Origin of the sequence: Nostoc sp. GT001 (genome assembly GCF_030382115.1) — a bacterium.
GTDB lineage: Bacteria > Cyanobacteriota > Cyanobacteriia > Cyanobacteriales > Nostocaceae > Nostoc.
This window is the reverse complement of sequence record NZ_JAUDRJ010000003.1, coordinates 2,336,720-2,452,062: the sequence shown is the minus strand read 5'-3', so window position 1 is coordinate 2,452,062 and position 115,343 is coordinate 2,336,720. Positions and strand designations below refer to the sequence as shown.

The 115,343-nt window shown below is 41.8% G+C and carries 105 protein-coding genes, 2 tRNA genes and 3 pseudogenes (2 of these 110 running past the window's edge); 55 read left to right on the top strand and 55 right to left on the bottom strand.

Annotated elements, in window-relative coordinates; all coding sequences use genetic code 11:
* Nucleotides 1-703: the end of a phytoene desaturase family protein gene (locus tag QUD05_RS13385; protein ID WP_289796482.1), read on the top strand. It extends 860 nt beyond the left edge of the window; only the last 703 of its 1,563 coding nucleotides appear in the window; its start codon lies beyond the left edge, outside the window; it ends in the stop codon at nucleotides 701-703.
* A 65-nt stretch (nucleotides 704-768) separates the two neighbouring features.
* Here QUD05_RS13385 and QUD05_RS13380 read toward each other — a convergent pair whose 3' ends face one another.
* Nucleotides 769-1,182 (bottom strand): hypothetical protein, encoded by a 414-nt coding sequence (locus QUD05_RS13380; protein ID WP_190240786.1) that lies wholly within the window; start codon nucleotides 1,180-1,182, stop codon nucleotides 769-771.
* Nucleotides 1,183-1,514: 332 nt separating this feature from the next.
* On the opposite strand from QUD05_RS13380, the pseudogene QUD05_RS13375 reads away from it, so the two are divergent.
* The 5 genes and pseudogenes from QUD05_RS13375 to QUD05_RS13355 form a co-directional block, all read left to right on the top strand.
* Nucleotides 1,515-2,048: pseudogene (locus QUD05_RS13375) on the top strand (PadR family transcriptional regulator); the annotation flags it as partial.
* Between the two features lie 126 nt (nucleotides 2,049-2,174).
* Complete coding sequence (locus QUD05_RS13370) at nucleotides 2,175-3,032, top strand: sugar kinase (RefSeq protein ID WP_289796481.1); 858 nt, start codon at nucleotides 2,175-2,177, stop codon at nucleotides 3,030-3,032.
* A 172-nt stretch (nucleotides 3,033-3,204) separates the two neighbouring features.
* Nucleotides 3,205-4,065: a 3'(2'),5'-bisphosphate nucleotidase CysQ family protein gene (locus QUD05_RS13365; RefSeq protein ID WP_289796479.1), complete on the top strand. Its 861-nt coding sequence runs from the start codon at nucleotides 3,205-3,207 to the stop codon at nucleotides 4,063-4,065.
* 392 nt (nucleotides 4,066-4,457) lie between these two features.
* Nucleotides 4,458-4,768: pseudogene (rbp, locus tag QUD05_RS13360) on the top strand (RNA-binding regulator).
* A gap of 195 nt (nucleotides 4,769-4,963) precedes the next feature.
* Nucleotides 4,964-5,686 (top strand): hypothetical protein, encoded by a 723-nt coding sequence (locus QUD05_RS13355; protein WP_289796478.1) that lies wholly within the window; start codon nucleotides 4,964-4,966, stop codon nucleotides 5,684-5,686.
* Nucleotides 5,687-5,766: 80 nt separating this feature from the next.
* Here the strand turns inward: QUD05_RS13355 and QUD05_RS13350 are convergent, their stop codons facing one another.
* From QUD05_RS13350 to QUD05_RS13325, 6 genes are all read right to left on the bottom strand, one after another.
* Nucleotides 5,767-6,654 (bottom strand): hypothetical protein, encoded by an 888-nt coding sequence (locus tag QUD05_RS13350; protein ID WP_289796477.1) that lies wholly within the window; start codon nucleotides 6,652-6,654, stop codon nucleotides 5,767-5,769.
* A 48-nt stretch (nucleotides 6,655-6,702) separates the two neighbouring features.
* The gene (locus tag QUD05_RS13345) at nucleotides 6,703-7,212 is read right to left on the bottom strand and encodes a hypothetical protein (protein ID WP_289796475.1); all 510 of its coding nucleotides are present in this window, start codon (nucleotides 7,210-7,212) and stop codon (nucleotides 6,703-6,705) included.
* 244 nt (nucleotides 7,213-7,456) lie between these two features.
* Complete coding sequence (psbA, locus tag QUD05_RS13340; protein WP_289796474.1) at nucleotides 7,457-8,539, bottom strand: photosystem II q(b) protein; 1,083 nt, start codon at nucleotides 8,537-8,539, stop codon at nucleotides 7,457-7,459.
* Between the two features lie 254 nt (nucleotides 8,540-8,793).
* On the bottom strand, nucleotides 8,794-9,468 hold the full coding sequence (locus tag QUD05_RS13335; RefSeq protein WP_289796473.1) for a DUF2834 domain-containing protein: 675 nt from the start codon (nucleotides 9,466-9,468) through the stop codon (nucleotides 8,794-8,796).
* A 106-nt stretch (nucleotides 9,469-9,574) separates the two neighbouring features.
* A complete protein-coding gene (locus QUD05_RS13330; RefSeq protein WP_289796472.1) occupies nucleotides 9,575-10,726 on the bottom strand; it encodes an HrcA family transcriptional regulator in 1,152 nt (383 codons plus the stop codon).
* Nucleotides 10,727-11,192: 466 nt separating this feature from the next.
* Nucleotides 11,193-11,525, bottom strand: coding sequence for a rhodanese-like domain-containing protein (locus tag QUD05_RS13325; protein WP_289796471.1), 333 nt, complete (start codon nucleotides 11,523-11,525; stop codon nucleotides 11,193-11,195).
* A gap of 159 nt (nucleotides 11,526-11,684) precedes the next feature.
* Here QUD05_RS13325 and QUD05_RS13320 point away from each other — a divergent pair, with 159 nt between their 5' ends.
* From QUD05_RS13320 to cysE, 3 genes are all read left to right on the top strand, one after another.
* On the top strand, nucleotides 11,685-13,346 hold the full coding sequence (locus QUD05_RS13320; protein WP_289796470.1) for a DUF3352 domain-containing protein: 1,662 nt from the start codon (nucleotides 11,685-11,687) through the stop codon (nucleotides 13,344-13,346).
* 303 nt (nucleotides 13,347-13,649) lie between these two features.
* Complete coding sequence (locus tag QUD05_RS13315; RefSeq protein WP_289796469.1) at nucleotides 13,650-14,141, top strand: hypothetical protein; 492 nt, start codon at nucleotides 13,650-13,652, stop codon at nucleotides 14,139-14,141.
* 242 nt (nucleotides 14,142-14,383) lie between these two features.
* Nucleotides 14,384-15,148 carry a serine O-acetyltransferase gene (gene cysE / locus QUD05_RS13310; RefSeq protein WP_289796468.1) on the top strand — a complete coding sequence of 255 codons (765 nt, stop codon included), beginning with the start codon at nucleotides 14,384-14,386 and terminating at the stop codon, nucleotides 15,146-15,148.
* A 92-nt stretch (nucleotides 15,149-15,240) separates the two neighbouring features.
* Here the strand turns inward: cysE and QUD05_RS13305 are convergent, their stop codons facing one another.
* Entirely contained in the window at nucleotides 15,241-15,825 is a 585-nt protein-coding gene (locus QUD05_RS13305; RefSeq protein ID WP_289796467.1) for an Npun_F5749 family FMN-dependent PPOX-type flavoprotein, read from the bottom strand.
* 203 nt (nucleotides 15,826-16,028) lie between these two features.
* On the opposite strand from QUD05_RS13305, the gene QUD05_RS13300 reads away from it, so the two are divergent.
* The 4 genes from QUD05_RS13300 (at nucleotide 16,029) to QUD05_RS13285 (ending at nucleotide 21,597) form a co-directional block, all read left to right on the top strand.
* A complete protein-coding gene (locus tag QUD05_RS13300) occupies nucleotides 16,029-16,355 on the top strand; it encodes a hypothetical protein (protein ID WP_289796466.1) in 327 nt (108 codons plus the stop codon).
* Nucleotides 16,356-20,348, top strand: coding sequence for a tetratricopeptide repeat protein (locus tag QUD05_RS13295; protein ID WP_289796464.1), 3,993 nt, complete (start codon nucleotides 16,356-16,358; stop codon nucleotides 20,346-20,348).
* A 24-nt stretch (nucleotides 20,349-20,372) separates the two neighbouring features.
* Nucleotides 20,373-20,498 (top strand): hypothetical protein, encoded by a 126-nt coding sequence (locus QUD05_RS13290; RefSeq protein WP_289796463.1) that lies wholly within the window; start codon nucleotides 20,373-20,375, stop codon nucleotides 20,496-20,498.
* Between the two features lie 679 nt (nucleotides 20,499-21,177).
* Nucleotides 21,178-21,597 carry an endonuclease domain-containing protein gene (locus tag QUD05_RS13285; protein WP_289796462.1) on the top strand — a complete coding sequence of 140 codons (420 nt, stop codon included), beginning with the start codon at nucleotides 21,178-21,180 and terminating at the stop codon, nucleotides 21,595-21,597.
* Between the two features lie 61 nt (nucleotides 21,598-21,658).
* Here the strand turns inward: QUD05_RS13285 and QUD05_RS13280 are convergent, their stop codons facing one another.
* The 8 genes from QUD05_RS13280 to QUD05_RS13245 form a co-directional block, all read right to left on the bottom strand.
* Nucleotides 21,659-22,333 (bottom strand): Uma2 family endonuclease, encoded by a 675-nt coding sequence (locus QUD05_RS13280; RefSeq protein ID WP_289799956.1) that lies wholly within the window; start codon nucleotides 22,331-22,333, stop codon nucleotides 21,659-21,661.
* A gap of 151 nt (nucleotides 22,334-22,484) precedes the next feature.
* Entirely contained in the window at nucleotides 22,485-22,793 is a 309-nt protein-coding gene (locus tag QUD05_RS13275) for a KGK domain-containing protein (RefSeq protein WP_289796461.1), read from the bottom strand.
* A 401-nt stretch (nucleotides 22,794-23,194) separates the two neighbouring features.
* Nucleotides 23,195-24,256, bottom strand: coding sequence for a c-type cytochrome biogenesis protein CcsB (gene ccsB, locus QUD05_RS13270; RefSeq protein ID WP_289796460.1), 1,062 nt, complete (start codon nucleotides 24,254-24,256; stop codon nucleotides 23,195-23,197).
* A 186-nt stretch (nucleotides 24,257-24,442) separates the two neighbouring features.
* Nucleotides 24,443-26,212, bottom strand: a complete 1,770-nt coding sequence (locus QUD05_RS13265) for a DUF3352 domain-containing protein (protein WP_289796459.1) — start codon at nucleotides 26,210-26,212, stop codon at nucleotides 24,443-24,445.
* A 748-nt stretch (nucleotides 26,213-26,960) separates the two neighbouring features.
* The gene (locus tag QUD05_RS13260) at nucleotides 26,961-27,524 is read right to left on the bottom strand and encodes a Uma2 family endonuclease (RefSeq protein WP_289796458.1); all 564 of its coding nucleotides are present in this window, start codon (nucleotides 27,522-27,524) and stop codon (nucleotides 26,961-26,963) included.
* A 93-nt stretch (nucleotides 27,525-27,617) separates the two neighbouring features.
* Nucleotides 27,618-28,181 carry a Uma2 family endonuclease gene (locus QUD05_RS13255; protein ID WP_289796457.1) on the bottom strand — a complete coding sequence of 188 codons (564 nt, stop codon included), beginning with the start codon at nucleotides 28,179-28,181 and terminating at the stop codon, nucleotides 27,618-27,620.
* Nucleotides 28,182-28,515: 334 nt separating this feature from the next.
* Nucleotides 28,516-29,139, bottom strand: coding sequence for a chorismate lyase (locus QUD05_RS13250; protein WP_289796456.1), 624 nt, complete (start codon nucleotides 29,137-29,139; stop codon nucleotides 28,516-28,518).
* A gap of 197 nt (nucleotides 29,140-29,336) precedes the next feature.
* Nucleotides 29,337-29,417 (bottom strand) — tRNA-Leu (locus QUD05_RS13245).
* A 419-nt stretch (nucleotides 29,418-29,836) separates the two neighbouring features.
* Here QUD05_RS13245 and accC point away from each other — a divergent pair.
* Entirely contained in the window at nucleotides 29,837-31,180 is a 1,344-nt protein-coding gene (accC, locus tag QUD05_RS13240; protein ID WP_289796455.1) for an acetyl-CoA carboxylase biotin carboxylase subunit, read from the top strand.
* An 80-nt stretch (nucleotides 31,181-31,260) separates the two neighbouring features.
* Here the strand turns inward: accC and QUD05_RS13235 are convergent, their stop codons facing one another.
* Nucleotides 31,261-31,554 carry a YggT family protein gene (locus QUD05_RS13235; protein WP_094350101.1) on the bottom strand — a complete coding sequence of 98 codons (294 nt, stop codon included), beginning with the start codon at nucleotides 31,552-31,554 and terminating at the stop codon, nucleotides 31,261-31,263.
* A 290-nt stretch (nucleotides 31,555-31,844) separates the two neighbouring features.
* Here QUD05_RS13235 and psbX point away from each other — a divergent pair, with 290 nt between their 5' ends.
* The 4 genes from psbX to QUD05_RS13215 all read left to right on the top strand — a co-directional run bounded on the left by psbX (nucleotide 31,845) and on the right by QUD05_RS13215 (nucleotide 34,329).
* Complete coding sequence (gene psbX, locus QUD05_RS13230; protein WP_174709687.1) at nucleotides 31,845-31,964, top strand: photosystem II reaction center X protein; 120 nt, start codon at nucleotides 31,845-31,847, stop codon at nucleotides 31,962-31,964.
* 247 nt (nucleotides 31,965-32,211) lie between these two features.
* Nucleotides 32,212-33,129, top strand: a complete 918-nt coding sequence (locus QUD05_RS13225; RefSeq protein WP_289796454.1) for a Ycf66 family protein — start codon at nucleotides 32,212-32,214, stop codon at nucleotides 33,127-33,129.
* 47 nt (nucleotides 33,130-33,176) lie between these two features.
* Complete coding sequence (locus tag QUD05_RS13220; RefSeq protein ID WP_289796453.1) at nucleotides 33,177-33,737, top strand: TolB family protein; 561 nt, start codon at nucleotides 33,177-33,179, stop codon at nucleotides 33,735-33,737.
* A gap of 67 nt (nucleotides 33,738-33,804) precedes the next feature.
* The gene (locus QUD05_RS13215) at nucleotides 33,805-34,329 is read left to right on the top strand and encodes a TolB family protein (RefSeq protein ID WP_289796452.1); all 525 of its coding nucleotides are present in this window, start codon (nucleotides 33,805-33,807) and stop codon (nucleotides 34,327-34,329) included.
* A 107-nt stretch (nucleotides 34,330-34,436) separates the two neighbouring features.
* Here the strand turns inward: QUD05_RS13215 and QUD05_RS13210 are convergent, their stop codons facing one another.
* Nucleotides 34,437-35,441, bottom strand: a complete 1,005-nt coding sequence (locus QUD05_RS13210; protein ID WP_289799955.1) for a succinate dehydrogenase/fumarate reductase iron-sulfur subunit — start codon at nucleotides 35,439-35,441, stop codon at nucleotides 34,437-34,439.
* Between the two features lie 1,159 nt (nucleotides 35,442-36,600).
* A complete protein-coding gene (locus QUD05_RS13205; RefSeq protein WP_289796451.1) occupies nucleotides 36,601-36,762 on the bottom strand; it encodes a hypothetical protein in 162 nt (53 codons plus the stop codon).
* Between the two features lie 148 nt (nucleotides 36,763-36,910).
* Between QUD05_RS13205 and QUD05_RS13200 the strand changes: the two genes are divergently transcribed.
* Both QUD05_RS13200 and QUD05_RS13195 read left to right on the top strand, forming a co-directional pair.
* The gene (locus tag QUD05_RS13200) at nucleotides 36,911-37,348 is read left to right on the top strand and encodes an AbrB family transcriptional regulator (RefSeq protein ID WP_289796450.1); all 438 of its coding nucleotides are present in this window, start codon (nucleotides 36,911-36,913) and stop codon (nucleotides 37,346-37,348) included.
* 147 nt (nucleotides 37,349-37,495) lie between these two features.
* Nucleotides 37,496-38,371: a CPBP family intramembrane glutamic endopeptidase gene (locus QUD05_RS13195; protein WP_289796449.1), complete on the top strand. Its 876-nt coding sequence runs from the start codon at nucleotides 37,496-37,498 to the stop codon at nucleotides 38,369-38,371.
* Nucleotides 38,372-38,459: 88 nt separating this feature from the next.
* Here QUD05_RS13195 and QUD05_RS13190 read toward each other — a convergent pair whose 3' ends face one another.
* A complete protein-coding gene (locus QUD05_RS13190; RefSeq protein ID WP_289796448.1) occupies nucleotides 38,460-39,422 on the bottom strand; it encodes a M48 family metallopeptidase in 963 nt (320 codons plus the stop codon).
* A 132-nt stretch (nucleotides 39,423-39,554) separates the two neighbouring features.
* Between QUD05_RS13190 and QUD05_RS13185 the strand changes: the two genes are divergently transcribed.
* From QUD05_RS13185 to QUD05_RS13175, 3 genes are all read left to right on the top strand, one after another.
* Nucleotides 39,555-41,135, top strand: coding sequence for a helicase C-terminal domain-containing protein (locus QUD05_RS13185; protein ID WP_289796447.1), 1,581 nt, complete (start codon nucleotides 39,555-39,557; stop codon nucleotides 41,133-41,135).
* A gap of 165 nt (nucleotides 41,136-41,300) precedes the next feature.
* On the top strand, nucleotides 41,301-41,516 hold the full coding sequence (locus QUD05_RS13180) for a DUF2839 domain-containing protein (protein WP_289796446.1): 216 nt from the start codon (nucleotides 41,301-41,303) through the stop codon (nucleotides 41,514-41,516).
* 1,033 nt (nucleotides 41,517-42,549) lie between these two features.
* Nucleotides 42,550-42,894, top strand: a complete 345-nt coding sequence (locus QUD05_RS13175) for a DUF1815 family protein (protein ID WP_289796445.1) — start codon at nucleotides 42,550-42,552, stop codon at nucleotides 42,892-42,894.
* A gap of 273 nt (nucleotides 42,895-43,167) precedes the next feature.
* Here the strand turns inward: QUD05_RS13175 and QUD05_RS13170 are convergent, their stop codons facing one another.
* A complete protein-coding gene (locus QUD05_RS13170; RefSeq protein WP_289796444.1) occupies nucleotides 43,168-45,237 on the bottom strand; it encodes a CHAT domain-containing protein in 2,070 nt (689 codons plus the stop codon).
* 116 nt (nucleotides 45,238-45,353) lie between these two features.
* Between QUD05_RS13170 and QUD05_RS13165 the strand changes: the two genes are divergently transcribed.
* On the top strand, nucleotides 45,354-45,854 hold the full coding sequence (locus tag QUD05_RS13165) for an acyl-CoA thioesterase (RefSeq protein WP_289796443.1): 501 nt from the start codon (nucleotides 45,354-45,356) through the stop codon (nucleotides 45,852-45,854).
* Between the two features lie 66 nt (nucleotides 45,855-45,920).
* Here the strand turns inward: QUD05_RS13165 and QUD05_RS13160 are convergent, their stop codons facing one another.
* The 3 genes from QUD05_RS13160 to QUD05_RS13150 form a co-directional block, all read right to left on the bottom strand.
* Nucleotides 45,921-46,118, bottom strand: a complete 198-nt coding sequence (locus QUD05_RS13160) for a hypothetical protein (protein ID WP_251956093.1) — start codon at nucleotides 46,116-46,118, stop codon at nucleotides 45,921-45,923.
* 418 nt (nucleotides 46,119-46,536) lie between these two features.
* On the bottom strand, nucleotides 46,537-47,166 hold the full coding sequence (locus QUD05_RS13155) for a hypothetical protein (protein WP_289796442.1): 630 nt from the start codon (nucleotides 47,164-47,166) through the stop codon (nucleotides 46,537-46,539).
* A 96-nt stretch (nucleotides 47,167-47,262) separates the two neighbouring features.
* A complete protein-coding gene (locus tag QUD05_RS13150) occupies nucleotides 47,263-48,612 on the bottom strand; it encodes an AAA-like domain-containing protein (RefSeq protein WP_289796441.1) in 1,350 nt (449 codons plus the stop codon).
* A gap of 170 nt (nucleotides 48,613-48,782) precedes the next feature.
* On the opposite strand from QUD05_RS13150, the gene QUD05_RS13145 reads away from it, so the two are divergent.
* The 4 genes from QUD05_RS13145 to QUD05_RS13130 all read left to right on the top strand — a co-directional run bounded on the left by QUD05_RS13145 (nucleotide 48,783) and on the right by QUD05_RS13130 (nucleotide 53,187).
* Complete coding sequence (locus tag QUD05_RS13145) at nucleotides 48,783-49,976, top strand: AAA-like domain-containing protein (protein ID WP_289796440.1); 1,194 nt, start codon at nucleotides 48,783-48,785, stop codon at nucleotides 49,974-49,976.
* 68 nt (nucleotides 49,977-50,044) lie between these two features.
* Nucleotides 50,045-52,393 carry a WD40 repeat domain-containing protein gene (locus QUD05_RS13140; protein WP_289796439.1) on the top strand — a complete coding sequence of 783 codons (2,349 nt, stop codon included), beginning with the start codon at nucleotides 50,045-50,047 and terminating at the stop codon, nucleotides 52,391-52,393.
* A 162-nt stretch (nucleotides 52,394-52,555) separates the two neighbouring features.
* On the top strand, nucleotides 52,556-52,795 hold the full coding sequence (locus QUD05_RS13135; RefSeq protein WP_289796438.1) for a hypothetical protein: 240 nt from the start codon (nucleotides 52,556-52,558) through the stop codon (nucleotides 52,793-52,795).
* Nucleotides 52,792-53,187 carry a type II toxin-antitoxin system VapC family toxin gene (locus QUD05_RS13130; RefSeq protein ID WP_289796437.1) on the top strand — a complete coding sequence of 132 codons (396 nt, stop codon included), beginning with the start codon at nucleotides 52,792-52,794 and terminating at the stop codon, nucleotides 53,185-53,187. The genes QUD05_RS13135 and QUD05_RS13130 overlap by 4 nt, the downstream gene beginning before the upstream one ends.
* A 118-nt stretch (nucleotides 53,188-53,305) precedes the next feature.
* Here the strand turns inward: QUD05_RS13130 and QUD05_RS13125 are convergent, their stop codons facing one another.
* On the bottom strand, nucleotides 53,306-53,572 hold the full coding sequence (locus QUD05_RS13125; protein ID WP_289796436.1) for a BrnA antitoxin family protein: 267 nt from the start codon (nucleotides 53,570-53,572) through the stop codon (nucleotides 53,306-53,308).
* Nucleotides 53,556-53,831 (bottom strand): BrnT family toxin, encoded by a 276-nt coding sequence (locus QUD05_RS13120; RefSeq protein WP_289796435.1) that lies wholly within the window; start codon nucleotides 53,829-53,831, stop codon nucleotides 53,556-53,558. The genes QUD05_RS13125 and QUD05_RS13120 overlap by 17 nt, the downstream gene beginning before the upstream one ends.
* 462 nt (nucleotides 53,832-54,293) lie before the next feature.
* Here QUD05_RS13120 and QUD05_RS13115 point away from each other — a divergent pair, with 462 nt between their 5' ends.
* Nucleotides 54,294-54,542, top strand: a complete 249-nt coding sequence (locus QUD05_RS13115) for a type II toxin-antitoxin system HicA family toxin (protein WP_096728755.1) — start codon at nucleotides 54,294-54,296, stop codon at nucleotides 54,540-54,542.
* The gene (locus QUD05_RS13110; RefSeq protein ID WP_096575287.1) at nucleotides 54,539-54,769 is read left to right on the top strand and encodes a type II toxin-antitoxin system HicB family antitoxin; all 231 of its coding nucleotides are present in this window, start codon (nucleotides 54,539-54,541) and stop codon (nucleotides 54,767-54,769) included. The genes QUD05_RS13115 and QUD05_RS13110 overlap by 4 nt, the downstream gene beginning before the upstream one ends.
* Before the next feature lie 390 nt (nucleotides 54,770-55,159).
* Here QUD05_RS13110 and dxr read toward each other — a convergent pair whose 3' ends face one another.
* Complete coding sequence (gene dxr / locus QUD05_RS13105) at nucleotides 55,160-56,356, bottom strand: 1-deoxy-D-xylulose-5-phosphate reductoisomerase (RefSeq protein ID WP_289796434.1); 1,197 nt, start codon at nucleotides 56,354-56,356, stop codon at nucleotides 55,160-55,162.
* Between the two features lie 501 nt (nucleotides 56,357-56,857).
* Here dxr and QUD05_RS13100 point away from each other — a divergent pair.
* On the top strand, nucleotides 56,858-58,165 hold the full coding sequence (locus QUD05_RS13100) for a mannosyltransferase family protein (RefSeq protein ID WP_289796433.1): 1,308 nt from the start codon (nucleotides 56,858-56,860) through the stop codon (nucleotides 58,163-58,165).
* Nucleotides 58,166-58,229: 64 nt separating this feature from the next.
* Complete coding sequence (locus tag QUD05_RS13095) at nucleotides 58,230-60,161, top strand: DMT family transporter (protein WP_289796432.1); 1,932 nt, start codon at nucleotides 58,230-58,232, stop codon at nucleotides 60,159-60,161.
* A 451-nt stretch (nucleotides 60,162-60,612) separates the two neighbouring features.
* Here QUD05_RS13095 and QUD05_RS13090 read toward each other — a convergent pair whose 3' ends face one another.
* Both QUD05_RS13090 and QUD05_RS13085 read right to left on the bottom strand, forming a co-directional pair.
* Nucleotides 60,613-62,157: an ArnT family glycosyltransferase gene (locus tag QUD05_RS13090; RefSeq protein WP_289799954.1), complete on the bottom strand. Its 1,545-nt coding sequence runs from the start codon at nucleotides 62,155-62,157 to the stop codon at nucleotides 60,613-60,615.
* A 22-nt stretch (nucleotides 62,158-62,179) separates the two neighbouring features.
* On the bottom strand, nucleotides 62,180-62,341 hold the full coding sequence (locus tag QUD05_RS13085; protein WP_289800145.1) for a hypothetical protein: 162 nt from the start codon (nucleotides 62,339-62,341) through the stop codon (nucleotides 62,180-62,182).
* A 2,772-nt stretch (nucleotides 62,342-65,113) separates the two neighbouring features.
* On the opposite strand from QUD05_RS13085, the gene QUD05_RS13075 reads away from it, so the two are divergent.
* Nucleotides 65,114-65,323 carry a hypothetical protein gene (locus tag QUD05_RS13075; RefSeq protein WP_289796430.1) on the top strand — a complete coding sequence of 70 codons (210 nt, stop codon included), beginning with the start codon at nucleotides 65,114-65,116 and terminating at the stop codon, nucleotides 65,321-65,323.
* Between the two features lie 406 nt (nucleotides 65,324-65,729).
* Here the strand turns inward: QUD05_RS13075 and QUD05_RS13070 are convergent, their stop codons facing one another.
* From QUD05_RS13070 to QUD05_RS13060, 3 genes are all read right to left on the bottom strand, one after another.
* On the bottom strand, nucleotides 65,730-66,158 hold the full coding sequence (locus tag QUD05_RS13070; RefSeq protein ID WP_289796429.1) for a C6orf136 family protein: 429 nt from the start codon (nucleotides 66,156-66,158) through the stop codon (nucleotides 65,730-65,732).
* A 12-nt stretch (nucleotides 66,159-66,170) separates the two neighbouring features.
* Nucleotides 66,171-67,325, bottom strand: a complete 1,155-nt coding sequence (locus QUD05_RS13065; RefSeq protein WP_289799953.1) for a glycoside hydrolase family 10-like protein — start codon at nucleotides 67,323-67,325, stop codon at nucleotides 66,171-66,173.
* 180 nt (nucleotides 67,326-67,505) lie between these two features.
* On the bottom strand, nucleotides 67,506-68,324 hold the full coding sequence (locus tag QUD05_RS13060) for a DUF1206 domain-containing protein (protein WP_289796428.1): 819 nt from the start codon (nucleotides 68,322-68,324) through the stop codon (nucleotides 67,506-67,508).
* 209 nt (nucleotides 68,325-68,533) lie between these two features.
* Here QUD05_RS13060 and QUD05_RS13055 point away from each other — a divergent pair, with 209 nt between their 5' ends.
* On the top strand, nucleotides 68,534-69,397 hold the full coding sequence (locus QUD05_RS13055) for an alpha/beta fold hydrolase (RefSeq protein ID WP_289796427.1): 864 nt from the start codon (nucleotides 68,534-68,536) through the stop codon (nucleotides 69,395-69,397).
* Nucleotides 69,398-69,703: 306 nt separating this feature from the next.
* Complete coding sequence (locus QUD05_RS13050; protein WP_289796426.1) at nucleotides 69,704-70,159, top strand: pentapeptide repeat-containing protein; 456 nt, start codon at nucleotides 69,704-69,706, stop codon at nucleotides 70,157-70,159.
* Between the two features lie 236 nt (nucleotides 70,160-70,395).
* Here the strand turns inward: QUD05_RS13050 and QUD05_RS13045 are convergent, their stop codons facing one another.
* Nucleotides 70,396-71,253, bottom strand: coding sequence for a sulfite exporter TauE/SafE family protein (locus QUD05_RS13045; RefSeq protein ID WP_289796425.1), 858 nt, complete (start codon nucleotides 71,251-71,253; stop codon nucleotides 70,396-70,398).
* A gap of 226 nt (nucleotides 71,254-71,479) precedes the next feature.
* On the opposite strand from QUD05_RS13045, the gene QUD05_RS13040 reads away from it, so the two are divergent.
* Together QUD05_RS13040 and QUD05_RS13035 are read left to right on the top strand one after the other, a co-directional pair.
* Nucleotides 71,480-71,665 (top strand): hypothetical protein, encoded by a 186-nt coding sequence (locus QUD05_RS13040; RefSeq protein ID WP_289796424.1) that lies wholly within the window; start codon nucleotides 71,480-71,482, stop codon nucleotides 71,663-71,665.
* A complete protein-coding gene (locus QUD05_RS13035; protein WP_289796423.1) occupies nucleotides 71,662-72,846 on the top strand; it encodes an anion transporter in 1,185 nt (394 codons plus the stop codon). Before QUD05_RS13040 ends, QUD05_RS13035 begins: the two co-directional genes overlap by 4 nt.
* Nucleotides 72,847-73,076: 230 nt before the next feature.
* On the opposite strand, the gene QUD05_RS13030 is transcribed toward QUD05_RS13035, so the two are convergent.
* Nucleotides 73,077-73,768 (bottom strand): IS1 family transposase gene (locus QUD05_RS13030; RefSeq protein ID WP_289794349.1). Its coding sequence is split into 2 segments (ribosomal slippage): nucleotides 73,077-73,444 and nucleotides 73,444-73,768, totalling 693 coding nucleotides; the frame shifts between segments, so codons are not numbered across the junction.
* Nucleotides 73,769-73,838: 70 nt separating this feature from the next.
* Between QUD05_RS13030 and QUD05_RS13025 the strand changes: the two genes are divergently transcribed.
* Nucleotides 73,839-75,167, top strand: a complete 1,329-nt coding sequence (locus QUD05_RS13025; RefSeq protein WP_289796422.1) for an IS701 family transposase — start codon at nucleotides 73,839-73,841, stop codon at nucleotides 75,165-75,167.
* Between the two features lie 199 nt (nucleotides 75,168-75,366).
* Here the strand turns inward: QUD05_RS13025 and metK are convergent, their stop codons facing one another.
* Both metK and QUD05_RS13015 read right to left on the bottom strand, forming a co-directional pair.
* Nucleotides 75,367-76,641, bottom strand: a complete 1,275-nt coding sequence (metK, locus tag QUD05_RS13020) for a methionine adenosyltransferase (protein WP_289796421.1) — start codon at nucleotides 76,639-76,641, stop codon at nucleotides 75,367-75,369.
* Between the two features lie 262 nt (nucleotides 76,642-76,903).
* The gene (locus tag QUD05_RS13015) at nucleotides 76,904-77,908 is read right to left on the bottom strand and encodes a phosphoribulokinase (protein WP_289796420.1); all 1,005 of its coding nucleotides are present in this window, start codon (nucleotides 77,906-77,908) and stop codon (nucleotides 76,904-76,906) included.
* Between the two features lie 1,227 nt (nucleotides 77,909-79,135).
* On the opposite strand from QUD05_RS13015, the gene cpcD/petH reads away from it, so the two are divergent.
* Complete coding sequence (gene cpcD/petH / locus QUD05_RS13010; protein WP_289799952.1) at nucleotides 79,136-80,482, top strand: bifunctional rod-capping linker CpcD/ferredoxin--NADP reductase PetH; 1,347 nt, start codon at nucleotides 79,136-79,138, stop codon at nucleotides 80,480-80,482.
* A 247-nt stretch (nucleotides 80,483-80,729) separates the two neighbouring features.
* A pseudogene (locus QUD05_RS13005) lies at nucleotides 80,730-82,016 on the top strand (homoserine dehydrogenase).
* 422 nt (nucleotides 82,017-82,438) lie between these two features.
* Here the strand turns inward: QUD05_RS13005 and QUD05_RS13000 are convergent.
* A complete protein-coding gene (locus QUD05_RS13000) occupies nucleotides 82,439-82,819 on the bottom strand; it encodes a hypothetical protein (protein ID WP_289796419.1) in 381 nt (126 codons plus the stop codon).
* 29 nt (nucleotides 82,820-82,848) lie between these two features.
* Here QUD05_RS13000 and QUD05_RS34390 point away from each other — a divergent pair, with 29 nt between their 5' ends.
* The 4 genes from QUD05_RS34390 (at nucleotide 82,849) to QUD05_RS12990 (ending at nucleotide 83,918) form a co-directional block, all read left to right on the top strand.
* Nucleotides 82,849-83,208, top strand: coding sequence for an IS1 family transposase (locus QUD05_RS34390; RefSeq protein ID WP_502911393.1), 360 nt, complete (start codon nucleotides 82,849-82,851; stop codon nucleotides 83,206-83,208).
* Nucleotides 83,205-83,396 (top strand): hypothetical protein, encoded by a 192-nt coding sequence (locus QUD05_RS34385; protein WP_502911392.1) that lies wholly within the window; start codon nucleotides 83,205-83,207, stop codon nucleotides 83,394-83,396. Before QUD05_RS34390 ends, QUD05_RS34385 begins: the two co-directional genes overlap by 4 nt.
* Nucleotides 83,383-83,541, top strand: coding sequence for an IS1 family transposase (locus tag QUD05_RS34380; RefSeq protein ID WP_502911391.1), 159 nt, complete (start codon nucleotides 83,383-83,385; stop codon nucleotides 83,539-83,541). Before QUD05_RS34385 ends, QUD05_RS34380 begins: the two co-directional genes overlap by 14 nt.
* Before the next feature lie 221 nt (nucleotides 83,542-83,762).
* Nucleotides 83,763-83,918 (top strand): hypothetical protein, encoded by a 156-nt coding sequence (locus QUD05_RS12990; protein WP_289796418.1) that lies wholly within the window; start codon nucleotides 83,763-83,765, stop codon nucleotides 83,916-83,918.
* 216 nt (nucleotides 83,919-84,134) lie between these two features.
* On the opposite strand, the gene QUD05_RS12985 is transcribed toward QUD05_RS12990, so the two are convergent.
* From QUD05_RS12985 to QUD05_RS12960, 6 genes are all read right to left on the bottom strand, one after another.
* Nucleotides 84,135-84,206: transfer RNA gene (locus tag QUD05_RS12985), tRNA-Lys, on the bottom strand.
* A 63-nt stretch (nucleotides 84,207-84,269) separates the two neighbouring features.
* The gene (locus QUD05_RS12980) at nucleotides 84,270-86,519 is read right to left on the bottom strand and encodes a sensor histidine kinase (protein ID WP_289796417.1); all 2,250 of its coding nucleotides are present in this window, start codon (nucleotides 86,517-86,519) and stop codon (nucleotides 84,270-84,272) included.
* A gap of 340 nt (nucleotides 86,520-86,859) precedes the next feature.
* Nucleotides 86,860-87,423 carry a hypothetical protein gene (locus QUD05_RS12975; RefSeq protein WP_289796416.1) on the bottom strand — a complete coding sequence of 188 codons (564 nt, stop codon included), beginning with the start codon at nucleotides 87,421-87,423 and terminating at the stop codon, nucleotides 86,860-86,862.
* Nucleotides 87,423-88,661: a glycoside hydrolase family 10-like protein gene (locus QUD05_RS12970; protein WP_289796415.1), complete on the bottom strand. Its 1,239-nt coding sequence runs from the start codon at nucleotides 88,659-88,661 to the stop codon at nucleotides 87,423-87,425. The genes QUD05_RS12975 and QUD05_RS12970 overlap by 1 nt, the downstream gene beginning before the upstream one ends.
* Before the next feature lie 231 nt (nucleotides 88,662-88,892).
* The gene (gene glcD / locus QUD05_RS12965; protein ID WP_289796414.1) at nucleotides 88,893-90,365 is read right to left on the bottom strand and encodes a glycolate oxidase subunit GlcD; all 1,473 of its coding nucleotides are present in this window, start codon (nucleotides 90,363-90,365) and stop codon (nucleotides 88,893-88,895) included.
* 61 nt (nucleotides 90,366-90,426) lie between these two features.
* On the bottom strand, nucleotides 90,427-91,314 hold the full coding sequence (locus tag QUD05_RS12960) for a WG repeat-containing protein (protein WP_289796413.1): 888 nt from the start codon (nucleotides 91,312-91,314) through the stop codon (nucleotides 90,427-90,429).
* Between the two features lie 171 nt (nucleotides 91,315-91,485).
* Between QUD05_RS12960 and QUD05_RS12955 the strand changes: the two genes are divergently transcribed.
* The gene (locus QUD05_RS12955) at nucleotides 91,486-92,193 is read left to right on the top strand and encodes a Uma2 family endonuclease (protein ID WP_289796412.1); all 708 of its coding nucleotides are present in this window, start codon (nucleotides 91,486-91,488) and stop codon (nucleotides 92,191-92,193) included.
* A 53-nt stretch (nucleotides 92,194-92,246) separates the two neighbouring features.
* Here QUD05_RS12955 and miaA read toward each other — a convergent pair whose 3' ends face one another.
* The gene (gene miaA, locus QUD05_RS12950; RefSeq protein ID WP_289796411.1) at nucleotides 92,247-93,152 is read right to left on the bottom strand and encodes a tRNA (adenosine(37)-N6)-dimethylallyltransferase MiaA; all 906 of its coding nucleotides are present in this window, start codon (nucleotides 93,150-93,152) and stop codon (nucleotides 92,247-92,249) included.
* A gap of 214 nt (nucleotides 93,153-93,366) precedes the next feature.
* On the opposite strand from miaA, the gene gyrB reads away from it, so the two are divergent.
* Together gyrB and rpoD are read left to right on the top strand one after the other, a co-directional pair.
* Nucleotides 93,367-95,304: a DNA topoisomerase (ATP-hydrolyzing) subunit B gene (gene gyrB / locus QUD05_RS12945; protein ID WP_289796410.1), complete on the top strand. Its 1,938-nt coding sequence runs from the start codon at nucleotides 93,367-93,369 to the stop codon at nucleotides 95,302-95,304.
* A 1,665-nt stretch (nucleotides 95,305-96,969) separates the two neighbouring features.
* Complete coding sequence (gene rpoD / locus QUD05_RS12940; RefSeq protein WP_094353188.1) at nucleotides 96,970-98,139, top strand: RNA polymerase sigma factor RpoD; 1,170 nt, start codon at nucleotides 96,970-96,972, stop codon at nucleotides 98,137-98,139.
* 131 nt (nucleotides 98,140-98,270) lie between these two features.
* On the opposite strand, the gene QUD05_RS12935 is transcribed toward rpoD, so the two are convergent.
* From QUD05_RS12935 to gyrA, 3 genes are all read right to left on the bottom strand, one after another.
* Entirely contained in the window at nucleotides 98,271-98,456 is a 186-nt protein-coding gene (locus QUD05_RS12935) for a CAB/ELIP/HLIP family chlorophyll-binding protein (RefSeq protein WP_289796409.1), read from the bottom strand.
* 307 nt (nucleotides 98,457-98,763) lie between these two features.
* Nucleotides 98,764-99,228 (bottom strand): GNAT family N-acetyltransferase, encoded by a 465-nt coding sequence (locus QUD05_RS12930; RefSeq protein WP_289796408.1) that lies wholly within the window; start codon nucleotides 99,226-99,228, stop codon nucleotides 98,764-98,766.
* An 8-nt stretch (nucleotides 99,229-99,236) separates the two neighbouring features.
* Nucleotides 99,237-101,789: a DNA gyrase subunit A gene (gene gyrA, locus QUD05_RS12925; protein ID WP_289796407.1), complete on the bottom strand. Its 2,553-nt coding sequence runs from the start codon at nucleotides 101,787-101,789 to the stop codon at nucleotides 99,237-99,239.
* A gap of 283 nt (nucleotides 101,790-102,072) precedes the next feature.
* Between gyrA and QUD05_RS12920 the strand changes: the two genes are divergently transcribed.
* Nucleotides 102,073-102,477 (top strand): response regulator, encoded by a 405-nt coding sequence (locus QUD05_RS12920; protein WP_289796406.1) that lies wholly within the window; start codon nucleotides 102,073-102,075, stop codon nucleotides 102,475-102,477.
* A gap of 228 nt (nucleotides 102,478-102,705) precedes the next feature.
* Here the strand turns inward: QUD05_RS12920 and QUD05_RS12915 are convergent, their stop codons facing one another.
* Entirely contained in the window at nucleotides 102,706-103,620 is a 915-nt protein-coding gene (locus QUD05_RS12915) for a tetratricopeptide repeat protein (RefSeq protein ID WP_289796405.1), read from the bottom strand.
* 570 nt (nucleotides 103,621-104,190) lie between these two features.
* Here QUD05_RS12915 and QUD05_RS12910 point away from each other — a divergent pair.
* From QUD05_RS12910 to QUD05_RS12885, 6 genes are all read left to right on the top strand, one after another.
* Nucleotides 104,191-104,748, top strand: a complete 558-nt coding sequence (locus tag QUD05_RS12910) for a hypothetical protein (protein ID WP_289796403.1) — start codon at nucleotides 104,191-104,193, stop codon at nucleotides 104,746-104,748.
* Between the two features lie 101 nt (nucleotides 104,749-104,849).
* Nucleotides 104,850-106,463 (top strand): efflux RND transporter periplasmic adaptor subunit, encoded by a 1,614-nt coding sequence (locus tag QUD05_RS12905; protein WP_289796402.1) that lies wholly within the window; start codon nucleotides 104,850-104,852, stop codon nucleotides 106,461-106,463.
* Nucleotides 106,464-106,485: 22 nt separating this feature from the next.
* Nucleotides 106,486-107,766: an ABC transporter permease gene (locus QUD05_RS12900; RefSeq protein WP_502911395.1), complete on the top strand. Its 1,281-nt coding sequence runs from the start codon at nucleotides 106,486-106,488 to the stop codon at nucleotides 107,764-107,766.
* A gap of 106 nt (nucleotides 107,767-107,872) precedes the next feature.
* Complete coding sequence (locus tag QUD05_RS12895; protein WP_289796401.1) at nucleotides 107,873-108,544, top strand: ABC transporter ATP-binding protein; 672 nt, start codon at nucleotides 107,873-107,875, stop codon at nucleotides 108,542-108,544.
* Between the two features lie 117 nt (nucleotides 108,545-108,661).
* Nucleotides 108,662-110,074, top strand: coding sequence for a TolC family protein (locus tag QUD05_RS12890; protein ID WP_289796400.1), 1,413 nt, complete (start codon nucleotides 108,662-108,664; stop codon nucleotides 110,072-110,074).
* Between the two features lie 140 nt (nucleotides 110,075-110,214).
* Nucleotides 110,215-110,964 carry a class I SAM-dependent methyltransferase gene (locus QUD05_RS12885; protein WP_289799950.1) on the top strand — a complete coding sequence of 250 codons (750 nt, stop codon included), beginning with the start codon at nucleotides 110,215-110,217 and terminating at the stop codon, nucleotides 110,962-110,964.
* Between the two features lie 113 nt (nucleotides 110,965-111,077).
* Here QUD05_RS12885 and QUD05_RS12880 read toward each other — a convergent pair whose 3' ends face one another.
* The gene (locus QUD05_RS12880) at nucleotides 111,078-111,368 is read right to left on the bottom strand and encodes a hypothetical protein (RefSeq protein WP_289796399.1); all 291 of its coding nucleotides are present in this window, start codon (nucleotides 111,366-111,368) and stop codon (nucleotides 111,078-111,080) included.
* 28 nt (nucleotides 111,369-111,396) lie between these two features.
* A complete protein-coding gene (locus QUD05_RS12875; protein WP_289796398.1) occupies nucleotides 111,397-111,864 on the bottom strand; it encodes a VOC family protein in 468 nt (155 codons plus the stop codon).
* A 77-nt stretch (nucleotides 111,865-111,941) separates the two neighbouring features.
* On the opposite strand from QUD05_RS12875, the gene QUD05_RS12870 reads away from it, so the two are divergent.
* Nucleotides 111,942-112,424 carry a DUF4385 domain-containing protein gene (locus QUD05_RS12870; RefSeq protein WP_289796397.1) on the top strand — a complete coding sequence of 161 codons (483 nt, stop codon included), beginning with the start codon at nucleotides 111,942-111,944 and terminating at the stop codon, nucleotides 112,422-112,424.
* Nucleotides 112,425-112,630: 206 nt separating this feature from the next.
* Here the strand turns inward: QUD05_RS12870 and QUD05_RS12865 are convergent, their stop codons facing one another.
* The 5 genes from QUD05_RS12865 to QUD05_RS12845 form a co-directional block, all read right to left on the bottom strand.
* Complete coding sequence (locus tag QUD05_RS12865) at nucleotides 112,631-113,368, bottom strand: hypothetical protein (protein ID WP_289796396.1); 738 nt, start codon at nucleotides 113,366-113,368, stop codon at nucleotides 112,631-112,633.
* A gap of 276 nt (nucleotides 113,369-113,644) precedes the next feature.
* Complete coding sequence (locus QUD05_RS12860) at nucleotides 113,645-113,782, bottom strand: hypothetical protein (protein ID WP_289796393.1); 138 nt, start codon at nucleotides 113,780-113,782, stop codon at nucleotides 113,645-113,647.
* A gap of 36 nt (nucleotides 113,783-113,818) precedes the next feature.
* Nucleotides 113,819-114,838, bottom strand: a complete 1,020-nt coding sequence (locus tag QUD05_RS12855) for an aldo/keto reductase (RefSeq protein WP_289796392.1) — start codon at nucleotides 114,836-114,838, stop codon at nucleotides 113,819-113,821.
* Between the two features lie 97 nt (nucleotides 114,839-114,935).
* The gene (gene petJ / locus QUD05_RS12850; protein WP_289796391.1) at nucleotides 114,936-115,271 is read right to left on the bottom strand and encodes a cytochrome c6 PetJ; all 336 of its coding nucleotides are present in this window, start codon (nucleotides 115,269-115,271) and stop codon (nucleotides 114,936-114,938) included.
* A gap of 55 nt (nucleotides 115,272-115,326) precedes the next feature.
* Nucleotides 115,327-115,343, bottom strand: partial view of a hypothetical protein gene (locus tag QUD05_RS12845; protein WP_289796390.1) — the final stretch only. It continues 208 nt past the right edge of the window; the window shows 17 of its 225 coding nt (coding positions 209-225); its start codon lies off the right edge, out of view — the gene reads right to left on this strand; its stop codon occupies nucleotides 115,327-115,329.

Here is a 115,343-nt window from a genome sequence, read left to right as displayed (position 1 = left end):
GATGCATGATTCTGAAGCTTTGAGTCACAAAGAGCATCAACGTCTAACCAGTTACGAATACTCAGCCAGTGCTTTCAATATCTACTTGGGTTTAGATAGCCGTTTCGATCCTCAACGTTATGGCATCGGTAATTGGAATATTTGGTATTATCCCACAGGCGACCTGAATAGAGAATATCAACAACAATTGGCAGGTAACTTCAGTCATCCGTGGATTTTCCTCTCTTGTCCAACGATGAAATCTAGCGAACCAGGGATGGGGCCAAAAGGACATCACGTTTTAGAGATTGCGACTGTCTGTTCTTATAAACCATTTGAAAATCTGCACAAAACTAATCCAAAAGCCTATAAAGCCAAAAAGCGAGAAGTTTATCAGCAGATGATGACAAGTGTGCGAGATTTGATTCCAGATGTGGACAACTACGCCCGGATGAAAGTTTACGGCACACCTACCACCAGCGAATTTTATCTAGGACAGCCGCAGGGTAATATTTACGGTGCGAAATTAATTCCCAAACAGGTTGGTTTAAATCGTTTGGGATATACGACAGAGTTATCTAACCTGTTTTTCGTCGGAGCAAGTGCCGGATATCCGAGTGTACCAGGTGTGATTGGGAATGGGATGGATGTTGTAGAACTGCTAACAGGGAAATCGGTATGGCATAAAGCTGAAATACCTCAGCCTTTGGTGGCAGTTAGTTGATGAGTGCCCAAGTGCTGAGTACGATTCTTACTTTTGTACTCAGCACTGTTTGGGTAAATTAGCAATCAAACCTTAGACGTGAGGAATCTGGATATCTCCGCGTGTGCCAACACAGCACCAGGTTCGCGCTGGAGAGCGTTGTAATACTTTCTCTCGAAGGTATTACCCGTCTCTAACGGTACAATAAGTGTACGGACATCAGCAATCAATTTTTGGAAATCGTCCAGTAATATCGGTTCGTCTGCTTGGAGCATTTCATCAACTTGCACAACCATCTCAGAAATGCGATGTAGCCAAGCAAATTGTTCGTGAGCGATGACTAGCTGAAGAAGTTCTCCACTTGATACTCGTCCACTAATCTGTTCGTAGGCAATGCGTTCTGTCTCCAGCAACATCTTGTGAAGGTCGAGTAATTTGTTTCGTAAATCACGCAGATATTGATGCTGACGTATTCTTTGTGTAAGTGTGTTAGAAGTCAATGTTACTTATCCTCTCGTTACAATAGTCTTCAATGGCTTAAATAATTTCTAAGCATTGAGAATTGGGCATTGGGATTAGGGAAGAGGTGACAGGTAACAGGTGATAGGGATCTGTACCCTGTTACCTTTAACCTATTCCCTTCTTCTCCTCCATACCCTTGTGAATGGAGTTTTTTATGTATTTGGTTTCCTTGCTAAGAAGCATTATAATGAGCATGTCTTTTATAAACGTCATGTCTTATATTTGATTAATCATATATTAACATAAAATTATAAGAGCTACATAGTGTAGAACCGAGCGAGAAAGTATCAATTATGGGAAAACCATCTTCATGTCGCTAGCAAATGTAATTTTAGGTCTTCTTCAGCAGCAAGAAATGACGGGCTACGACCTCAAAACGACCTGCTTCGATCAATGCATTGCCCATTTATGGCCAGCAGATCAGGCACAAATTTACAGAACTCTCGATAAGCTAGTTGAGCAAGGCTGGATTACCTGTAACATTGAGATTCAACACGATCGCCCCAACCGCAAAGTCTACAGTGTGACGGAGCCAGGGAAAGCCGAATTTAGCCGATGGCTAGGGATTCATCAGCCCTTACCGACTATCAGAGAACCTTTACTCGTGCAGTTGCATTTTGCAGATCAGTTATCGAATGAAACCATCATTCACCTACTAGAGCAACAATTGGCGGCTCGAAGCAAAAAGCTGGCTGAATGTGAAACCATCGATTTACCATCACTGAGTGATGAATCTGCCAACCGAAAGCAGGTGATGCAAAGGCTGGTGCTGGAGTTGGTAATCCAAAGAGAAGAGACTTATATTGATTGGTTGAAGACAGCAATCGAAGTTGTCAGTCGCCAAGAGCCATATCCATTTCCCAAGAAAGAATTCAGGAGTCAGGAAGTCACTGAGCGACTTGCCTTGAGCGAAGTCGAAAGGAGTCGAAGCGAGCCAGAATTCAGAATTGAATTTTGAACGAAAGAGCAGATGAATCGTGGATTATTTGTAGGTTTAGTAACTTTAGATTTGATTTACCTTGCTGACTCTGCCCCTAAGAATAATCAAAAGATTGTCGCTACTGACTATACTGTAGCGGCAGGGGGGCCAGCAACAAACGCGGCTGTAACTTTCAATTATTTGGCAAATCAGGCTATTGTCTTAGGTGTAGTAGGTTCTCACCCAATGACGCAGCTCATTCGAGATGACTTGGCAAATTATAAAGTTGCGATCGCAGACCTTGAGCCTATCACTGATTTAGTACCGCCTGTATCTTCGATTATTGTCACTCAAGCTACAGGTGAACGCGCTGTGGTTTCGATCAATGCTGTCAAAACTCAAGCTAGCAGCGCCTCTATCCCGCCAGATATTTTGCAGAATGTCGATATAGTACTGATTGATGGACATCAGATGGCGGTTGGTGATTCCATCGTTCAAATGGCTAAAGCCAAGAATATCCCAGTGGTAATCGATGGTGGTAGTTGGAAGCCGGGATTTGAGCAAATTCTACCATTTGTAGATTATGCAATCTGTTCAGCTAATTTTTATCCCCCCAACTGCCAAAGTGGAGAAGACGTTTTTAGCTATCTCAGTGGATTTGACATTCCTCACATCGCCATTACCCACGGACAAGAACCAATTGAATACTTGAGTGGCACTAAAACTGGTATCGTAGATGTGCCGCAGATTCAAGCAGTTGATACGTTAGGGGCTGGAGATATTTTCCACGGTGCTTTTTGTCATTACATTTTAAGGGAAAGCTTTACTGATGCACTGGCACTAGCAGCTAATATTGCTGCTGATTCCTGTAAATTTTTTGGTACTCGGCGCTGGATGGATTTAAGATAATTCGTAATACTTCGGCTCCCTTCTCTACGAGAGGCTGCGCCAACGGCTTCGCGGTAGTTGAGCGTAGTCGAAACTCAGGGCAAGACGCTCAGTACAAGTTCGTAATTAGTTAAACTAAGTATCGCTGTGCGTCCCTAATCACGTTATGCATATTTTTAGATAGGCCAAATTAATGAAAGATTTACAAGAAATATTAGCGATCGCTCGTGAGGTAGGTTGGGGCGCAGCAGAGATACTGCGATCGTATTACGACGGCACAGCAAAAGACCCTAACTTAGAAATTCAATATAAACAAAATGAGCCTGTCACCGTTGCCGATGTAGCTGTGAGTCAATACATTTTGCAGAGGCTACAAGCAACTTTGGGTAACGAAGATTTTGCTTACATCAGCGAAGAAACTTATCAATCGTCAAGTAGTGGTAGAAAGGCTTCTGCCCCTTGGGTATGGATAATTGACCCTTTGGATGGCACACGAGATTTTATCGAAAAAACTGGAGACTATGCAGTTCACATTGCTTTAGTCAAGGAAACACGCCCAGTGTTGGCAGTGGTGGCAGTACCAGAGGCTCAAAAGTTATATTACGCTACCAAAGGCGGGGGTACATTTGTAGAAACCCGTGATGGTTCTGTTTCTTTACAAGTGTCTTCAGGTAAACGAATTGAGGATTTAACCTTAGTCGTTAGTCGCTCTCACCGCAACCAACGGTTAGATCATCTGCTACAAAATTTACCCTGTCAAAATCAGAAATCTGTGGGTAGTGTAGGCTGCAAAATCGCCACTATTGTTGAGCAACAGGCAGATATCTACATTTCTCTTTCCGGCAAGTCTGCGCCCAAAGATTGGGATATAGCCGCTCCAGAATTGATTTTAACAGAAGTAGGTGGTCAGTTTACTCACTTCGATGGCACGCCGTTGCAGTATAACACTGGTGATATCAATCAATGGGGAGGTTTGCTAGCTAGTAATGGTGAATATCACGAAGTACTGTGTAAGAAAGCAGAATGTATCTTAGCGCAATTTGACCATAGCTAATAGTGCATTTGAGAATGAATATTTTTTAAATTTCTTTTAAGATAGTTAATCATGGTATGATTAGCACAATCACCGAAATCTTTACTCTTTAGTCCACAGCTTAATTTTCAAAACACTAAATACCTAGGCGATCGCAAGTTAATTACGATTTCCGATTAAAAGTGTAACTTTAATATAGTACAAGCAAAAAAAGCCAGTCTTTAGAAAGTCTGCAAACCGTCTTTAAAGGTTTGATTTGTGAATAAAATTCACTATCAGGCAATATTCAAAGGCTGAAGGCTGTGCTACACTCATGGACATAAAGATTATTTTCGGTTGAGTAACTCGTTTTGATTTCTAAAAACCGTCTCTCCGAATTTAACTCTCTACACTCCCTGAATTCGGAGATTTCTATGTCAATTTACGTCGGAAACCTGTCCTATCAGGTTACAGAAGAGGACCTAAAGCAGGCTTTTGCAGAATACGGAACAGTAAATCGTGTTCAACTACCCACAGATCGGGAAACAGGCGGCCGCGTGGGTTCGCTTTTGTGGAAATGGAATCAGACACACAAGAACAAGCTGCCATAGATGCACTTGACGGTGCTGAGTGGATGGGACGTGATTTGAAAGTGAACAAAGCTAAACCTCGTGAGGAAAGAAGCGGTTCTCCTCGTGGTAGCTGGGGTGGCGGTAATGCCCGCCGCAACAATAATCGCTACTAAGTCAATTCGTTAAAGTTTCACATCTAGAGTCTCCAGCAGAATAAAGCCAAAGGCTTTATTCTGCTGGAATATTTTATTTGGTATCTAACCTTGAAGTATTCATCCACATGTATTCTTCCTCTATCTCCATACCTATAAAGTTAAAGTATTGTAGATATTATTAGCCTGCAATCCCTGGCTCTGGATTTTGAAAAAATGTTACGACTTTATCATTTATTACTAGGCTCTATTTTGCTGGTGTCAATACCGATAGGAGCCAAATTTGTTCTACCCCAATTTTCTCCACCCAAAGTAGTAAAAGCTCCTACCGTTGCCAAACTTCCCAACTCTAATCAGGGAAATATCTGGCAGAAAATCCTGGGAAGTGCTGCTGCTCCAACTAACTGGCAAGTTACTCCCTGTGAAGGAAATGCACCTCTGTTGTGTGTCTCCTCCCAAGGAAAACGTTTGGGTACAGTTGAGATTAACATTTACCCACTAGCAAACAATGAAGATTTCCGAAAAAAACTCTTAGCAGCTGGTATTCCAACTACTTCCCAAGTAAACTACCAAAATTCCAAGTACCAAACCCAGGTTTTACCAGTACTTAAGACTTGGGTTGTAGATCACTACGCTGCGTTTGCGAAAGATCGTCAGGGTAAATATGGAAAACAGATTACATTCTCAGCTTACCCACCGCAATCAGTACCCATTGGTAAGCTTCAAGGAATCCGCTATGGGTTTGCCGGATTTAAGCAACAAGGTGGAGTACAAGAGCAACATATCGGTCATGTTGCCTTTGATGGCAGTAAACTTTACGTAATTACTACTGCATTTGACACAGGTACGCAAACAGGTACTTTTGATAAACTGGAAAACTTGGCTATTTTTCAACCTTACTTGTATGCGATGGCAGCAGATTTGCATTTACCCCAATAGGCCTTAGGTTAGGAGGTTACAGGTAATAGGGAATAATTTGTCCCCTGTAACCTTGTAACCTTCTTCAATCACCCATCAACCTAAATCTCAGCCACCGCGCGTTCAATCAAGCGATGTGCTAAAGTTTGCGTCCCAGTGTGTTCATAATAATTTGTTGCTACATCCAGGAATGCTGCGAGGTAGTCCAACTTGTCATCAGCAATATCGGTAAAACTTTGCAAGTTGTGGACAACCTTTTGCGGCGTTAAATTATTGGCGCTAACCAACCCACTCATCCAACCTTTAACAGAGTCAAAGCTTTCGCCGATAAAGTTAAGTTTACTGCCAGCATTGTTCCCTGGAATCACATCTTTGATGTTTTGGAAAGTCGAGTTTTGTTCTAACTCCTGTGGATTTGTTTGATTCAGCCCAGATATCGCTTTGCTGATAAAATCTGGGCCTAAAGGTATCAAACCATCAACGCAAACTAACGCCACCATGCGGATCAGTGACTCACCACTATACTCTCCTAAAGAGGCGACAAAATCCCCAATACTGTCTCCCGGAATGCCGTTAATTTGACAGAAGGCTACCAACTCAGCCACTAATTTTAATGTCAAATCAATGGTTTGGGCTTTATCTGGTTTGGGAGTGACAGAGTTTAAAAAACCCAACAGAGGAATTTTTTCGCCGACTTTGTTAGCTAAAGCTGCTGCACCAAGCGCTTTATCGGTATTATCAACAGTTTGATATAACCACAAGGCTCTTTGGTATCCTTGGGATTTATCATTAAATAGATAAATCGCTCTTTCGCCAATTTGCTGAATTAAATCTTCGTCGTCTTCGCCAGTGACTTTCTTGATAGTGTTGACAAAGCCGACGGTATTTTGCCACTCTCCAGGAGCAACAAAATCGAGAGACTTCAACATAGAAACAGTCAAGCCGCCAGTTGGCAATTGATCAACCAACTCAACAATCGATTTGCTCACAAAAATCTCCTTATTTAGGTTTTATGATCTGAATGTTAGTAGTGGAAATCATTTCAGGTTAGCCAAACCATTAAGATTAAACTTCTCTAACCAATCTTCGCGATCGCTAGCTGTAAATGATGAATCACGAGAAAGTGCTTTTACTTGGTACTTACCTACCAAAATTGCAGTTTGCGTTTTACCAACTTCTACTGCGGGATAACCGCCAATTTTTTTAGTGCTTTTCGAGAACTTTGCCGCTGCACTGGGTGTGCTAGTGGTATCAGAAATAGACAGCACCGCTATATCTTTACCGCCTTTTTTCAACTTTGCTTCCGCAAAGCCTTTTTTCTCTTGGGTATAGACGCGTTGGTAGCCATCACCAGCTCTTGGGAAAAGTTTATTAAATTCGCTACCCTGAGTTGCGGTTTTAGCTACCGATTGACCGCTTTTTTGTTGAGTGCTTTCTTTTTGTGCCTGGTCAAAACGTCCAGGTGTTTTTGGACTACAGGCTGTTGTCAGTAGTACCACTGACAGCAACAAAGCGGCTACTACCCTACGCCCACGGTGTAAAATCATTTTTGGCTTCTCCTTATACTTGAGCTTTGAGGCTATTATCTACGCTGCTAGCAATTATTACTCGTTATGACCCGTTATTAATTGTAAAATTTACTTTTTGATATTATTTCCTAAGTTCTCAACTATAACGATCATTTTTGCACTTTAAATTAACGTAGCAATTAACCCAATGCAAAAACGCCCCCCTTTTGGGAGAGCGTCTTTTATTTATAGAAAATCGTGAAGAGCGTATCTCAGATTATGATTAACCGTTGATAGCAGGAGCAGTAAGAGCAACAGGAGCAGAATCGCCAGCAGCCAAATCGAGAGGGAAGTTGTGAGCATTGCGCTCGTGCATTACTTCCATACCCAGGTTAGCCCGGTTGATTACATCCGCCCAAGTTGCAATCACACGACCTTCAGAGTCAATGATTGATTGGTTGAAGTTGAAACCGTTCAAGTTGAACGCCATTGTGCTTACACCCAAGGCGGTGAACCAGATGCCGATTACAGGCCATGCTGCGAGGAAGAAGTGCAGTGAACGGCTGTTGTTGAAGGAAGCGTATTGGAAGATTAACCGACCGAAGTAGCCGTGGGCTGCAACGATGTTGTAGGTTTCTTCTTCTTGACCGAATTTGTAACCGTAGTTTTGTGACTCGGTTTCGGTGGTTTCACGAACTAAGGAGGAAGTTACGAGTGAACCGTGCATTGCTGAGAACAAACTTCCGCCGAATACACCTGCTACACCTAGTTGGTGGAAGGGGTGCATCAAGATGTTGTGTTCTGCTTGGAACACGATCATGAAGTTGAAGGTTCCTGAGATACCTAAAGGCATACCATCAGAGAATGAACCTTGTCCGATTGGGTATACCAAGAATACTGCACTTGCTGCTGCTACTGGTGCTGAATATGCAATCGCAATCCAAGGACGCATTCCTAAGCGGTAGGATAGTTCCCATTCACGTCCCATGTAGCAGAATACGCCTATCAGGAAGTGGAAGATTACCAATTGGTAAGGACCACCGTTGTATAACCACTCATCTAAGGATGCTGCTTCCCAAATTGGGTAGAAGTGTAAACCGATAGCGTTGGAGGAAGGTACTACTGCACCGGAAATTATGTTGTTTCCGTATATCAAGGAACCTGCTACTGGTTCGCGGATTCCATCGATGTCAACGGGAGGAGCGGCGATGAAGGCGATTACGAAGCAAGCTGTTGCGGCTAGCAAGGTTGGAATCATTACTACGCCGAACCAACCGATGTAGATCCGGTTGTTGGTGCTGGTGATCCATTCACAGAATCGATCCCATACGTTAGCGCTTGAGCGCTGTTGTAAGGTTGTTGTCATTGTTTTATAAATGCGATTATTTGCGGATGAATTNAGGTAGGTTTGACTACCTGTTACACATCTTAAAGAATTTATTTCGTTTTGTAAAGTACTTTCAGAAAAAACTTTCTCTTGGGATTTACCCACCCGCAGAAAATCCCCAAACCTATGAAAAAGCGGGGACTTTGGGTGATATCACTTTGGATTTTAGACTTTCCTGCGGAACGCTACGCTCAGTCGAACGATTTTGGATTGTGAAAAATGTACTTTATTCTTCAATTAGTTGCTGGCTGCTTGGATATGGACTCTATACCCACTTCCGGTAAAGATGGACGCACAGATAAATAAACCAATGGGCCGAATAGTGGTGTCAACGCTATTAACCAGAAAAACTGGGGATTTTTCCAACCGCGACGCGCCATATCATCCCCCAGCAATGTGGGAAATAATAGGGAGAGTAAACAAAAATCTATACTCATCACATGGATGAAGCGGTTAGTTTGCCACTCTTGCACAAAACTGCGCCAATCTCCTTCTCTTAAACCGTAGGCAACTAGAATAACTGTGCCTACCGTCAACACAAAACCAGTCACACGAGAATCTAGCAACTTGAGCAATATATTCTTTTGACCGAGAAACTGATTATTTGGTTCTCTAAGAGCTAAGTACGGCAACAATGCAAAAGCACCAACTCCGAAAGAGGCAGTAACAAACAGCCAAGCAGGTATTTTTTGTCCTCTACCATCAATAAAGACTACTGCGCTGTAAATAAGAGGCCAGATACCCATGAGGTTGAATAGTGCTATGACTAACGGGTTAACCCCTTGCCACTGGCCAATAGAAAGGTTTTTAATTAACTCCAATGTACCGGGTTTATCGGGAGGCGCGAGGAAAAAAGCATAGACCACAAATCCTAGCCACAGCAAGCCAAAGGCAATTTTTCTAACCATGAAAGAGTTAAAAAGTATTAATTATTGATTTTGCCACTATAAAATTCGGTTTATCTACCTGCTATGGTATTGTTCTTTCGTTTAAACCTGTAGCAGGTTGTCTCTATTAGGGATTGAAATAACTGAAAGCTTCTGAGAGGTAATCAGCAGCAGATGCTACTACTGCGATCGCACTTTCATAATCTAGGCGCGTTGGCCCCAAAACTCCCACACTTCCTACGGGTATCGAACCACGGCGATAGTTAGAAGAAATCAAGGTGCAGGTGCGTATCGGTTCTAATGGATTTTCTGCGCCAATGCGAACCGTTACCTTGGACTTACCACCATCCTCTGGTTCTGGTTCTTCAAATATTAATCGCCACAGTTGGTCTTGTTCTTCTTCCAGCAGGTGGATAATTGTTTGTACTTGCTGTAACTGGGAAAATTCTGGCTGGCGCAAAACCTCTGACACACCCCGAACCATAATTTGGGTTGCAGTCGGCGCGAGAGTGCGACGAGTCAATTCGGCAACTGAGTTTTTCAAAAATTCCCCGTAGCGTTGGAACTCCTGATCTAGTTCGCTCCAGTTGAGATTGGCTAATTCCAAGAGACTTCGCCCCCGCAAGTGGGTATTCAAAAAGTTAGAAACAATCTGCAACTCGCGATCGATTACCTCTGAATCCCGCTGGGTTTCTTCTGGTGTGGGCGACAAATCCATCAATTTAGAATGTGTCTCATAACCATCAGTCACCACAATCAGCATGATCCGCCCAGCTTCAATTTGCACTAATTGCAGATGTCGCAATAGCGCTGTAGTCGTTTGCGGCATAGTGATCAAGCTAATGCAACCACTCAAGGTTGCTAAAATCTGCGCGGCTCCTTGCAGTAGGGTTTCTAAACTTCGATCTTGCCACTGTAGCTGCTTTTGCAATGCTACCTCTACTTCTCGCCCTAAAGTTTCCGTACCACTTTGTGGAAGCAAGCTACGCGTAGCATCTGTCTGCGACACGCTACGTGAACGCAGAGAAGGTGTAATTAGCTGGTCAACATAAATGCGATACCCTGAATCTGAAGGTACACGTCCAGCAGAAGCGTGTGGTTGGTAGAGCAATCCAGACTTTTCTAAAACGCCCATCACATTGCGAATTGTCGCCGAGCTTACGCCCAGATCGTACTCCTCAACTAAAGCCTTTGAACCAACAGGCTCTGCCGTTGCAATGTAGTGACGTACCGTTGCCCAAAGTATATGCTGTTGTCGATTTGTTAACTGAACTTCCATTATGGTATGTTTTGCTGAAGGCAAATTTTAATCAAACTCTCAAGAAATTTGTGGATTTAATCGAAAACAGAAAATATTAATAATTTATTAAGGTATCAAATTATATAACTATATTATGATAAGTATTTTTAAAGTTTATGTACAAAGCATTTTTTAAGATTAGGGTTGAAATACTAGCTCAATTTTTTTGCAAAAGCTGCTAGTTATAATGTACCCTTCCGATGCTTTTTTCTAACCGTACTTTTGCATAAATTTCTGCTTGCAACAGTATTATTAGATACGTATTTATTGCAAGGGCTACTACCGAACTGTAATTTAGAGCAATCCAACATTTTTGTGCAGATGTACTTGATGCCCAAATCTTAAACTTTTCGGCAAGCCTCTAAATTGATGTACTTCTATCTTTAGCATAGCAAATGTCAGATGGAAGAGTAAGTTCCATCTGAATGACGTATCCGAGCAGAAGTTAATACTGGGGAATTGAAGGGTCTACTAGTTGTGAATAGGCATCAATACCACCCGAAATATTTTGCACATTTGTAAAACCTTGAGCAATCAACCACTGGCACATTTGGGCAGAGCGGATGCCGTGGTGGCATAACACCAAGGTTTCGGCTTCGGGATTGAAGAGGGTAGGTACTTGATCTCCCCATTCGGTAAATTGACTTAAAGGCAGGTTGACAAAGCCCTCAATGCTAGCGATCGCCAATTCTCCTGGTTCACGCACATCTACTAGCTGAATACTCGCATCACTAGAAGAAAGACGTTGCGCCAGTTCTTCTACACTAATTTGGTTCATGGGNNNACTAAAAGAATTCCCGATAAACAGTCCTAATCCTATNTTATGGTGACAGAAAATCTCTGCCTTTGCATGAGTATCCATTCTCAAGGGGGTTGATTAATTCTGCTAGGCTTTCTGCTTAAATGGCTGTAAACCGTCTTTTTTAATAGGTTTAATGTGAATAGGCAACGTTCATTTATTAGTTTTATTGTCGCTGGGGCGATCGCACTGCTAGTAATTGCGATCGCAGGCTTTTACTGGTTTTTCGCTAAAAGTCCGGCTAACCTCATTGCTTCTAGCTCTGGGCCTGGTGCAGCCATATTCGTGTCGAAACTTTCCCCTGCAATGGTTTCACTATTGACGAATCCTGACCGTTTGCAGGCGTTGGAGCGCGAAGAGGAACTATCTAAACTCAAAACCAGTTTATTCGCCAAGAGTGGCATAGATTACAAACAAGACATTCAACCCTGGTTAGGGGATGAAATTACATTAGCTATCACTACCTTAGATATTGATCGCGATCCAGAAAACGGACAACAGCCAGGGTATTTGTTGGCATTAGCAACCAAGCAACCGGAGAAAAGCCGCGAGTTTGTCGAATTGTTGTTTTCTAAACGAGCATTAGCTGGGGCAAACTTAGCTGTTGAACAATATAAAGGTGTAAAACTGATTTCTGACAATTCTCAACCAGAACAAGACTTGCTTGCTGGTGCTGTTGTCGGTGAAGGCTTTGTCTTATTTGCCAACGATCCGAAAGTACTACGAGATGCTATCAACAACGTCCAAGCGCCCGATTTGAATTTAACTAGCTCACCCGAATACCAAAAAGCTACCAAAGAACGGCTCAAAGGGGGATTAGCTGTAGCTTTCTTGAATCTTCCCATCGTGGCAAAATGGCAAGGCTTAGAGTTATCAGAACAACTTTATAACAGCCAAATTATATCCTTGGTGTTAAATCCTAAAGGATTGCTGGCAGAAACCACCATTTTGACTTCATCGGAAATTGTCCCTCCATCTGCACCACTATCTAAACCTGTGGGAGCATTGCAATATGTTCCAGCATCCGCAGGTTTAGCAATTTCCGGCTCGAATTTGAGTAATTTGGCTGGCAGTGATTTAGCTAAACTCTGGAGACAAGCCACAGCAACTATATATGGTTCTGGGGAAGATGTGGTTTCTCGGTTAGCAAAACCTTTGGCAGATGTTCAAAAACGCTGGGGTATAAACTTACCAGAGGATATTTTTAGCTGGGTACAAGGAGAATATGCCATAGCATTGTTACCTGCGAAAGAGCAAACAACTCCTCATTGGATTTTTGTGGTGGAAAAATCTGAGAGTGTGGAAAAAGGTGTTGCTCGATTAGATGTGATCGCCTCATCAAATGGACTCAGCATTAATCCCTTAACTATAGACAAGCAAAAAATCTCTGCTTGGACAGAGTTAACTACGGCTACAAAAAAAAGTGATGTTAAAGAGGGAACATCCTTCAGTATTGAAACAAAAGTGTTGGGATTACATACAAACTTAGGAAATTACGAAATTTTCACCTCTGACTTAGAAACGATGGATGAAATCCTCACATCCAAGGATAATTCCTTAATTGACAATCCCAATTTCAAAGATAGTATCGCGGCAATTCCCTTACCAAACCAAGGTTATGTATATCTTGACTGGACAAAGAGCCAGAATTTGTTAGAGCGTCAAGTACCGATTCTCAAACTAGTGGAAGTCTTAGGGAAACCGTTTTTTAATAATCTGCGATCGCTCACAGTCAGTAGTTATGGAACTGACACGCGATCGCTCAAAGGTGGTGTCTTCTTCAAACTCCATAATTCGTGAGATTAAAGGTAAAGGTAAAAGAATTTTTTACCTTTACCTTCTGTACTTTCTTGCCTCATCACATTTACGTAGATTTTATGTAATATTTACTAGCTAATAGTTTGATTACCAAAATTCCTCACTCGGATGCGATTGTATGCTGCTGTCGAGATTCAGAAATAACCTAGCAATTAGCTGTCCACTTTCCAAAACATTAACTGTGGCACATTTGAATGTGGCACATCCAACTGAAATTTCACTGGATTTTTTTCACTAGAATATGTATATATCATCACTACTTTAAAAGCCTGTTGGAGGGCTACTATGAAATACCGTCGCCCCCGACTTCAGTTTAAAAGCAGTTGGCTATTGGCTATACTTACCGCCATCACAGCTACCCCTGCAATAGCACAGACAGCGAACTTTGGCACTTTGCATTTATCAACAAACTTTGATTCAGCACAAGGAACAGTGCAGGGTTTTACAGGTGGTTCTTACTCATTGTCTGCTATCAGTAACCGCGATCGCGATCAACAAGCCTGTATTGGCTTTGCCGATCCCCAACCAGATCACATTATGGTTTTGGAAAAAGACTTTTCCCAGCTAACAATCCAAGTTGATAGCAACAACAACGACACCACTTTAATCATCCAAGGCCCAGACAAAACAACAATTCGTTGCGGCGATGATACTGGTAAAAGTAAAGATGCTAGCGTTAGCGATCGCGACTGGAAAAGGGGCACTTATCGGATTTGGGTAGGTACATTTAACCCTGGAGTCAAGCGGGATTATACTCTCAAAGTAGAGCAGCAGTAAATTGGGGAGTGGGAAGTTAGGAGTTAGGAGTCAATTAATAACTAATTCCCAATTCCCTATACTTCTCTACGAGAGGCTGCACCCGAAGCGAAGCTATGCCGCAGGCTTTACGACTGCGCGGTAGTTGAGCGCAGTCGTAACTCAGTACAAGTTCCCCATTCCCAATTCCCAATTTTTACGTACAACACCTGAGAGGATAATATGGGAGTGTAGCTTGTTGTGCTTTCCGAGGGTGCTATCTCGTGCTATCTATACTGCGTGCTGACTTTCGTATCATATTTGAACGTGACCCAGCTGCCCGTAACTGGTTGGAAGTTTTATTTTGTTACCCTGGTTTGCAAGCCCTATTATTCCATAGGCTGGCTCACTGGCTGTATAATGTTGGTCTTCCCTTTATTCCGCGCCTGATTTCTCACTTGGCTCGGTTTTTGACTGGAATTGAAATCCACCCTGGTGCAACAATTGGGCAAAGTGTGTTTATTGACCACGGGATGGGTGTAGTAATTGGTGAAACTGCGATCGTGGGAGACTATGCCCTAATTTATCAAGGTGTCACCCTTGGGGGTACTGGTAAAGAATGTGGTAAGCGCCATCCTACTGTGGGTGAAAATGTCGTAGTCGGAGCTGGAGCGAAGGTACTGGGCAATATCCAAATTGGCAATAATGTCCGTATTGGTGCTGGTTCTGTTGTTCTCAGAGATGTGCCTTCAGACTGTACTGTGGTAGGTGTGCCTGGGCGCATTATGTATCGTTCTGGAGTTAGAGTTTCACCTCTTGAACACAATAACTTACCAGATTCAGAAGCTCAAGTAATTCGTGCGTTAGTAGACCGGATTGAAGCATTGGAAGAACAAATACAAACACTTGGGCGCACCAATTCTTCAGAAAAAACTCCTGTTTTAGTGGGTTGTTTAGCAGCGAAAGAGGATGAGCTAATCCACGATACTCGCTGGTGCAACCTCAAGGATAAGACTATCCAGGAATTTCTAGATGGTGCTGGCATTTAAAAAGTGAGAAATAAAAATCATAAATGCAGGTTTGCAGTTTCCAACTCCTAACTCCTGTAGAGACGCAATTAATCGCGTCTCTACTCAAATATTTAAGGATTAATCGCTTGGCTAGACCACTCTTGCTGCTCATTACGGTGGTAAAGACATCGATTTTGTGGTTCGCCGCGTAATTCTAAGTGATCGACCTGCACCGGATCGAGTAGCAGTAAACAAAAATTAGGTACTGGCTGCACGGGTTCGGGTGCTGGTGGTGCAAAAGCTTCTGGGTTGTCAACTCTGAGTTTTCCAGGATGTGGCCAAGCAAACTGTAAACGCGCCGCCTCACTTAATTCTTGCCACATTGCAATCCGCGCTGGCTGTAAATTCTGGTCATAATCATCACCGCTGACCAGGGTTAAACAGCCAGTGATGCGAAATTGTTCTCGTGTATTGGGGAAGTACCAGCAAACTTCTGCCCAAGGTTGTTGCTGTATCTGATCGGCTTTGGCGCTACGGTTATCGGTGATAAATTTTAGCTGGTTTGTATCTTCTAAAAAGCCGCGAAAGACTAGGGTACGATTGGCGGGGCGACCATTCGCTTGTAGCGTTGCTAGTTGCAGGTAACGGGCATAAACAAGACTACGGTTGCGATGGAGTGCATGAGCGATCGCACTTCGCCAAGGAGCAAGAGACATATCAATTAAAAATTAAAAATTAAAAGTTAAAAATGAAGAAAGTCAGATTTAATCTGGGTTTCTAGGTTTGGGTCTGTTGTCTTATTTTAGACAATTGGTACAACACTAAGTAAATAATTTTGCTGTCTCTGTGTCTTTGGGTGAGTATTATCCTTATTTCAACGCAGAATATACAGTATGTTGTATAAATTCGCAGATGAGCTATGGCAGAAATTCAAGTTGGAATTGAAGGGGAAGGCGCACCAGCAGCAGCCGAGGCTTTGTTAGAAATTCCTGGAATATCGGGAAGCTATGAAGTTCCGACGCAAAGGGAGGGAACTTTGGCAGCGATCGCTACTATTGTCGGCATTGTGGGTGGTGTTGCGGCTTTAGCTGAACAAATTCGCAAATGGTATCAAGAATGGCATAAATCTCATCCAGGGAAGCAATTTGATGTGGTAATTCTTGACCCTGATACTGGAAACAGGATTTTACTCGAAGAAGCTACTATAGAGGAAATCACGGAAATCCTCAAATCTATCAGCAAATAAGTGCAAACTATCCGCATTCAACTTCGGGAAAGTACGCAGGAAACAGTTGAACTCAGGTATTGGCTGCCTCAAATAAAGCACTATGAATCACGTCGCCTGAAATTAGCAGAAATCGCTGATTTACTCAAGCAAGGTGAACGAGATTACTATAGACTGCTGCCCAATTTACCAGGAATCGGGAAGCAGTTATTTTTTTGGTTGGATGGGGATGGACGGTGGTTGAGTCGGGGAATTGCTAACTGTCGCGGTGAGGGGTTGGTAATTGCTATTGATACCGAGCAAAAACTGGCACATCTCCCTTGGGAAGTGCTGCATGATGGTCAGGATTTTTTGGTGAAGCGGGTTAATCCGGTGGTGTTACCTCTGCGCTGGATTGAGAAAGAAACGGAACCGTTTTCTGTGGAAGCACGACAATTGCGAGTATTGTTTATGGCAACCGACCCGGAAGATGTGCAACCCAAGTTAGAGTTTGAACAGGAAGAAGCGAGAATTCTGGCTGATACGCGAGATTTTGCTGTAGATTTGCGGGTGGAAGAAAGCGGTTGCGTTAGCGAGTTGGGTAAGGTGTGGAGTCGCTATTTTAATGACTTTGATGTGTTTCACCTCACAGGACACGCCTCAATTACGAGTGAAGCACCTTACACGCCTTACTTTATCACTGAGACGGAAATTGGGGAACGCCACGAAACCACAGCCGCAGAACTGGCGGAAGTCTTCCGGTTTCGCTTTCCCAAGTTGGTGTTTTTGTCTGGGTGTCGGACTGGACAAGCACCAGATAAAGGGGCTGTCCCTTCAATGGCTGAGGCGCTAATTGCACAAGGGGCGAGGGCGGTTTTAAGTTGGGGGCGGCCTGTGGAAGATCGGACAGCTACAGCCGCCGCCGCGCACCTCTACGGGAAATTGGCTGCGGGATATCAATTAGCTGAAGCACTCGCTAGCACTTACCAGCAGTTGTTTAAACAGAATGTGCGTGACTGGCATTTGTTACGGTTATATGTCCAGGGAGAATGTCCCGGTGCGTTGGTGGATGTGTTGGGAGATGTGCCACCCTCAGCGCCGGAACCTGCTTATCAACAGTTTTTAGACCCCGATACCCAACTGGTGCGGGTGGCGAAACCCTCTGAGTTTGTTGGGAGACGGCGGACTTTGCAACGTTGTCTCAAAGCTATTCGCACTTCATTAGGGGTACTAATTCACGGACTGGGGGGTGTGGGTAAGAGTACTGTGACGGCGCGACTTCTGGAAAGGATGGTTGGCTATCACAGGCTGGTAAACTTTCGGCAACTGGATGAAGACAAACTGCTCAAAACCCTGGCTGAACAATGTACCTTGGAACGGGGACATGAAATTCTCAATAGCAAGTTACCCTTGATGCAGCGTCTCACTAAGTTTTTCACTGAAGGATTGAATACCGAAAAACAGCGCTTTGCCTTTGTGCTGGATGACTTTGAGGCTAATTTGGAATTACGAAATGGGGTTTATGTCTTGCAACCACAAGTTGTGGATGTACTGCTGGCGTTGCTGAAGGCGATGCAAAATTCCCAACTTCCCCACAAGGTAATTATTACCTGTCGCTACAATTTCACATTGTCGGAACTGAATCATCGTCTGTACCGCGAACCTCTGGGTGCTTTGGGTGGGGCAGATTTAATTAAAAAGTATAATCGTCTGGATTCGTTTAATGGCAGTTGGCAATTTCAGCCAGATTTGCCGGAACGTGCCAAACAAGCAGCAGATGGAAATCCTCGGCTGTTGGAATGGTTAGATCAGATTTTGCAAAATTCCCCGAAGTCGCCGTCAGCGGAGAGGGGAGTTGAGATGATTCTGCAAAAGATGGCTGATAAGGAAAAAGAATTTCGTGAGGATATTTTGGCACAGGAATTGCTGAAGCAGCAAACTCCAGGTTTGCGTCAAATGCTGGGGAAGTTGTTGGTGTATGAGTTACCTGTTCCTCTAGCTGCGATTTCCCCGATTTGTGAGGATATCTCAAGTTGGGAAAGTCATATTCAACGCGCTGAAATTTTGGGTTTGTTGGAAGTTACCCTCACCAACAACACAGAGAGGTTGTATCGGGTTCCCCGGATTTTGTCACCGTTACTAGAGTTTCCAGAAAACCCCAAGGGTGAAGAGTTGTATAAACAAGCTGCACAAATTTTGTATCGCCTGTGGTGGGAAGGGGCGAAAACTGCTACGGAAGCACAAAAGTTAGTAGAAATTCATCGGTTGGGGTTGTTGGGGAAGGATGGAAAAATTGCAGCGAAAATAGCTAGTTCATTGGCGAACCGCTTGTTGCATCAAAGTCGATTTCGGGAAGCAATACATCTGTGCAAATTAACCTTAGAAATTACTAAAAACCATAGTGTTCTTAAAGAAATGGCTTATTGTGAACACCAAATGGGTGAGGTTGATCAAGCATTAAACTATTACCAACAAGCTTTAAATCTTTGTCCCGCAGAAGATGAACGAGGATTAGGTTCAATTTATCATTATTTAGGGATACTAAAAGCCGCTAAAGGGGAAGTGGATGAAGCAATCGCACTCTACAATCAGTCTTTGGAAATAAATGAACGCATTGGTGATGTTCAAACCAAACCCTCGACGTTGCACCAACTAGCAATGATCTACGCCGATAAAGGGGAAGTGGATGAAGCAATCGCACTTTACAATCAGTCCTTGGAAATAAATGAATGCACTGGTAATGTCAAAGGCATAGCGGCAACGTTGCACTGTCTAGGACATATCTACGCCAACAAAGGAGAAATGGATCAAGCAACGGCACTTTTCAATCAGTCTTTGGAAATAAATGAATGCATTGGTGGAAATGTCCAAGGCAAAGCGGCGACGTTGCACCAACTAGCAATGATCTACGCCAACAAAGGAGAAATGGATCAAGCAACGGCACTTTTTAATCAGTCTTTGGAAGTTTTTGAACTCATTGGAGATGTCCAAGGCAAAGCGACGATGTTGAACCAACTGGCAGGTATCTACGCCAAGAAAGGGGAAGTGGATGAAGCGATTGCACTTCTCAATCAGTCTTTAGAAATAAATGAACGCATTGGAAATGTCCAAGGCAAAGCGGTGGCGTTGCACAATCTGGGAATGATGTACACCAACAAAGGGGAAGTAGATGAAGCGATCGCACTCTACAATCAGTCTTTGGAAATAAAACAAAGCATTGGTAATATCAAAGGCATAGCGGCAACTTTGCACCAACTAGCAATGATCTACGCCAACAAAGGGGAAGTGGATGAAGCAATCGCACTTTTCAATCAGTCTTTGGAAGTTTTTGAACGTATTGGTGATGCTTATTGGAAAGGACTAACGTTGCATAATATGGCAAGTATCTACGCCATGAAAGGGGAAGTGGATGAAGCGATAGCACTTTTCTATGAGTCTTTAGAACTTTTTGAACGTATTGGTAATGTCCAATGCAAAGCGACGACGTTGCATGAACTGGGAATGATCTACGCCGACAAAGGAGAAGTAGAACCAGCGATCGCACTTTTGAATCAGTCTTTGGAAGTTTTTGAACCCATTGGTAATCTCCAAAGCAAAGCGGCGATCTTGCACCAACTGGGACATATCTACGCCAAGAAAAGGGAAATCGATGAAGCGATCGCATTTTTCAATCAGTCTTTGGAAATAAAAGAACGCATTGGAGATGTCCAAACCAAAGCGGCGACGTTGCAATCTCTGGGAGTTCTCTACGCCAACAAAGGGGAAATCTACGCCAACAAAGGGGAAGTGGATGAAGCGATCGCACTCTACAATCAGTCTTTGGAAATATTTGAACGCATTGGTAATGTCCAAGGCAAAGCGGCGACGTTGAACAATCTGGGATATATTTACGCCAACAAAGGGGAAGTGGATCAAGCGATCGCACTCTACAATCAATCTTTGGAAATAACTGAACGCATTGGTGATGTCAAAACTAAAGCGGCGACGTTGCACCAACTGGGAATTCTCTACGCTAACAAAGGGGAAGTGGATTAAGCGATCGCACTCTACAATCAGTCTTTGGAAATAAATGAACGCACTGGTAATGCCCAAGGTAAAGCGGCGACATTGTTCAATCAATCTTTGGAAATAACAGAACGCCTTGGTGATGTTCAAACCAAAGCAATGACTTTGTGGTGGTTATGAGGTTTGGCAGAACAGCAGGGTGAATACACTAAAGCGATATCCTATTTGCAACCAGCTTTAGAGATTTTGCAGCTATTGAAGTCACCGGATGCTGAAAGTGTGAGTGCAAGTCTTGATAGGTTAATGCGTAATTCGTAATTCGTAATTCGTAATTACAGGACGGAAAGATTTTTTGTCTCACGCAAGGGCGCAAAGAAGAACGCGAGAGTGTTTTCTTAATAAATGAAAATTGCTGTAATGAGTCTTTGATACTCGCGCGAGAGTCTTTGATACTCGCGAACGAGTCTTTGATACTCGTGAATGAGCCTTTGATACTCGCGAACGAGTCTTTGATACTCGTGAATGAGTCTTTGATACTCGCGGACGAGTCTTTGATACTCGTGGATGAGTCTTTGATACTCGTGGATGAGTCTTGGATACTCGTGGATGAGTCTTGGATACTCGTGGATGAGTCTTTGATACTCGTGGATGAGTCTTTGATACTGATTAACGTACTGTGCAACTTCTTTCTCTCAAACTTAACCCCCAATTTCTTACCTACAAGGGACGCTACCGTGTACACACATCTAGATGCTGTGTAGAATGTGGTTTGATCCCCCTAAATCCCCCTTAAAAAGGGGGACTTTAAGAACTTTTTCCCACCTTTTCAAGGAGTGTAAAGGGATAAACACTAGAAACTATGATGAACAACCTCAACAGTAGCAATTTCCATTTACCTTACAATCCAAAGCTTGTAGAAAGAGCAAAAGAACTTCGCAAAAATATGACCCCAGCAGAAAAAAAGCTGTGGTGTGAATATCTGAGTGATTTTCAATTTCGGGTTTTAAGACAAAGACCAATTAATCATTTTATAGTTGATTTCTACTGTCCTACTTTACAAGTAGTTATTGAAATTGATGGGGATAGCCATTTTACAGATGAAGGTCAAGATTATGACATAGAGAGAACACATATTCTAGAAGGCTATGGTTTAAAGATTATTAGGTTTACAAATAGTCAAGTTTTAAATCAATTTGATAGTGTGTGTGAGCAGATACAGGGTTTAATCCCTCCTAAACTCCCTTTTAAGCAGAAAAATTCTCAAAGTCCCCCTTTTTAAGGGGGATTTAGGGGGATCTAAAACGTTTTGCTACCGACCAGAAGACTTTTAAAACATCCTCTTAGATTAAATCAGGATCTATGCCAAGCGATCGCAACCGTTCTACTAATAATTGGGCGCGTTGTTGGGCAAGTTGTGCTTGTTCTTGTGGTGTTAAAAGCCTTTGTCTTTGCTGATCATACCAATACAACCACTCACGGGGAATACCTAGATAAGTTCCCCTTTCCATGCCAATCGCTAAACCTATCTCTGGCAACCAAACGCGATCGCCATTAAGTAATTCATAAGTATTATTAACTAATTTGTAAACTTCTAAACGTGGCTTGTCGCAACGAAATGGGTTGTAAATTACATAATACAAAAACCCCAATTTTGCATACTCTACTTTCTTAGTTGAGTACTCACTGCGAACTATCTGAGATACCACCTCAAGTACTAATATCGGTAGTTTCTTTTCTTCCCAAAGCACATAACTAGAGCGGAGGTTTTCATCATAAAATCGCTTTACACCCAGACTCAAAAACGCATCTGGGACTATTGCTGGTAAATTTGGGTCGTAATAAATCCCCATACGAATACCAAAAAACCAATCCATGCTATCTGCCCAAGCCATTGCTAATACGCTTCTGAGTAAATCAGGAATTGATTTTTGTAATTGATTATCTACTGGGGTATCGTCAGAGTCAGGTAGCTCTTTTGAAGAGGGCAAACGAGCTAATGGATCGTAATTTACAATGATGAATTTACGTTTCTCAGTTATTAGTACATCTTTATTTTATTAATGAATTTTGATAGCAATTCAACACATCCTAATTTTATTTACAAATATCGAGAAACTCAGAACCCCGACTTCTTCAAGAAGTCGGGGTTCTTTTGCTCATTGGATATTAATTTTCCACTTGCTTGAGCTTTTGAAAAATTTCATCAAGTGGCGACTCAGATTCATCAGGACAAAATTCTAAAGCAAGTCTAACTTTTCCTTTTTTCCATCCCAAAGTACTAAATTGCAAAACTTCACAACTTAATCCTTGGGTATACAAATTTACTTCGTCTGTTTCTTCTGCTCCAACATATTCCTTAATTGCTGTAATCAAATCACGGACTTTAAAAGTTTTGGCAATATTTAACTTATTAAAAGTGTCTGGTTCTATAGACACAACTTCATCATGGTTTAGTATCTCGAATCCATCTTCCATAAAAATCTCCTGTCAATAAATCTATATTTTCTAGAGATATAACAGTTCATCCGAAATAAAATGATAATTTAGTCATTGGTCATTAGTCCTTGGTTATTATCGTAATAATTCGTGTATTGCACAAAGGGGCGAAGAAAAACTCTTCACCCCTCTGCGTTTCAACTTATACCAATTTAATGTGAAGTTGCACATATCTTGATCCCCCTAAATCCCCCTTAAAAAGGGGGACTTTGAATTCCCCCCTTTTTAAGGGGGGCTAGTGGGGATCGAATTCTATGCAGCTTCATAAAGAATTGGTATTAAACACTTAACTCACTATCGTTTTACGCGAGATATTACTAAGTGCTGAGTTATGAGTAAAAGTAAAATACTCAACACTCAGTACTGTCTTGATGAGGTTCTTAAAAAAACCAACCGTAAGAATGCAAACCTTTACCCAAAAGATTTACACCGAGATAGCAAACCCAAACCACAAGCAAGCCAGTGGAGGCTAAAATTGCTGGACGACGCCCTTGCCAACCGCGAGTAATTCTGGCGTGAAGGTAGGCGGCGAATACTAACCAGGTGATTAATGCCCAAGTTTCTTTCGGNTCCCAACTCCAGTAGGAACCCCAGGCTTCGTTAGCCCAAACGCCACCGGCAATGATGCCAATTGTCAGCAGGGGAAATCCTAGTCCGATGATGCGATAGCTGATGTTGTCGAGGGTTTCGGCAAGGCTAAGGCGCTGGGGTGAAAGAGGTACAGCAGATGCTACGGTTTGAGATTCAGGGGTAGTCACTAAATTCAAAACAGCAGTGTTACCGTTACCGTTGCCATTGCTACTAGTTTCAAAACGGGCAAAGCCGTTATTTTCGACAGCGGGGGCTGGTGATTGAGAAATTACTTCAGACGCTTTGTGCAAGCGGTAGCCGTTACTACGATAACCACCAGCACCAACGGAACTGCCTTGTAGTTGGATATTTTGACCGCGAGTGACAATTAAGAAAGCGATCGCTAATAATGAACCCACCATCAAAGCAGAATAACTCAACATCATGACGCTGACGTGCATCATCAGCCAATTTGACTTCAAGGCAGGTACTAGAGGTTCTGACGCTTGCATCTGCGATGGTAGTGTCATAGTAGCAAAAGCAGTAATAGCCATTGCCACCGGAGCTGTTGCAACCCCTACTAAGCGGCTACGGCTACTATTTTCAGCAATCAGATGGACGGCGGTAATTCCCCAAGTTAAGAAAAACAGGGATTCATAGAGATTACTTAAGGGAAAGTAACCAGCTTCGATCCATCGTGCCCCTAATAGAGTCGCAATACTCAAATTTGCGATCGCCATCCCAGCTGTCCCCAAAGCGGCTAGATAAGGCAGATTCGGAAAAGCCGCTCCTCCCCAATACACCAGCATTGTTAGGAATAATATGGCAAAAGACGCATTGTCCAGCCAGTTCTGGAGTACAACCAGATTCATAAAGTGTTCTCTCCGTGGATGATTTAAAATATCGATTCTGACTTTGATCCTATATGTTTAGAGGGGAATCGGGAATGGGGCATTGGGCATNNNGAGTGCNNNGTGAGGAGTNNNGAGTTAGGAGTTTTGTTTACCCCTTCTTGTCCCCTTGTCACCCTATCCTCTTATCTCCCTACTCCCCATTCCCTATTTAACAGAGTTACTCTTACTCCCCTCTGGACTGGGCAATGTAGTCGCGTTAGTAACTTTTTTAAGTTCGATAAAAATATCGTAACGGTTACTGCGATTATCGCTGACAGCAGATGTCATCCCAATTGAGCGCGTTGCATCTAGCAAAGTTTGTTGATTGGGAATTAGAGTTGGTAAAGGGAAATTTTTCACAGTTCGTTCCACATCTAGGAAAAATTGACCATTCGTCGGATTGGGTTCTGTAGGAACTGTTTGCTGGAAGGGAAGAGTACCAGCTAGTGTGTAGTTAGGTTTGGGAACAATTTTATCGGTGATGGGAGCGCCCACTACCAAGAAGGCGACATCTCCATCTAACCAACCGTGGGTGGCAGTTAATGTACCATAAGGTGATACCCAGTTAACAACGGGTTGACCTGCGACTTTCCCTGGTTGCACTTGGAACTGGTATTGATTTTTCATCACTTCATCCAGCTTACTGATGGATGCTTCAGCTGATTTACGTAGGCTTTGCCCCCCGTAGTCACCGCTTGTCTGTACCATGAACAGCAAACCCGCACGAAAATCATTTGGTGAACCTTCTTTTGGAGTAGCAGGAATTACTGATAAGGAAAACTCCCCTTTCATCCAACTAAGCAAATCTTTCTCCAAATCGAGATCGGTAAGAGATTTTATCCCACCTCTAATCTGTTCTGGTGCGATCGGTGATAAAGGATTTCCCTGAGATGTTAAAACATAGTCTCTCCACAACCTCTGTAAGTTACCACCAGTCAGCATCATTAAGGTTTCTGCTGGTATGCGGCTTTGCATTTTCCCAGCTTTGTTTTCCACCACCAGCACACGTTGACTATTAGGGTTTAACCAAGAAACGCCCTTAAAGCGGATTCCTTCTGACTCTAAGGTTATTGTCCCCGCTAAACCTTGGTTATTTTGCAGTTGAGCCAAAACTTGAGCAGGTAAAGGGCGGTTTGGAGAAGCTGCGGCTATTTTCGCTGCTGTTGGCACATTGATATAAAACTGTCCAAAGGGTTGGTAGTTGGCAATTTTCGGGAAATTCTCAGTAAAGCCTCCTGTTGTGGCTAGAGATGTTTTATTTTTATAAGCATCAATCGCTCTGTCTGTGGCTTTAGGACTATCAGTTATGACTAAAAAACGCCCATCTAGTAATGCCGCTGAGAAATTTTGCCCTGCTTGCCCCTCACTTTGTTTGATGGCGATCCCTTGATAAGTACGATCGCTCCATTTGCCTTGTTTAAGGATTTTGGGTTGTGCCAAAATGCTTTTGGCGATTTCTGAATTTTTTACTGGCAATACCATTACCATCGACTGCTGATCGCTAGCAGCACTTTCATTGGTGGTAACTGGCTTGGGTGCAGGTTTATTCCCTGTAGTTGGGGCAAGAATTGCGATCGTCACGTCATCGCCTACCCAAGGAGCGATATCTTTTTGGAAGTCGTAACCATTATTAGTGAGAAAGCGATCGCGTAACTGGACTAAATTTTTGTCCAGTTCTGTTTGGGTTTCTTTTGTCCCAAACTGCCGCAATTTCTGCCACTGCTGGGGATCTGTTGTTAAGGAAACCGCAAACAGGGCATCACCAGGAATAATATTTGCACCTACTAGCAAATCGCTAGAAGATATTTGTCTCTGGGCTAACAACCAGTAGGCTACACTCCCCGCACTAATCAATAACCCAGCAGCCGAGAGCGTCAGCACCAGAGATGGTTTCTTATTTTTCTTCATCTGAACAGACACAAGAGGCGGTGCCATTGAAACCTGTACCTTATACTTGCAAACTTATTACTTGCTTGATTAGTCAAATACACCAACAGTATTACCCATTCTTTAGAGCAGTTAATTATATTAAATTTTTCTACCCTAGATGCTGATGTTACTTCGATAATCAACTTTCCGTAGCCTTTTAAAAGCTATGTTTTTGGCTCAGTTACCATTTTTAACACGCTTTGTTGAATTTCGTAGGATGTTTCCCTGAGATTAATTCCTCTGTCGGAAAGTTTTCACAAGTAAATCTGTTATTTCAAGCAATTCAGGGAACATAACATTTTTTTCGGAGTTACAGAAATTATATACAATCAGAAAACTCTAGGTAGTGTAATAGTTTTAGCGATTTCTCTCAATTCTCCTTAAAGTATGACCTCGCTCTAAGAACTCTGTTGTTATGCGATTTGGTTGGAAAATCGTTCTATCGGAACTTAAACACTTTGGAGGCAGAAACAAGCCTCANAACCATGTAGGGCAAGGTAAATACACCAAATACNNNAAAACAGCCCAAACCCAGATATATCAANNNACTAAGCAAAACGATGTCAAAAACTTTCTGTACACAGGTTTGAGGCTCTTTTTGGGTATTTTTATATCTAAATCCCACTATTGCTTTCCTCTCAAGGCATTAATGCCTCTTGCCATCTCAAAATAAGCGAACGTACAGATATAACTAACTGGACAAAGCTGCAAGCCAATTTGAGCTACTTGTCTTTACTTGATAGCGATCGCCCACCTATACTTGCAACTCAAATCCAGGTAGTATATCCTCTCCAGAAACAATCGCTGGCATTTGCACAACTTCTACAGCTTTTAAAAGTCGGTAAATTTCAACTTGGCGATCTTGAGGATTAATCAGCCAACCCAAGCGCAGACCATTTTTAATATATTCCTGCATTTTCTCTTGAATCGGTGCAAGGCGATCTGTCTCCGAACGCAGTTCAATCACAAAGTCGGGTACAAGTGGCGGAAATTTTTTTCGTTGTTCTGGTGTTAAAGCTTCCCACCGCTCTAATTTTACCCAAGCAGCATCAGGAGAACGTTTTGCACCGTTAGGAAGTATAAAGATAGTTGAAGAACTAAAAACTTTCCCTAATTTAGCTTGACGATTCCAAATTTCTAAATCAGCAATCAGTCCAGCTTCCTGATTTCCGCTTTCTCCTCCGACTGGTGGCACAATTATTAATTCTCCAGATGCGTTCATTTCCAGGCTGACATCACGATTGGCAATACACAATTGATAAAATTGCTCATCGGTTAAATGAGCAATCGGTCCTAGATTTAGCACAACAGTATTCATTAAACCTTTCCTCTTGTCTTTCTTGCTAACATCAGTAGGAAATTATTGCTTGTTGGAAGATTTCTTGAAGTGTAATTTAAAACCCTCCTATACTTATACTTGCAACTCAAATCCAGGTAGTATATCCTCTCCAGAAACAATCGCTGGCATTTGTACAACTTCTACAGCTTTTAAAAGTCGGTAAATTTCAACTTGGCGATCTTGAGGATTAATCAGCCAACCCAACCGCAGACCATTTTGAATGTATTCCTGCATTTTCTCTTGAATTGGTGCAAGGCGATCTGTCTCAGAACGCAGTTCAATCACAAAGTCGGGTACAAGTGGCGGAAATTTTTTTCGTTGTTCTGGTGTTAAAGCTTCCCACCGCTCCAATTTTACCCAAGCAGCATCAGGAGAACGTTTTGCACCGTTGGGAAGTATAAAGATAGTTGAAGAACTAAAAACTTTCCCTAATTTAGCTTGACGATTCCAATTATTTAAGTCTGTAATTAAATCTGCTTCTTGATTTCCGCTTTCTCCTCCTACTGGTGGCACAATTATTAATTCTCCAGATGCGTTCATTTCCAGGCTGACATCACGATTGGCAATACACAATTGATAAAATTGCTCATCGGTTAAATGAGCAATCGGTCCTAGATTTAGCACAACAGTATTCATTAAATTTTTCCTCGTGTCTTTCTTGCTAACATCAGTAGGAAATTATTGCTTGTTGGAAGATTTCTTGAGGTGTAATTTATCGGGAAGTGCGAGAAATTCTTTGAGGGTGAGTTGGGTTTTGAGTTGAATCATAGTTGATCTTGGGGAATGACTCTATTTTAAAGAGGATGCGATCGCTAAACAACGGCAAAGCATCACCGAAAACTCATTAGTTTAACGGCACACTACCAGAAGCGATCGCTGCAACAATAATTCAACGTTCCTTTGATAATTTCATTGCATGATTTCAGCTACTTATTTTTACTCGATAGCGATCGGCCTACATCATGGCTTCTTACTGATTTTTGGAATTTAATTGCATAGCCCCCAAATATTTAGTTAAATAAGGTGAAAAAACTTCATAAATTAATGTCAGTGGCTGCCCATGATGCCAAAACAAGTAGTGGCGACCCCAAAAAGGCCCAGTTACACCAAAACCAGACTCTAGTGCCAATGAGTCACCGTAGTAAATTCCTCGAACATCCCGATACAATTCTGTGCGAAGACGAGCTAAACTTGCCCAAATTGGTAATGAACGGTTTTGTAAATACTCATCAACATGACTGGCTTCCCACCACGAAGTAGCATAGGCTAATCTTTGACCAGAAGCGGTACGCAGCCATACTTGTCGCCGTAATCGTGGTTCTGGGACAGCTTGGATTAACTCAGGAGCAGCATCCAAGTCGATGCCAATCAATGACATATCAATAACATCTACTTCTACAGCCTCACCTGTGAGCAATTCTAAGTGACGTGTTGGAGAGCCGTCACCCAAAAGCATTAGCTGCCATGCAGGTGCTAGCTGAGTGTGAGGTAAACTTTGTTGAATTATTTCCTCCCCTCCTTGCCAAATCGGAGTGAGGCGATGCCAAGCTGGTGGCAGTGTTAGGTTGTTTGTCGGCGGAAAAGAAATAGTCAATGCTTTTTACAAAACTTCACCTATTTCTATAAAAGCATAAAAAACTAGTACTTTGACAAGGCAATTCTTAATATGTAGTAAGCACTGAGTGGTTCCGAAAAGGACTAAAGTCTTCACTACAAACTTAATATTTAAGGGTCAATAGTCTAAGGTTTTTTGACCTGTAACTATTGACCCTATGCTTAAACAAGCAAAAATGCGGATGGGGAGACTCGAACTCCCAAGGCAAAGCCACACGCACCTCAAGCGTGCGCGTATACCAATTCCGCCACATCCGCATGGTTTCTCTAAGAATAGACTATAGCATAAGAAAATAATTATAGTAAGGTGATATCTAAATTCAGTTGCTCAAAAATATAAATTTTCTCCAGGCGGTATCAGACTGACAGAAATTTAGCAGTTGTACAAGTGATATTGAAAAGGGTTGGAGCTACTAGAGCGACTGTGTTCGGCGGGGTGCGATGTCTACGACGGGCTACGCCTATGCAAAAGCCCAGCTTGGTAGTCTAGCCAAGACTTACAGCAGCAATGTTGTTAGTGTAGTAAGACCCGTAGAGGCAGTAAGCCTGCAATATGCAAGTTTGCTTAGGATCAGGGTGGCGAATCTCCTGCAATAATTTGAAATAATGCGGAAGCGTTGTTTTAAGTTGGATCAGAGAAAATGTCAATCTACTGGTAATGATATCGAAACTAAAAAATGAAGTTTGACAAAATATTAATTGCCAATCGGGGAGAAATCGCCCTTCGCATTCTCCGCGCCTGTGAAGAAATGGGAATTGCCACAGTTGCGGTTCACTCCACCGTTGACCGTAATGCTCTGCACGTCCAACTTGCTGATGAAGCGGTTTGCATTGGCGAACCCGCTAGCAGTAAAAGTTATTTGAATATTCCCAATATTATTGCTGCTGCACTGACGCGCAATGCTACTGCCATTCATCCAGGTTATGGTTTTTTGGCAGAAAATGCCCGGTTTGCGGAAATCTGTGCCGACCATCATATTGCTTTTATTGGCCCAACTCCAGAAGCTATGAGACGGATGGGCGATAAATCCACTGCCAAAGAAACCATGCAAAAAGCTGGAGTCCCGACAGTACCAGGTAGTGAGGGATTGGTAGAATCCGAGCAAGAAGGATTAGGATTCGCCAAGGATATCGGCTATCCAGTGATGATCAAAGCTACAGCAGGTGGCGGGGGACGGGGTATGCGCCTAGTTCGTTCTGAAGACGAATTTGTGAAACTTTTTCTCGCAGCCCAAGGCGAAGCAGGAGCAGCTTTTGGGAATTCTGGCGTTTACATAGAAAAATTTATTGAACGTCCCCGCCACATCGAATTCCAAATTTTGGCGGATAACTACGGTAATGTCATCCATTTGGGTGAACGGGATTGCTCAATTCAGCGCCGGAATCAAAAGCTGTTAGAAGAAGCTCCTAGTCCGGCTCTCGACCAAGACCTACGTGAGAAAATGGGACAAGCTGCCGTCAAAGCGGCCCAATTCATTAACTACAGTGGGGCGGGTACTATTGAGTTTCTCTTGGATAGATCCGGTAAATTCTACTTTATGGAAATGAACACCCGGATTCAAGTAGAACATCCTGTAACAGAGATGATTACTGGGATTGACTTAGTTGCTGAACAAATTCGCATTGCTCAAGGTGAAAGGCTCAAGCTGACCCAAGACCAAGTAGTATTACGAGGTCATGCGATCGAATGCCGAATCAACGCTGAAGATCCCGACCATGATTTTCGCCCTTCTCCTGGACGGATTAGTAGCTATCTGCCTCCCGGAGGACCTGGTGTTCGGATTGATTCCCACGTTTACACAGACTATCAAATCCCACCCTACTACGATTCTTTGATCGGCAAGTTAATTGTTTGGGCACCAGACAGAGCTACTGCGATTAACCGCATGAAACGCGCACTGAGAGAATGTGCCATCACTGGACTACCTACCACCATCGGGTTTCATCAAAAAATTATGGAAACTCCACAGTTTTTACAGGGTAACGTCTATACAAATTTTGTGCAGGAAATGAACGGTTAGGGAAGTGGGAAGGTTACAGGTTATAGGTTACAGGGGACAGGGTTATAATAACCTGTAACCTGTCCCCTGTAACCTGTACCCTAATTAACACGAGATAGCATAGTCAGCAATCCTTGTTGACCTAGTAGGATTTCTCGCAGGAGACTAAAGATACCAACCCAAATAATAGGTGTAATGTCTACCCCGCCTATGGGTTGCACCAGCTTTCGCAACGGGATTAAAAATGGCTCAGTGGGCCAAGCTATTAAATTAAACGGCAAACGATTCAGATCCACTTGCGGATACCAAGTGAGAATGATACGAAATATAAATAAGAATGTCATCACCCCTAACACAGGGCCAAGAATCCAAGCAGTCAGGTTAACACCAGTCATCGGTTTTAGGTACTATCTATCTGTAACAAAAGAAAAAAACTTAGGCGCAGGCAAGTTGCGCTTTGCGTAGACATAGCTACAAAATTTTAAGCTTTGTAAAGCACTCCGATCTTTATTTTAACTAAATGCTGTCACTTCTTTCTGAAATAGAAAAGCGAACTCGCCCATGTGATTAACTCAATAACTGGTGAAAGAAGTTACCAAGTTTGGCAGTTCAGAGTTAGAGGCTTCTCAAGAAAGTAATACACTATTAAAATTAGGATGAAGTGTGTAAAAAAAGGTTGAGAAGTATGACGCCTTCTTTAGCAAATTTTCTTTGGAGTCTGCTATGGGGTACAGCAATTGTTGTAATCCCCGCTACAGTTGGTCTAATTTTCATTAGCCAAAAAGATAAAATACAGCGTTCATAATGCTTATGAGAGTTAAATTAGCTCTCATAATCGATTGTCTGTCAGCTATCTACTTAATTGCACTAAAAGCAGCATACATTGCGACTGGTGGCAGTTGTAGCTGACAGACATAGACGTTTTTACTTTTCGGTGAATAGCTTCAGAGCTTCTTTGCCAGAGGCTTTGAAGCTTCAATATATCGTGCCTAATTACAGTAGTGATTTTAATTGTGACTCGCTAACATAGATTTGATATTGGGAAAACAGCAATGATAAATTTTGGGCTGAACTCAGCCAGTTTTCTGGCTCAGGTAAATTTTGGGGCAAATTCAGCCAGTATTCTAGGAATTTTCCTGGCTGTGGCTGGGGCAGCACTGTATTTTCTCCGCACTGTGCGCCCAGAATTGTCACGAGATCAAGATATCTTTTTTGCAGCAGTTGGCTTGCTTTGCGGCTTCATTCTGGTCTTTCAAGGATGGCGGCTTGACCCGATTCTACAATTTGGTCAATTGCTTTTAGTTGGCACAACTGTATTTTTTGCAGTTGAAAGTATTCGCCTGCGGAGTATAGCTACCCAGCAAGCAAAGCGTAATACTCCGATTGTGGACGAAGACCGACAGGTTAGCGATCGCTATTCGTACAACGATCGCAGAAAGTATCAAGCTGAAATGGATGCAGATTTAGAACCACTGCCTTATGAAGACGAGGAAGAACGCCCCGTGCGTGCCCGGATTCGCGGTAGCAGGGATGAGATTTCTACTCGTGATAACTACTACGAGGAGCAACCCCCCCGTCGTTCAGAACGCCGCAACAGCAGCAGTAGTGAAAGACAGGCTCCATCTGATAGAACGCGTCGGCGGACTTCTGGTCGTCCTGTGAATCGCCCTTCTGAAAGCTCTGAAGATGAAAATTGGGGTTCTTCATCTAGGCAAGTTGATGATTGGGAAAGTTCGGGTGGGGAAGTCAGAAAACCTTCTCGCCGTAGTAATAACGGGCCTCAGCGTCCCGAAAGTCGTGAAGATGATATTTCTTCCAGACCGAGAAGGCGTCGTCCACCCACTGACTCAACTCCTCGAAGACCGCGCGAAGATGATGATGCAATCCCAACTGATTATGTACCATACAGCCCAATGGAAAAACCAAATGAGGGGCCAGATAATTTGACCGATTTTGATGATGATATTTAAAACAGTTGGCGTGCAAGTAAGTTTAGAGACGACGGAAAACAGTTGAGGTGGAAAAATTTACGCCTACATTTTGGCTCCAAAGACCAATTCATTGGAGCCTGGTTTTTGGTTTAACAAGTTTGCTTGTATCTTGTGGTTCTAACGATATTCCCATCGGGCCTACTTCTCTTAACAGTCGCTACACCGAGGAGCAACCTGCTTTGAGTGGAAACGGGCGCTTTTTAGCGTTTGTATCTAATCGGAATGGTAATCAGCAGCTACTAGTGTACGATTTGGAGAGGCAAGTTTTTATTGGTACACCGGGGATAAACCGACAGGAGACAATTGCCGAAAGTCCTAGTTTGAGCTACACCGGGCGTTATATTTCTTATCTTACTAGCGATCAAGGTAGACCAGTGGTAGCGCTTTACGATCGCGCTACGCAACAGTCGCAAATTGTCACACCAATTTATCGCGGCTGGGTCAGAAAACCAAATATTAGTCCAGATGGACGTTATGTTGTCTTTGAAACCGCCACTCGTGGTCAGTGGGATATTGAAGTCCTAGACCGGGGGCCAAATATTGAGTTAGATATTCCCAACGGTGCAACCGTAGGTTCACCTCCGTAGGGGAGAAAGTTAGGAGTTAGGAGTTAGGAGTTGTGAGACTATTGACTAATTACTAATGACTAATTATATGAAACGTGTTTTTTTTATACCTGTATTTTTCTGTTTAAGTTTATTGACTGGGTGTTTTGGCTACCCTCGCCTTTTGAGTTATCCCTTTGATCCAGGGGGTCGGAGTCTCAATAGTTTAGCGTCGGAATTAAACCCCCAAATTTCTGGGAGATACATTGTTTTTATTACTGACCGACGCGGTAGCCAAGATGTTTATATGTTTGATACGGTAAATCGTGATTTGGTTGATTTGCCAGGTTTAAATTCCTTTGATGCGATCGCAAATCATCCTAGCGTTTCACAAGATGGTCGTTATATTGTGTTTGCTGCTAGCCGTCAGGGGCGATCGGCTATTTTTCTCTACGACAGAGAAACACGCCAATCGCGGAATTTGACCAATAACCTGCAAGCCGAAGTCCGTAACCCTACAATTAGCGCTGATGGTAGCAGAATCGCTTTTGAGTCTAGTAACAATGGTCAGTGGGATGTTTTAGTATATGACCGTTTTGGACAACCGTTAAATATACCTCAAGAACCGCGTTGAACTAAAGTTAAGAGTTAGAAGTGAGGAGTTATGAGTTAAAAATTCCTAACTCCTAACTCCTAACTCATAACTCATAACTCCTAAGTTTTACTTCTAACTCCTCACCTCTAACTTTTGTTTTCTACTTGTTGCACAGATTCAATGAGCAATCGCACTTGTTTTGTCCCCTCAGAAGCTTCAAATGATAGGGGAAACTTACCCCGGAGGATCATCCGCAAGCCGAGGGGTGCAAGACTGAGTAATCCTTTTAAATCCTGAAAATAATTACCGACAACTTGTAAACCAAATTGACGTTCATCAATCCAACCACCTTCTTTAACCAAATCTACCAATACTTTCCGGTGACGAATTGAGCGACTATCGCTGGCTTGTTTCTGGGTGAGAATTTCTTGTTTAACTTTGGTGATTTGTTCTAATGGTGCAACTTCCATTGGACAAACTGAATCGCAGTATAAACAACGGGTGCAACCCCACACACCTTTAGTCCCTTCGTTGTAGCTTTCTAAGCGATTTTCGGTGTCGCTATCGCGGGAGTCTGCTACCATTCGGTAAGCTTTGGCAAGGGCATGGGGACCTACAAAGTCTGGATTAACTTCACGAGCGTTGCATTCAGAGTAACAAGCACCGCACATAATACAGTTACCAGTTTGATCGAGACGCGATCGCTCTTGTGGTGTTTGCAAAAACTCTCTTTCTGGTACTTGTCGTGCTGCCGTACTCACATAAGGGGCAACTGCCTCTAGATTATTCCAAAAGCTGCTCATATCTACAACCAAATCTTTAATCACGGGCATATTGCCAAGAGGTGCGATCGTGATTTCATCAATAGCATTTACTTTACTTTGAGATGATGGTATTTGTTGTAATCTGGCAAGTTCACTCCCAACATTTTCTTTACAAGCTAAAGCCGAACGCCCATTAATTCGCACAGCACAGCTACCACAAATAGTATTGCGGCAATTTTTGCGAAATGCCAAAGTTCCATCTTGCTCCCACTTAATTTGATTGAGGCAATCCAAGATTGTATTACCTGGTTCGGCTTCCACAAGGTAGGTTTGTACAACAGGGGAGGAATTTTGTTGCTGTCGAATGACCTTAAAAATAACTTCCATAACTACTAACCAAAATTTTAAAATTACTTCACCAGCCTCAACAATCATGAGTCAAAGCAGGTAGTTGCGAAAAGGGAGTTATGCTTTTTCGCCCCTAATTCAAATCCTGGTGTTAATAGGCTGACGATTCAAGGGCGACTGATTCTAGTTTAAGGATAACCATTAAAATTTTACTTGTAGTAGCACTGTCGGCAAGATTTTCGTCAAATTCTGAGTTAAAACGCCAAAAATGTAATCGCAGCTTTGCATTGAATTTACCTGTTTGGAATGTAAAGGAAAGAGGGTTTGCTTAAAAAGTAACTTAAGTTGATCTTTGACCTAGCGATCGTATCCAAATGAAATGTATGTGAAGTTAGCAACATGTCTTGATGTCAACTTGAGTCAAGTAGTCCTGACAGTAAAATTCCACCTTCGCTACCACTTGACGGAATTTTTTGATTATATAGAAGTCTGAAAGCCCATGTTTAATATATAGTAGTGGCAATCAAGCACTAGGCAGATGTTAAGAGATTTGTTCTTCCCATAGACAGACGTGTAAAATCTTCTGACTGCTTTTGACCTGAAGATAATAAACCGAAGAAAAATCCCCACCACTTTCAAAGAAAAGTTAGAGCACCGCGAAACCCGGAGGTGAGAGACTTTTCGCTTTTTGGCTTGCTCTCAATCAAGAAAATATGGGATTGAACTCATTGGTCAAAACTGCTCGTCTCAATTATATAAATTTTTATAAAAGCCAGATAGCAATGCTCACGCTTGCAATAAAGGGTTAAGAAAATCGTCACTGCTTTTTTCTTCTTTTAGTCCAGGAATTTAAATAAAAATTTACCAGCAACTTTAATTCAAAATTAAACAACTATTTTGCTATTATTAGTCCATGCTAGTATTTAATATAAAATTACGAAGTAGCAAAACCAGAATCAATAGCCGTATCAGCGCGGTTACTACTGCTTTGTTGATTCGTAATGTAGAGACAAGAAAATTCGCGTCTCTACTGGTAGGACAAAAGGGTGTATGCCCGTAGGACTCTATTGAAATACTATGCTGTCCTAAGCTTGAGAGGACGAGTGGAGAAAACTCTACTTGCTCATTGCCAAGAAAGGCAAGCACTGAAAGTGAAAAACCTGCAATTTTTTGGGTCTACGACTTATTTGCAGTAGAACTAACCCCATTTGTAAAGGTGGCTGAAAGTTACACCGCTACAGTAACGCCAAAGGAGAAAATAGTTTTCTTTCTGATGGCGAATAATGGTTAAAAGTGCCGTAACATCACCAAAATTAATGTCTGTGGCAACTATGGCCTCTAGTTGGTTGTAGACAACCATATATAGAAGTGCTTTTGGCTCCTATCGGCAGGAATTCACCCGTTACACTAGGGTCTTCAGTAGCTCTATGCAAATGCTAAAAAATTAAATGCTGGCATGAGACTACATAATTTATCAGTTTGGAGAGAGTAAGGAAAATTTGAGCATAATGACTGAAACTGCAACCGCGCCATTAACTGGAAAAGCACTACTTGCTAAAGTAAAAGAACTTTCCACATTACCACGCCGAGAAAGAGCTAAACAGTGCGGCTATTACACTGTTACTAAGAATAACCAAGTTCGTGTCAATCTCACCGATTTTTATGACGCTTTGCTGTCTGCTAGGGGAATTCCTCTAAGTCCAGAAGCACCTAAAGATGGTCGTGGTCGTGAACCGACATATCGGGTTAGTGTCCATCAAAATGGTCAGATTGTAATTGGTGCTACATATACCAAAGCAATGGGCTTGAAGGCTGGAGATGAGTTTGAAATTAGGCTGGGATACAAACATATTCACCTAATTCAACTAGGTGAAAGCGATAAAAAACTAACCTCACAAGATATAGATTCTGACGAATCAGACGAAGATTTGGAAGACGAAGACTAAATTTGCTGATGGTAAGGATAAGTTTCAGTGATGATAACTTGTCCTTACCCCCACAGCAAACTGGTAGCCAGCTAAAAAATACGATTAGACCCCTTGCAGAAGTCACCAAATTGAGTAGAGTCTTGATTAATCAGCAAGAAATCTATAATGCAAGAAGTCTATCGTGTTTTTTTGTTTATTTTGATAACTTTCTTTGAATCTTCGGTCAACGCCTTACTGGCGTTTATAGAAAATGCACCGCCACTAGTTATAGTGACGGCATTTTTTCTTTTCTGGATAGTTTGCTGGTTGCCAGTAGCAACAGTATCGGCAATATTGCTTAATTGGCAACCTCCTAAACCTTTACAGCCAGAGCAAAAAATGCCGTTATTGGTGTCACTTTACCTATTAGCTCCCCCGATCCTCTGGGGAGTTGTTTGGTTGACTAATAAATCTTTTTCAGATTACGGCTTTGTTGGCAATCTTTCAACTCTTGGTTTTTTAGCACTAGGTTTTAGTTTAGGAGTGCTGAGTCTAGCTATTGTATTTGGTGGGCAATTCGGGTTAGGTTGGTGTTCTTTTGAAAAGTCGAATTTCAAGTTACTACTACCCATCTTGCTACCAATTTTCTTGATAGCGTTGTTAGTCGGTGGGATAGAAGAGTTAGTTTTTCGCGGTTTCCTGTTCACAGAATTAGCGCAGGATTACCCAGTTTGGGTAGCAGCAGCAATTTCTAGCTTGATTTTTGCCTTGTTACACCTGATTTGGGAGCAACGCGAAACTGCACCCCAACTTCCTGGATTATGGCTGATGGGAATGGTGCTGGTATTAGCACGCTTTGCTACAAGTGGTAATTTGGGTTTAGCTTGGGGATTGCACGCAGGATGGGTATGGGCGATCGCTACCATAGATACAGCAGAACTAATTACTTACACTGGTATTGTCTCTGACTGGTTTACAGGTAAAAATAAAAAACCCTTAGCGGGCTTGGCGGGAATTATTTGTGTATTGGGAACTGGAGTAATTATCTGGTTCAACTCTTAAGTATTTTAATTTTCTGTAAAAAGTTGCTAGCCAGATCCCCGACTTCTCAAAGAAGTCGGGGATCTAAATCCACCCTTAGTACTAAAAACTACTCATTCCTTCTAATTCTGTCGATTTCTCGTTGTAATTCTTCAATTTGACGGCGTAAAACTTCTGTTTGACTTGCGGAAGATTCTGCTGCAACATTTACCGATCCGGAAGCAGGCGATCGCTGATAATTTCCTCGGCGAATTTGCTGATATTCTTCGGATACAGCCCACGCCCGTAAGTAATGTAAGCGTTCAACAGGGAAAGGATGACTCAACATCATACCCTGAGCGCCATTGTAGATCAAGAATTTATATATCTGATTCAGTCCATCTTCATCCAGTGCCTGATAATTTTCTGACTGCTTGATAAACTCTTGTAAACTACATTCATTGGCATATTTGTTACTACCGCCAGAGAGTTTCATCATCGTTGACATCACAGGATTCAAGTCATCCATTACTAGTAGTGCAGCGCGATCTGACGATAACTCGGCTTTGCGCCGCCACTCAAAAAAGGCATAAATCAAGCCTTGTGTGACAATATTACCGATGCCAAAGGTCAATTCTCCCAAGGCAGAAGCAGCATTCATCGCCCACATCGCCATTTGAATTAAAATAGTATGACCACATTTAATATGCCCCAGTTCATGGGCTAGCACCGTCCTCATCTCGGCTTCGTCTAGTAAGTCTAGTATCCCTGTATTTATGACTATATAAGGATTCTCTTGCCCCAGCGCATAGCTATTTGCTTGGGGATTTTGCGAGACAAACAGTGTTGGTTCTGGGTAAATGTCCAAATCTCGGACGCATTCCCGAAACATCTGGTAAATAGTGGAATATTGACGCGGCCCAACTTGGATGCTGTTACCCATTAGATAGACTAATTGAGGGCGTTCGTAGATAAATTCCACAAATTTACGAGCGATTAAATCAAATCCTGGTAAATTTCGTAAAGCTTGCTCGGCTTGGCGATCTAGTGGATGCCTGAAGGCTTCGCTGGAAATTCCTGTGTAAGTTGGCATAATTTAGGGTATTGGGTGATTGGTCATTGGTCATTGGTCATTAGCAAAGGACAAAGGACAAATGACAAATAACAAGATAATAGAAATGGGGCAATTGGAAGTAAAAATCACTTTGTATGGAATTGAAAGCGTGTGATTGAGGCAGAAGTTCATTTGTCACTACATAACTTTTTGCGATCGCAAGCGGGGTTCCCTTCCTGGCCCCATCATTTGACGATGGCACGGTTGGTAGCACGCGCCTTGCGCCTGGGACGTAGTGCCCTAATTCAAGTAGGGGCAGTTAGTGGCTATCAAGGGCGGTATCGTACTAGTTTCGTAGCATCAGCCCTAATGTGGCATGGCCCTGTAATTATTGTTGCTCAAGAAACAGTGCAGCAACTTCTACTGCGGGTGGAAATTCCCCGTCTACAGCAATGGCTACCAACCAATAAATCGATTAGGACAGGTGATGCTTGGCCTGATGCTGAGTTCCAAGGGCTACTCTTAACTTCCCCAGAAGCTTGGTTAAAAGGACAATTGGCTGGTGGTGGCTCACGCTTTCCCCAAGGCATCCCCACAATTATTGATGGGGTAGACGATCTCGAAGACTGGGTGCGTCATCAACTTACCCAAGATATTCAACCCGATGATTGGGATCAACTCATGCTAGCTTGTCCCAACCAAGCGGAGGCAATTCGCGAAGCACGGATACAACTAACACACGAACTTTTTCAGCATCCTGCTAATCCATATCATTGCTATCTAATTTCCCAGCCAGAAATAGAAATTTTGAGTCGTCTCTATTCTGCTTTCGAGTCAGTACAAACACTGCCAGAACCTTGGAAACAATTCTGGCAACAATTTCAAACCCTTGATGAAAATCTTTCCCCCCCTACTCTCTCATCTCCCCCTGCTCCCCCCCCTCTCTTCTGGGCGACTATTGCCCATCGACAAGGTTTATTTTCTTTGCACTACGCCCCAATGGAATTAGGAGAAATACTTTCACCTGTTTGGCAGCGACAACCAGTAGTTTTAATTGGTAGCGCTATCGAACCGGAAACTGAGGCTCCCCTTTTTCACCAGCGCTTGGGTTTGGACGATTTAACTTGCCTGAAGTTCTCTTCGGAAAGTCAAGCGGAAGCAATTCAACTGTATGTACCCTATAAGTTGCCTCTACCCAACACACCAGAATTTCAAGCGGCATTTATTCACAAAGTCCGCACACTGGTTTGTTTAAGTGCAACAGCACCAGGATTAACGGTTGTCTTGGTGGGGGATGTACCACTAAAGGCTCAAGTGGCTACAATTCTAGCCTCAGAGTTTGGTTCGCGGGTGCAAGTAGAAAAAACTTGTTTAGATGAAAATGGTATTTTGATTAGCGGTTGGGAATTTTGGCGAGAACATCAACGAGTCTTGCCAGCACCCCATCTATTAATCATTGCAACTTTGCCCCTACCATCTTTAGAAAATCCTCTGGTAGCTGGTAGGGTAGCTCTTTATAAGCGATCGCATCAAGATTGGTTCCGTTTATACTTGTTGCCAGCTGCCTTAAATGAATTACAACGAGCCATCGCTCCAGTACGAGAAAGTCAAGGGATTGTGGCTTTGCTTGATAGTCGTGTAGTTAACCGCAGCTACGGCGCTCAAATTCTCGCAGCTTTAAGTCCTCTAGCACGCATCAACTATCTCGATCCCAGCCTGTTTTCCAATGCCGAGGAGGAAAATTCTGCCTAAAGTTCAGTTACCAATGCCCAATTTAAATTTTGTCAACCAAAGCGCGATCGTCNNNAAGCAAGCACTATTATCAGCTTATAGAAGGNNNTGGATTCATTGTCTTTCTGTAGGCATGATTCCTGGCAAAATAAATTTAGAACCTAAGTAGAATTTGAGTTGCTGATTATGGGTGAAGCAAAGCGTCGTAAAACCACACTAGGGGAAACATACGGTCAAGAGACTCGGATCTTGTCTTGGGTTCCAATCACAAAAACTCAAGGCGAACAATTTGTCGCTTGGACTACTCGTGGTGCTTGGATAGGCATTGGTCTCATGGTTGTAGGATGGGCAACAATCCGTTTTATCGGCCCAGCTTTCGGTTGGTGGCAAGTAGTCTATTAATTCTGAATTCATAATTGAATTAGTTGGATATCTAGATATCCAACTAATTCAATCCCACAAACAAAGACAATTACGCGCGACTGTTTCGACAATCATGACAAATTACGTTAGCGCAAGGGTAGCAAGCTTGCGTACCCCTATGGGAAGGAAGCTAGGCGCAGCCTCTCGTACAAAGCGTTATGACTAATTACGAATTAGTTAACTGAGTTATTAATAAAAAATAATTACTCTCTTGGGATAGATAATCGAAATATATTATATATTCATTAAATTTGGCAAAACCAAACTAAGATAATAATCCTTCTAAATTATCGTGTTTTGGTTCGTACAACTTTTTAAAAATAATCCGAAAATACCTGTAAATATTGCCTAAATGGCAACATTGTTCTGCTGAGTTTAGGTATCGTCAGTATTAAGTTTTTCCATTGTCGATTCTACACTCAAATTTCTCTTACTAATTACGTTGGCTTTGTATAAAGTGTTGCTTTTATTCTCCAGCAACTACTTAATTTAGAATTTCCACTGTCATCTTCTTAACTTTACATATATGGGAGGAACGAATTTGGTATAACTAATCATTTGTATATACCAAAATCTACGTTAAAAAGAGAACAGATTAAAAATTTAAGCAAGAGACACTATAACGATGTAAAACTACATTCTGTCGTCTAATAACAGTGCATTTGACTGCACATAGCCAATATAAACCAAATATGTAGCTTTTCTGTAGTTGACTAGTGCTAAATTTAAGTTACTCTTAAAGCGGATCGCTTACTCTAAGAATCTACTCTGACAGAGGTGTATAAAGATATAGTTAAATTTAGCAATTCTGTCCGAAATTTTGAATTTGCAAACTGAATAGTTTGATACGGCTCTCAAAACCTCGATCCACTACCCTAAACAAGGTAGTCAATTAACGACTCAATATCATCTGTCTGGTAATTGTAATGAATAGTTTACAATACCAATGGGTGAGAAAATCTAAAGAAAATATAAAAGAAACTCAAATTACTGTGGTGTCTGGAGGACAAAAGTGTTTCTGAGACTAGCACATCAACATCGACAATTTGTCCAAGATTTGGTAATGAACCTACAAGCCTTGGCGATTGTATTAGAGCGACGTGGGTATCCTGCATCCTGCTATACCTGTGGCGACCAAATGAATAGTGCATCGTTTATGGTTAGCTTGGGTGATAACCATCTGATTCGATTTTTAGTGTCCGATTACGGCATTACTTGGACGGAAATGCGGGATGACCGCGAATTAATGAAGCTAGAGGGTGCGGAGGCAATTAGCCAGCTAGATGAACTGGCCGATCTTGTCAAGCAATCTATGCAAAATGATACAGGCTCTAAAACTCTTGCCAAGAAGTATTAAGTTTCAGAGATCGATAGCAAATTAGAAATTGATTAACGGTAACTGTTAATCAGTAATAGTGGTTTAGTTAGCGATCGCTCTTACCTATTTCTCCATTACCATTAAGTGATTGGACATAGCTAGCCCATCGCACATTTTCTGTAGCTGCCAAAATCTCATGAGCCGGATTTTCAGCCTACTCCTGCGGTCAAAATCACCGTTATTGCGCGTTACTAAGGTGTCCGATAGTGAATCTGGGCAGTAGCAGCAATTATAATGTCAGATGCCATACACTTAAAGTCCATTGCCAATTAAAATAAAGGATGCCCAATAGTACGGATGACTAAAGTCATTAACTGCTGCTACGGGTGCATTGTGAATTATTTCCTTCCAGTTTCCAGTAATTAATGAGACTTGAGCTTGACGTAAAGCTTCAGTTTTACTCATATTTTCAGTAGAGAGAATACCATAAAAAGCACTCATGAGTGCTTGCGTACCACCATCATCTACAGACCATAAAGAGGCGATCGCGGCTCTAGCGCCAGTTTGTTGCATCTGATAGCCAAAGCCCAAAATTTCCTCACCGTTACCTAACTTGCCTCCCAAACCGGTTTCACAGGCGCTCAACACTACCAAATCTACATTCGGGAGTGACCAAGTGGCGACATTTCTAAAATTAACGCGATCGCCATTCCCGAATAAAATAAACGAATCTTCTGGTTTACCAACCACAAAGGCTGCATGAGTCGCTAAATGGACAATCGTATAATCATCCATTTGGGGTACAGCGACTCTGGGGGTAAAGGCATCGTCTAAAAGTTTCGTAGTTTCAGGAACCGCAGCTGCTAGACTTTCCACCTCCCGCGTTGCAAAGGGTAAGCCAGCAAAAGCAACTTGTCGATTACCAACTTTGATTTGATAATTACCTTTAGTAAAAGCACCCGCTAAAACCCGCAAAGTAGATTGTTTTGGGGTGTTTAAGTTAGTTAGGCTAGCCGATGTAATGTGATTCAGATTAAAGCGCTGCACCAGCCATTGTTTGCCATCATATAAAGCAGTTAACGGAATGTAGCGTAACCGATCGTCTGGAGCGTAAATCAGAGTTTGCGTACCTGATAGCTTCAAGTCTTTCTCTATCGGTTTAATGAGCCAGTCATATAATTGGCGTGCAGGTGCTTTAATATTTCGACTGGGATTGATTAAAGCTTGGCGGAAAGCATCAATTGTTTGATAGAGGTTTTCGCGCTTGACAGCAACGGTGCGATGAATTGGTGGGGATTCAGGAGTTACCAATACCAATTCCAAACTATCTTTTAAAATCAGTGGGTAGAGTAGTGCTGATTTTTGAGGTAATCGCGCCAAATTATCTCGAAGTTCGTTGAGACTCTCCAAATCCAAATTTTGCCGCCTAGCTGTACGGCTAATTTGCTCTACCTGTGCTTTCACTGAAGGACTATTGATAAATTCGTTAAATCCATCTAGAAGTTGCTGTTGATTTAAGACTAATTGTTCGATGCGTTGTTTCTGTTCGAGCGATCGCTCCTTGGGGGGAATTTTCCGTAGTGTTGTCAGTTCCTTACCCAGCACAACAGCATTATCCACACTTTGATCCAGCTTTTGTTTAATTGGTTTTTCTGTTGCCGCTATATTAATACCTTTGACAGTACGTTGATTACCCGGCACGGTCTGGAGATATTCCTCTAGTTCTTCAACTTTGAGTAAATCCATTGTCCTTTGTGCTTCAGCAACACGTTCTTGTTTGAGCAATCGTTCACCCAAAATGCGATATGTCTGGCTAACAGTTATGTTGTAAGCATCTGGTTGCGGCGCACTCAATGCTGATGGATTCAAGCGAGCTTTCTCACGATTAATCAAGCAATGCTTGTAGAAAAAAATTGCTAACTCTGGCTGGTTTTGGATATCGAATAAGTAACCGATGTTACTGTAGGTTTTGCCAAGTCGAACCAGATCCCCAAGTTCTTTGTTAATTAATAAAGCTTGCTGATAAGATTGAAGTGCTTCTGGATACTTTTTTTGATTTTGGTAGATTCTGCCAATATTGTTGAATGTTACCGCTTCCCAAGAGCGCTCTCCAAAGTCCCTGCTGATGGCTAATGCTTTCTCTAATTTCTGCAACGCTTCTTGCGATTGACCTTGACGAGATTCTTTGATAGCTTCTTCATTGAGCCTTGCAATTTCTGAGAGTTGATTATTCTTGGGTAAAGCTTGAGCTTTTTCTCCAGATTCGTACCTCAACCTTGCATTTGTATTTACCTGGTTATTGTCTGGATATACCATCCCAAAACCTAGTAAGCTAAGTAGAGATAAAGTAACAACACTCACATGCCGGAGATTAGGCTGCATAACAAAACACTCCCTATGCTCGGAAGGTAAATATTAAATCAATAAGTCCGGCAACGCAATTAATTTTTATGCTATTCAATAATTTGGAAAATTTATAGGCACTGAGAAATTTGAAGATGTCAGAAGAAAAACCCAGCCGACCAAAATTGCCACCAACCAGCGCCCTTGACAATCCATCCAGTCACGAGTTTGGGAATTGGTTTGAATATCCTGTCAGAGTGCAACCCCACCACACAGACTATGCCGGTCTTGTCTGGCACGGTTCCTATCTAGCTTGGATGGAAGAAGCGCGGATTGAATGTTTGCGATCTATAGGGATTGAATTTGCTGATTTAGTTGCTATAGGTTGTGATTTACCAGTTGTAGAACTGTCAGTGCGCTATCACCGTTCAATTCAATTGGGTATGGCAGTGGTAGTAAAAACCCGCATGGCTGAGGTGACAGGTGTCCGCATCAATTGGGATTATGCCATTGTCTCAACTGATGGACAAGAATTATACGTTACGGCTAAGGTGACATTAGTGGCTTTAGATCGCGAAAGAGGCAAGATTATGCGTCAGTTGCCGCCGAGTTTTAAGGATGCCTTAGCCAAGATTTCAGCATTAAATAATGATTGACCAAGAAAGGTTGTCATTTCATATTTTATACTTCACCTTTCATTAGTAAAAGTGAAGTATAGATTGTTACTTTCCAGTTTGGATCTGCGACAGATTTTGAGCAAACTGCGTTACATAATGCCAAATATCTTGGGGAGTAATGCCAAAACTAATATTTAATAAAACAAGGATTGCCGCAAGAGTTAATGCAGTACTCACGGTTGCTTTCAACAATTTCCATAATATTATGAAGATTATCCAAGCTATAATCAACGTAATAATCATATATATTAATTCCTTAATAATTGCCCTTGTTTGAGAGTGGGCCGATTCAGAAAGGGTAAATTTTTATCTAAAGTCAAAACTACTATTGCTAAAGCTATTAGACCTAATTTGGAATAGATACTAAAGCTAAGATTTTTGTCTAACTGTGCCAATGCCATATTAGCTGAAAATGATCCAATTATTCGGGTAAAAGGCAACTTATTTGGCAAGTTGGCAGAATTACTGGAAAGACTTTTTTGAAATTTTTGTATCAATAATCACAAGATACGAGAGTTAGATTAGGACTCCGATTTGATTTTTGAAAACATCCTGAGACTGAAAGGCTGTTGTATCAGGGTTTCATTTGAAATTTTGTTCAGAAATCAGACAGGAGTCCTAATAGTTGCTAAAAAAATCTATTCAGCAACTAGTAAGATAATTACTGTATCAACTCGAAGGATTCAAAAAACTTTCTGACATCACTGACTTGAGGATTTTTATCGCTTCCAACGAAGAGTATATACAACCGTTGATTAACAATAAAAACTCTACCCGTCATAAAAATTCCTTCTTTTTCATCCCACAGCTTCATTTCTATGCCCGGATATGCACCTAGAGTAATATTTTCCTGACTTAGTAATTTTTTCCCATCCTTTAACATTGCTTGTAGAGCAGAATCCAATAATTCACTTGAAGGAATCTGAGTCACATCATTGTTAAAGTCAGCATAGCTAACCATAAACACATTTGTTTCATTAGTACTCAGATACATTTTTGTAGACTCAACACCTTCATGCATCTCGCTATTATCTGGTGTCATGTCTGAAATTTGCTCACCGGGCATGAGAATAGAGAATTTACCTTCATCTGGAGAGAATTTTTTCCATTCTGGTGCTGGTGCGATACCTTCGATGCTGCACGCATCGCAAATCTCACTTGATGTCGGTAATTGGGTTAGATTTAGATTCTGGCTATTTCTTGCATCAACTTTAGGACTATTGAATGTTGTTGCTGATACCAAAACCAAAGCTGCTAGAAGTAATTTGTTGGACTTGATGATTTGTAACATTGAATTGCCTGTTGAAGTGGACAATTCCATCATCTACAACTGATACTTGAGTACAAACTGGCGTTGTAATTGAGTTAATTTAGTTAAATAGTCTTTTTAATGACTGCGAAAATATTGACGGTATAACTCACATCTCGGCGTTACTTGATCACCTTGTAACTTTACTAGTCCTAGACTATATAATTTAAATCTTATAACATTGGGCAAATGTACTGGACTACTACTAGAAGCAACCTCTTGCATTGCATCCCATAATTCTGGTTGTTGCTGCAAAATAGATTCTAGGCGTTGCAGATGTTTACTATAAATGCCTTCTGCTGTGGCTGCGGTTTGCAAAAATTCGGCTAAATTGATTTCTTGCCGAGCAATTTGATACAGAGCTAAACGCACTAAAAATGGATGCCCTCCCACCAATCCTGTCAACTTTTCTACCTCTATATCGCTCCAATTGAGTTGATGCCGTTGGGCTAAATCCTTTACTTGTTCGTGGCTAAATTCTAGTAATTCCACTGCCAAGCCAACGTTAAATGGTGATTGGTTGATATCTACTGGTACATAAGCTTCAGTGGAATATACTAACACCAACCGAAGTTTTTTCCAGATATCTCGACGTTTGGCTTCTTCGTGTAAAGCGCGTAATAATCCAAAAAAATCTCTGTAGATTTTGGGATATTCAAATAATCTATCGACTGTTTCTAAGCCTAAAACTAACGGTTGATTGATTTCTGGAAATAAATAGCGCTCAAAGTAATTTTTACAAGTTTTCATATAGCCAAAGCGCTGTCCCGATTTCCAATGCTCATCGAGTTGTTGCAGCAATTTTTCGAGTAATTCTCGATTATTTCCCGCAACTGCTTCGGTGACGGTATCGCAAAACCAGCGCAGAAATTTATTTAAGTCGGAGAAAAACTCCTCTTCTGCTAGCTGAAAATCGATAGCTACTGTTATATTTCCTTGATTTTCTGATTGATGCAGAATCCGCGCTAGGAGTGAAGATTTACCCATCTGCTGCGGTGCTTTGATGCGAATTAGGAAACCTGGTTTTTTGATTTCTTCGTAACAACGCTGTTCTATGGGAGGACGTTCTACATAAAAGGGAGAATCTAATGCTACTTCCCCTTCTGGATATTCAAGTTCGCAAGTAGAGAGTAAGGAAGGAGGAAATGATGGAGAATTATTTATTTTTTCCATTTTTTGGGGTTTTTGTGTATATGTATCTGCGAGTACTTCAAAATCGGCAATTTTCTGGACTTCAAAATCTAATACATTGCAAAATTCTAAAAAGTTGAGGTAGTCAACTGGTTTTCCATTAAGAAAATTGTAAGCTGTTGATTGTTTGCGATCGATTCTCTCAGCTAAATCGATTTGACGGACAAAGCCTTTTTCTATCATCCTTTGCTTGACGAGGGGAATGCACTCTGTACGAACTCTAATTCCGCGTGGCATAGCTGGGTTATAAAAAAACTATGCAATTTACATTACAGGATAAGTGTTTATTTGGTAAAGTCAATTACAACTCAATAGCAACTCAATAAAAACTCAATACGTACTCAATATTCTCGAAATTAAACTCAAGATAGGCATCCATGTAATTGTTATCTATTGGAAATTAAATTATGACTGGAGACTACGAGTATAAAGTTGGTGGCAGTTTAGGAGAAGATGCTCCCAGCTATGTAACACGGCAAGCGGATTCTGACCTTTATTACGGATTGAGGGCAGGTGAGCTTTGTTATGTTTTTAACTCCCGACAGATGGGAAAAACGAGTTTGTTGGTGCGGACGATAAAACAGTTACAAGCTGATGGTTTTGCTTGTGCTGTGATTGATATTTCGGGATTGGGTAGTCAGGATATCAGCCTTGAGCAGTGGTATGCAAGTATTGTTGATAGCCTGTTGACTGAACTTAATTTTGTTGAACCAGAAGATTTGGTTGTGTGGTGGGACAAATCTATCGAAATTGCTCCGGTGCGACGTTTGGCGAAACTTTTTGATGAGTTGTTACTGCCAAATATTAGCCAAAATATTGTGATTTTTCTCGATGAAATCGATAGTATCCTTCGCTTGGAGTTTCCGGCAGATGATTTTTTTGCTTTGATTAGAAGTTGCTATCAAAGACGCTCTTTTAAAGCTGAATATAGACGTTTGACTTTTGCTTTAGTTGGGGTAGCAACACCTTCAGATTTAATTAAAGATGAGGAAAGAACGCCGTTTAATATTGGTACAGCGATTCAACTTTATGGTTTTAAATTAGATGAAATTGCACCTTTGGCAAAGGGGTTAGAGGGGAAGGTGGAGAATCCTCAAGCTTTGATGCGAGAGGTTTTGGCTTGGACGGGGGGACAGCCTTTATTGACGCAGAAAGTTTGTAATTTGTTAATTCGGGATTTGAAGAACCCCAACCTGCTAGCGAGGAGGGGAGAAAAATGGGTGGAAGGGGTGGTGAGGAGTGGAATTATTGATAATTGGGAAGCGGAGGATGAGCAACAGCATTTAAAAACTATTCGGGATAGGATGCTTGCTAAGGAGCAAATTGCTGTGGGTTTGTTGGGTTTATATCAGCAAATTTTGCAGCAGCGTGAGATTAATGTCGATCGTAGTCTCGAAGAGATGAGGTTACGGTTGACTGGTTTGGTGGTGGAACAGCAGGGAAGATTGAGAGTTTATAACCAAATTTATGCGAATGTTTTTGATTTAAGTTGGGTTGAGAATGAGTTAGGTAAATTACGTTTTTATGCTGATAATTTAAAGGCTTGGGAAGAGAGTGGATATCAAGATGAGTCCTATTTTTTGCGGGGGGGGAAGAATTAGAAAAGGCTCGTCTTTGGGCTGATGAAAGGAGATTAAGCAATGCTGATTATCGGTTTTTGTCTGCGAGTATGCAAGCAGAGTTAAATCAGAAGGTTGAGGAGGCGGAAGGGAGACAAAATCAGGCTTTGGAGGAAGAAAGGAAAGCGAAGCAGCGTTTCACGGATGTGGAGAGAAAAACAAAGCGACAGATTCGCATTGGTGGAGGTATTTTAGCTTTATTTGTTGTTGGGGCAATAGTAGCAGCAATTGGGGCGACGAATGCAAACATAGAACGAAAAGAAGCCCAAATTGTCACAGATTTAGAGCGGTCATCGGCTGGAATATTGCGCTTGCGTAGGAATGTGGGATTGGATAATTTAGTTGAGGCTATGAGGTCTGTAAAGGAATTAAAACAGTTAGTTAAAAATGGTAATCAGCTAAAAGATTACCCAACAGTTAGCCCTATATTAGCCTTGCACAATACTTTAGAATATAACCGTGAGAAAAATCAATTAAAAGATGATGGTCTAAATAGACAAGTATTTGGTAAGCAAGTATTTAGCCCTGATAGCAAAATTGTTGCGAGTGTTTCAGATGACGGTACTACCAAGTTACTGAACTTGCAAACAGGGACAATTACCACACTCAAGCATAACGAAAAGGTCAACAATGTAGCATTTAGTCCCGATGGTCAAACTGTTGCTACTGCTTCAAATGACAAGACTGCTAAATTGTGGAATCTACAAGGAGGGGAAATAGCTACTCTCAAACATGACTCTTTTGTTCAAGATGTAGCATTTAGCCCCGATGGTAAAACTGTTGCTACTGCTTCATGGGATAAGACTGCCAAATTGTGGAATCTCCAGGGTAGGGAAATCGTCACTCTCAAACATGATAATACTGTCACGAAAATAGTATTTAGCCCCGACAGTCAAACTATTGCTACTGGTTCATGGGGTGGTACTGCCAAGCTATGGAATCTGCAAGGTAGGTTAATTGCCAATTTCAAACATAATAGTGTGAAGCCTTTTAATGATCACAATGCGATCGACGATGTAGTATTTAGTCCTGATGGTAAAATTGTTGCCACTGCTTTTTCATACGACAACGCAGCCAAATTATGGAATCTGCAAGGTGAGTTAATTGCCACTCTCAAGCATAACGATGCGGTTAAAAACGCAGTATTTAGCCCTGACGGTAAAACCGTTACTACCGCTTCACGGGATGGTACTGTCAAGTTATGGAAACTAAGTACAGAAATTCCTACCCTCCAACATAATAATTATGTCGGTTATGTACTATTTAGTCCTGACGGTAAGACTGTTGCCACTGCTTCATGGGATGGTACTGCCAAGCTGTGGAACCAGCAAAATGGTGAAATTACCACTCTCGAACATAATCGTCGTGTTCTATGGCTAGTGTTTAGTGCCGACGGTAAGACAATTGCCACTGCTTCATTGGATGGTACTGCCAAACTATGGAACCTACAAGGACAAGAAATTGCTACCTTCAAACATAATGGTGGTGTCAGCAATATAGTACTTAGCCCCGACGGTAAGACTATTGCTACTGTTTCATCTGATGCTGCCAAGCTATGGAACCTGCAAGGACAAAAAATTCTTACTCTCAAATATAATCATGGAGGATGGAACCTTGTATTTAGCCATGATAGTAAGACTATTGTGACTTTTTCCCATGAAAACACAGCCAAGCTTTGGAACCTTCAAGGACAGGAAATTGCTACTCTCAAACATAACGGTGAAATTCCCCGTCAAGTCAACAGCGTAGTATTCAGTCCTGACGATAAGACAATTGCCACTGCTTCATTGGATGGTACTACCAAGCTATGGAACCTTCAAGGACGGGAAATTGCTAACCTCAAACATAATGATGCTGTCAGCAATGTAGTATTTAGCCCCGATGGTAAGACAATTGCCACTGCTTCATGGGATGGTACTGCCAAGTTATGGAACTTGCAAGGGCGGGAAATTGTTACTTTAAAATATGGTGGTAAGGAAAACTACGTAAGATTTAGTCGTGATGGTAAAACTGTTGTTACTCATTCGCGGGATAACACAGCCAAGCTATGGAATCTTCAAGGTAAGGAGATTGCTGCTTTCAAACATGATGATTGGGTTATGGGTGCAGTATTTAGCCCTAACAGTAAGACTATTCGCACTAATTCACGAGATGAAATTGTGCGTCTATGGACTGAGGTAAGAGATGGTTCTTGGCAGCAGTTTGCTGAATATCAAGGTAGGTATGCAGGATCAAGCCCGGATAATAAGTTAATTGCCATTGTAGTAGATTCTAATTTTGTGCAGTTGCGTCGGGTTCAGAGTTTAGATAGCTCACTAGCGCGAGGTTGCAACCATTTAAAAGAATACCTCGCTTCCCGTCCCGATTTGCGAAAAGAAATTTGCCCTGATAATAAATAGCCCCAGTACGCATTTTTGATGTTTGGAAAGTGCGATCGCATTTGTGATGTTGGGGAAGTGCGATCGCGTTTTGGTTTTTGAGAAGTGCGATCGCACTACCTGTCATCGGACGGATTGGAGAGTTCCGCTAAAATAAGTAACACAGTCATTAGGCGCAAAGTTATGAGCAATCAAGAACTAGAGCAACAACTCCTCAGCCTCGACTTAGCAGAAAGGATTCGCATCCTCCAACTTTTGGCTCAAAGCCTGACAGTGGAATCATCACAGCCATCCCGAACCCCTGACGAACTTGATTTAACCTGCGATCGCACTCCTCAGCATCCCCTACGCAAAATCCCCGTGACAATTCCTCCAGATTTTGACGAACCCATGCCTGAATTATGGGATGCTTTAGGACAATGATTTTGCTAGACACCCACATTTGGCTTTGGTGGCTCCATACTCCAGAACAGCTTTCTGAGCGTGGACGTACCTTATTAACCATAGGCGAAAATCAAAATGCCCTCATCGTTTCTGCCATTTCTGTTTGGGAAATCGCAGTCAAGCATAGTAATGGGAAACTACCACTTCCCCTTACCGTCAATGAATGGTTCGCACTTGCAAAAACTCGACCTGGAATTACCATAGAACCACTCGATCCACTAGATGCAATCGCCAGCACCCAATTACCCGGCGACTTCCACAAAGACCCAGCTGATCGTATTATTGTTGCGATCGCCTACCGCCGCAATATAGAACTTATGACCTGCGATCAAAAAATTCTCAACTATCCACACGTCAAAACACTTTGGTAAGTGCGATGTCTAACGACAAGCATTACGGCTACGTGTTTTGGTTTTGGGCTATGCGTTTTGGTTTTTGGGCAGTGCGATCGCATTTATTGTTGATGAGATGAAGTGCGATCGCTAAGTTTCAGCCTATTTTCTCCAATAGTGCTTCATTGATAACCGTTTGATAGCCTACCCCTCGTTTTTCTGCCTCTTCTTTCGCCCAGGCTATGATTTTCGGATGAAATCTGATAGAAATCGGCTCATACTTTTCCTCTTCATCCTTAGCTGGTCGTCCACGCTTCCTGAGTTTAACCCCAAACTGATCTGCGATCGCATCTCTGAATATTTGGTTTTCTTCTGGTGTAACTCGTCTTGCTCTCTCAAAAGGAAACTCAGATTCCTGACTCATATTGTTGACACTCCTTTTTTGTCGCTCTTCTTGCACTAATTATCCTTATTCGCTCACCTCGCATGGTAAAAACAACTACAACAATTGACCCATCTTCTATTTCACCAATCGCCCATTCTCTTTCTTCTCCCTGAGAATGAATAGAGTCTTCCGTAAACAGAAGATAAGGGTCGGCAAAAACTGTTACAGCTTCCTCGAATTGAATACCGTGTTTCAAAAAATTTGATTCGGCTTTGTTGTCGTCCCACTCAAAACGCATTTATAGTATATACCAAAAATATTTACCTTTGCTATACTACACGGACTTTGACTTTCGGATGAAGTGCATAGACGCGATCGCATTTGTGATGTTGGGGAAGTGCGTTAGCGCAGCTTAACGTTCGCGTAGCGTCTCGTAGAGAAGTTATCGCATTTGTTGGGTTTGTGGATGGCGATCGCTTTTGTGATGTAGGGGAAGTGCGATCGCTTTTGTGATGTTGGGGAAGTGCGATCGCATTTGTTGGGTTTGTGGATGGCGATCGCCTTTTGTTTTTTTGGAAAGTGCGTTAGCGCAGCTTAACGTTCGCGCAGCGTCTCGTAGAGAAGTTATCGCCTAAAACAGAGTTTTGCTTACCGCCACAACCACTCATGCAAGGATATAACATCTAAAATACTAACAATTAATCTGGGATTTTTGGCTTTTAAGCAGAGAAAATAAATGAGAAGTTGGCGGTGAGGAGTAATGCCGAAAAAAGTAAGAGAGTTGAAAGCAATGGTGTCAAAAGTTGGCTATATTCTTCAACCAGGAAGAGGTAAAGGAAGTCATACATATTGGAAGCATCCGTTGTTACCCGAAGAACCCCTGACCATACCAGGTAAAGACGGCGATGATGCTCCGTTATATTTAGAAAAAAACATCCAACGGGTGCTGAAAAAACTGCAAGAAATGGAAAACACGGAAAACGAAGCAAAACAGGAGCCAGAAGAATGAACTATCACTACAGCATGGTAATTCAATGGTCGGAGGAAGATAGACTTTTTTTAGTACACTTACCTGAGTTCCCCTGGCAACAATTTCATACGCATGGTAGGACTTATGAAGAAGCAGCAAAAAATGGTCAGGAAGTAATTGAGACTTTTGTGGAAATGTTGAAAGAGGAAAACAAACCACTACCAGAACCGAGAATGCTTCCTAAAAAACCGTTGCAAGTTGCGTAAGTTAAGTGGGGGCTACGCATTTATTGTAGTTGGGGAAGTGCGTTGGCGCAGCTTAAAGTTCGCGTAGCGTCTCGTAGAGAAGTTATCGCGTTTGTTGGGTTTGTTGGAAAGTGCGTTAGCGCAGCTTAACGTTCGCGTAGCGTCTCGTAGAGAAGTTATCGCATTTGTGATTTTGGAGAAGTGCGATAGCGAAGCGCTGACTTGTCAATTCGCATTTTTGTTGAAGTTTGGAAAGTGCGATGTCTGACGACAAGCCTTAAGGCTACGCGGGTTTTTGATATTGGGAAAGTATAATATTTGATCGTTAGCCTTCAGCATTAGGCTGAAGGCTAAACAATAATTGGTCAAGAGCTAGAAAATCTGCCTTTTGGGTATCTCAATTAAAGGTTTTTATCGCAAAGAAATTATCCGCGATTGATTTTCTAACTTTTCAGTCGCTATTAAAACTTCTTGTCTTGCCCATTTATCTGCTGCCAAAATGTCATCTAAAGAGGGATTTGTACGGTTATCATTTTGATGGCGATCGCACACCCATTCGATACACCGAGGAATATCTAAAAAGCGAATTTTTTCATCTAAAAATAAAGCTACAGCTTGCTCATTGGCGGCATTTAAAACAGCTGGCATCGAACCACCAGCTTTACCCACAGCATAAGCTAACTGCATACAAGGATACTTTTGGTGATCTGGTTCGCGGAAGGTTAAGTTTCCAGCTTTGACTAAATCTAGTCGTTCCCAGTTGGTGTAGATGCGATCGGGCCAAGATAGAGCATACAGCAAAGGTAAGCGCATATCCGGCCAACCGAGTTGGGCTAAAACGGAAGTATCTTGCAGTTCAATCAGCGAGTGAATAATACTCTGGGGATGAATGACAATTTCGATATTGTCATAATCCAATCCAAACAGGAAGTGAGCCTCAATTACTTCTAGTCCTTTATTCATCAAAGTAGCAGAGTCTACTGTGATTTTACGCCCCATCGACCAATTAGGATGCTTGAGAGCGTCAGCAACGGTTACATCTGCTAACTTTTCTACATCCCAGTCGCGGAAAGCCCCACCAGATGCAGTGAGCAAAATTTTCCGCAAGCCATCTTTGGGAACACCTTGGAGGCATTGAAAGATTGCGGAATGTTCGGAATCGGCTGGGAGTAATTTTACACCGTGTTTTTCGACTAGGGGTAGAACCACAGGGGCCCCAGCAATGAGAGTTTCTTTGTTTGCTAAGGCAATATCTTTACCAGCTTCAATCGCTGCGATCGTCGGTAGCAAACCAGCACAGCCAACGATACCAGTGACAACGGTTTGGGAATCCCCGTAACGGGCGACTTCTATCACTCCGGCGTCACCTGCCAATAGAATCGGTTGGGGATCAAGGTCAATGAGTGCTTCTTTGAGCGCGGGTAATTTAGCTTCTGAGCAAATGGCTGCTATTTCCGGTCGAAACTGCCGAATTTGAGCAGCCAACATTTCGACATTGCTCCCAGCCGCCAATCCCACAATCCGAAACTGATCTGGGTACTGAGTGACAATATCTAAAGTCTGAGTACCAATAGAACCAGTGGAACCAACGAGAGTAATCGCTTTCACAATTGCTTAAGGATTTACAGACAACTCCCACTATAAATTGCTGGGGACTCTTTAATAACAGCAATCACTATAATCGATACACTGACTCCACGAGAGGGGAGATGAGGGACAAGGGGGACAAGGGAGAGGATCACTAACTAATGACTATTGACAAATAACAAATCAGGACTTACGCAAAATCATGAAAAAACGAACCACAGAGGGCGCAGAGGACACGGAGAAATAAGAGTTTCAGAGAGTTATTGCGTAAGTCCTACAAATGACAAATTCTCATATATATAGACAAAATTTGTATTTATAAATACTATACTTTTAAAGATAAATTCCGACAAAATTGACAAAATTAACCAAGTAGGGAACACTTTTAAGTAATTTTTAATCTGTACAGTTTGTTAATTATTTTGATGGAGGATTTAATATGCAAGATTTTACTCATAAATCGCTGTGTTACAGCCATAGTTAAAAGGATATATAAAGGAGTTTGTTGAAGCACTCAACCTTATGGTCAAAGTTCAGATAGTTATAAAAAAAGCTTTATGGAAAAATGATTTCCTGTTTCCAGCAGCAATATGGCTTGCCAGCCGAATATTTATTTGGACAGCTATGTTGCTGGTTGCGCCAAAGCTACCGTTAGCAACAGAGGAATTTTTGCCTAGTTTTAGCTGGGGAGTTTTTGATGCCTGGGATAGTATACATTACCGTGCGATCGCAACTTCTGGTTATGAATTTGTGAATGACGGCAAGCAGCATAATCTAGCCTTCTTCCCCCTATTTCCCTTAAGTATCTGGGTTTTGATGAAGTTGGGCTTACCGTTTGAATTGGCAGGCACCTTAGTCAACAATTTGGCATTTTTTGCAGCGCTTTACTGTTTGTACTTTTGGGTTAAGGAGCATTATGACATCAATGCAGCGCAATGGGTAACTGCTGTGCTTTCTTTGTATCCAGCTTCGATGTTTACGGGAGTGATTTACACAGAGGGGCTGTATTTGTTTTTGAGTACGGCGACTTTGCGGGCGTTCGATCAAAAACAGTATGGCTGGACTGCCCTTTGGGGGGCGATGGCGACAGCAACACGTCCTACAGGTATGGCACTAATTCCAGCATTGGCGATCGCAGCCTGGAAAGAACGCCGACCACCCATTGCCTATATAGCTGCTTTGACTACTGCTATTGGCATACTTCTATTCAGTTTGTATTGTGCGATTTATTTTGGCAACCCTTTCGCTTTTATCGAAGCACAGCGGGGATGGCGACCAACTCTAGGGTTTGATTGGCAGGGTTGGTTAAATATGTTCATGCAAATTGCCGTTGGTAGTAAAAATTGGCAATTTGGCTGGGTTCAAAACTCCTCTGGTGCAATTCAAGACCCCTGGTATCTCTTGTTATTTGGCGTGATTGTTGCCAGTGGCTATCTTTTATGGCATTTCCGTCAACGTTTTAGTTCTGTAAAATTATTTTATGGGTTTTATGGTTTAGTCTTATTTTTGTTGATTCTGGCAAGCGAACAGTGGATCAATAACTTCCTCAACTTGTTCATGGTCTTAGGTGGTGGCTATGTGTTGTGGCGCTTACACACGCAACTGACCCCAGTTACAGTTATTTATGGCTTTTGTGGTATTGGTTTACTGTTGGCCTCTGGAGGCACTATTTCCTTGAGCCGTCTCGCCTACGGTATTGTGCCTTTGAATATAGCAATTGGTGTGCTGCTATCTCACCATCCTCGTCAAGGATATTTAATATTGGGCGCTTTTGTGACACTACTAGCCAAAATAGCTGTAGGATTTGCCCAAGACCACTGGGTTGGTTAAAAGGTTTGATCCATATATTTGTATTTGGTTCTTTCTTGGTAAGAAGTTGAATTTAAATTTCCTAATGAATCTATCCGATCAAACGAAGATAGCCCTTGCTTCATTATTTGTAGGTGTCGGTGCCATATCTTTTGGCTCTATTTTCGTAAGATTGAGTGAAACTGAACTTAGTCCCAATGCCACTGTATTTAATCGCCTTTGGCTTGGTAGTGTGGTCTTCTTGCTCTGGCATGGATACAAGACGATTCGTCAGCAACTTTACTTAGAAAAACCTGTACAACAGCAGCCCTACACTAGTCAGGATCTGTGGCTATTGCTTGGTGCTGGTATTTTTTGGGCTGCTACTTTAGTCTTCTTGGCTTGGTCACTGACTCAAACTAGCGTTGCGATCTCTAGTGTCTTACATAATCTCGCCCCCATATTTACTAGTTTAGGGGTGTGGCTATTATTTCGTAAGGGTTTTGAGAGCCAATTCCTGATTGGGATGGTCATCGCCCTTGGGGGAGCGATCGCCATTGAATTTGAGGAACTGCAAATCGCTACAGACGAAGCTCAAGGGGGGTTTGCTGCGATCATTTCTGCGGTTTTCTTGGGTGCATACCTGCTAATCGTAGAAAAATTACGAACCAAATTTTCTCCCGCCACAATTCAGTTGTGGATCTGTGCGATCGCGGCTTTAGCCATCTTCCCCATACTTTTGTTCACTCAAGCTCAGATTTTCCCCTCTACAGTCAGTGGGTGGCTTTGGGTCATTTCTCTAGCTCTAATTTGCCAAGTTTTAGGTCATGGGCTTTTGACCTATAGCCTTGCTAGGTTTTCTTCTGTGGTTGTCTCCTTGGTGCATCTATTAGAGCCAGTATTTAGTGGCATTTTCGCTCTTGTAATATTTTCAGAAAAATTAACTTTCTCAAATTGGGTAGGTTTTGCTGTAGTTTTAATCGGTTTATACTTAGCCATATCTAGCCAAGCTACTCTTAATTTGCCGTTCCCGGAATCTGTCAAAACTATAGTTAACACTTTCGTTAAAAGTATGACGCTCAAACTGTCATTACTAAAGCAACAATTCTCCGAAACACCAGCTTTATTAGGAGCTATCTCATTATTTGCTGCCCTAATTCCCATATCTTTAGCACCATCTCTGGCAAAATTGTGTCAACAAGAAATTGGTGCAAATGCTGTAGGATTTCATCGCAGTTGGATCGCCGCAGTCGTCTTTGGGCTGTGGAATGCACTTGAGGCTTTGCGTCGTCAACAATCTGATCATCAACCTATAGAACCGAAGCCTTTTACAAAACAGGACGTGTGGCTGTTATTGGCAATGGGAACTGCTGCAACTACCTCCCTATTATTGTGGGCTTGGTCACTAAGTCAAACTAGCGTTGCTAACGTGGCTTTACTGTCTAATTTGAACCCGTTATTTGTTGCTGCGGCTGGGTATCTGTTATTAGGTCGGCGCTTCGATAACAGATTTGTTATTGGTATGGTCATAGCGCTTTTAGGAGCGATCGCCTTTGAATTTCATAAAATGCAATTTGCAACTGACCAAATACTTGGTGATGCGCTAGCATTTTTAACCGCGATTTTTATCGCCACCTATTTGTTGCTGATAGAACAACTCCAAACCCGATTTACGACCGCAACCATCATGCTTTGGCGTTGTGGTGTGACTACAATATTTCTGTTACCTATCCTCCCATTTATCGAAGAGAGATTATTTCCCTATTCTTGGATGGGGTGGTTTTTCATTATTTTTCAAGCTCTCTTCTGCCAAGTGTTGGGTCAGGGACTTATAACTTATAGTCTCAGCAGACTTTCATCAGGCATCGTCGCCGTTACGCTTCTCCTCAATCCAGTCCTGTCTTCCATTTTTGCTTGGTTCATTTTTTCAGAACAGGTAGGCTTGTTTGACTGGGTAACTTTTGCCGTAGTTTTAGCGGGTATCTATCTAGCCCAATCTAGTCAATTCACAGTTCAAGTAACGAACGAAGGCTCGTAGCATCATAACATCTAGTACCGCAAGGCGGAAGTCAAAAGTCAAAAGTCAAAAGTCAAAAAGTTTTAATTTTGGGCTTTCTGGCTGTAATGAAATAGTAGGTTTATTTCCACCTACCTCTACTAGTAGGCTAGTAGCATCATAACAGCTAGTAAAAGTTCATTTATCTATAGGAATAATAAATAATATCATGTCCGCTTGATTGCTTATTAAACCCGAAGAACCCCACCCCGCCTGCGGGGAGGGGGTTGGAGGTGGGGTTATTTTATTATGGGTAATTTGGCGGACATGATATAATTTGCTATTCGATTTGCCCGCAATCTTTGGGTAGTTTAGGTTAATTAATATCAATGTTTTATGGGTTTTATGGTTGATCAACGAAATATCTCTAAATTATTTGAAAGTTTGGATATCTAAGATAATCTACTATTCAATATTCATTAGATGAGGATAATTAATTTTTAGTAATCAGAGTAAAACCGTTGGCTACTCCTATAATTTTACTACCAGTTAAATCGATTTGCTGTAAAGCCGCATCGTCTAATAGCAAATAAGATTTATTAGATAACATTTGTTGTAAAATTGGCACAGTCGCAGCAGTTACCTTGCGATCGCTATAAAAGTTCAAACTCGGACGATTATAAGCAAAAGAAGTGTAAATTTGTGTTCCTGGTGAAACATTTGCTCGAATTAATTCTGCTACTGGTTTAACTGGAAAAGCTTCCTTTAATTCCCAAATCCATGATTGCGAACTCATTAACAGTGCTAAAACTAAGTACATCCCAGAAAATAACACTGGAATAAAGTTGCGATCGCGTTGTCTAATTAACCATACTGCGATGCTCATACTTATTGCCAAAACAATACTCATGATTATTAAAGTAGGCTCTTTCTTTGCAAGAATAAAGTAAACACAACCTCCTAAACCAGCAATAGCGATAATAGCCAGAAATATTGTCAAACTTCGCACCTTAAAATGACCATACTGCCAAATGTCGCTAAGTTTAGCACCAATTGCCAAAGCTAAAAATGGATATACAGGCATAACATACCACGGGAGCTTAGTTCTCATTAAAGAGATAGTTCCTAAATAAATGATTGTGCCAATAATAATTAAACTTCCCCAGGAAGTATGACGTTTTTTCCAAGCTAAATAAAAACCTCCTGTTAAAAATAATAGCCAGGGAAAACTATACTTAATTAACTCAATTAAATAGTACCAGGGTGGGCCACTATGACCTTCAACAGGTTGTGTAAGGCGATCAAAGGTTTGTGTTTGAAAGTTCACTTGGAAGAAAGTTTCGCCATAATGTTGCCATTGAGCAGCAAACCAAGCGATCGCAGGTGCATTTCCTAATAACATTCCCACTAATAAATAAGGGCTTGTTAACAAAGCAAACTGCCGATCTGCAATCAGGAATAAACAAGCGATCGCTCCTAGCGGCAAAACTATCATCCCTTTCGTGAGAGTGATTAACCCTAGACAAAATCCCACACCTAGAGCATACCGACGATTCTGACGTGCTTTTAGCAAACAAAATAACAGCAGCAAGAAAAAGGTAATAGTTGTACCATCTAGCATTGCTAGCCTTCCGTGACGCAGCACAGGCAACATTGTCAGGTAAACTAAAGCGCTAAACAGAGCTGGTAAACTTTGGTTAAAAAGCAAACATCCCACCAAGTAAAGCAAAGGCACTCCCAAGGCAGTTAACACTGCACCCGGTAGACGTGTTGTCCACTCATTCACGCCTGCGATCGAGTAAGTCCAAGCAATTAATAAGTGCATCAGGGGTGGCTTATTATGATAAGGTTCTCCTCCCAAGGTGGGGTAAAGCCAATGCATTGAACCAAATGGGGCACGCCAAATTTCACGGGCAACCTGTGCCACAGTACCTTCATCCCAATCTCGCAAAGGGGAGTTTCCCAAAAATATCAGCCATAGAAATAGAGATATTACCAGTAGGCTAAATAACCATTCTTTTTCTCGGAATAGACGCATATCTAAAATCGGGATAATCATCTCAAACCTCCAGGATATCCCCACTAAAGCTTGCTTTATATGGCATCATAGCAGCTTCGGAATCAACCAAAAATGGTAGATTTTCTTTAATGGTGGCGATCGCTTGCAACACAGCATCTCTGTCTGTTTGTGCCAATGTTGCACTAATTGGGGTCGTAGACACAGAAATCACTCTCCAGTAAGTTTCTTTAATCTAGAGTGCCTACATATACAACTAAAATTTCCATTCACACAGCAAAGCTGGTTATCGTAAGAGTGTTCCAAAAAATAAATGATCCAAAACCCGTCATTGCGTTCGCGTAGCGTCTCGTAGAGAGCAAAGCGAAGCAATCGCAAAGACTGAGATTGCTTCGCTTCGCTCACAATGACAATTGGGTATTTTTTTACTTAGAGTACTCTAATAAAGACTGATTGGGCGTTAACTGGCTCTCAAAACGGCTGTAAACAATTTGGGTTGGATACCAACAAGAAAACCAGTATAAATCTTGAATAACTTTGCAAGAATTACTCTCATCTGCTAACTCAAAGTGAACTAGAGCTAAATTATTCAATCCAACTACCTCTCGTCCCTCCTGAAACCAACGAGATTTCCAAAAAATCAGGGGTTGTAACCATTTCCATTTGGCATTTTCGGCTCGTTTCCAAGGAGCTATCAAGGATAATATATCTGCTGTGTAGGTAGAAGTCTGAACGCTGTTTCGAGGTATCCATTCCAGCACACAATGCCAGTCAGAGTCATTCAGCAGTTGGCGATTATGGTGTAATTGTTTCTCGGAAATTTCTACCATATTGGGTGGGTTGCTCCAGCCTATCCAATGTCGCACTTGTTCTGGGAGGAGCCAATCTTTCAATCGTGTATGAATCAGCCGCGTCAACATCTCTTCATTCTTCAATGCACTAGCGGTTAACTGTACCAAGACGGATTGTAATTTGGAATGGGTGCGTGCATAAGACAAGTGAGCAACAGAACTATAGTGGATATCCCCAGATAGAATCACGACTTGTTGACGTTCCTCAAACAAAGTAGTTAGAAATTTCGCCAGTGCTTCAACATTAATGTTCCAGGCATCTCCAACATCTGTTGAAAAAACTTTCTCCTGTTTTAAGTGCCAATGATGAATCCAATCAATCACTTGTAATCCAAATACATTTGTGGGCGCAATCACAAATGTAGTTTGAATCTGAGTTTGTTCAACTAGTTCTTGTAAAGGTAAAACTAGTTGTTGCTCAAAAGCTTTTGGACACAATAACATTGGTGGGGCAATTGGTTTTTGATCGGCTGGATAACCCCGCCATGTACGTGTATCCAGCACAATTACTTCATGGCAATCGCTGCGGACTATGTAATGCCAAGTCAGCGCTTCAGGATCTCTATCCAGAATAAATACTGAACCGTCTCGGACTAAAACAGGTAAACCTGTAGCGGGATCGTTGGCTGGCATACCTACATAACGAGCGATCGCCTGATCAGCCTTTGCATCTGTTCCTTGAGAAGCTGACCAAGCTTGTGCAGCCGCCAACAGCTTTTCACCTGGTTTTCCTTCTGCAAATTGCCCTGGTGTATTGCCCCATCCTTGAAATACTGTATAGGCTAACAATGCATTTTGGACTATTCTTCGCCCTAATGGCCGCCCCAGGACTCGCAAACACCAAGCTTGGTTCAAATTCCAGTCATCACTAACATCATGGTCATCAAAGATGCTGTGCATGGGGATATTGGCAAGGGCGCGGCGCACTTTCCAAAGAGTATAGATAAATTGTCGCAAATGCTTAACTGCGCGATTCCAGTCTTTGATAGCATGGCGATCGCGTGTTACTTGCTCTCCTTTGGGAAATGTTGTTGGCCAGCACACTGGCGACCAAGCGAGTAAATAAGTAGCGTAATATTCACCCAGACTGAAAAGATGACTGTTGACTTTCTCAGCTTTATTATGTAACCCTGCGGTCAAACCAGCTTGAGTTGTCGCAGCATCAGCACGTTCTCCAGGTGGTAGCTGCTGGGGAGTGCAGTACACTCCATTCACCGGAAGTCGTTCTTCCCAACCCAAGAGGGCATCACCAAGAGTAGTGGCAACCCACAACGATGGATCTGCTACATCATCTCCATAAATTTGATCTCCCGTGAGAAACAGCTGATGAGGGCGGTGCTGGGGTTGATTTGCTGACGCCTGAATCATACTGTCGAGAATTGGCAATGCATCAAACCCATGACCATGAGGTTTACGGCAGGAAGCATGGACAATTTGCAAATCTTGAAGACGGTTTGGCGGTAGAGCAAAGGTTGGTTTTTGATGATCGAAGTAGCTGATGCTAACTGTAGGAGAGGAGTTTGAACATAATGCTTGTTGCAGAGTTTCCGTGGTTTGGTCAGGAACAGTAAACTGGAGGTCGTATGCATAGATGCGACCTCCAGTTAGGCGATGTCCAATTGTAGAGCGAGCCGTGATGGCAACTACATGAAGATACTTACCCAGAGCAAAGGTAGAGCGTTCTCCCTCCAAGAAGCAATTTCCTATTGCTTCACCATCATTTGTTGTGTCATAAACCTTAAGTTCTACCTGACAAGATTGTTTTAGTGCCACCCATACTGTCACAGACTCTGGCTCAGTATGTTTGAGGATTGGCCCNCCTAAAATCAGTGGCAGTTCTTGTAAAAACTTGTCTCCAACTTGATACTTCATTGCAAACAGTTGACAGTGACAGTGTTTTAGATGTGTTACTTTGCTCCTAAATTGGTAGCCCCAACTCATCTAATTACCAATCATGCATCAATTCTCATCTGTTTAACATCAGTTCATAGCGCAAATTGATTGCAGCCTAAAAGCTCAGGGAGGAGCAAGACGCCCATCCTATAATAGTGATTATTTGAGTTAGGGAACTCCAAGAAATAAATTATTCAATATTGTGGGGTGGGCAACATGAGCGCCCAGTCGATATGGCTCTCGTGTCGCCCACTCCACAGGAGTTAATTGAATATTTTTTTATTTGGAAGTCCATTGAAGATGAATGGTTACATCTCAAGCGTGACGAGCTTGCTGGTCAAGTTTTTGAAGATGAATATGAGTTAGCGATCGCTATTATGGATGGTATAAATCATAGAGCCAAGCAAGGTCAGTATCAAGTTGAGCGTTTTACGTTTAATTAAGTTGAACTACTTATAAGTTCAATTAATGACCTTTTGCAAGGTTCGTAATCGTTTGTAAATAGACTTTTCTGTCTGCATCTTAATATTTTTAAGCCAAGGGTAAAAGGTGGAATTAGGGACTTCCAACTAAAAAAATATCCCATCGCTGTCTAGGCAGGGGAGCATACTTCTCTACGAGAGGCTGCGCCAACGACTACGCTCAGTAACCGGGGGGCAGGGGGAGAAAGAAAAATATTATCTGAGTAAATTGGATAATTTATTTTCTGGAAGTCCCTTAAGCCTTTTACCTGAGTTATCGCGTTTACTAATCACATGAGGTACATCATAGTCCCCTCTCGAAGAGCGGGGGAGTTGGGGGTGGGGTTCTTGTACCTCACTCAACTGAGAACCGCTATATAATAGCTGACTAACTATCTCCTTCCCTTTGCCAAAACTGCCGTAAAATCTCCCCTGGCTTTCTATCCCAGGTGTCGATATGCTCGTATATCAAATTATCTTGATTGAGTTTATATGTTGAATAGCCATTAAAAAGCAACCCTGCTTTCCAGGGAACGCGCAACACTCCCCGCACCGTCCACTTTGCTAAAATCGTGTCTTCGGCTGACTGATAAACCTCATGTACATCAAAGTGAATTTGGGTAAAAAATAGCCGAGCGTGAAATCGTAAAGTCCAAAATATAATGCGATAATTAAATTTGTATTTGAATGTATTCACCGGATCTTGAAAATAGATATCCTGTGTATAAATTTGATATGAAATATCTTTTTCAAAAAGTGTCGGTAAATCCTCTTTTAAAGTCTTAATTACATGTTCCACCGAAAATTGAGATTCCACGCGCCTTTTCCCTTAAAAAATCTTTTTTAACACCCTTTGCAACCCTGGCCAAATAGAAGATGTTTTCTTGTGACTCACACCACCCGCACTCAAATCTGACAGAGTGGGAAATGATGCAGATTTAGCGTAAGGCCCATTTCGCAAAACTTTAGCTAGGGTATTATTATTTTCGCGCAAACCTTCGTAAAAAAAGAATACCTCTCCTTGAATGCCAAGTTGACGATTGTATTCAATTGCCTGCACCAGATATTCTGAACTAATACAGTAAGAGCCAAGCTTCATCAGTATTCCTGGTGCTAACTTGGGCAGTATCGCATCTGTGAACTGCTGGTTTACCAGTTTATCAGCGATCGCAGCGTAACTCCTAAAGTCACGGCGATAAATCTGCGGCTGAATCATATCAACAATTCCCCGCTTCAGCCATGTGGGTGAATCTTGCAGATATTCCTGGAATGCCCAATCATAGATATTAGGTGCGATCGCTACTAATAAATTAGGATTCACCGCTTTCACTTCCTGGTAGAGACGCGCCAAAAACTCACTGAGAATATCTGCACGCCACTGTAACCATTGCCTATCCTTGTGGTTCTGTGGTGGATTGCGATTAAATTCCTGGCAATAGCGGCTGACAGTTCCCTCATCATAGCCACCTTCAGAGGGTAATGCTGGCAAGCGATCGTCTCCTTGAACACCATCCACATCATAATTCTTTACAACTTCCAGTACCAAGTTCAACAAGAATTCTTGCACCTGTGCATCGAGGGCATTCAACCACTCAAAGCCGTTTTTCTTCAGTAAGTTGCCGTTACAATCACGTGCAGCCCATTCCGGTTTTTTCTGTAAAAGTACACCACCATTCAAATTGTAGGAACTGGCAAAACCGTATTCAAACCAAGGAATGACTTTCAACCCAACTCGCCGCGCCTCAACTACCACCTCTTCTAAAGGGTCACGGTCTACAGACATCGGGTCAATTTCGACTCCAAATGTCTGCTGCATTATTTGACTAGGATATAAAGTTACTGCCTTATTCCAAACAACGGGAAACACCACATTAAATCCCGTTTCGGCGAGCAAATCCATCGCCTCAGCAATGCCTTGCTTTGACCTGAGAACCTTACTATCAGTAGTAGTCAGCCAAATACCACGGGTTTCTATTATTGCCATTTCTTTGAAGAAGAATTCAGGAGTCACAATTCAGGAGTCCGAATCAATTAGTAGACTAAATTTTCTTGTTTTGTAGGGGTTTTAAACCCGATTATTCGTCCGCCAATCGTACAGAATACCCAACTGAATTCTGACTCCTGAATTCTGTTTGATAAATTGAAATTCTCGACACTGCACCATCTAAACATTGACTAGCCGACGATACCGCGCCTGTATTATTGTGTAAATCCCATAGGCAACTAAACCTAGTGCCACAATACCCAAAAGCCATGCTCCATTAGGCTGTTGCGCTAGCGTCTGTAATACTTCATCCAAACCTTCAGCGGTAGCGGCGTTTGATTGTCTTGCAGCTTCAATTAAAAACCAACCGATAATACAAAATACTATACCCCGTGCTGCTAAACCAAATCTGGAAATCCTCATTACCCATTGGGCTTCTGTGTTGCTTAATTCAGTTAAATTGAGTTCTTTACGAAATTTGCCACTAAAAGCTTGATAAAACTGATAGAAACCTAGAGCAATTACAAACGCCCCCACAGTTCCAACTAACCATTCACCAAAGGGTTGAGAAAGCAAACGTGCTGTCGAATCTTCAGTAGAATCACTACTATTTTTACCGCTGCCTGTACCCATAACGATTTGTACAGCACTTAAGGCTAAACTTGCATAAATCAAGCCATTAACTGCGTAACCAATTCGTATTGCTAAACCTTTGGCATCATTACCTTTATTTTCTGGGTCTTTAATTGCCTGTACAAAACGCCAGATTACGTATCCAATCAAGCCAATTGCAACTAAAGCCAGCAAAAATTGACCAAATGGTTGGTTAACGATTGTTTGGAGAGCACCTTGGGTATCAGTTGTTTTACCACCACTGCCAAAAGCCACTTGTGCTGCCAGTAGTCCAACGATACCGTAAACTACTCCTTTGGAAAGATAGCCAAATCGTCCCAGTCGCTCAACCCACAATGAAGCATGGTTTGTCAACTGTTGTGTCATGGTAGTTGGGAAGAATTATTATTATTTACCTTTTATCAAAATTTACCCACGATTCACATCTACCTCAAGACAAATTGTCTAATATTTTTGCAAAAAAGCACTATCGTAATACTGTCTTTCAATAGATGTGAGGCTGCTCAAAATAATATTACAGTTGCTAAGTACAGTATTATTATTTAGTATTTTTTAATGCTAAATTTGGATTAATTATGTCTCTAATAGAAACTTATTGTAAACACGAATATATAACTACCAATGGGGCAAAACTACATTACGTTACCCAAGGTGAAGGTCCTTTAATGTTGATGTTGCATGGGTTTCCTGAGTTTTGGTACTCTTGGCGGCATCAAATACCAGAATTTGCCCAAAACTTTAAAGTCGTCGCCCTTGACTTGCGTGGCTACAACGATAGTGATAAACCAAATGAGCAATCAGCTTATGTAATGGATGAATTTATCAAAGATATTGAGGGAGTAATTAAAGGATTAGGATACCAAAAGTGTGTATTAGTTGGACATGATTGGGGAGGTGCGATCGCTTGGAATTTTGCATACACTCACCCCGAAATGTTAGAACAATTAATTATTCTTAACCTGCCTCATCCTGCCAAATTTGCCCAAGGGTTACGCACTCTCCAACAGTTGCAGCGAAGTTACTATATCTTCCTTTTTCAACTACCCTGGATGCCAGAATTATTCTTACAATTTTCAGGCTACCAAGCAATTGAAACAATTTTTAAAGGTACAGCAGTTAACAAGAGTGCTTTCACTCAAGCCGATATTGACGCATATAAAAATGCTGCTGCAAAACGCGGTGCCCTCACAGCAATGTTGAACTACTACCGGAATGTTTTTCAGCAGAGAATGCTTAATCCAAATTGGGGCGTTCTGAAAGTGCCAACACTGATGATTTGGGGAGAAAATGACCCTGCACTCGGCAAAGAGCTAACCGACGACACCGGAGCCTATGTCAGGAATTTCCAAATCAAGTACATTCCAAATTGTGGTCATTGGGTGCAGCAAGAACAGCCGGAATTGGTTAATCAATATATGCGAGAATTTCTGAGGAATTAAACTGAATCATCAATTGATAAGTATAAATACTTCTCTAACTATCTATAGAGAAGTAGCGCCAGTTTTTTATTTTAAAAAGATTTAATAGTAATTTAATACTGGCATTTTTTGAGAAATTTTTGGTAAAAATAGCCAAAAAATCGGAATTAATGGCATTTTTGACATCACTTTTATCTGTGTTTCAGATCACAATTAACTTGTCAGGAGATAGATTGTCACAAGAGAGATTGACCTCACGAAGTTTAGTGAGATAATAGAGCTGTGAGGGACAGAACGGACGCAACTTGATTATTAAGGGGGAAAATTATGAAACTCCAGCTATTAGCGGCCATTGCCTTAGCAACTCCCCTATTTTTTGCTAGCTCGGTTAGAGCTGAGAATCCACAGGATTTACAAAAGCTGCTTTCAACTGGGGAATGTGTTAAGTGCGATCTATCAGGAGCTAACCTCAGTGGCGCTCATTTGATTGGTGCTGATTTGAGAGGCTCGAAACTCCAAGGAGCTAACCTTGTAGGAGCTAACCTCGAAGGTGCTGACTTAACTGGTGCAAACTTGGCAGGTGCTAACCTAACATCTGCTTATGTAACCAATGTGAATTTGAAGCAAGTTAATCTCAACGGAGTAAATTTTACTCGTGCTACAATTCACGATTCTAATGTGTATCAAGCATCAATGAACGATCTAAATCTTACTGATGCGGAAATATTTAACACTGGAATTGGGATTGGTGGAGAAGACGCTCAAATTCCCGATTGGAAATAGACCCAACTGAGTACACAGGTAAAAATCAATACAACATAGGTTTTGGCGGGTTTTAAATCAAATAAACTAGTTTTTTGCGAGAATTATCCTTAAAACCTGCCTCTACAAAAATATTAAAATAAATGAAACCCCTCTGCGCTGTAATCACTTTACTATGGTAAAAGCAGAGGGGGTTTCTTATGGGCATTGTGGCCGATATCTACACAAAAAGTGCAATCAAAATCTGAAAAGCTTTGTTATTTCCCATTAGAAGACTTTACTTTGTGAAAGACCCGAAACGCCGATATATTCAAAATTATCCCTAGTGTTACCTTTAGTATCCTTGGTGGAACAATACCGACAAGCATTCCTCCGATTATGGCTCCAATCACCGAGCCAACTCCCATCGGCGCTATAGTATTGCCCAAGAGTGTACGATCTGCAAATGCACCTCGACTAGCATATTTGATAACCCCTACTAGTACAGTTGGTAAGCTAACGATAAGACTGGCTGTACCTGCTGTTTTAATATCTGCACCAAAAGCAAAAACAAGTGTTGGGATGATCACTTCACCCCCTGCAACCCCAAGTAAACTGCTTACCAGCCCAATTGCTAGACCAAATAAAATACCTGCTGGAATACGCCAACTTAAAGCAGGCGGTAAAAAAGCTGGTATTTGTTGAGGTAGAAAACCCTCGACTATTAGGGCAATACCAATCACTACTAATAACATTAAGATGATGCGCTCAAGCTGTTCGTTTGAGAGCCTTCCTGCGATCGCTGCCCCGAAAAAGGCTGTGATAACCGCTCCAGTTATCAAGGAGAAAACCACAGGAAGTAATGGAATAACTTGACTCAAAGAAAGTGTACTGCCCCGGATTGTCAGAGAAGCAGCGATCGTAATCAAGCTGACAGCTAGGTTCAAAGGTATGGCCTGCCGCACTGAATAGTTCAATGTGCCAGCCAGGACTGGCAGTCGAAACTCTGCACCTCCTAAGCCAATCAGCCCGCCTAATACCCCAATTGGCACGGCGTAGAGAAAGGATAATCGGAAACGACGAACTTGCAAGCTTGTAGTTGTAGGCTTTAGTGCAGACGAATTATTCTTTTTCATTAATTTCCTGCTTAGGTGCTTTTCTCGTCAAAGCTATATATATCAGGATTTATTAATAAAAAAGAGGGTTAGATAGGTGAATAGGTTGTAATTAAACATTTAACCATGCAGGTAATCTGCTAGCTGCAACTCTCGCTGCTTTAGCAGGTTAATTTATTACGCGCAAGGCTAGATTTTGGGTGTGATTTCCGTGTCAATGGTAACTTATTTGACTANNAATGTAGGGATGCTCAACACTACCATTGGTGTTGGTGCTGGTTACAATGTTGGTTTTTTGATTCTAGCAGCGATGCCTGCTGCGGGCTATGCCTACGCAGTTGTGGCTTTGGCAGTTTTTTGGTTCTGTGTACCTGAAACAAAAACAGGAGTTAATAGAAAGGCATCAAATCAAAAGAATCTAGCGAAATCATGATTGTTTTCAAATCCATCATCATTGGGCTGACTTATATAGGTTTGGGTTTAGGATATCTCCCTGGTTTGCGGATGAACCGAGCCAGTATTGCTTTAGTTGGTGCAGCTTTGCTGATGGCATTCGGGGTATTAGACCTCAAAGAAGCATGGCAAGCAATAGACTATAAAACGCTGATTTTCCTGTTTGGCATGATGGTAATCAGCACAAACTTAGCTTACGCTGGTTTTTTCCAGCTAACCCTTGATACAGTTACACACTTTACCCGTAGCCCTTTGGGTTTGCTAATTGTTTTAACTTTTGGCAGTGGAATTCTCTCGGCTTTTTTTCTGAACGATACCATCGCTCTAATTTTGACTCCTTTGGTTCTCGGTTTAACCCAAACTTTGAACCTCAATCCGATTCCTTACTTACTTGCTTTGGCGGGAGCAACTAATCTGGGTTCAGTAGCTACATTAAGTGGCAATCCACAAAATATTCTAATTGGTTCGTTTTCTGGTATCAGCTATCTCGATTTTGCGAAAGCATTGACTCCCATCGCATTAGTAAGTTTGTTGATCCAAATTGCGTTATTGTGGTGGCTTTATCCTGATGTCCGTTCTACTAAGTCTTGTCCGAGTGTAACCCCAGTGCGTTACCGCATATTTAAACCGTTGCTTACTAAAAGCCTATTGATAACAGGAGGACTATTATTTACATTCTTAATTGGCATACCCCCAGCCCAAGCAACACTCGTAGCTGCCAGTTTACTGTTTATTACTAGGCGAATCAAACCGCAACGAGTTTTAAATAAAGTAGATTGGGATTTATTGGTGATGTTTTCTGGACTATTTGTTGTTACCGCTGGAGTAGAAAAATTAGGAATATTGAATTTATTTAGCGGTTTAGTTTATACTCCCTTGAGCATATTAGGAATTACTGCTCTGCTTTCAAATTTAGTTTCTAATGTTCCAGCAGTATTATTACTACAACATTTACTTCCCCATCCAGACACGAAAACCTGGTTACTATTAGCAGCAGGATCTACCTTAGCAGGTAATCTAACTTTATTAGGTTCAGTTGCTAATTTAATTGTTGCTGAGGCTGTTGCAAAACTTGGTTATCAGTTATCATTCTGGGAACATCTACGTTTTGGTCTACCGTTAACTGTCCTGACTCTCATCCTGACTTATTTTTGGATTTAGTCATTTGTCATTGGTCATTTGTCACTTGTACTGAGTTTCGACTGCGCTCAACTACCGCGTAGTCGTAAAGCCTGCGGCATAGCTTCGCTTCGGGCGCAGCCTCTCGTAAGAGAAGTATTGGTCATTTGTCAACAAGTCTCCGGGACCCTGAACTATCCCTCTTCTGTCACTTTCCGGGTATTCTGAATAAAAGAATAAAAAAATAAGGCGTTGCATAATGGCGGTATGAATCATACTGAAACTGGAACATCCCAAAACTTGAGATAGTGAAGTAGCAATCGAATCGAGTATTTCAGCATTTGTGCTGATTTGGAATAACATAGCGTTTTTCGATGCAATCGAGCGAGATAGTGGCGCAACCGGGTGTTTTCCCCCTCAACTCGTGTCATGTAAGTCTTGCTCACAATCTGGTCGCCCTCTGGAATAAAGCCTGGATAGACCAACCATCCATCCGTGACATAGAAATAGCACTGCCAAGTACCTACAATATCCCATAACGGTCGAAAAGTTTCGGCGCTATGGTCGCCCAAAACCCACGCTAAAATACCTTGTGTGAAGTGGTTCACTGCTGTCCAAAGCCAAACTTTGTTTTTTTTGAGCCGACGAACGTTTCTAGTTCATCGAGTTCGCCAACTTCTGGAATTGTCTCTGGATCATAAACATCAGGTAGCAGTTCTCCTACAAGTTTTACCCAAGTAATCAATGTCGTGTGATGCACACCTTTGACCCGTTCAATGCCACGAAATCCCATACCATTAACGTACATTTTCAGGCATTCCCGTTTCACTTCATCACTGTATCCTTGAGGTGGTTCGTACCGATCAATAAATTGGCGATCGCAATTACAGCAAATGTGATTCTGTTTACCTCTTTTATTTCCGTTCTTACGGATATGAGACGACCCACAACGCGGACATTCCATCCAGTTTTACCTCAATTCATACCGCCATTATGCAACGCCAAAAATAAAACCCTGAAAGGTAAGTAGGTCAATGGATGTAGAATTACAAATCTTGAAACATTTGGCAAGAGATGCTCACCCAACAGTTGCCACCATAGATGAATATTGTGCAGAGTATAAAGACCTGTTTAGAGAAGTAAGAAATTATGAGTGCTTCAAATATTTACATCTGGGAATAATGTCCCAAATTCAAAGAAAATCATTACCAGAGATAGCGAAAGTTGTAAGTATTAACTCAGCTCAGTCATTACATCATTTTCTAGCCAATTCAGATTGGTCAGTAAATAAGTTAAAACAACGAAGATTAAATAGATTGAAGAAAGAATTAGATGGTCAAGCAATTACAGTAGTCATAGATGAAACCGGAGATAGAAAAAAAGGTAAAAAGACTGATTGTGTGGCTAGACAATATTTGGGAAGCGTGGGGAAGATAGATAATGGGATAGTTTCAGTTAATGCTTATGGAGTTTACTCTAATATAACTTTTCCATTAATTGTAAAAGTATTTAAACCAAAAGGAACACTAAAGGAGTCAGATAAATACAAAACGAAAATAGAGTTAGCATCAGAAATTATTACAGAGCTAATTGAATCAGGGTTTAATATTGAATTAGTACTGGCTGATAGCTTATATGGTGAAAGTAGTCAATTTATTAGAAAAATAGCTGAATATAATTTAGCTTATGTTGTATCAATTAGAAGTAATCATGGAGTTTGGTTGCCAGCAGGAGAAAGGGTTAGGGCGAATAAATGGTGTAAATTTGAGAGAACATTTAGCAATCAAAAATCAGAAGTTAGATACATTAGGGAAATAATTTATGGTAAAAAAAGAGCCATAACTTACTGGGAAATAACTACTGATCCAGAAACCATGCCAGAAAATTCTACTTCTTTTGTGATGACAAATCTTCAAGGTAATCTCAAGAAAACTTTAGGCGACTTATATGGATTAAGAACCTGGGTAGAATATGGTTTTCGGCAGTGTAAACAGGAACTAGGCTGGACAGATTACCGTTTCACCAATTTCCAACATATTGAGAGGTGGTGGGAGATTATTTTTTGTGTTTACACGATGATTAGTTTAAATTCTCCCGCCTTCTTAGGCTTAAATCAATCTCGTCAAATTGAGACTGAGGCAGAAGAAAATAGTGATGTTGATTTTTCTAATCATCCGCAATGGAACCGCGAATACGGATGGAAAAATACTTTAAATAATCTGCGTCTAATTATCCAACCACTCTTACTATTTTGGTTGATTTATCCCTGGTTAAGCATTTTCCCTAATTCACACTTATTGCTAGGATTCAATCATTTAATTGCTGCAATGAATCAATTTAAACCTGGTTATGGTTCTGGATAATTTAACTTATTTACTACTTGCTTATTCCGGAAAGTGACAGAAGAGGGATAATATGGGTAGAGTATTCAGAATTTAGAATTCTGACTCCTGTTTTATTTTTCGATATTCAGGTGGTTACTAAAAAATAAGGGTATTGTAACTTGTTAAGTTGCCAATACCCTCATGTAGATAAACTAAGTTTTGACAGTAGCGTATAAGTCTAAGTCAGTGCCTGAGCAACTGCTGCCGAAAGTGACTCATTTGCTGCTTGCTTCAACAATTCGGCTTTATCGGTCTGTTCCCAAGGCAAGTCTAAATCAGCCCGCCCAAAATGACCGTAAGCCGCGACGTCCTGATAAAAACGTCCGCCTCGTTCACTTGGTAAGTTGCGTAAGTTGAAGGTATGGATAATCCCTGCTGGACGGAGTTCAAAGTGTTTGTTGATTAATTCCAGTAAGGTTTCTTCATCCACTTTGCCAGTACCAAAGGTATCCACTAGAATGCTTGTTGGTCGTGCTACACCGATAGCATAAGATAGTTGGATTTCAACTTTTTCTGCCAACCCAGCGGCGACAATATTTTTCGCGACATAGCGAGCCGCATAAGCAGCAGAACGGTCTACTTTCGTGGGGTCTTTACCAGAAAAAGCGCCGCCACCATGACGTGAATAGCCACCGTAGGTATCAACGATTATTTTCCGTCCTGTCAGACCAGAGTCTCCTTGAGGACCACCAACGACAAATTTGCCAGTGGGGTTGACTAAAAAACGTGTTTCGTCATTAGGTTTAACGTCAATGTCGCCAAAAACAGGTTCGACCACTGCTGACCAGAGGTCTTGTTTAATTTTGGCTTGTACCGCTGCCTCATCCGTAATTTCCCCAATACTGGCTGTATGCTGGGTGGAAATTAGAATCGTATCAATACCTACGGGGCGTCCATCTTCGTAGACCACAGTTACTTGGGTTTTACCGTCAGGACGCAGGTATGACAATTCACCTGTTTTACGAACTGCTGCCAATCGGCGAGCAATGCGGTGGGCGAGACTGATGGGTAAGGGCATCAGTTCTGGTGTTTCGTTGCTGGCAAAGCCAAACATTATACCTTGATCGCCCGCACCAATTTTATCGAATAGCTCATCACTATCTTGCTGGCGGGTTTCTTGGGCGGTGTTAACGCCTTGGGCAATATCGGGTGATTGTTCGTCTAAAGCCAGCAGAACGCTGGTGCTGTTAGCAGAAAAGCCATTGTCGGCATTGGTATAACCAATTTCGGCAATTTTTTTCCGGGCGAGATTGACAAAATTTACATTAGCTTTGGTGGTTATTTCACCAGTGATTAGCACCAAACCAGTATTAACTACGACTTCAGCGGCGACACGACTGCTCGGATCTTGTGTCAATAGGGCATCCAGAATAGTATCAGAAATCTGATCGCAGATTTTATCTGGATGACCTTCGGTGACTGACTCAGAGGTAAATAGATATCGACGAGACAAAGGAAATTCCTCCATCGAGAGTTTTTTTGTTAACTAAATGTGAGTATTTAGTTTAACTACTAATTTCTGAAATCATAACAATATTTATACTTCAGTCGTTAGTATCTTCTTGATATTGATAAAAACCACTAACTATAAGGTAAATATCCGTAAGTAAGATAAATGTATGCTAATTATTTTGCAGCTAAAATGTATTTAATAACACAAAAAAAGGGGGGTACCCGGAAGCGCCCCCACAAGCTTTGACACAAACACTGCTGCTTTAAACCTGAATCGCTAACTTTGCTTCCGTAGCTGTCAACCGCTCATAAGCAGCACGCATCTTCAAACCTGTAAGCACTTGGAAGAAACCAGTTCCATTATTGGAACCTGGATACTCGCGGTGCTGGAGTAACAAGTGAGTCAATTCACCCTGATATTTGGTGGATGTATTGCTGAGATGGGTTTCGATGTAAATGACTTCTTCCAAATTGTCAAATTGACCATCCACCTCTAGTACTGAGACATAGCGGCCGTAGTAAACATCTGAACCGTAGTACAGTTGCATACCAGGATAAGAACATGTCAGCTTGCGTCCACAAGGAGTCCAATTAATTGTTGACCCTTCATCAAATAGGTAGGTTGGATCGAACCCTTCCTTACCTTCCCGCTGGAGCATACGTACCCGTAGGACTCTGCGCTCGGTGTCGTTTTTGATCAAGTTTGTGGGCAATACCTGGAGAACCACATCGGCGAATTCTCTTTGCGGTTCGATAAACTTTTCAAAGTCAGGTTTGCGGGAATTGATTTGCGCTAACACATCTTCGTAGCGATGACCGCGTTCAGCCATATCTCGCTGGATTTTCCAGGCAATTTTGACCTCATCGCTAATGTCAAAATAAACACTGAAGTCGATTAGCGATCGCACCCGCTCATCATATAAAGGATGCAGCCCTTCAACAACTATAATGTGATTCGGCTCTACCCGCTCTGGCGGATCGATCAAGCCGGTTTCGTGGTTGTAAATCGGCTTATCAATAGCTTGACCACTTTTGAGCGCTTTAATTTGCTCATACATCAGGTCAAAATTGTTCGCCCTGGGGTCTAGCGCCGTTATCCCCGTTTCTTTGCGCTGTTTGCGATCCAACGAGTGATAGTCATCCAAGCAGATGACTGTCATTAAATCTTCACCAAACAAATCTATCAAACGACGCAAAAACGTAGATTTACCGCAACCAGAGTCTCCGGCTACTCCAATCAGTACCACGCGTTCCGGCTTACTTGTCATAAATCTCCTCTAAAATACTAAAGTTGTGTCAATAATTTTTCACACAGCAGATTCTGAAGCCAGGAGTTTACCCCTTTGGTTTATCCTGCGTTCTTGCTACCTAGCACATCTATAAGACACCAAGCGGGTAGGCAACAAAGTAATTAAGTTGCTACTCGTCGGACTAGCCTGAATGTTGGTGCCTAGTAAGTATTTAATCCTAGTGATATATTTGATTTTAACAGAAGGGGGTATCCCATACAAGATTGCTGTCAAGAAGAATTAGCGTGGTTCCTCAATCATTTTTTTGTTAATTTAGTTGTTAATTTAAAAATGGGGATCAGCACTGCTCATCAGCGTTGCACCTTTATCAGTCTGCTACTTGTGACTCTATAGAATCAAGACTATAAAGTATAATTTATTATTGCCGCAAAATTGCCGCAAATTTTCTAATGTTCCTAAATTGTAATTCCTGCTCGACAATACTTAATATATTCAAAGCAAAAATCTATCCAACGAATGAGGAAATAACTTACATTACCCAAATTGTTGGCTGTAAATTTATGAATATGCTCATATAGAAGCGTTGACGTTATGGCAAAGTACTGATGCAAGGTTGACAGATTTTTCACATCAAGTAAAACTAATTACAGTTGCTTAAATTATCATTGTCCATCTCGTGATATTTGTGGCTGGAGTTGTCCTAGTTATGTAATTGTCCATAGATAGGTAATGAAGATAGCTAACAACATTCCAGAAGAGTAGTAGATTTGGAGAAGTAAAACCAATCGGAAGAAAACCTTCCTTTCTTGGCATTCTCCGATTTAAACCCCTGGAGTAAGCAAGCACAAGGGAAGCTTTTGGAGGTAAATAGAGCGGTGGAAGCTACCGCTCAAAGTAGCCCTCCGAGAATATCTACTATTGTGATATTGTGAGTTGTTCATAGGGTACTAAGGTAAAAAGCTATCTCCCTGATGGGGGTGGTAGTTAACGAAAAAAAGATTAAATTGATTCATTATTAACATTCTCCACAAGACTTCTCCTTTACCTTAGAAGGTGAACAGGTGTGTTTTTTGCTATGCCTGCATGTCTTTGGTGAGTGTACTTAGCAAGGCATTAATTTAATGATGCCGTTTTTCCTTCAGGGCCAGTTTTGTGAAACGAAAATCCGGTAAACTAAAGCTGGCATGGGATGGGAATAGTTTTTTTTGAAAAACGGTTAAGTAAATTATCGGAGTGGTAGAACGAATGTACAATCAAGGTGCTGTTGAGGGTGCTGCCAACACAGAATTAGGTAGCCGCATCTTCCTTTATGAAGTAGTGGGTTTGCGTCAGAGTGAAGAAACCGATCAAACTAACTACCCAATTCGGAAAAGTGGCAGTGTGTTCATCAGAGTGCCTTACAACCGCATGAATCAAGAAATGCGACGTATCACTCGTCTAGGCGGCACAATTGTTAGCATCCAGCCTGTAACTGCGCTACAGCCAGTTAATGGTCAAGCCTCATTTGGAAGTGCTACAAGCGTTGTCAGCGAGTTAGCTACATCTGGGGAAACTGCTAACAGTGAAGGGAATGGTAAAGCCACACCTGTAAATACTCATAGTGAAACCAAAGGTTTTGCTAAACCACCAGCTGAAGAACAGCTCAAGAATAAGGACAAGAAAGGCAACACCATGACTCAAGCGAAAGCCAAAAAAGACCACGGTGACGTTCCTGTTAACACTTACCGTCCCAATGCTCCGTTTATTGGCAAGGTAATATCTAATGAACCGCTAGTCAAAGAAGGTGGTATTGGTATTGTTCAACACCTCAAATTTGACATTTCCGCCGGGGATTTGAAGTATATAGAAGGTCAAAGTATTGGGATTATCCCACCAGGATTAGACAAGAACGGCAAGCCAGAAAAACTGAGACTCTATTCCATCGCCTCAACTCGTCATGGCGATGATGTGGATGATAAGACAGTATCACTGTGCGTCCGTCAATTAGAATATAAGCACCCAGAAACTGGCGAAACAGTCTACGGTGTTTGCTCTACACACCTGTGTTTCTTAGAACCAGGGGCAGAGATAAAAATTACTGGGCCTGTGGGTAAGGAAATGTTGTTACCCGAAGATCCCGAAGCTAATGTCATCATGTTGGCAACTGGAACGGGTATTGCCCCGATGCGGGCTTATCTGTGGCGTCAGTTTAAAGATGCAGAAAGAGCAGCTAACCCAGAATACCAATTTAAAGGATTCTCTTGGCTAATATTTGGTGTTCCCACAACTCCAAACCTCTTATATAAGGAAGAACTGGAAGAAATTCAACAAAAATATCCTGATAACTTCCGTCTGACTGCTGCCATCAGCCGGGAACAAAAAAATCCCCAAGGCGGTAGAATGTACATCCAAGACCGCGTAGCGGAACATGCAGATGAATTGTGGCAGTTGATTAAAAACGAAAAAACCCACACCTACATCTGCGGTTTGCGGGGTATGGAAGAAGGTATTGATGCAGCCTTAACAACTGCTGCTGCTAAAGAAGGCGTAACCTGGAGTGATTACCAGAAGCAACTCAAGAAAGCTCATCGCTGGCACGTAGAAACCTATTAAGTTAGTCATTGGTCATTAGTCATTAGTTTTAGACAAAGGACGAAGGACAAAGGACAAATGACAAAGGAAGCAGGATAATCAGTAGGTAGGGCAAACGCTCTACCTACAATTGTTTTGTTATGAATATTGTAAATAGCTGAGGCAAGAGTTCTCAGTTCTGAAGAGTAGAGTACTAAATAATACTTGTTACTACTCAGCACTCAGCACTCAGCACTCAGCACTAAAAAATAAATTGGGTGCAAAATTTGTGGGTGTGAAACTAGGAATACTGGGATTAGGCACCGTGGGAACGGGAACAGTGCAGTTGTTGCAAGATAGCGCTGGGCGTCACCCATTGTTGCAAGAGATAGAAATTTATCGGGTGGGAGTGCGATCGCTAGATAAACCCCGTGCAGTAGAATTGTCTACGGAAGTCTTAACTACAGATTTAGATTCTATTGTCAACGATCCAGCGGTAGATATAGTTGTCGAAGTGATGGGCGGACTGGAGTAAGCGCGATCGCTAATTCTCAAAGCTTTAAGTAATGGTAAGCATGTAGTCACAGCCAATAAAGCAGCGATCGCCCGCTTCGGAGCGGAAATTTTCACAACTGCTAATCAAGCTGGCGTCTACGTCATGCTAGAAGCCGCCGTGGGTGGTGGGATTCCGGTGATTCAACCTTTGAAGCAGTCTTTAAGTGTTAACCGAATTCATACTGTAACTGGCATTGTTAACGGTACAACAAACTACATCCTGACACGGATGCAAACAGAAGGCAGCAACTTTAATGATGTCTTAGCTGATGCCCAACGTTTGGGTTATGCTGAGGCTGACCCCACTGCCGATGTGGATGGCTTAGACGCAGCTGATAAAATTGCCATCCTGGCATCATTAGGCTTTGGTGGACGCATCAACCTCCAAGATGTTTATACTGAGGGGATTCGGCAAGTCAGCAAAACAGATATTGCTTACGCCGAAAAATTGGGATTTGTGATTAAATTGTTAGCGATCGCTAAACGTGATACTCCCTCATCCCCCCTTTCCGTCAGAGTTCATCCTACTTTAGTGCCTCAAGCTCATCCTTTGGCTAGCATCAATGGGGTTTACAATGCCATTCTTGTCGAAGGAGAACCCATCGGGCAAGTAATGTTTTTTGGCCCCGGTGCTGGTGCTGGTGCAACCGCCAGTGCTGTCACGTCAGATATTTTGAATTTAGTTGCTGTCCTCAAAACTAATACAGCAGTTACAAATCCATTATTAGCTTGTGGGCATCAAGAATATTGCCAAATTGCACCGATGGCAGAATTGATAACTCGATTTTACGCCCGTTTCCTCACCAATGACCAACCTGGAGTTATCGGTAAATTGGGGACTTGCTTTGGCAACTATGGCGTTAGCTTAGAGTCAATTGTCCAAACTGGCTTTCAAGGAGAACTAGCAGAGATTGTAGTTGTTACCCATGATGTGCGAGAAGGCAATTTTAGGCAAGCTTTGGCAGAAATTCAGAATTTCTCAGCGATTGAAAGCATTCCCAGCTTACTGCGTGTACTTTGAGATTAGTTGAGAGTCAATAGTGTTCAGTTCAGGCAAGAGATGCGATAAATCATCGGTCTTTGCGATTTAGAAGCAAGTGTAGAAGTTTATACAGCAATACGGTTCAGTTAAGCATTGTTTTCCTCTCTCTGTTCCCTCTGTGCCTCTGCGGTTCGTTAAAAAAATTGACTTTGATAAAGAGTTTTAGCCTTAACTGAACCGTATTGGTTTATACAGCAGATTGCAACTTCTCTACGTTCGCGCAGCGCGTCGCAGACAGAGGCTACGCCAAGGTGAAGTACAGATGATGGTAGGGGCACAACATGTTGTGCCCCTACCCATGTACTTCATTTACCTGAAATACGCTGTAAATTAATTGGTGGAAAATATCAGTTATTAGCAGCAAATGAGCGCGGACATTATCCTGAGTCTAGGCGTAGTTATTACTCTCTAAATTGTGCCGCTGTAATTGTTACTGGTGCTTTATCTTTGATTTGTCTGAATAAGAAATTTTGATAATTTCCGTCTTTCTCAGCATATTTATATGCTTCATATCGAAAACCATCTAGTTTTCCTTCAGATACAAGTTTATTCCAATCATTCCCATTTATTCTTATAACGTAAGTTGGTGTACAGACATCATATTTTACATCTGTAGTAATATTTCCTTTGTACCAACCTATTGTTGGTGCTTCTTGAGTAAACCATCCATTTTCAACAGTTGCAGCTCCTTGATTAATGATTTTTTCACAATTTTCTTGAGCGAATGCTTGTGGAGTAAACAAGAATGTCAAGCTACTTACAAAAAATGCTAGGCGTTGCATAATGGCGGTATGAATTGAGGTAAAACTGGATGGAATGTCCGCGTTGTGGGTCGTCTCATATCCGTAAGAACGGAAATAAAAGAGGTAAACAGAATCACATTTGCTGTAATTGCGATCGCCAATTTATTGATCGGTACGAACCACCTCAAGGATACAGTGATGAAGTGAAACGGGAATGCCTGAAAATGTACGTTAATGGTATGGGATTTCGTGGCATTGAACGGGTCAAAGGTGTGCATCACACGACATTGATTACTTGGGTAAAACTTGTAGGAGAACTGCTACCTGATGTTTATGATCCAGAGACAATTCCAGAAGTTGGCGAACTCGATGAACTAGAAACGTTCGTCGGCTCAAAAAAAACAAAGTTTGGCTTTGGACAGCAGTGAACCACTTCACACAAGGTATTTTAGCGTGGGTTTTGGGCGACCATAGCGCCGAAACTTTTCGACCGTTATGGGATATTGTAGGTACTTGGCAGTGCTATTTCTATGTCACGGATGGATGGTTGGTCTATCCAGGCTTTATTCCAGAGGGCGACTCAGATTGTGAGCAAGACTTACATGACACGAGTTGAGGGGGAAAACACCCGGTTGCGCCACTATCTCGCTCGATTGCATCGAAAAACGCTATGTTATTCCAAATCAGCACAAATGCTGAAATACTCGATTCGATTGCTACTTCACTATCTCAAGTTTTGGGATGTTCCAGTTTCAGTATGATTCATACCGCCATTATGCAACGCCAAAATGCCAAAAACACTAGAATCAGTCGTGTAATTCTGGTGATACTTTTCATGATCTTTCTACGTATAGATAAATACACAGAATAAATTATCACTCATGAGAAAAAGATACAAGGACAGTTAAGACAGTTAAGACATTCAAACTATATTTAATAAAAATTTTAGGTTTAAAGAAAATTGATTCGCAGCACGTTAAGAATGACCGACAAAATCACTCTCATGGATGCTTTAAACTTAACCTTGATTTTTGAAGTTTTTTTACCTGTTATAGCAATTACTGCCGTAGGACTTGCAATTTACTTCATTATGCAAGCCCTACCAGAAGATGGATTTTTTAAACTTGGATTTGACTAATCCCAAGAAGAAACAGAAGTAAGTATAATCTCTATTTCGTCACATTCTAAACGTCCAGTGGACAAGCAATACATTCCACTAGACTGCTAAGAGCAAGGGAGATTTTTAGTTAAATTAGTCAAAGGTTTACTGGTATTTATCCCCGAAAATAGGGGCTTTAAAAGGTTGGTACTTGCTCGATTTAGGCAAGGGTAAATTCTGAAGGGCTGAAGAGAGTGGGTGACGAGGGAATCGAACCCGCAACCAATAGATTAAGAGTCTACTGCTCTACCGTTGAGCTAGTCACCCACACGAATAACAATGGTAGCATAACTTTTGACAATTTAGCTAGTGCTATGCCCAAAAAAGGAATTAAAAGGGGAATTTGACAGTGAAGGTGGTTTGACCTGCTGCACTCTCTACATAAATTGAGCCGCCTAAATGTCTGACCATTTTTTGCACTAATGCCAATTCCAGCCCTGTGCCGCTATGTTTCCAAGGGTCGTGTTTGGAAAGGTGATAGAAAGGTTCAAAAATCCGCGAGAGTTCATTGCTGGTAAGCTCTATTCCCGAATTGGTAATATTAAGCTCGACTGTATCCCCGATCAACTGAGCAGAGACTGCGATCGCTTCCCCGGCTGGGGTATATTTGCAGGCATGGTTGAGCAGTTCGGTGACAATCCGCTCCAAATCAGTGATATCTGTCTCCAAAGGCGGCAGCGCCCGATCGACAGTCAGGTTTAACTGCTGTCGCTGGCAGTTGGTGAGGTCTCGAAAAGACTCGATAATGGGATGAAGCCAGCTTTGAAAGTCAATGGCAATCAAGGTTGGAGGATCGGGTTCGGCTTCGAGATATGTGAGTGTGAGTAGGTCGTTAATTAACTTGCTTTCTCGCCCACACTCGTTATGCAGAATCTGCAAGAGTTGCGGCACTATTTCTATTTCTGATATTTCTGCTGGTGTGAGGACACTTTCGAGAGTTTGGACTGCAAGGCTAATGCTTGTTATGGGTGTCCGCAGTTCTTGGGACAGGGTTCTGAGAAATTGGTTTTTGAGGCGATCGCTTTTTTCTAGTTCTTTTACCTGTACCTGGTTTTGTTTGTAAAGCTGGGCTTGACGAATGGCGATCGCACATTCATTTGCTACCTGCTGCATTAGCTCAATTTCAAATTCGTCAAAAGCCTCTTGTGATGGTCTTGTCAACCAAATATTTCCCAAAATCCCTTGAGTATCGAAAATTGGACAAGCCATCTGAGACATAACTAGCAAATTTGGTTGCCATTCCGAGGCCATTTCCAAAAATTGCAATGGTTGTTTTTGCAACAGCGGCTGATAAACTTCAAGATAGTCTGCAATCTGTTTGGTTAATCCTTGACATTGGGGCAAATTAATGCTGTATTCGTAAGCAATAGTAACTAGAGTTTGGCAGGTACTGTAGAGTTCAATTTGGCAACGCTCAAGGTTTAGTAACTTTGCTAATTCCTGGGTAAGTGTCTGCAACACCTGAGTTTGATCCAGACTGTCGCGGATTTGTTCTGTCATGCGTCGCACCAAGGCTTCAAAGTTTCGCACCTGCTGCAACTGATTTAGATGTTTCTGTTTTTGCAACTCCATCTTGGCTTTGAGATCCTGGAGTTGCTGATGAAGTTCTGCCTGTTGGACTGCAATACCGATTTGAGTTGCCAACTGCTTGAGCAAGTCAGTTTCCGTTTGCTGCCATTGACGCGATTCACGGCAATGCTGGGCAATCAATAGTCCCCACATATCTTGCTCTTGGAAAATCGGCACGACGAGATTGGCTCTTATCTGCAAAGATGTCAGGAAATCTATATGGCAAGGATGCAAGCCGGCTGCATAAATATCTTCAACAACTTGAATGCAACCTCGTCCGTAGTGTTCTGGATGTTTGCCACTGAAGCAGGGATCGGTGATGTTTTTTCCCAACAGTGGATCGCTGGCAGCTACAGTTGATTCGGCAATGATTACTCCACTACCATCAGTCTCGAAGCGATAAATTAACACGCGATCGCAATTCAAAAACTGTCGCAGTTCAATTGTAGTCTGATGCAGAATTGTCTCTAATTTTACAGATTGGTGAATCCGTCCAGCGATCGCTTCTAGTAGTTGTTCTCGTTCAACCTGGAGTCCAACTGCTTGCTCTGCTTGCTTCACAGAGGTAATATTACTACTAGTACCAATCAATCGATAAACCTTGGAGTTAGAATCTTTTAGTGGCGTGAGAGTCGTACTCCACCAAGTAGGAACTCCCTGGAATTGCAAACATTGTTCGTAAGAAATAGTTGTGCCGAAGCTTACACAGTCCACATAATGTTGACGCACCTTTGCAGCATCAATAGCAGAGAGGATATCCTCTGGCTTTTTGCCCCGGAGATCGTCTGAGCGAATCCCTATCCACCGTTCATGAGTGGGATTAAGGGCCACATATTGAAAATCTCCATCCTCCAAAACATCAACTACAAATATTGATGCCTGTACAGAATCATACATGCTGAGTAGAAACTGCTCGCTACTACTTTTTTCATCTACTTCTGTGCCAAAAAGAATTTGAGGTGGCGATAATTTTGTCAACTCCATAGTTGATTCCACTGGATTTATATTCATGCGAGAGTCCCACTCTTGTATTACTGACTCTTCTAGGCGCTCTTTTGTCGTTAAGCTTGTAGTAGATGCACTTTAGCGCCTATAGCAAAGTATTGTCAGCTGTTGCTCATCGAAATTTTGATCTTTCTCTACTTCTTGTCAGAAATCTAGGAAAGCTAATAGGAGTCAGCTTAACAAAATCCTGCTTTTTGAAGGTGAAAATACATTTGCAGGTTAGGGCAAACTTACTGAAATTTTTTAACGGTTTTTCAAGATTGTTGCATATATCTAAGTGCAAACCTCAGTATACATGAATTAAATTTATAATTCTTAATAAAAATGCGCTCGCGTCTGTGGCAACTTACAATCGCAATTTGTAAGCATTGATTCCTGTGAGGATACCAACCAGCAGCCAAGTGATTCCTAATCCGATGACTTCACCTAAAAATAACTGGCTTAAGTAGCGCCAGATTGTTCCCACAGCAGAACCCACAGGGACAGCAACAGCCCAACTTGCCGCAGAAACAAATATCCATCGCCATGCTACAGGCTGGGGAATTGCTAACCATTGTGCTAATCCAATCCCCAAACCGCCAAAAGCTCCATAAACCGCCCCTGACAAGATTCTCACGGGAAGAATCTGAGTGCTAGGTACAATCCAACCCACAGCACCAATACCGATCGCAGTGATAATACTCCAACCCAAAAGACTTGACAAAATCCACCTGATACAAAATATAGGTTGTTTGAGAAGACAACCTTGAGGAAGTGCGATCGCAAATCCGCCAATAGCAGCCTCTACCACCCCAACATCTGGCTTTTCGCCGACTTCAATTAAGAGTAAACTCAATAAAAATCCGCCAAAAGTAGCTAAAGTCCACAGCAACGTAAAGCCAAATCTAGTATTGTTAGGCGCGAATGGCATCAAAGTTTCTTTGTTTGTAATAGTCTGACAGTTTTTGCATTAAACATCTCAAAAAAACCTTTGCGTCGCTGTTGTGGTGATTCCGGTACGATGTAACCCCACAGACTCTCCCAGTAGAAAAAGGAGATACCATCAAAATTGCGATCGCGTACTACCTGAACCTGTTCTCTAACTTGTGCCATTTTCACCGGATTACCTACCGTTCCTGTGGATATACCAATACCTACAGGAATTAGACTTTGAGCCAATTTTATAGATGGTTGTTCCAATTGAGCGATAAAAGACTTTTTGTCGTTTCGATACACCTGCAAAATTAACTCATTAACTAAACCTTTTTTTACCCAATTTTCCCAATCTTGCAAATAGTATTTATAAGCAAAAGCTTGATAGTTGGGAGACAGAGATATTTTGATTTTGGGCTTAACTGCCTTCACAGCTTGATAGATTTCTGCCATAAAATCAGTAATTTTATCTGCCCGCCACCGCATCCATTCTGGGTTAAAAGGGTCGGTAGGGGGACTTTTGCCTTGATGTTCTTGCTGGTATAGTTCAATAGTGAAGCGATCGTAGCCGAACTGTACAGGCATCCCAAAATGGTCATCAAGCTGAATACCATCCACATCATAATCCCTTACTACTTCTAAAATTAACCCTTGAATAAACTCTTGTACTTGTGGATGTAAGGGATTCAACCAAGCTTGTTTAGTTATTAAAAGATTGTCGATTTCTTCTGGTGGAGCATCTTGAATAGAGTTTATACCTTCTTGCCCAATTGTCAACCAGTCAGGATAACGCCTTGCTAATTGTGAATAATGCGGCGTCATGAACCCGTATTCAAACCAGGGAATGACTCTCAAATCTTTATTTTTGGCAAGTGTTACTATTTTTGCTAAAACATCCTGTCCACCGTGCATGAAGTTAAGCAAAGGTTGAGTTTCTGATCCTGTAGTTATTTTGGCTACAGTACTCTTGTAAAAAGTATGTCCTCGGTTCCAAACTACAGGATAAATCGTATTAAAGTTGAGAGTCGATAATTGATTTATGGCACGGTTAATACCCCAAGGGACAAATAGTACACCACTAGCAACATTAGTAAGCCAAACGCCGCGAATTTCTGTAGTTAAAGGACTGGTTTTTTGGGAATAAACTGGCAGTGAAGAAGGTAAAAAACCTGTTAAAGCGACTACTAATCCCAAACACAGCAAGTAAGCAACACAACGGCGAGCAACCCGATTCATTTGTAAGCGTGACCTAGTGCGATCGGAATATGTATATAACTACAAAATAAAGTTGTAATCCTCCGGATGATGTAAAGAAATGATGATTCAGAATTCAGGAGTCAGAACTCAGAACTCAGGAGTTAGAGGTCAGAATAGTTGAAACAATACGGAGGAAATTTTGGTTATGAATCTACTTAACAATACCAAAACCTGATAAATTATGACTCCTAACTCCTAACTCCTTTCTGCTTAAAATCTTTCCACACCTTCAAATTGTTTTAGTGCCGATGCATTTGCTGCTTCACCACAAGTTCGTGGTGTGGGGAATATCTTTTCAGGATTTGCTAACCCTTTAGGATTAAAAACTTGCCGTACCCATTGCATAGTTTCTAAATCAACTTGGCTAAACATCTGTGGCATATAACACCTTTTCTCTGCACCGATGCCATGTTCACCAGAAATACTACCACCGACTTGGACACAAAGTTTAAGAATTTTTCCACCCATCTCTTCTACTTGCTCTAATGCTCCATGCACAGAATTATCATAAAGAATTAGCGGATGAAGATTGCCATCGCCAGCATGAAATACATTAGCAACCCGATAACCGTATTGTTTACTTAATGCCTCAATTTCATGTAAAACATAAGGCAACTGAGTCCGAGGAATTACACCATCTTGTACATAATAATCTGGGCTTAAATGTCCAGCAGCAGCAAAAGCAGCTTTGCGCCCTTTCCATAATTTCAAACGAGTTTCTGGGTCAGTAGCAGAAGTGACATTCCGCGCCCCATTCTTTTTACAAATTTCGGTAACTCGCTGCTTATTCCCTGCAACTTCCACTTCTAAACCGTCAATTTCTATTAGCAAAATAGCAGTAGCATCGCGGGGATAACAATTAGTTGCTACAACATCTTCAACTGCATTGATGCTAAAGTTGTCCATCATTTCCATACCACCAGGAATAATCCCGGCACTGATGATGTCAGAAACAGTTGCTCCAGCAGCTTCAATACTTGTAAAATCTGCCAATAGTACACAAATTGATTCAGCACTTTTGAGAATTCGCAAAGTAATTTCTGTGGCAATTCCTAAAGTGCCTTCAGAACCAACAAAAACACCTGTTAAATCATAACCAGGCATTTCTGGAATTTGTCCGCCCATATCGATAATATCTCCTTCCGGCGTGACAATTTTTAATCCTAAAACGTGGTTAGTAGTAACACCGTATTTTAGACAATGTACGCCACCAGAATTTTCCGCAATGTTGCCCCCAATCGAGCAGATAATTTGGCTAGAAGGGTCAGGAGCGTAGTAAAAACCAGCACCACTTACAGCTTGTGTTACCCAACTATTAATCACCCCTGGTTGTACAACTGTCCGTTGATTTTCTAAATCAATGCTGAGGATTTGCCGCATTAATGAGGTAACAATTAGAACAGAATCTTCTACTGGTAAAGCGCCGCCAGATAGACCAGTACCAGAACCGCGTGCTATGAAAGGTATTGAATATTGATTGCATATTTTCACAACTTGGGCAACTTGTTCTGTAGTTCTGGGTAAAACCACCACAGCGGGACGTTGGCGATAACCAGTTAAACCATCGCATTCATATGTAATGAGTTCTTCGCGGCGTTGCACCACACCATTTTTGCCAAGGACACCCTCGAATGCTTTGAGAATGGGCTTCCAGTTACGTTGTTTTTTATCTTGGGTAAGCATAATTTTTTAAAGTTCAAGGTAGATGTTCCAGGCTGGTTAGTATAGCTGTAATTACTATATTTTAAATTCTATCTTCTTCCTCTGTTGTAAGTTCTGACTTCTCATCTCTTAATTCTTTTTTTAGTGATGTATCTATCTCTATATCTTTTAAAAAATTAGAGTTGGGAGAATTGACCATGTGACCTGTATGGTCAATATATTTATGATTTTTGCCAATTCTGACTCGTGCTTGCCCTTTAAAAAACTTGTCAGCACCATCAAACTGAGGAGAGATTATTACCTGCCCTGATAAGTCAATATAGCCCCATTTATAGGCAATTTTAACTGCTGCCAGGCATTCCGAAAATCTATCTACGTAATCAAAATTGGATGGTATAATAACTCGTCCTGATAAATCTATGTAGCCGTATTTCTTGCCAATCTTTACTCGTGCTAGACCTTGGGAAAAGCTCTCAGCCCAATCAAATTGACAGTTGATGACTATCTGCCCTAATGAATTGATATAGCCCCACTTGTAGTCAATCTTTATCAGTGCTAGACCTTCTGCAAACTGCCAAGCCTGAGTAAATTTAGGAGGTATGATTATTTGCCCTCTCTTATCTTTATATCCATACTTTTCACCATTCTTAAATCGCTCTAAACCTAATGCAACGTCTTCCACTTTTTCAAACTGAAACGGAATCGTGATAATCTCTCTATAAACACTTTTGTTGCTAACTTCAAATCGCGTTACCTCATAAGAAAATCTTTCAGGCTTATCAAACTGTGACTGAAGAATCATCGTCCCCATCTGGTCGATGTAGTCAACTTTATGACCAAGCTTTACTTGTGCTATTCCATTGAAAAATTTTCCAGCCTCATCAAACAGAGGTGGAATAACTACTTGTCCTTTTTGATTTTTGTAGCCCCACTTGTCCCCCTCCTGGAATGGCCTCAAGCCCTTGGTCATTTAGTTTGCCTACCTTTTATTTTCGTACTAACACAAACCTCTTATTGTCAATAATGGCACAATCATCTCCTAAAGCCAAAAATAGTGTGTCCACTATTTTTGGCTAACTTGCATCCTCTCATCCCCAATGAACTAACCTAGAAATAACGCTTTCAAATACTGGACAAAATCATGGTTCAGGAAGTTCTAATCAATAATGATGATTACTATGTGCCAGATGCCAACCAACTAGTCACTGAAGATGATACACCTGTGGACAATTTTGCTTCGGAAAAACAACAACGCCTGTTGGTTGGCTCTCTTTATACTTCTCTACAGCCGCAGACTTTTTTAGCAGCAGCCAATGTCGGGATTTACCATACAGACGGTCAACCCGCAATTGTACCTGACGTTTTTCTCAGCTTAGATGTGCAAGTACCTCAAAATTGGTGGGAAAAACAAAATCGTTGTTATATGGTTTGGCGTTTTGGCAAACCTCCAGAAGTTGTCCTTGAAATTGTCTCTAATCAAGAAGGTGATGAACTTGGCAAAAAACTGAAAATTTATGAACACATGCGGGCTAGTTACTACATCGTATATGACCCAAATCAGCAATTAGGAGAAAAAGTACTACGTGTTTATGAACTTAGGGGAACACGCTACTTTGAAACCTCAGAAATTTGGTTAGAACAAGTTGGTTTAGGTGTAATTCTGTGGGAAGGTGAATTTGAAGGCAGACAGGATCATTGGTTACGCTGGTGTTACCAAGATGGGAATGTTTTATTGACTGGAGATGAACGCGCCGAACAGGAACGACAACGTGCTGAACAAGCAGAACAACGCACCCAATTACTAGCAGAAAGGCTACGGGCTATGGGCGTAGATCCAGACACTCTATAGGACACTAGCTGTAAAGACGCAAGGGCTTTTTACGTCTTTGTATGAGTCAATTATCACGAACTTGTGCAACTTATAAACTCTTTTATACGATGCCAAACCTTCTCTAATAAATTAGGATCGTCTGAATCAAACCATTCAATTTGTGGATATGCTCGAAACCAAGTACGTTGTCGCTTGGCAAATTGTCGTGTATGCAAAACTGTTAATTCTTTCGCTTCATCCAAGGAAATATCCCCAGCCAAATATTGCTTTATTTCTTGATAGCCCAAAGTATTCAACAAAGACAAATCAGCGCCATATTTTTGACAAAGATTCTCCACCTCAGCGACCAAACCATTTGCTATCATTTGCTCAGTACGCTGTTGAATCCGAACATCTAACTTTTCAACATCGCAATCTAAACCAATTTGCAAAATCGGATAATTCGGTGGATTCTCCCCTTGCTGTTCTGAAATTGGATATCCGGTGACGTAAAATACCTCTAATGCTCGTAAAGTCCGCACTGAATCGTTGCCATGAATCTTTTGTGCAGCAACTGGATCAACTTGTTGTAAAATTGCGTAGAGTTGTGGTTGTCCTAGAGATTCAAGCTGCGATCGCAATTCAATCTGTGGTGCAACTCTCGGAATTTTCATTCCTTGGACAATAGAACGAATGTATAAACCAGTACCACCAACTAAAAACAGTGGTGTAACACCAACAGAAGCAATTAAGGCTTGTGTTTGTTTCTGGTAGTCTGCTACTGTCATCGTGTCTGTTGGATCGCAGATATCTATTAGATAGTGCGGCACAAATTTTTGTTCAGCCACAGTTGGTTTCGCCGTCCCAATATCAAATTCACGATAAACTTGACGAGAATCAGCACTAAGAATTACAGAACCCAACCGCATTGCCAAAGCCAAAGCCAAACTCGATTTTCCCGTTGCCGTCGCCCCACAAATCACAATTAATTTAGTCATTAGTCATTAGTCATTAAGCTATTCTCCCCCTGCTCCCCCTGCTCCCTGCCCCTCTGCCTCCCCTGCCTCTCTTGCACGGTACTGCAACCCCAGTATAAACTTCTCTTGAAAATGCCCTACAGACGCCAGCAAGGCTTTTGTGTTACAATTTTGGAGTGTTTTTACTTTTATTTGCCTTTCGGCGATTTCAACCCCACGCATCAGGAGAGTTTACATGACGAGCAGTTACAGTGCCGATCAGATTCAAGTTCTGGAAGGTCTGGAAGCCGTCCGCAAAAGACCAGGAATGTACATTGGTACCACTGGGCCGCGAGGACTCCACCATTTAGTTTACGAGGTGGTGGACAATTCAATCGATGAGGCTTTGGCGGGTCATTGCACTCATATAGAAGTGGATATCAACGCTGATGGTTCCGTGACTGTAACAGATGATGGTCGCGGTATTCCCGTCGATACTCACTCGCGTACTGGAAAATCGGCTTTGGAAACCGTAATGACGGTACTGCACGCCGGTGGTAAGTTTGGCGGCGGTGGTTACAAAGTTTCTGGAGGATTGCACGGGGTTGGTATTTCTGTTGTTAATGCCCTATCTGAAGTTGTAGAAGTTACGGTTTGGCGAGATAAAAAGGTTCATCTCCAACGCTATGAACGCGGTATCCCAGTTACGGAACTGCAAACCAAGCCTTACAAAGAAGCTAGAACTGGAACTTCTGTCACCTTCAAGCCAGATACCCAAATTTTTACAACTAGCATTGAGTTTGATTACATCACTTTATCAGGTCGCCTACGAGAATTGGCGTATCTGAATGCAGGTGTCAAAATTACCTTTACTGACCACCGTTTAGAACTACTAAAAAGCGATACAGCCAAGGTAGAAACCTACGAGTACAAGGGTGGGATCAAAGAGTACATTGCGTACATGAACCGTGAGAAGCAACCACTGCATGAAGAAATTATCTATGTGCAGGGCGAACGCAACAACGTACAAGTGGAAGTTTCATTACAGTGGTGTACTGATGCTTACACGGATAATGTACTAGGTTTTGCTAACAATATTCGCACGGTAGATGGTGGTACGCACTTAGAAGGGTTAAAAGCAGTTCTGACTCGGACATTAAATGCGATCGCCCGCAAGCGCAATAAAATTAAAGAGAATGAACCTAACCTCAGTGGCGAACACGTCCGCGAAGGTTTGACTGCGGTAATTTCCGTTAAAGTCCCAGATCCAGAATTTGAAGGACAAACCAAAACCAAACTCGGTAATACTGAAGTACGGGGAATTGTGGATTCTTTGGTGGGAGAAGTCCTCACCGAGTATCTAGAATTTCATCCTGCCATAGCAGATTCAATCTTAGATAAAGCTATCCAAGCTTTCAAAGCCGCAGAAGCAGCGCGTCATGCACGGGAATTAGTTCGCCGCAAATCTGTACTAGAATCTTCGCCATTGCCTGGTAAATTGGCAGATTGTAGTTCTCGTGACCCTAGCGAATCTGAGATATTCATTGTGGAAGGGGATTCAGCAGGTGGGAGTGCCAAACAAGGACGCGATCGCCGCACTCAAGCAATCTTGCCTCTACGTGGTAAAATTCTTAACATTGAAAAAACCGATGACGCTAAAATTTATAAAAATAACGAAGTTCAATCGTTAATTACAGCACTTGGTTTAGGTGTCAAAGGTGATGAATTCGATTCCAACCAACTGCGTTATCACCGTATAGTCATTATGACGGATGCTGACGTAGATGGAGCGCACATCCGTACTTTGCTGTTAACATTCTTCTATCGATATCAGCGATCGCTCATCGAACAAGGCTTTATTTATATTGCTTGTCCCCCACTGTTTAAAGTAGAACGGGGACGTAATCATGAGTATTGCTATAGCGATCGCGAAAAAAATCAAGCGATCGCCAAATTCCCGGCTAACGCCAACTACACCATCCAACGCTTCAAAGGTTTGGGTGAAATGATGCCACAACAACTCTGGGACACCACCATGAACCCAGAAACTCGTAAAATGAAGCAAGTCGAAATTGAGGATGCCGCCGAAGCCGATCGCATCTTCACAATTTTAATGGGCGATCGGGTCGCACCCAGACGAGAATTTATCGAAACCTATGGTTCTAAACTCAATTTCACCGATTTAGATATCTAATCTCAGCAGTCCTAAATCATTTGTAAAAAACAAGATCCCCGATTTCTTTGATAAATCGGGGATCTTTAACTTTGAAATATTGCTTGACATTCCTGCAACAGATTTTGGTAAAGAATTTATATTCAAAATTTCTGTAAAAACTACCTCTTTTGGATGATGACAATCTATGAAATTTATAAACTTATTGTATTAACATTTTTGATACTACAAATTATGTCGTTAGAGTAGTTGACTTATCACTTGTGTGACAAGCTTATAATACAAAAAATACAAATATTCCAAGTTTCTCTCTGTGTAGTTCATATAATTTGCTAATTGTCAAGATTTTTGAAACAATCAATGCTCGATTGTTAGCAAAACCACCAACTTTGTTGGAAAGTTAGTTCAGATAATACTCTTTGCTCTGATTCGTTGATTAATTTGAACCACCAGCTAGAAACACATTTGTTATGCTTTAAGAAAATAACTGAATATCATCTATCCAACAGCAATTAATAAGTATTTTGAGGATTTCTCATCATAAGATGACAGAAACCTACCGAAATAAAAGTATTGAAATTTACAATTGATTTACGCAAAAAAGCTTTGTAACTAAATCATCAGGTAATCTGCTGGATTCTCTGTGTTCGAGGTAATAGCTGTTGGAAGTACCCACCATAAGGCTGAAAACTTGTTAATATCTTCATGTAGTGCCATGGCGATCGCGATCGTATCGTATGTATCTAATGTACTTTTGCCTAAGATAAGACGATATTGGCAAGTTCGCAGGACAAATTGTTTTTGAATTGATTAAAATATCCTTGTATACAATAAGAAAAGTTTGTCAAGTTTCATAGGGCTGAAATCGCCACAGTGCGCTAACGTGTGAATAAGACCCAATTAGTAAACCTAAATTGATCTTCTATCAGGTCGATTCTGCCACCGCCTCAACTCCTCAGTTAAGGTAGTTAGTACGCAGAAGGTTAACTGCTTTCAGGCAAGCACCACCACCATTGTTGTATTTACCCAAGGACAAGACCCGTTTTAGTCTAAGGGATGCTTAATTTATGAAGGAAATGTAAAAATGGGTAGGTTAAGACGAATAGTCTGAGTTAACATAAAATGCACTCTTTCTCAGTAATTAATGTTGTGTAAAATACATGAAATTCGGCAGACACAAGCATACTTACTTCCTAATGTAATAAGAGCGTCACTGCAATTCCGAAAGGTAGAGAAAAAATTTCCGGGTATAAATCCCGTTTTCAATGTCTTTTTGGTGAAAGTAGCTAAAAGTTACTTAATGAATTCATGATTAATACACAAAAAGAGTGCAATTTCTGTGAAACAGGCTACAATCGGAAGAGTCTTTATACGAAAATCTGCCAACAGTCTGAACTCATTTGTATAGAGTGGCAATTTTTTTGATAAAGGCAAGTATTTTTTTTGACCAGTTAGTTGAAAGCAATATGTGATAGCAACACATATAACATTTACTAAAGTGAGCAAGTCACCTTTAGTATTTGCTTAAACTAAAGTAAAAACCCTCCTACCGGAGGTGTAAAACTTCCGAAAATATCTCTGGCAAATCTGCCAAAAAACTTATTTTCGGTTGGCAATTGGCTCGTTTAAAAGAGCCGTTAACACATCTTGAGTAATTGATTCTGCAAGGAGCATGAGGAACGCGGCATGAACCAGGCTAACAACGTACTCGAAAGCATATATCAGCCTGACCTAGAAATAATGAATCAGCCTGAGCTCGAGTTAGAAGAACTCTTAATAGACGATGAAGAGGACTTGCTGATCATCGATGAAGGTGACGAGGAATTTTTAGAGCCTCAGTCTGATGAGGACGACGCAAAGTCTGGAAAAGCCGCTAAATCGCGTCGTCGGACACAAAGCAAGAAAAAGCACTATACCGAAGATTCCATTCGGCTTTACTTGCAAGAAATTGGTAGAATTCGTCTGTTGCGGGCAGACGAAGAAATTGAATTGGCGCGGAAAATAGCTGATTTGTTGGAATTAGAGAGAGTCCGCGAAAGACTCTGTGAGCAATTAGATCGCGATCCTCGAGATAGTGAATGGGCAGAAGCAGTACAACTGCCACTACCAGCCTTTCGTTATCGCCTCCATGTTGGTCGTCGGGCGAAAGACAAGATGGTGCAATCCAACCTCCGTCTTGTAGTTTCAATTGCTAAGAAATACATGAATCGTGGTTTGTCGTTCCAGGACTTAATTCAGGAAGGCAGTCTCGGTTTGATTCGTGCCGCTGAAAAGTTTGACCACGAAAAAGGTTATAAATTCTCCACCTATGCTACATGGTGGATTCGTCAAGCAATTACCCGCGCGATCGCAGATCAATCCCGCACAATTCGTCTTCCAGTTCACCTTTACGAAACCATTTCTCGGATTAAGAAAACTACCAAGTTGCTATCTCAAGAAATGGGTCGCAAACCTACTGAAGAAGAAATCGCCACTCGGATGGAAATGACCATTGAGAAGTTGCGGTTCATTGCGAAATCTGCCCAGTTACCTATCTCATTAGAAACGCCTATTGGTAAAGAAGAAGATTCTCGATTGGGTGATTTTATTGAATCCGATGGTGAGACACCAGAAGACCAAGTTTCCAAAAATCTTCTGCGCGAAGACCTTGAAAAAGTCCTCGACAGTCTCAGCCCACGCGAACGCGATGTTCTCAGACTGCGTTATGGCTTGGATGATGGTCGGATGAAAACCCTTGAGGAAATCGGCCAGATTTTCAACGTCACCCGCGAACGGATTCGTCAAATTGAGGCGAAAGCACTCCGCAAGTTACGCCACCCAAATCGTAACAGCGTTCTCAAGGAATATATTCGGTAGTCAATTAGTCAATAGTCATTGGTCATTAGTGAATAAACAAATGACAAATGACAACTGACAAAAAAATAAAACCTGGTAGTGAATTAGCACTCCAGGTTTTTTTATTTATAGGTCATCTTGGATATTAAGACTTATAAGATACCCCAAAAATGTAGGAAGCCTTGACCAGAGAAAACCTCAACCAAAACGGCTGCTGAAAAGCCAATCATTGCCAACCGACCGTTCCAAACTTCTGCTTGTGGGGTAAAGCCCCAACGCCAAGCGTTGCGATCTTCAATTACGGGAGTACTGACTTTTGTTGTACTTGCATTTGTCATGGTTAGAACTCCAAATTCAATTTTTAAGGTTTATTGCCTTATGTAAACTAATATAACAAATATTTTGAGAAAGGCAACATTTTTTATATTTTTGTTTCCATGACTTGACATAAATAGTAATAGCTATTTATACAGATTCAAGCATCTGTCTTCAGTAAGATTTCCTGATGTTAAAGAAATGTGATCTAGAATTTTACTGTTATAAAAAATATTATCTTATTGAGAATTATTATCAAATATTTTATTTAAATTGCCTTGTTCACCATATAGTTTGCTATCTTAAGATAAAAATTATTGATAGTTTAAGTCAGTACCAGACAATTTCCATTTCTTTTGCAGTCGAGACAAAACTAAGCTTTTCGTAGACGCGTTTACCATCCTCAGTGGCGTGAAGCCAGAGGCGTTTTGCCTCAGTTGCTCTCATAAAGCTAATAATTTCCTTTAACAAGGCTGTTGCAATTCCCTGTCCTCGCCACATCGGAATTGTATAAACGTTCATAATGTAGGCTTCTAAGCCTGAGAGGTTGCCATTGTAAGGGGGTCGTTGAAAAAATACCAAGCCGCTAGTGGCAACAATTTGACTATCCACTTCAGCTACCCAAGCTAAAAACTCACCCGACGGCATTTTTTCGCCAAGATATCTTCGAGTTGCTTCTGCTAGGTTTGTGATGTCAAAGTCACCTTTAATCTCACCAACCTCTCGCAGAAGTTCGAGACGCAATTGAATTAGCGCCTCTAAATCCTGCAAGTTGGCTTGTCGCAAGTTGAACATTACCTAATTTACGATCGCACTTCAGCCACAGTGATAATTTTTTCATCACGGTTGAGTTGGAGGATACTTTCACCTTTCACATCTCTACCTAAAAGCGGCACTGTGTCCACAGGTATCCGCACTACCCGTTCCTTATTCGTCACTAAGGCTACCTCGCCAGATGCGTTGGCGTAGCCCGCCGTTCGCGTAGCGTCTCGTAGAGAAGGCATCGCTATGACCATACCAGCTAAGTTGTCAGTTTTGCTAGCAAATTTCAGCGCTTGCGTCCCCAAATCACCGCGATTAGCTGCTCTCAACTGACTCGCAGCCATCCGCTTGGCATATCCTTCTTGAGTAACTAAGAGTAATTGGTCATCTTTACCGACAGTGACACAGCCAACCATTTGCTGATTTTTCAATAGTCGAAATGCTTGTAAACCCATCGCTGTGCGTCCCATGACTGGTAATTGTTCATCATTGACTGCAAAGCGCAACATTCGTCCACCGGAACTAGCTAAAATAAGATGCGCCCCTGGAGCGGTGAACTGGGTAAATGACAATTCATCATCATCTTTGAGCTTCAAAATCGTGATGCCGCGCCGAGTTAAGTTAGTAAATTCTCCCAGAGACAGACGTTTAATTCTTCCCTGTTTTGTTAAGAGAATCATCTGCCTAGTTTCAAAATTTTCCGGCAGCAAAAAGCGGCTGACCACATCTTCTTGAGCGCTTTGAGCAGTACTACTGAGCATAGTAATCAAAGGTTTTCCCCGTGGAGAACGTCCAGTGGTTGGGGGAATTTCTCCCACATTTACCGGATAGACTTTGCCGCTACCAGTTAGTATCAGCAAGTCTTTCCCCGTGTCAGTCAACACAGTTTGGATAATAAAGTCATTATCGTGCAGACCATTTTCAGCTTTTGACTTTCTCCCAGATGGCTGAGTGCGGCGGACATAACCCCGTTGGGTAAATTCTAAAATCGCTTCCTCTACTGGTTCAGAAGATTTAAATTCCTCCTCCTCTGCCCCTCTGCTCCTCTGCCCCTCTGCTCCTCTGCCCCTCTGCTCCTCCGCTCTAGACTTCTGCTCCTCTCCAATTTTCGTTCGTCGGGGATCGTTATATTTGCGCTTGAGCGATCGCAAATCTTTTTTCAGCGCCTTGAGTAATTCGCGGCGATCGTTGAGTAATTGCTCCAACAAGCTAATTTGTTCGCTGATTTGCTCAAATTCCTGCTGCAAATTTTGCTGTTCCAAACTCGTGAGGCGGCGTAACGGCATCGCTAGAATTGCATCTCCTTGTACCTCACTCAAATCCAGTTGGTTACAAAGATTAATTTTTGCCGTACTACCATCGGGAGCTTGGCGCAAAATTTGAATTACCTCATCCAAATTAGACAGCGCTTTCAGCAAACCTTCCACCAAATGCACACGACTTTGGGCCTTACCCAACTCGTAATTGTAGCGGCGGTTTAGCGTCTCTTCTCGGAACCTCAAAAACTCCTGCAACAATTGACGCAAACTTAATTGGCGGGGTTGTCCATCTACTATTGCTAGGAGAATGGCCCCAAAAGTCATTTGTAAAGCAGTTTGGTGATACAAATGCTGGAGAACTTCTTGGGGATTGGTATCGCGCTTGAGTTCAATTACTACCCGCATCCCTTCGCGATCGCTCTCATCTCGAAGATCAGAAATTCCTTGCAAACGTCCTTGATTTACTAAGTCCGCTACCTTCTCAATCCAGGCAGCCTTATTCACTTGATAAGGCAATTCTGTAATGATAATTGCCGACCGTCGCTTGCTTCCCCGACTGGCTGGAATTTCCTCCAGAGTCGCGACTCCCCGTAGCAAAATTCCACCTTTACCTGTGGTGTATGCTTCCCGAATTCCCGTCTCACCAACTATTTCCCCACCAGTGGGAAAATCTGGCCCTGGAATTAGCTCAAATAATTTTTCATCTGGCAATTCTGGGTTGTCGATTAAGGCAATTAACCCATCGACAACTTCCCCCAAATTGTGGGGTGGTACATTCGTCGCCATTCCTACAGCAATACCAGAACAGCCATTAAGTAACAGAAACGGCAACTGAGCAGGTAACACCGTTGGTTCTTGTTGGGAATTATCAAAGTTCCCGACAAATTCCACAGTTTCTTCACCAATTTCTGTCAGCATTCCCTCATGACTGATCGGTGCGAGGCGCGTTTCTGTGTAGCGCATCGCCGCTGGCGGGTCATTATCGACACTGCCAAAGTTACCGTGTCCTGCCAGTAAAGGATAGCGGCTAGAAAAATCCTGTACCAGCCTCACTAAGGCATCGTAAACCGATTGGTCGCCGTGGGGATGGTATTTACCCAACACATCACCCACTACACGGGCACATTTTCGATAAGGTCTATCTGGTACTAAACCAAGTTCGTGCATTGCATACAGAATGCGGCGATGCACTGGTTTTAAGCCATCACGCACGTCTGGTAGCGCTCGCCCGACAATCACGCTCATGGCATATTCTAGATAAGACCGTTGCATCTCGGTGTGCAGGGCTGTTGGAATTACCTGTCCCGTTGAGAGAAGGTTTAACTGTTTTGCCATGAGTTTTTTCCCTGAAATTTAACTACACAAAAGCCGATGGAACTCAACACTGCGGCAACCACAGCATAACGGATGAAATGAGATTCATAACAAAATTTTGATAGTCGCAGAAGAAAAAGCAGTAGTATCATCCTTGATGACGAGGATGCAATTGACTATTAAAAAGGATGCACACGAGTATAATCTACATAAACTTAGTAGCCATCATACTTACAATGATTGCATTTCTTAATTTTGAATTCTGGAATTCTTTAATCTCCTCACCTCTATAACTAAAATTCTCATGAAAACTGTTTTAATTGTCGAAGATGATCTAATTAATGCTCGTGTTTTTTCCAAAATTTTGTCCAAGCGTGGCGGCTTGGGTGTAAAACACACTGAAAATGTCGAAGAAGTTATAAAAATTGCCCAATCAGGAGAAGCCGACCTGATTTTGATGGATGTTTCTCTGTCCAGAAGTGTTTACCAAGGCAAATCTGTTGATGGAATCAAGATTACACAAATGTTGAAATCTGATCCGAAAACAGCAAACTTGCCTGTAATTTTGGTGACAGCACATGCTATGGAAGGCGATCGCGAGAACTTTCTCAAGCAAAGCGGTGCTGATGGCTACATTTCTAAGCCAGTTGTTGACCATCAACAGTTCGTTGACCAAATCATCGCACTTCTACCCACAGACGAGAACTAAGAATTAACGACTTATTTCAGGAATACTCGCCCGCAAATGTTTTTGGGCGATAGTTCCTGTATTTATCTAGTATAGATGTACTACGAAAAGGTACTATTAGGCAAGTGCTGAGTAGTGAGTGCTGAGTAAAGAGTTTGGAGTTAGAAGTTTGGAATTAACAGTTAAATATTTGAACTCGTAAACTCAGCACTCCTCACTCATTACTCATTACTCATTACTCATTACTACCTATTGAGTAGGCTGTTTTCTAGGCGTAGGCGCTGATGATGAGTTTGCTGGTTGCTGTAGGGCTGCTTGAATACGGGGTAATTCTAGGAATTTTTTCGTATCAGACAGTAGACGATCGCCCCAGAGATTTTCTTTGAGGAAATTTAAATTAGCATAGCGCGAATCGATACGGAGTGCAGTTTCTCCCAAGGTTAGTCCTTGTTGGCGTAAGCGTAGCTCGCCGGAGGCATCGCCTTTAGTATACAGTGCCACCGCTAAGGCTAATAAAGGTTCTGCTGCTTGTTTATCAAGGGTTACAGCAGATTGCCATCGCTTAATCGCTTCGGGGATATTACCCTGTTCGTAGTTGATTAAACCAATATTGTTAAGCGCCGGCCAGAATTTTTTATCTTGAGAGACGGCTTTATCGTACTGGGCGATCGCATCTGGCAATCGACCCAGCATAAAGTAAGCATTACCCAAATCAAATAAACCCTCTGGATTATTGGGTTTTAACTTCAAACCTTCTTGATAATTGACAGCAGCAGCCTGGTAATTTTTCTGCTGAAAATTAACTGAACCCAAAGCAAACAGAATATCACCATTTTTAGGGTTGATAGATTGTGCTTTTTTCAGACTAGCGATCGCACTATCAAACTCTTTAGTTTGCAGTTGCAATCCACCTAACAGCAACCATACTTTATCATTCCCAGGAGCCAGTTGACTAGCCAGCCGCGCTCGTGGCAAAGCTAAGTCAACCTGTTGAAACTGAGCTAGTTGAGCCGCCTCTTGTGCCAAGCTCAACCCCTGCTTTTCTAACTTTGTCGCATCTAGTTGCAGTGTATGGGGTATTAATGCCTGCGCGTTAGCGGCTTTTGGCATACTCCACAAACTACAAACCATCAGAAGAGAAATCAAACGAACATGTTTAGGCACATTACCGCCTTTAAGCCACTAATCAAAGAATCTTTCAGCTAGCTTAAACGATCTCCGCTCTTGACGGCAGCAAAATCTTACCAATCTTGGGAAAGGAATGCGGGGAGTAGGGGGAGTGAAGAAGGGAATAGGTAGAGGTTACAGGGTGCAGATTATTTCCTATCACCTATCACCTCCACCCTAATCCCAATGTCCAATGCATAATCCCGGATTTATCACCACACCTCTTAAAGCCTGCGCAAGTGCCGGGGAGAAGTAATGAGTAAGAAGTAAGAAGTTTTTACTCATTACTCATTACTTCTCCTTTGCTCCATCAAACGCCTTGAGCTTGTGAGAAATGCGGGATAATGCCCATTAAAAAAAACTGATGACTTTGGTCATACATCAGCCTGGAATTACTAGTGACTTTCGTCATACATCGGTTTCAACTTTTTGATCAATAATTATTATGTATGAATTTATACGACGAGGTAAATATTAAACACCTTAATGCCAAAACAACTGTCTAAAAGATTGCTGAATTCAAACTTCAGCAATCTAGAACTTTAATACAAATAAGGAGTCAATTCCATGTTGAAACCAAACCGTATATCGATAGTATTAGCTGCTGCTGCTCTGATAATTGTTCCTACTCTCTTGACTGCACCTGCAAGTGCCCAGACGAAAGTCTACGTTGTTGGCGATCGCGATCAAAATTGGAACCGCGACGGCAGATCCAATTCTAGAGAAGTTAGAAACTCTAGAGACAGGGATAATAATTGGAACCGTGACGGCAGACCCAATCCTAGAGAAGTCAGAAACTCTAGAGACAGGGATAATAATTGGAACCGTGATGGTAGATCCTATCCTGTAGAAGTCAGAAACCCTAGAGATCGGGATAATTGGAACCGTGATAACCAATTTAATGGCAGAGTAGTCAGACTTGGTAATGGTGATATCAGATATCCCAATGGGCAAATTATTCCTTCTAGATCCATAGTCAGACTGCGTAATCAAGGTTACTTCAGACTTCCTAACGGGGATATTCTGCTTCCCAATCAGGAAATTGTTCCTGCTGGGAGATTAGTGAGAGTGCGTGATGATTATTTCAGACTTCCTAGTGGATTAGTACTGCAAATAAACCTTTAAAACACTAAAAACTCAAAATCATTGTCAGTATTAGGCTACCAGGCTATAGTTTTAGCCGTGAATAAGTAGCTCGGTAGCCGTTCCTTATAGACAAAATGGATATGAAAATTGATACACAAAATACCGTAGATTCATCAGTTTTAGTTCCAGAGGTAAANGAAAAAAAGAGCAGACTTAATTGGCTCTCTTGGCTAATTGCTCTTTGCCTTTTGGGTGGAATTGGCTATGCCGTTTATTACCAAGTAACGGTTGCTCCCCGTCAACAAGCCAGCCGCCGGGTGCTGACAAGACCTGTACAAAGGCAGAGTTTAACAATCACAGTTTCAGCGAACGGAACGGTGAAGCCTGAGCGGTCAATCAACCTTAGTCCGAAAAATTCCGGCATCTTAAAAAGGCTGCTGGCGAAAGAAGGAGATATCGTTAAACAAGGACAGATTGTCGCTTACATGGATGATTCCAATCTTCGGGGGCAACTTACCTCTGCTCAAGGACAATTGGCACAAGCCGAGGCGAATTTGCAAAAAGCGATCGCAGGTAATCGTCCTCAAGATATTGCCCAATCACAAGGAGCATTAGACGAAGCCGAGGCGAATCTGCAAAAGGTACAAGCAGGTAATCGCTCTCAAGATATTGCCCAAGCACAGGCACGCTTGCAAAGCGCTCAAGCCGCCCTTCGCCAAGCAGAAGATGATTTTGTTCGCAATCAGCAACTTTACAATGCAGGCGGTATTTCCCTTCAGACTCTCAACCAAAACCGCTCCAATCGTGACAGCGCCCAAGCTAATGTAAATGAAGCACAGCAAGCACTGGCTCTGCAAAAAGCCGGGTCGCGTCCAGAAGACGTTGAGCAAGCACGGGCTGTAGTGAAGCAGAGACAGCAAGCTTTGGCACTTGTAAAAGCGGGTACACGCCAAGAAGATATTGACGCAGCCCGCGCCCAGGTAACATCGGCTCGTGGCTCACTGCAAAACATCCAAGCCGAAATCAATGACACGATCATTCGCGCACCCTTTGATGGTGTGGTGACAAAGAAGTTTGCCGATCCAGGTGCTTTCGTGACACCTACAACTGCCAGTAGTGAAGTAGCTTCTTCTTCTTCTTCTTCAATCTTGTCTCTCGCTTCAACAAATGAGATTGTCGCAAGTTTAGCGGAAACAAATATTTCTAAAATTAGCCTTGGTCAAAAAGTCTCGATTCAAGCAGATGCCTATCCAGGAAAGACCTTTGAAGGTAAAGTCAGCCAAATTGCTGCCCAAGCAATTGTCGAGCAAAACGTCACCAGTTTTGAAGTCAGAGTATCACTATCAGATCCTCAAAGACTACTGCGGTCTGGGATGAATGCGGAAGTAGATTTTCAAGTCGGTCAAGTTGAAAATGTTTTAGTAGTACCAACGGCTTCAGTGGTACGCCAAGAAAATGCTACAGGCGTCTTTGTGCAAGGAAAAAATAACAGACCTGTGTTTACTCGCATAGAGGCTGGCGTCACCGCGAATAACTTTACCGAAGTTAAGTCTGGATTGACAGGAGACGAAAGGGTATTGCTCAGTTTCCCACCAGGATCGCGTCCACAATCAACACCAAGAGGAGGAGTTTTCCCTGGTTTAGGTGGAGGTGGAGGAGCCGGAGGAGGCGGAAGAGGAACAGGTGGCGGCGGAGGTCGTTCCGGCGGCAGTTCTAGCGGTGGTGGTCGTTCTCAAGGCGGTGGTTCCCCTTAAAATTAGTTTTAAATAAAACATTATGTTTAAGATATTTAAGGGCTTTTACAAAGCGAAGAATACCCGCACAGTACCATTGCTGGAAATATTGACAATGGCGGCAGAGACTCTGTGGAGTAACAAATTACGCACAGGTCTAACTATGTTGGGCGTGATTATTGGGATTTCTTCAGTTATTGCGATTACTTCTGTTGGTCAGGGAGTGCAAAAGGGGGTTGAACAACAGATACAAGCATTGGGTACAGATGTGATCCAAATCTTAGCGGGTGCTGCAAGAAGCGGGAATGTCCGTCAAGGAGTCGGTTCTAGCAGCACCTTGACTTGGGAAGATGCACAGGCGATCGCTACACAAGCGCCATCAGCACAGATGGTTTCTGCTTATCTCCAACGCAGCGCTCAAGTTGTCTATGCAGGACAGAACACCTCAACTACCATTTATGGCACAGATTTGAACTACCCAGAAGTCAGAAATACCAACCCCCAGCAAGGGAGATATTTCACTCAAGAAGAATTAGATATTGCCGCACAGGTAGCTATTCTTGGCCCCACAGTCCAAAACACGCTCTTTGGACAGGGTGTAAATCCTATCGGTGAGCGAATTCGGATTCAGGGAGAGGCTTACGAAGTTATTGGGGTGATGGAACCTAAAGGTTCCCAGGGGCCGATGGATCGAGATGACCAGATTTTCATCCCTCTAACTAGTATGTCGAAGAGACTAGTTGGGAATAATGCCCTGGTGGGCGTTTCTGTAAGTGGAATTTTAGTCAAAGGCGCTAATCAGGAAGAATTAGAAGCCGCTCAGTTTCAAGTTACCAATCTTTTACGGCTGCGTCATAATATTTATCCGCCGCAAGCTGATGATTTCCGACTGACCAATCAAGCTGATATTGTTAGTACCTTCACTAATATTGTAGGTTTATTTACAGTAATGGTGGTAGCGATCGCTGGAATTTCTCTAGTGGTTGGTGGTATTGGTATTGCTAACATTATGCTCGTTTCTGTGGTCGAGCGGACGCGAGAAATCGGGATTCGCAAAGCCGTAGGAGCGACTAATTCAGCCATTCTCAATCAATTTTTAGCGGAAGCGATCGTGATTTCCATTGTCGGCGGAGGTATTGGCATGGTCACTGGCGTTTTATTAGCCTTTGTGGCTTCAAGCGTTTTCAAATTTCCCTTTGTAATTTCTTTTTTGTCGATCGTTGCTGGCTTTGTACTCTCGTTATCTGTTGGCTTAGTTGCTGGGGTGATTCCAGCACGGAACGCTTCTAAATTAGATCCAATTAACGCTTTAAGAAGCGACTAAATAATTCGTAATACTTCGGCTTACCTCGGCTTCGCTCGGCACAAGTCGCTCAGTACAAGTTCGTAATTCGTAATTCGTAATTCCTAACTCCTAACTCCTAATTCTTATGCCAACAATGATTTGGATGGAATCCATTACTAAAACCTATTATTTGGGAGAAGTTAGTGTTCCCATACTCAAGGGGATTGAACTCTCTATTGAGGAAGGAGAATATGTCTCAATTATGGGTGCGTCAGGTTCGGGTAAATCCACGCTGATGAATATTTTGGGATGTCTGGATCGCCCGACAACTGGAGACTATATTTTTGAAGGCAGAAACCTGACGACTTTTGATGATGATGAATTAGCCTATATCCGCAACCAAAGGATAGGTTTTGTGTTCCAACAATTTAACCTATTGGCGCGGGCGACAGCACTGGAAAACGTCATGTTGCCAATGGTTTACGCTAACTTGCCCAAACCAAAACGCCGGGAAAGAGCATTAGAAGCCTTAGAAAAAGTAGGATTAGGGGGACGCATATCTAACCGTCCTAGTCAACTATCTGGGGGACAACAACAACGAGTCGCGATCGCTCGTGCTTTGGTCAACCGACCTGCATTAGTTTTGGCAGATGAGCCGACAGGAGCTTTAGATACTGAAACTTCCCATGAGGTGATGAATTTACTGACTGAACTTAATAACCAAGGAATCACGATTGTGATTGTCACTCATGAACCTGATATTGCTGCTCAAACCCAAAGGATTATCCGAGTTCAGGATGGTTTGATTGTCGGCTAATTTGTTAAGATTAACCCTTGGAGGAAGAATTTAAGATTTAAATCTCTGTAGGTCAATCAGGATGAAGACTTTTGATTATATCCTCAAAAGAACCTAATTAATTACTACATCTAGATTATGAATTTCAGCTTATTATTCGTGCATTTTACCTGGGTTACTGTCGCATTCGCGATTCTTCTTCCAAATGCAGCAAGTGCAACAACTCCGCCAAAAGCACAGAATTCTTCAAGCTCTGTACAAGTTCCCGATCGCCTCAACCCCAATCCCAACCCTCTGCAATTTCCGACTAAACCGGAGGAAGTAAGGATTCAGGGAACTGTGCCAATCAGTTTGGCACAAGCTTTGGAACTAGCAAAACGTAACAATCGAGACTTACAGGTAGCTATATTACAGCTAGAACGCAGTCGCTCGGCGCTACGCGAGTCTCAAGCTGCTTTGTTTCCTACTCTTGGTATTAACAGTGGTGTGACTAATAGTGGTAATGGTTTTAAGAGCAATTCGTCTCAAGCCAGCACTTCTTTTAATGGTTCAGCACAACTGAATTATAATCTCTATACTTCTGGGAACACGCTAGCGACTATCAGAGCCGCAGAGGAACAGCTACGGATAGATGAATTAAATGTTGAAAGTCAGGCTTTGATAATTAAGTTGAATGCCACCACTCAATACTACGATTTGCAACAAGCAGATGAACAAGTCAGAATTAATCGGTCTGCTGTGCAAAATGCCCAAGCTAGTTTGCGGGATACTCAAGCTAGAGAACAGGCTGGAGTGGGGACGCGGTTCGATGTGCTGCAAGCTCAGGTAAATTTAGCAAATGCCCAACAACTACTTACTAATGCGATCTCACAGCAGCAAATTGCCCGTCGTCAGCTTGCCACGTTGTTAAGTTTATCGCAGTCATCTGAGATCAGTGCCTCAGATCCCGTACAATTGGCGGGTCTTTGGCAGCAGACGGTAGAACAAAGTATTGTCCAAGCGTTTCAAAATCGTCCAGAGTTGCAACAGCAATTAGCACAACGTAATATTTCCGAGCAACAGCGACGACAGGCACTTTCACAGCTAGGGCCGCAAATTAGTTTGGCAGGAAACTACAACCTGCTAGATCGGTATGACGATGGTGTTAGCATTACTGATGGCTATTCAGTGGGACTTCAAGGAAATCTAACTTTGTTTGATGGGGGAGCAGCAAGAGCAAGGGCAGCTCAGTCGAAAGTTAATATTGCGATCGCAGAGACTCAATTTGCTAACCAGCGCGACCTAATTCGCTTTGATGTAGAACAGTACTATGCTCAATTGCAATCCAATTTAAATAATGTGCAGACTTCTAGTGTGGCCTTAAATCAAGCAAGAGAAGCTTTGAATTTAGCAAGATTAAGATTTCAAGCTGGTGTGGGCACTCAAACAGAGGTAATTGATGCTGAAAATGACCTGACAAGAGCAGAAGGTAATCGCATCGCAGCTATTTTGGATTACAATCGCGCTCTAGCTAATTTACAAAGATCGGTAACATCCAGGGCTTCGCGCTAAGAATGTATAGCTGTAGTCAGATGTGTTATACCAATTCAATTAATGATTGCAACATATTCTTGGGTAAAGACGCGATGAATCGCGTCTCTACAAATGGTCTATTTGTCGAATGCTTGTTTCCGATTGGTATTAGGAACCAAATGTCAAATTTTCTCTACTTTATAGTAACTCTTGTTGCGATCTTGAGTTGTTCGCTGCTGAACCCAACCCTGACAGCACAAGCCGCCTCTTCATCCACCACTGTTTACGAACAACGGATAATCCACAGTCCAGATGGTATCGGCAAATACTACATGGGGCGCGAAATAGCCCAAGTTATGGGATACACTGGCGCTGGCTGGCTAGAACGTCCCAGCCGAGAGGGAGAGGAACAGCCAAGTAAAGTAGTCAGCCTTCTCAATCTCAAACCTAATGATGTGGTGGCAGATATTGGCGCTGGTACAGGTTACTTAAGCTTTCGCATCGCGCCGTTATTAACAGCAGGTAAGGTGTTGGCTGTAGATGTTCAGCCAGAAATGTTGGAAATTATTGAGTTATTCAAAAAAGAGAAAAATATCACTAATGTTGAGCCTGTTTTAGCCACTTTTACTGACCCCAATTTACCATCTGAAAGTATCGATTTAGCCTTAATGGTGGATGCTTATCATGAACTTGAGTATCCCCAAGAAGTGATGCAAGGAATTGTGAAAGCACTTAAATCAGGTGGGAAGGTGGTGCTGGTTGAGTATCGAGGTGAAAATCCTTTTATTATGATTAAACGTCTGCACAAGATGACTCAAAAGCAAGTTCGCAAAGAAATGCAAGCTGTTGGTTTGGTTTGGCGGGAAACTAAAAACTCGTTACCTCAACAGCATTTAATGGTGTTTGAGAAACCCAATACTAATTCGTAATTAGAAAATAAATGTGAGGAACTTGTGAGGATTCATGAACTAGTCCAACGTGCAGACGAATGGGGGAAGTTCCTGAGTTCAGTAAACCAAAAAGTTTTTAGAAGCCTTGCTATCTATTTTTGGGGAATGAGACTGGCGCTTTTGGTTGCACTATCCCAAACAATCCAGCTAATAGAATTATCTAAATCATCGGGGCTGTTTGAAACTTTAAAATATAGCTTTTCTTCACGTTTTCTTTCAATGGCAAAGTCAGCATTTTGAGCATAAGAGACTATAAAACCTTTGTCTCGTAAACAATACATTGCCCAGGCTTTCAATGATTGCTTGTATGGTTCGTGTGGAATTGGCGGTTTTGTGATTGTGTCTTCAATTACTTTAAATATTTGCGTGAGTTTCGCGGTCATAGTAGATACTTTTGTTATTACCCTTAAGTTAACTAGCTTCTGGATCGCAACGAATTTCAATCATAAAGCCATCTGGATCGTAAAAATACACTCCTCTGCCAGTAGGACGAGTGACAGGGCCATGTGCGATCGCTATTTTATTTTCTCTGATCACTGTCACCGCGCGATCGAATAACTGCGGATCGATGTCAAAGGCTAGATGGTAGGCTCTAGTGAAGGTCTTTTCGGGGTCTGGATTTGGTGGTGATAATTCTGGTTCCCCAAATAAATCCAAAATTGTACCATCCGGGGTGATGAAGTTGGCTACTTTCCCAGATGCGACAAGTTCCACCAGGGTTGCGGGTACTTCGTCGCCTGTGAGTTCATGCAAACCCAGGATTGTGCCATAAAAGTAGCGGGAAGCTTGCATATCCTTGACGTTGAGGGCAATGTGATGTATATTACGCAGATTTCCTGGCGCAAGGACACTGTTCGCGGATTGGGTGCTAGATAGCATAGTAGAACAAAATCTCAATACTTTGATAGAAGCTGAACTTTTTACTTAAAGTTTAGTATTCATAATAAAAATCTATCATGCCATTTGATTATTCTTTAGACTTTAAAAATATTGATTTTCGCCAACATCCTGAACTCTATCGTGTTGGCAAGGGTGAGCAGGGTGTACTTTTGGTTGAACCATACAAATCAGAAATTCTTCCTTACTGGCGGTTCAAAACTCCTGAGATTGCTAGAGAATCGAGTGAAAAAATCTACGAGATTTTTCTTGATTATTTAGATAAAGATGATTTTGTCGGCGCGGATATGGCACGAAAGTTTATCCAAATGGGTTATACTCGCTCTCGCCGTTATGCTAATCATAAAAGCGGCAGGAAGTANNNNAAAAATTCGGAAGATTCAGGTTCCAAAAAAGAAGTTCTTCCTTATGAAGTAGACTTAGTGAAAGCGGAATCGGCAGCAATATTTAAAGCCAAGTGGGTAGAAGCAAAGACAAATGAGAAATATCAAGAGCTTTTAGCCAAGCATAAGCAGATGTATGAAAGCATTTCACCTTTGTAAATAAATATACTTAGCGATTAGATATCGTGGCTACACAAACAAAGTCCGCCTGCGTGCGCGGACTCAGGAATTTGTAACCCACGGAGGTGGACTTCTCTACGAGACGCTGTTCGCAAACGTTTGTGTAGTAGCAAATTCTATTCGCCCAATACTTTTCAAACTTAAAGTATATTTTCAATCAATTCGACTTTTTAACACTCCCTTTCTCATAAAGGATTTCTGACTTTTGAAAATCCTTTGAATATCAGTTTTATATTGAAAATACTAGAATGTAAACCGTAGATAATACATGATAATCCAATGAATGTAAATCCATTGAATACAACTAAGTTTATCTTATCTTGATTTATTTTTGGTAAAAAAGTTGTACAGCCAAAGATTAATGAACATATTGCAATCAATGAGAATATTGCAACAAAACCAACACTTGTAATGAGTTCTTGCAACCTTTTAGAATTATTTCGGCGTAAAAAATTCTCCCAATGAATAAGTTCTTTTTTGGGATGAAATGATGAAGTATCTGGTGATAAATTTTCAATTCTTTGTTCAATATGTGTCAGATACAAACCAATGGTAGCTATTGTTGATGAATAAGCTGTCCAGAATGATATTATTAAAGAACACGCCAAAGGAATCAATAGTACTAAAATCAGAAAAAAGAAGAGATCAAAACTAGTAATTGTATCACTTATCCTACTTACATTATCATTTTCTTGTAGTATATTAGGTATTGTAATAAAAACAGTTAAAGCTGCAACACCAGAGCTAATAAGATTACTACGACCTTTAAATTTATCTAAAATCTCTTGTCGTAATACCTCATATTCTTTAAGAAGAAAATCTACTTTTACTTTTTCAGCTTCCTTAATTCGGTTTTCAGTTGGATTGGTGCTTTGGGTATCGGTATTGGTTTGACTATTTTCATTAGGAATTTGTAAAGTCATACAGTTTTCATAAAAACAATATTAAGATTTATCTCTTGAAAAAGTTGAGCATCTCTATCTTGAAGTTATAAAAAGACTGTGAGGAACTTGTGAGGAAATACGGTGCTTATTAAAACTTAAATTTTGCCAGGATTGAGATTGTCCTTGGGTAAACGCATCTGAAAGTACCGAAAATCCACACAGGAGACTCATCAAGTGGAATTGTTATTACAAAATTCGGTTCCAAATTGAATTTCTTTTCCCGGATGCAAAGCAATTTACAGGTTTAAGTGATTGTCACTCGCCAAACCAGCCCCCATAAACCTCCGCTTTATCCAGGCGATGTGAGCCATAATCACAGCGTAATTCAAAAGTCTGCTGTTGACTGAGGGCGAAGGTGAGTTTAGGGGCGTGGCTGACAGCAATAGTTTCCACATTAACCTTCACCGTATTATCACCTTTCTCCCGAAATTATCGCCGATATTCGTCGCCGCAATCGCCGATTAGCTGGTACAAATCGCGTGATTGGCGAGATACTGCATTGATGCGATCGCGATCGTCTGCATCTAAACTAAAACTAAATACTTTGGCGTTATCTTCTATATGTTCAGATACACCAAGTCTGGCACCAACTATCACACCGCCCACCGTTGGCTGATCTAAAATGTAACGCACTGCCACGTTGGAAATGCTTACCCCATGCTTATTAGCAATTTCCTTCAAAATAGCCAGCAACTCTTGAAATAATCGCCAACCACCCCAAGCATCGATCATATTTTTATATTTTTTCAAACTAGCAGTGGAGAGATCAAATCCTTGCGGTTCTGGTTTAGCCAAATAGTTTTCTGATAACAAACCGCCGCACAGTGTACCGTAAGTAAAAAGCTTTATGTCATGCTGTTGACAAAACTCTACCATATTAACTTCGGGACGGCGGTCAATAAGCGAAAACTGTACTTGGTTAGAAACAATTTTGATACCCGCTTCAGTAATAATCTTCAAGTTTTCCGTGTCAAAATTAGTTAAACCTAGATGCTTAATTTTACCCTCAGTCTGAAGCTCTGCCATATATTTGAGGGCATCCAGATAATTTTTATCCTGATATTCCCACCAGTGGAATTGCATCAAATCTAACGATTGCACATTCATTCTTCTCAAGGAAATATCAATATTTTCCTCGACGAGTTTCTTCGTCATTTTGCCTGGACGAGGTACCCATTTCGTAAAGGCTTGTACCTGAGATAAAGCAGCTTTACCACGAGTATCAATTAGTTGGCAACGAAACTCACCAATAAAGTCTTCCGCAGGGCCATAATGATCTGCTAAATCCCAAGTGGTAAAGCCAGCATCTAAATATTTGAACATAGTCTCAATAGCGGCTTGGGGATTGATCTGTCCGTGTGCGCCGGAGACTTGCCACATCCCATTTAATATGCGGCAGATGTTCAAATCGGGAGTAAATTGGAGACGACTAGCTGCGGGTAAGTTCATTTTCAATTTATGAGTGAAAAGTTAGGAATGGGAAGACTTAACAATTACTAATAGATAAATCATAACTGATAATTCCTAATTCCTAACTCCTGACTTTTTAACGCCAGTCTTTTTCAGCTTGTTCGAGAACGTAAGCAGCAACGTCTTGAATTTGCTGTTCAGTGAGACGTTCTTTGTAGGCTGACATATTATTTTTACCATTGGTAACTATAGATGTAACTGCCTCTATTGAATCCATACCATACTTTTTTAGGGCTTGCTTTTTGAGATTTTTACCTCGCCTAATTATGTTGCTACCATTGATATGACAACCAGCACAATGAACACTAAATATTTGTTCACCGTTAACTGTGTCTGCTGCACTAGCAGGCAAAGTAAAAGTACTGATTAATAACAAAAACGTTACTAATACTAATGTAAGTAGTTTTTTCAATTAATTTCTCCAGATTTGGACATACTAGTTGTAAGCATAAGTATCAAAACCAATACTAGAGGGATTCAAAGT

Excerpts from the sequence above, each read along its gene's own strand:
- QUD05_RS13370 (WP_289796481.1), top strand. The coding sequence starts at position 2,175 with ATGAATCGTGGATTATTTGTAGGTTTAGTAACTTTAGATTTGATTTAC.
- QUD05_RS13365 (WP_289796479.1), top strand. The coding sequence starts at position 3,205 with ATGAAAGATTTACAAGAAATATTAGCGATCGCTCGTGAGGTAGGTTGG.
- QUD05_RS13355 (WP_289796478.1), top strand. The coding sequence starts at position 4,964 with ATGTTACGACTTTATCATTTATTACTAGGCTCTATTTTGCTGGTGTCA.
- QUD05_RS13345 (WP_289796475.1), bottom strand. The coding sequence starts at position 7,212 with ATGATTTTACACCGTGGGCGTAGGGTAGTAGCCGCTTTGTTGCTGTCA.
- psbA (WP_289796474.1), bottom strand. The coding sequence starts at position 8,539 with ATGACAACAACCTTACAACAGCGCTCAAGCGCTAACGTATGGGATCGA.
- QUD05_RS13335 (WP_289796473.1), bottom strand. The coding sequence starts at position 9,468 with ATGGTTAGAAAAATTGCCTTTGGCTTGCTGTGGCTAGGATTTGTGGTC.
- QUD05_RS13330 (WP_289796472.1), bottom strand. The coding sequence starts at position 10,726 with ATGGAAGTTCAGTTAACAAATCGACAACAGCATATACTTTGGGCAACG.
- QUD05_RS13325 (WP_289796471.1), bottom strand. The coding sequence starts at position 11,525 with ATGAACCAAATTAGTGTAGAAGAACTGGCGCAACGTCTTTCTTCTAGT.
- QUD05_RS13315 (WP_289796469.1), top strand. The coding sequence starts at position 13,650 with ATGAAATACCGTCGCCCCCGACTTCAGTTTAAAAGCAGTTGGCTATTG.
- QUD05_RS13305 (WP_289796467.1), bottom strand. The coding sequence starts at position 15,825 with ATGTCTCTTGCTCCTTGGCGAAGTGCGATCGCTCATGCACTCCATCGC.
- QUD05_RS13300 (WP_289796466.1), top strand. The coding sequence starts at position 16,029 with ATGGCAGAAATTCAAGTTGGAATTGAAGGGGAAGGCGCACCAGCAGCA.
- QUD05_RS13285 (WP_289796462.1), top strand. The coding sequence starts at position 21,178 with ATGATGAACAACCTCAACAGTAGCAATTTCCATTTACCTTACAATCCA.
- QUD05_RS13275 (WP_289796461.1), bottom strand. The coding sequence starts at position 22,793 with ATGGAAGATGGATTCGAGATACTAAACCATGATGAAGTTGTGTCTATA.
- QUD05_RS13265 (WP_289796459.1), bottom strand. The coding sequence starts at position 26,212 with ATGGCACCGCCTCTTGTGTCTGTTCAGATGAAGAAAAATAAGAAACCA.
- QUD05_RS13260 (WP_289796458.1), bottom strand. The coding sequence starts at position 27,524 with ATGAATACTGTTGTGCTAAATCTAGGACCGATTGCTCATTTAACCGAT.
- QUD05_RS13255 (WP_289796457.1), bottom strand. The coding sequence starts at position 28,181 with ATGAATACTGTTGTGCTAAATCTAGGACCGATTGCTCATTTAACCGAT.
- accC (WP_289796455.1), top strand. The coding sequence starts at position 29,837 with ATGAAGTTTGACAAAATATTAATTGCCAATCGGGGAGAAATCGCCCTT.
- QUD05_RS13235 (WP_094350101.1), bottom strand. The coding sequence starts at position 31,554 with ATGACTGGTGTTAACCTGACTGCTTGGATTCTTGGCCCTGTGTTAGGG.
- psbX (WP_174709687.1), top strand. The coding sequence starts at position 31,845 with ATGACGCCTTCTTTAGCAAATTTTCTTTGGAGTCTGCTATGGGGTACA.
- QUD05_RS13225 (WP_289796454.1), top strand. The coding sequence starts at position 32,212 with ATGATAAATTTTGGGCTGAACTCAGCCAGTTTTCTGGCTCAGGTAAAT.
- QUD05_RS13215 (WP_289796452.1), top strand. The coding sequence starts at position 33,805 with ATGAAACGTGTTTTTTTTATACCTGTATTTTTCTGTTTAAGTTTATTG.
- QUD05_RS13210 (WP_289799955.1), bottom strand. The coding sequence starts at position 35,441 with ATGGAAGTTATTTTTAAGGTCATTCGACAGCAACAAAATTCCTCCCCT.
- QUD05_RS13205 (WP_289796451.1), bottom strand. The coding sequence starts at position 36,762 with ATGGTTGTCTACAACCAACTAGAGGCCATAGTTGCCACAGACATTAAT.
- QUD05_RS13200 (WP_289796450.1), top strand. The coding sequence starts at position 36,911 with ATGACTGAAACTGCAACCGCGCCATTAACTGGAAAAGCACTACTTGCT.
- QUD05_RS13195 (WP_289796449.1), top strand. The coding sequence starts at position 37,496 with ATGCAAGAAGTCTATCGTGTTTTTTTGTTTATTTTGATAACTTTCTTT.
- QUD05_RS13190 (WP_289796448.1), bottom strand. The coding sequence starts at position 39,422 with ATGCCAACTTACACAGGAATTTCCAGCGAAGCCTTCAGGCATCCACTA.
- QUD05_RS13180 (WP_289796446.1), top strand. The coding sequence starts at position 41,301 with ATGGGTGAAGCAAAGCGTCGTAAAACCACACTAGGGGAAACATACGGT.
- QUD05_RS13170 (WP_289796444.1), bottom strand. The coding sequence starts at position 45,237 with ATGCAGCCTAATCTCCGGCATGTGAGTGTTGTTACTTTATCTCTACTT.
- QUD05_RS13165 (WP_289796443.1), top strand. The coding sequence starts at position 45,354 with ATGTCAGAAGAAAAACCCAGCCGACCAAAATTGCCACCAACCAGCGCC.
- QUD05_RS13160 (WP_251956093.1), bottom strand. The coding sequence starts at position 46,118 with ATGATTATTACGTTGATTATAGCTTGGATAATCTTCATAATATTATGG.
- QUD05_RS13155 (WP_289796442.1), bottom strand. The coding sequence starts at position 47,166 with ATGTTACAAATCATCAAGTCCAACAAATTACTTCTAGCAGCTTTGGTT.
- QUD05_RS13150 (WP_289796441.1), bottom strand. The coding sequence starts at position 48,612 with ATGCCACGCGGAATTAGAGTTCGTACAGAGTGCATTCCCCTCGTCAAG.
- QUD05_RS13145 (WP_289796440.1), top strand. The coding sequence starts at position 48,783 with ATGACTGGAGACTACGAGTATAAAGTTGGTGGCAGTTTAGGAGAAGAT.
- QUD05_RS13140 (WP_289796439.1), top strand. The coding sequence starts at position 50,045 with ATGCAAGCAGAGTTAAATCAGAAGGTTGAGGAGGCGGAAGGGAGACAA.
- QUD05_RS13135 (WP_289796438.1), top strand. The coding sequence starts at position 52,556 with ATGAGCAATCAAGAACTAGAGCAACAACTCCTCAGCCTCGACTTAGCA.
- QUD05_RS13130 (WP_289796437.1), top strand. The coding sequence starts at position 52,792 with ATGATTTTGCTAGACACCCACATTTGGCTTTGGTGGCTCCATACTCCA.
- QUD05_RS13125 (WP_289796436.1), bottom strand. The coding sequence starts at position 53,572 with ATGAGTCAGGAATCTGAGTTTCCTTTTGAGAGAGCAAGACGAGTTACA.
- QUD05_RS13120 (WP_289796435.1), bottom strand. The coding sequence starts at position 53,831 with ATGCGTTTTGAGTGGGACGACAACAAAGCCGAATCAAATTTTTTGAAA.
- QUD05_RS13115 (WP_096728755.1), top strand. The coding sequence starts at position 54,294 with ATGCCGAAAAAAGTAAGAGAGTTGAAAGCAATGGTGTCAAAAGTTGGC.
- QUD05_RS13110 (WP_096575287.1), top strand. The coding sequence starts at position 54,539 with ATGAACTATCACTACAGCATGGTAATTCAATGGTCGGAGGAAGATAGA.
- QUD05_RS13100 (WP_289796433.1), top strand. The coding sequence starts at position 56,858 with ATGGTCAAAGTTCAGATAGTTATAAAAAAAGCTTTATGGAAAAATGAT.
- QUD05_RS13095 (WP_289796432.1), top strand. The coding sequence starts at position 58,230 with ATGAATCTATCCGATCAAACGAAGATAGCCCTTGCTTCATTATTTGTA.
- QUD05_RS13090 (WP_289799954.1), bottom strand. The coding sequence starts at position 62,157 with ATGCGTCTATTCCGAGAAAAAGAATGGTTATTTAGCCTACTGGTAATA.
- QUD05_RS13075 (WP_289796430.1), top strand. The coding sequence starts at position 65,114 with ATGGCTCTCGTGTCGCCCACTCCACAGGAGTTAATTGAATATTTTTTT.
- QUD05_RS13065 (WP_289799953.1), bottom strand. The coding sequence starts at position 67,325 with ATGGCAATAATAGAAACCCGTGGTATTTGGCTGACTACTACTGATAGT.
- QUD05_RS13060 (WP_289796428.1), bottom strand. The coding sequence starts at position 68,324 with ATGACACAACAGTTGACAAACCATGCTTCATTGTGGGTTGAGCGACTG.
- QUD05_RS13055 (WP_289796427.1), top strand. The coding sequence starts at position 68,534 with ATGTCTCTAATAGAAACTTATTGTAAACACGAATATATAACTACCAAT.
- QUD05_RS13050 (WP_289796426.1), top strand. The coding sequence starts at position 69,704 with ATGAAACTCCAGCTATTAGCGGCCATTGCCTTAGCAACTCCCCTATTT.
- QUD05_RS13045 (WP_289796425.1), bottom strand. The coding sequence starts at position 71,253 with ATGAAAAAGAATAATTCGTCTGCACTAAAGCCTACAACTACAAGCTTG.
- QUD05_RS13040 (WP_289796424.1), top strand. The coding sequence starts at position 71,480 with ATGCTCAACACTACCATTGGTGTTGGTGCTGGTTACAATGTTGGTTTT.
- QUD05_RS13035 (WP_289796423.1), top strand. The coding sequence starts at position 71,662 with ATGATTGTTTTCAAATCCATCATCATTGGGCTGACTTATATAGGTTTG.
- QUD05_RS13025 (WP_289796422.1), top strand. The coding sequence starts at position 73,839 with ATGGATGTAGAATTACAAATCTTGAAACATTTGGCAAGAGATGCTCAC.
- QUD05_RS13015 (WP_289796420.1), bottom strand. The coding sequence starts at position 77,908 with ATGACAAGTAAGCCGGAACGCGTGGTACTGATTGGAGTAGCCGGAGAC.
- cpcD/petH (WP_289799952.1), top strand. The coding sequence starts at position 79,136 with ATGTACAATCAAGGTGCTGTTGAGGGTGCTGCCAACACAGAATTAGGT.
- QUD05_RS13000 (WP_289796419.1), bottom strand. The coding sequence starts at position 82,819 with ATGCAACGCCTAGCATTTTTTGTAAGTAGCTTGACATTCTTGTTTACT.
- QUD05_RS34390 (WP_502911393.1), top strand. The coding sequence starts at position 82,849 with ATGGAATGTCCGCGTTGTGGGTCGTCTCATATCCGTAAGAACGGAAAT.
- QUD05_RS34380 (WP_502911391.1), top strand. The coding sequence starts at position 83,383 with ATGACACGAGTTGAGGGGGAAAACACCCGGTTGCGCCACTATCTCGCT.
- QUD05_RS12990 (WP_289796418.1), top strand. The coding sequence starts at position 83,763 with ATGACCGACAAAATCACTCTCATGGATGCTTTAAACTTAACCTTGATT.
- QUD05_RS12980 (WP_289796417.1), bottom strand. The coding sequence starts at position 86,519 with ATGAATATAAATCCAGTGGAATCAACTATGGAGTTGACAAAATTATCG.
- QUD05_RS12975 (WP_289796416.1), bottom strand. The coding sequence starts at position 87,423 with ATGCCATTCGCGCCTAACAATACTAGATTTGGCTTTACGTTGCTGTGG.
- QUD05_RS12970 (WP_289796415.1), bottom strand. The coding sequence starts at position 88,661 with ATGAATCGGGTTGCTCGCCGTTGTGTTGCTTACTTGCTGTGTTTGGGA.
- glcD (WP_289796414.1), bottom strand. The coding sequence starts at position 90,365 with ATGCTTACCCAAGATAAAAAACAACGTAACTGGAAGCCCATTCTCAAA.
- QUD05_RS12960 (WP_289796413.1), bottom strand. The coding sequence starts at position 91,314 with ATGACCAAGGGCTTGAGGCCATTCCAGGAGGGGGACAAGTGGGGCTAC.
- QUD05_RS12955 (WP_289796412.1), top strand. The coding sequence starts at position 91,486 with ATGGTTCAGGAAGTTCTAATCAATAATGATGATTACTATGTGCCAGAT.
- miaA (WP_289796411.1), bottom strand. The coding sequence starts at position 93,152 with ATGACTAAATTAATTGTGATTTGTGGGGCGACGGCAACGGGAAAATCG.
- gyrB (WP_289796410.1), top strand. The coding sequence starts at position 93,367 with ATGACGAGCAGTTACAGTGCCGATCAGATTCAAGTTCTGGAAGGTCTG.
- rpoD (WP_094353188.1), top strand. The coding sequence starts at position 96,970 with ATGAACCAGGCTAACAACGTACTCGAAAGCATATATCAGCCTGACCTA.
- QUD05_RS12935 (WP_289796409.1), bottom strand. The coding sequence starts at position 98,456 with ATGACAAATGCAAGTACAACAAAAGTCAGTACTCCCGTAATTGAAGAT.
- QUD05_RS12930 (WP_289796408.1), bottom strand. The coding sequence starts at position 99,228 with ATGTTCAACTTGCGACAAGCCAACTTGCAGGATTTAGAGGCGCTAATT.
- gyrA (WP_289796407.1), bottom strand. The coding sequence starts at position 101,789 with ATGGCAAAACAGTTAAACCTTCTCTCAACGGGACAGGTAATTCCAACA.
- QUD05_RS12920 (WP_289796406.1), top strand. The coding sequence starts at position 102,073 with ATGAAAACTGTTTTAATTGTCGAAGATGATCTAATTAATGCTCGTGTT.
- QUD05_RS12910 (WP_289796403.1), top strand. The coding sequence starts at position 104,191 with ATGTTGAAACCAAACCGTATATCGATAGTATTAGCTGCTGCTGCTCTG.
- QUD05_RS12900 (WP_502911395.1), top strand. The coding sequence starts at position 106,486 with ATGTTTAAGATATTTAAGGGCTTTTACAAAGCGAAGAATACCCGCACA.
- QUD05_RS12895 (WP_289796401.1), top strand. The coding sequence starts at position 107,873 with ATGCCAACAATGATTTGGATGGAATCCATTACTAAAACCTATTATTTG.
- QUD05_RS12890 (WP_289796400.1), top strand. The coding sequence starts at position 108,662 with ATGAATTTCAGCTTATTATTCGTGCATTTTACCTGGGTTACTGTCGCA.
- QUD05_RS12885 (WP_289799950.1), top strand. The coding sequence starts at position 110,215 with ATGTCAAATTTTCTCTACTTTATAGTAACTCTTGTTGCGATCTTGAGT.
- QUD05_RS12880 (WP_289796399.1), bottom strand. The coding sequence starts at position 111,368 with ATGACCGCGAAACTCACGCAAATATTTAAAGTAATTGAAGACACAATC.
- QUD05_RS12875 (WP_289796398.1), bottom strand. The coding sequence starts at position 111,864 with ATGCTATCTAGCACCCAATCCGCGAACAGTGTCCTTGCGCCAGGAAAT.
- QUD05_RS12865 (WP_289796396.1), bottom strand. The coding sequence starts at position 113,368 with ATGACTTTACAAATTCCTAATGAAAATAGTCAAACCAATACCGATACC.
- QUD05_RS12855 (WP_289796392.1), bottom strand. The coding sequence starts at position 114,838 with ATGAACTTACCCGCAGCTAGTCGTCTCCAATTTACTCCCGATTTGAAC.